This window comes from Hymenobacter sp. BT559, from assembly GCF_016427535.1.
Taxonomy (GTDB): Bacteria; Bacteroidota; Bacteroidia; order Cytophagales; family Hymenobacteraceae; genus Hymenobacter.
In genome coordinates, this window is record NZ_JAELXV010000005.1 from 115194 (window position 1) to 230536 (window position 115343).

The 115343-nt window shown below is 60.2% G+C and carries 95 protein-coding genes and 1 tRNA gene (2 of these 96 cut by a window edge); 37 read left to right on the forward strand and 59 right to left on the reverse strand.

All coding sequences use genetic code 11. The features are described from left to right. Both JAO77_RS16800 and JAO77_RS16805 read left to right on the forward strand, forming a co-directional pair. Nucleotides 1–40, forward strand: the 3' portion of a protein-coding gene (locus JAO77_RS16800) for an endo-1,4-beta-xylanase (protein ID WP_198991570.1). Its footprint begins 3536 nt before the window's first position; the window shows 40 of its 3576 coding nt (coding positions 3537–3576); its start codon lies off the left edge, out of view; it ends in the stop codon at nucleotides 38–40. A gap of 81 nt (nucleotides 41–121) precedes the next feature. Beyond that, nucleotides 122–346 (forward strand): PID-CTERM protein-sorting domain-containing protein, encoded by a 225-nt coding sequence (locus JAO77_RS16805; RefSeq protein ID WP_198991571.1) that lies wholly within the window; start codon nucleotides 122–124, stop codon nucleotides 344–346. Between the two features lie 237 nt (nucleotides 347–583). Here JAO77_RS16805 and JAO77_RS16810 read toward each other — a convergent pair whose 3' ends face one another. From JAO77_RS16810 to uxuA, 11 genes are all read right to left on the reverse strand, one after another. Continuing rightward, entirely contained in the window at nucleotides 584–3181 is a 2598-nt protein-coding gene (locus JAO77_RS16810) for a glycosyl hydrolase 115 family protein (RefSeq protein WP_198991572.1), read from the reverse strand. A gap of 37 nt (nucleotides 3182–3218) precedes the next feature. After that, on the reverse strand, nucleotides 3219–4334 hold the full coding sequence (locus tag JAO77_RS16815) for an endo-1,4-beta-xylanase (protein WP_198991573.1): 1116 nt from the start codon (nucleotides 4332–4334) through the stop codon (nucleotides 3219–3221). A gap of 307 nt (nucleotides 4335–4641) precedes the next feature. Then, nucleotides 4642–5958, reverse strand: a complete 1317-nt coding sequence (gene xylA, locus JAO77_RS16820; RefSeq protein ID WP_198991574.1) for a xylose isomerase — start codon at nucleotides 5956–5958, stop codon at nucleotides 4642–4644. 135 nt (nucleotides 5959–6093) lie between these two features. After that, nucleotides 6094–7599: a xylulokinase gene (locus tag JAO77_RS16825; protein ID WP_198991575.1), complete on the reverse strand. Its 1506-nt coding sequence runs from the start codon at nucleotides 7597–7599 to the stop codon at nucleotides 6094–6096. Between the two features lie 8 nt (nucleotides 7600–7607). Continuing rightward, nucleotides 7608–9803, reverse strand: a complete 2196-nt coding sequence (locus tag JAO77_RS16830; RefSeq protein ID WP_198991576.1) for a glycoside hydrolase family 3 N-terminal domain-containing protein — start codon at nucleotides 9801–9803, stop codon at nucleotides 7608–7610. After that, entirely contained in the window at nucleotides 9793–11745 is a 1953-nt protein-coding gene (locus tag JAO77_RS16835) for a sialate O-acetylesterase (RefSeq protein WP_198991577.1), read from the reverse strand. The genes JAO77_RS16830 and JAO77_RS16835 overlap by 11 nt, the downstream gene beginning before the upstream one ends. A 123-nt stretch (nucleotides 11746–11868) precedes the next feature. Then, nucleotides 11869–13668 (reverse strand): RagB/SusD family nutrient uptake outer membrane protein, encoded by a 1800-nt coding sequence (locus JAO77_RS16840; RefSeq protein WP_235998481.1) that lies wholly within the window; start codon nucleotides 13666–13668, stop codon nucleotides 11869–11871. A 165-nt stretch (nucleotides 13669–13833) separates the two neighbouring features. Further along, on the reverse strand, nucleotides 13834–16953 hold the full coding sequence (locus JAO77_RS16845) for a SusC/RagA family TonB-linked outer membrane protein (protein WP_198991579.1): 3120 nt from the start codon (nucleotides 16951–16953) through the stop codon (nucleotides 13834–13836). 78 nt (nucleotides 16954–17031) lie between these two features. Next, nucleotides 17032–17874, reverse strand: a complete 843-nt coding sequence (locus tag JAO77_RS16850) for an SDR family NAD(P)-dependent oxidoreductase (RefSeq protein ID WP_198991580.1) — start codon at nucleotides 17872–17874, stop codon at nucleotides 17032–17034. A 33-nt stretch (nucleotides 17875–17907) separates the two neighbouring features. Further along, nucleotides 17908–20028: an alpha-glucuronidase family glycosyl hydrolase gene (locus tag JAO77_RS16855; RefSeq protein WP_198991581.1), complete on the reverse strand. Its 2121-nt coding sequence runs from the start codon at nucleotides 20026–20028 to the stop codon at nucleotides 17908–17910. 79 nt (nucleotides 20029–20107) lie between these two features. Further along, the gene (gene uxuA, locus JAO77_RS16860; RefSeq protein ID WP_235998482.1) at nucleotides 20108–21346 is read right to left on the reverse strand and encodes a mannonate dehydratase; all 1239 of its coding nucleotides are present in this window, start codon (nucleotides 21344–21346) and stop codon (nucleotides 20108–20110) included. A 307-nt stretch (nucleotides 21347–21653) separates the two neighbouring features. On the opposite strand from uxuA, the gene JAO77_RS16865 reads away from it, so the two are divergent. Next, the gene (locus tag JAO77_RS16865) at nucleotides 21654–22835 is read left to right on the forward strand and encodes a LacI family DNA-binding transcriptional regulator (protein WP_198991583.1); all 1182 of its coding nucleotides are present in this window, start codon (nucleotides 21654–21656) and stop codon (nucleotides 22833–22835) included. 67 nt (nucleotides 22836–22902) lie between these two features. Then, a complete protein-coding gene (locus JAO77_RS16870) occupies nucleotides 22903–23901 on the forward strand; it encodes a DUF1028 domain-containing protein (RefSeq protein WP_198991584.1) in 999 nt (332 codons plus the stop codon). A gap of 32 nt (nucleotides 23902–23933) precedes the next feature. Here the strand turns inward: JAO77_RS16870 and JAO77_RS16875 are convergent, their stop codons facing one another. From JAO77_RS16875 to JAO77_RS16910, 9 genes are all read right to left on the reverse strand, one after another. Next, entirely contained in the window at nucleotides 23934–25007 is a 1074-nt protein-coding gene (locus JAO77_RS16875) for an AI-2E family transporter (RefSeq protein ID WP_198991585.1), read from the reverse strand. A gap of 345 nt (nucleotides 25008–25352) precedes the next feature. Then, nucleotides 25353–26426, reverse strand: coding sequence for a chorismate mutase (locus JAO77_RS16880; protein ID WP_198991586.1), 1074 nt, complete (start codon nucleotides 26424–26426; stop codon nucleotides 25353–25355). A gap of 79 nt (nucleotides 26427–26505) precedes the next feature. Then, nucleotides 26506–27396 (reverse strand): prephenate dehydrogenase, encoded by an 891-nt coding sequence (locus JAO77_RS16885; RefSeq protein ID WP_198991587.1) that lies wholly within the window; start codon nucleotides 27394–27396, stop codon nucleotides 26506–26508. Nucleotides 27397–27407: 11 nt separating this feature from the next. After that, nucleotides 27408–28586, reverse strand: coding sequence for a pyridoxal phosphate-dependent aminotransferase (locus tag JAO77_RS16890; protein WP_198991588.1), 1179 nt, complete (start codon nucleotides 28584–28586; stop codon nucleotides 27408–27410). Nucleotides 28587–28687: 101 nt separating this feature from the next. Further along, complete coding sequence (locus JAO77_RS16895) at nucleotides 28688–29569, reverse strand: prephenate dehydratase (protein ID WP_198991589.1); 882 nt, start codon at nucleotides 29567–29569, stop codon at nucleotides 28688–28690. Nucleotides 29570–29821: 252 nt separating this feature from the next. Beyond that, nucleotides 29822–30280, reverse strand: coding sequence for a pirin family protein (locus JAO77_RS24675; RefSeq protein WP_502213822.1), 459 nt, complete (start codon nucleotides 30278–30280; stop codon nucleotides 29822–29824). Between the two features lie 24 nt (nucleotides 30281–30304). Further along, the gene (locus JAO77_RS24680; RefSeq protein WP_502213823.1) at nucleotides 30305–30673 is read right to left on the reverse strand and encodes a pirin family protein; all 369 of its coding nucleotides are present in this window, start codon (nucleotides 30671–30673) and stop codon (nucleotides 30305–30307) included. A 31-nt stretch (nucleotides 30674–30704) separates the two neighbouring features. Continuing rightward, the gene (locus JAO77_RS16905; protein WP_235998483.1) at nucleotides 30705–32000 is read right to left on the reverse strand and encodes a glycoside hydrolase 5 family protein; all 1296 of its coding nucleotides are present in this window, start codon (nucleotides 31998–32000) and stop codon (nucleotides 30705–30707) included. A gap of 204 nt (nucleotides 32001–32204) precedes the next feature. Next, entirely contained in the window at nucleotides 32205–33572 is a 1368-nt protein-coding gene (locus JAO77_RS16910; protein WP_198991590.1) for a Gfo/Idh/MocA family protein, read from the reverse strand. Nucleotides 33573–33778: 206 nt separating this feature from the next. Between JAO77_RS16910 and JAO77_RS16915 the strand changes: the two genes are divergently transcribed. Then, a complete protein-coding gene (locus JAO77_RS16915; RefSeq protein ID WP_198991591.1) occupies nucleotides 33779–34855 on the forward strand; it encodes an NADH:flavin oxidoreductase/NADH oxidase in 1077 nt (358 codons plus the stop codon). A 310-nt stretch (nucleotides 34856–35165) separates the two neighbouring features. After that, nucleotides 35166–36617: a Gfo/Idh/MocA family protein gene (locus JAO77_RS16920; RefSeq protein WP_198991592.1), complete on the forward strand. Its 1452-nt coding sequence runs from the start codon at nucleotides 35166–35168 to the stop codon at nucleotides 36615–36617. Nucleotides 36618–36754: 137 nt separating this feature from the next. On the opposite strand, the gene JAO77_RS16925 is transcribed toward JAO77_RS16920, so the two are convergent. The 3 genes from JAO77_RS16925 to JAO77_RS16935 all read right to left on the reverse strand — a co-directional run bounded on the left by JAO77_RS16925 (nucleotide 36755) and on the right by JAO77_RS16935 (nucleotide 38972). After that, nucleotides 36755–37777, reverse strand: a complete 1023-nt coding sequence (locus JAO77_RS16925) for a glycosylasparaginase (RefSeq protein ID WP_198991593.1) — start codon at nucleotides 37775–37777, stop codon at nucleotides 36755–36757. Nucleotides 37778–37863: 86 nt separating this feature from the next. After that, nucleotides 37864–38385: a VOC family protein gene (locus tag JAO77_RS16930; RefSeq protein WP_198991594.1), complete on the reverse strand. Its 522-nt coding sequence runs from the start codon at nucleotides 38383–38385 to the stop codon at nucleotides 37864–37866. Nucleotides 38386–38453: 68 nt separating this feature from the next. After that, entirely contained in the window at nucleotides 38454–38972 is a 519-nt protein-coding gene (locus JAO77_RS16935) for a DinB family protein (protein WP_198991595.1), read from the reverse strand. A 470-nt stretch (nucleotides 38973–39442) separates the two neighbouring features. Between JAO77_RS16935 and JAO77_RS16940 the strand changes: the two genes are divergently transcribed. Further along, the gene (locus JAO77_RS16940; protein WP_198991596.1) at nucleotides 39443–43117 is read left to right on the forward strand and encodes a DUF8696 domain-containing protein; all 3675 of its coding nucleotides are present in this window, start codon (nucleotides 39443–39445) and stop codon (nucleotides 43115–43117) included. Nucleotides 43118–43279: 162 nt separating this feature from the next. Continuing rightward, nucleotides 43280–44485 (forward strand): diaminopimelate decarboxylase, encoded by a 1206-nt coding sequence (lysA, locus tag JAO77_RS16945; protein WP_198991597.1) that lies wholly within the window; start codon nucleotides 43280–43282, stop codon nucleotides 44483–44485. A gap of 92 nt (nucleotides 44486–44577) precedes the next feature. On the opposite strand, the gene JAO77_RS16950 is transcribed toward lysA, so the two are convergent. Next, the gene (locus JAO77_RS16950; protein WP_198991598.1) at nucleotides 44578–44988 is read right to left on the reverse strand and encodes a hypothetical protein; all 411 of its coding nucleotides are present in this window, start codon (nucleotides 44986–44988) and stop codon (nucleotides 44578–44580) included. A 126-nt stretch (nucleotides 44989–45114) separates the two neighbouring features. Between JAO77_RS16950 and JAO77_RS16955 the strand changes: the two genes are divergently transcribed. From JAO77_RS16955 to JAO77_RS16980, 6 genes are all read left to right on the forward strand, one after another. Then, entirely contained in the window at nucleotides 45115–45720 is a 606-nt protein-coding gene (locus tag JAO77_RS16955) for a pentapeptide repeat-containing protein (RefSeq protein WP_198991599.1), read from the forward strand. 47 nt (nucleotides 45721–45767) lie between these two features. After that, the gene (locus JAO77_RS16960) at nucleotides 45768–46331 is read left to right on the forward strand and encodes a hypothetical protein (RefSeq protein ID WP_198991600.1); all 564 of its coding nucleotides are present in this window, start codon (nucleotides 45768–45770) and stop codon (nucleotides 46329–46331) included. Nucleotides 46332–46396: 65 nt separating this feature from the next. Next, a complete protein-coding gene (locus tag JAO77_RS16965) occupies nucleotides 46397–48058 on the forward strand; it encodes an MFS transporter (protein ID WP_198991601.1) in 1662 nt (553 codons plus the stop codon). A gap of 94 nt (nucleotides 48059–48152) precedes the next feature. Then, nucleotides 48153–49097, forward strand: coding sequence for a helix-turn-helix transcriptional regulator (locus JAO77_RS16970; protein ID WP_198991602.1), 945 nt, complete (start codon nucleotides 48153–48155; stop codon nucleotides 49095–49097). 93 nt (nucleotides 49098–49190) lie between these two features. Continuing rightward, on the forward strand, nucleotides 49191–49943 hold the full coding sequence (locus JAO77_RS16975; RefSeq protein ID WP_198991603.1) for an SDR family NAD(P)-dependent oxidoreductase: 753 nt from the start codon (nucleotides 49191–49193) through the stop codon (nucleotides 49941–49943). A 274-nt stretch (nucleotides 49944–50217) separates the two neighbouring features. Then, complete coding sequence (locus JAO77_RS16980) at nucleotides 50218–50745, forward strand: NADPH-dependent FMN reductase (RefSeq protein ID WP_198991604.1); 528 nt, start codon at nucleotides 50218–50220, stop codon at nucleotides 50743–50745. Between the two features lie 3 nt (nucleotides 50746–50748). On the opposite strand, the gene JAO77_RS16985 is transcribed toward JAO77_RS16980, so the two are convergent. From JAO77_RS16985 to JAO77_RS16995, 3 genes are all read right to left on the reverse strand, one after another. Next, entirely contained in the window at nucleotides 50749–52389 is a 1641-nt protein-coding gene (locus JAO77_RS16985; RefSeq protein ID WP_198991605.1) for a PepSY domain-containing protein, read from the reverse strand. Between the two features lie 163 nt (nucleotides 52390–52552). Continuing rightward, nucleotides 52553–54892, reverse strand: coding sequence for a TonB-dependent receptor (locus JAO77_RS16990; RefSeq protein ID WP_198991606.1), 2340 nt, complete (start codon nucleotides 54890–54892; stop codon nucleotides 52553–52555). Nucleotides 54893–55002: 110 nt separating this feature from the next. Then, nucleotides 55003–55377 (reverse strand): hypothetical protein, encoded by a 375-nt coding sequence (locus JAO77_RS16995; protein WP_198991607.1) that lies wholly within the window; start codon nucleotides 55375–55377, stop codon nucleotides 55003–55005. A gap of 256 nt (nucleotides 55378–55633) precedes the next feature. Between JAO77_RS16995 and JAO77_RS17000 the strand changes: the two genes are divergently transcribed. From JAO77_RS17000 to JAO77_RS17010, 3 genes are read left to right on the forward strand one after another with little or no spacing between them, the layout of a single operon-like run. After that, a complete protein-coding gene (locus tag JAO77_RS17000; RefSeq protein WP_198991608.1) occupies nucleotides 55634–56410 on the forward strand; it encodes an MbnP family protein in 777 nt (258 codons plus the stop codon). Nucleotides 56411–56420: 10 nt separating this feature from the next. Beyond that, nucleotides 56421–57527 carry a cytochrome-c peroxidase gene (locus tag JAO77_RS17005; protein ID WP_198991609.1) on the forward strand — a complete coding sequence of 369 codons (1107 nt, stop codon included), beginning with the start codon at nucleotides 56421–56423 and terminating at the stop codon, nucleotides 57525–57527. A 42-nt stretch (nucleotides 57528–57569) separates the two neighbouring features. Further along, the gene (locus tag JAO77_RS17010) at nucleotides 57570–58685 is read left to right on the forward strand and encodes a cytochrome-c peroxidase (RefSeq protein WP_198991610.1); all 1116 of its coding nucleotides are present in this window, start codon (nucleotides 57570–57572) and stop codon (nucleotides 58683–58685) included. A 109-nt stretch (nucleotides 58686–58794) separates the two neighbouring features. On the opposite strand, the gene ftsZ is transcribed toward JAO77_RS17010, so the two are convergent. The 13 genes from ftsZ to mraZ form a co-directional block, all read right to left on the reverse strand. Beyond that, complete coding sequence (gene ftsZ, locus JAO77_RS17015; RefSeq protein ID WP_198991611.1) at nucleotides 58795–60312, reverse strand: cell division protein FtsZ; 1518 nt, start codon at nucleotides 60310–60312, stop codon at nucleotides 58795–58797. A 120-nt stretch (nucleotides 60313–60432) separates the two neighbouring features. Then, nucleotides 60433–61857, reverse strand: a complete 1425-nt coding sequence (gene ftsA / locus JAO77_RS17020) for a cell division protein FtsA (protein ID WP_198991612.1) — start codon at nucleotides 61855–61857, stop codon at nucleotides 60433–60435. Nucleotides 61858–61941: 84 nt separating this feature from the next. Continuing rightward, a complete protein-coding gene (locus JAO77_RS17025; protein WP_144852822.1) occupies nucleotides 61942–62700 on the reverse strand; it encodes a cell division protein FtsQ/DivIB in 759 nt (252 codons plus the stop codon). Nucleotides 62701–62752: 52 nt separating this feature from the next. Then, complete coding sequence (gene murC / locus JAO77_RS17030) at nucleotides 62753–64147, reverse strand: UDP-N-acetylmuramate--L-alanine ligase (RefSeq protein ID WP_370550235.1); 1395 nt, start codon at nucleotides 64145–64147, stop codon at nucleotides 62753–62755. A gap of 43 nt (nucleotides 64148–64190) precedes the next feature. After that, nucleotides 64191–65279, reverse strand: coding sequence for an undecaprenyldiphospho-muramoylpentapeptide beta-N-acetylglucosaminyltransferase (gene murG / locus JAO77_RS17035; protein WP_198991614.1), 1089 nt, complete (start codon nucleotides 65277–65279; stop codon nucleotides 64191–64193). Between the two features lie 85 nt (nucleotides 65280–65364). Next, a complete protein-coding gene (locus tag JAO77_RS17040; RefSeq protein ID WP_198991615.1) occupies nucleotides 65365–66564 on the reverse strand; it encodes an FtsW/RodA/SpoVE family cell cycle protein in 1200 nt (399 codons plus the stop codon). Nucleotides 66565–66681: 117 nt separating this feature from the next. Beyond that, complete coding sequence (murD, locus tag JAO77_RS17045; protein WP_370550231.1) at nucleotides 66682–68061, reverse strand: UDP-N-acetylmuramoyl-L-alanine--D-glutamate ligase; 1380 nt, start codon at nucleotides 68059–68061, stop codon at nucleotides 66682–66684. Between the two features lie 13 nt (nucleotides 68062–68074). After that, entirely contained in the window at nucleotides 68075–69295 is a 1221-nt protein-coding gene (gene mraY, locus JAO77_RS17050) for a phospho-N-acetylmuramoyl-pentapeptide-transferase (protein WP_198991616.1), read from the reverse strand. 69 nt (nucleotides 69296–69364) lie between these two features. Further along, nucleotides 69365–70834 (reverse strand): UDP-N-acetylmuramoyl-L-alanyl-D-glutamate--2,6-diaminopimelate ligase, encoded by a 1470-nt coding sequence (locus JAO77_RS17055; RefSeq protein WP_198991617.1) that lies wholly within the window; start codon nucleotides 70832–70834, stop codon nucleotides 69365–69367. Next, entirely contained in the window at nucleotides 70834–73332 is a 2499-nt protein-coding gene (locus tag JAO77_RS17060; RefSeq protein WP_198991618.1) for a PASTA domain-containing penicillin-binding protein, read from the reverse strand. The genes JAO77_RS17055 and JAO77_RS17060 overlap by 1 nt, the downstream gene beginning before the upstream one ends. Continuing rightward, on the reverse strand, nucleotides 73316–74248 hold the full coding sequence (locus tag JAO77_RS17065) for an FtsL-like putative cell division protein (protein ID WP_198991619.1): 933 nt from the start codon (nucleotides 74246–74248) through the stop codon (nucleotides 73316–73318). Before JAO77_RS17065 ends, JAO77_RS17060 begins: the two co-directional genes overlap by 17 nt. Before the next feature lie 4 nt (nucleotides 74249–74252). Beyond that, nucleotides 74253–75200 (reverse strand): 16S rRNA (cytosine(1402)-N(4))-methyltransferase RsmH, encoded by a 948-nt coding sequence (gene rsmH / locus JAO77_RS17070; protein ID WP_235998486.1) that lies wholly within the window; start codon nucleotides 75198–75200, stop codon nucleotides 74253–74255. Then, complete coding sequence (gene mraZ / locus JAO77_RS17075) at nucleotides 75200–75682, reverse strand: division/cell wall cluster transcriptional repressor MraZ (protein ID WP_198991620.1); 483 nt, start codon at nucleotides 75680–75682, stop codon at nucleotides 75200–75202. Before mraZ ends, rsmH begins: the two co-directional genes overlap by 1 nt. Before the next feature lie 359 nt (nucleotides 75683–76041). On the opposite strand from mraZ, the gene JAO77_RS17080 reads away from it, so the two are divergent. The 4 genes from JAO77_RS17080 (at nucleotide 76042) to JAO77_RS17095 (ending at nucleotide 80526) form a co-directional block, all read left to right on the forward strand. Further along, nucleotides 76042–77037 carry an SGNH/GDSL hydrolase family protein gene (locus JAO77_RS17080; RefSeq protein WP_198991621.1) on the forward strand — a complete coding sequence of 332 codons (996 nt, stop codon included), beginning with the start codon at nucleotides 76042–76044 and terminating at the stop codon, nucleotides 77035–77037. An 88-nt stretch (nucleotides 77038–77125) separates the two neighbouring features. Continuing rightward, nucleotides 77126–77593, forward strand: coding sequence for a hypothetical protein (locus tag JAO77_RS17085; RefSeq protein ID WP_198991622.1), 468 nt, complete (start codon nucleotides 77126–77128; stop codon nucleotides 77591–77593). Between the two features lie 77 nt (nucleotides 77594–77670). Further along, a complete protein-coding gene (locus JAO77_RS17090; protein WP_198991623.1) occupies nucleotides 77671–80007 on the forward strand; it encodes a TonB-dependent receptor in 2337 nt (778 codons plus the stop codon). 144 nt (nucleotides 80008–80151) lie between these two features. Beyond that, nucleotides 80152–80526: a heavy-metal-associated domain-containing protein gene (locus JAO77_RS17095; protein ID WP_198991624.1), complete on the forward strand. Its 375-nt coding sequence runs from the start codon at nucleotides 80152–80154 to the stop codon at nucleotides 80524–80526. Between the two features lie 156 nt (nucleotides 80527–80682). Here the strand turns inward: JAO77_RS17095 and JAO77_RS17100 are convergent, their stop codons facing one another. The 11 genes from JAO77_RS17100 to JAO77_RS17150 form a co-directional block, all read right to left on the reverse strand. Further along, nucleotides 80683–81429: a fatty acid desaturase gene (locus JAO77_RS17100; protein WP_198991625.1), complete on the reverse strand. Its 747-nt coding sequence runs from the start codon at nucleotides 81427–81429 to the stop codon at nucleotides 80683–80685. A gap of 27 nt (nucleotides 81430–81456) precedes the next feature. Continuing rightward, complete coding sequence (locus tag JAO77_RS17105) at nucleotides 81457–82311, reverse strand: 4-hydroxy-3-methylbut-2-enyl diphosphate reductase (protein WP_198991626.1); 855 nt, start codon at nucleotides 82309–82311, stop codon at nucleotides 81457–81459. Nucleotides 82312–82396: 85 nt separating this feature from the next. Further along, nucleotides 82397–82867 (reverse strand): hypothetical protein, encoded by a 471-nt coding sequence (locus JAO77_RS17110; RefSeq protein ID WP_198991627.1) that lies wholly within the window; start codon nucleotides 82865–82867, stop codon nucleotides 82397–82399. A 213-nt stretch (nucleotides 82868–83080) separates the two neighbouring features. After that, complete coding sequence (locus tag JAO77_RS17115; RefSeq protein WP_198991628.1) at nucleotides 83081–83926, reverse strand: phytoene/squalene synthase family protein; 846 nt, start codon at nucleotides 83924–83926, stop codon at nucleotides 83081–83083. A 101-nt stretch (nucleotides 83927–84027) separates the two neighbouring features. Continuing rightward, complete coding sequence (gene crtID, locus JAO77_RS17120) at nucleotides 84028–85497, reverse strand: bifunctional phytoene desaturase/3,4-desaturase (RefSeq protein WP_198991629.1); 1470 nt, start codon at nucleotides 85495–85497, stop codon at nucleotides 84028–84030. Nucleotides 85498–85656: 159 nt separating this feature from the next. Beyond that, the gene (locus JAO77_RS17125; RefSeq protein WP_198991630.1) at nucleotides 85657–86217 is read right to left on the reverse strand and encodes an RNA polymerase sigma factor; all 561 of its coding nucleotides are present in this window, start codon (nucleotides 86215–86217) and stop codon (nucleotides 85657–85659) included. Nucleotides 86218–86371: 154 nt separating this feature from the next. Further along, nucleotides 86372–87292 carry a MerR family transcriptional regulator gene (locus tag JAO77_RS17130; protein WP_198991631.1) on the reverse strand — a complete coding sequence of 307 codons (921 nt, stop codon included), beginning with the start codon at nucleotides 87290–87292 and terminating at the stop codon, nucleotides 86372–86374. A 184-nt stretch (nucleotides 87293–87476) separates the two neighbouring features. Further along, on the reverse strand, nucleotides 87477–87944 hold the full coding sequence (locus tag JAO77_RS17135) for a sterol desaturase family protein (protein ID WP_198991632.1): 468 nt from the start codon (nucleotides 87942–87944) through the stop codon (nucleotides 87477–87479). A 94-nt stretch (nucleotides 87945–88038) separates the two neighbouring features. After that, nucleotides 88039–88845 carry an enoyl-CoA hydratase/isomerase family protein gene (locus JAO77_RS17140; protein WP_198991633.1) on the reverse strand — a complete coding sequence of 269 codons (807 nt, stop codon included), beginning with the start codon at nucleotides 88843–88845 and terminating at the stop codon, nucleotides 88039–88041. Between the two features lie 125 nt (nucleotides 88846–88970). Beyond that, entirely contained in the window at nucleotides 88971–91262 is a 2292-nt protein-coding gene (locus tag JAO77_RS17145; RefSeq protein ID WP_198991634.1) for a ComEC/Rec2 family competence protein, read from the reverse strand. Nucleotides 91263–91304: 42 nt separating this feature from the next. Continuing rightward, nucleotides 91305–91739 carry a GNAT family N-acetyltransferase gene (locus JAO77_RS17150; RefSeq protein WP_198991635.1) on the reverse strand — a complete coding sequence of 145 codons (435 nt, stop codon included), beginning with the start codon at nucleotides 91737–91739 and terminating at the stop codon, nucleotides 91305–91307. Between the two features lie 100 nt (nucleotides 91740–91839). On the opposite strand from JAO77_RS17150, the gene JAO77_RS17155 reads away from it, so the two are divergent. The 4 genes from JAO77_RS17155 (at nucleotide 91840) to JAO77_RS17170 (ending at nucleotide 94082) form a co-directional block, all read left to right on the forward strand. Next, nucleotides 91840–92748 (forward strand): helix-turn-helix domain-containing protein, encoded by a 909-nt coding sequence (locus JAO77_RS17155; protein WP_198991636.1) that lies wholly within the window; start codon nucleotides 91840–91842, stop codon nucleotides 92746–92748. Nucleotides 92749–92853: 105 nt separating this feature from the next. Then, on the forward strand, nucleotides 92854–93294 hold the full coding sequence (locus JAO77_RS17160; protein WP_198991637.1) for a DUF6010 family protein: 441 nt from the start codon (nucleotides 92854–92856) through the stop codon (nucleotides 93292–93294). An 82-nt stretch (nucleotides 93295–93376) separates the two neighbouring features. Then, entirely contained in the window at nucleotides 93377–93754 is a 378-nt protein-coding gene (locus JAO77_RS17165) for a hypothetical protein (protein ID WP_213019419.1), read from the forward strand. 34 nt (nucleotides 93755–93788) lie between these two features. After that, complete coding sequence (locus JAO77_RS17170) at nucleotides 93789–94082, forward strand: DUF3817 domain-containing protein (protein ID WP_198991639.1); 294 nt, start codon at nucleotides 93789–93791, stop codon at nucleotides 94080–94082. 74 nt (nucleotides 94083–94156) lie between these two features. Here JAO77_RS17170 and JAO77_RS17175 read toward each other — a convergent pair whose 3' ends face one another. Then, nucleotides 94157–95281 carry a PhoH family protein gene (locus tag JAO77_RS17175; RefSeq protein WP_198991640.1) on the reverse strand — a complete coding sequence of 375 codons (1125 nt, stop codon included), beginning with the start codon at nucleotides 95279–95281 and terminating at the stop codon, nucleotides 94157–94159. A 72-nt stretch (nucleotides 95282–95353) separates the two neighbouring features. On the opposite strand from JAO77_RS17175, the gene JAO77_RS17180 reads away from it, so the two are divergent. Beyond that, a complete protein-coding gene (locus JAO77_RS17180) occupies nucleotides 95354–96352 on the forward strand; it encodes an SAM hydrolase/SAM-dependent halogenase family protein (protein ID WP_235998487.1) in 999 nt (332 codons plus the stop codon). A gap of 88 nt (nucleotides 96353–96440) precedes the next feature. Here JAO77_RS17180 and JAO77_RS17185 read toward each other — a convergent pair whose 3' ends face one another. Further along, entirely contained in the window at nucleotides 96441–96641 is a 201-nt protein-coding gene (locus JAO77_RS17185) for a hypothetical protein (protein WP_198991641.1), read from the reverse strand. Nucleotides 96642–96872: 231 nt separating this feature from the next. Between JAO77_RS17185 and hscB the strand changes: the two genes are divergently transcribed. Continuing rightward, entirely contained in the window at nucleotides 96873–97421 is a 549-nt protein-coding gene (gene hscB / locus JAO77_RS17190) for a Fe-S protein assembly co-chaperone HscB (protein ID WP_198991642.1), read from the forward strand. Nucleotides 97422–97445: 24 nt separating this feature from the next. After that, nucleotides 97446–97527 (forward strand) — tRNA-Leu (locus JAO77_RS17195). 204 nt (nucleotides 97528–97731) lie between these two features. Here JAO77_RS17195 and JAO77_RS17200 read toward each other — a convergent pair. Further along, nucleotides 97732–97878 carry a hypothetical protein gene (locus JAO77_RS17200; protein WP_198991643.1) on the reverse strand — a complete coding sequence of 49 codons (147 nt, stop codon included), beginning with the start codon at nucleotides 97876–97878 and terminating at the stop codon, nucleotides 97732–97734. Nucleotides 97879–98013: 135 nt separating this feature from the next. After that, complete coding sequence (locus JAO77_RS17205) at nucleotides 98014–98229, reverse strand: hypothetical protein (RefSeq protein ID WP_198991644.1); 216 nt, start codon at nucleotides 98227–98229, stop codon at nucleotides 98014–98016. A gap of 104 nt (nucleotides 98230–98333) precedes the next feature. Here JAO77_RS17205 and JAO77_RS17210 point away from each other — a divergent pair, with 104 nt between their 5' ends. Further along, nucleotides 98334–99038 (forward strand): GAF domain-containing protein, encoded by a 705-nt coding sequence (locus tag JAO77_RS17210; RefSeq protein WP_198991645.1) that lies wholly within the window; start codon nucleotides 98334–98336, stop codon nucleotides 99036–99038. A gap of 118 nt (nucleotides 99039–99156) precedes the next feature. Here JAO77_RS17210 and JAO77_RS24575 read toward each other — a convergent pair whose 3' ends face one another. Further along, complete coding sequence (locus JAO77_RS24575; protein WP_198991812.1) at nucleotides 99157–99483, reverse strand: BLUF domain-containing protein; 327 nt, start codon at nucleotides 99481–99483, stop codon at nucleotides 99157–99159. A gap of 402 nt (nucleotides 99484–99885) precedes the next feature. Between JAO77_RS24575 and JAO77_RS17220 the strand changes: the two genes are divergently transcribed. After that, on the forward strand, nucleotides 99886–100314 hold the full coding sequence (locus tag JAO77_RS17220; RefSeq protein ID WP_198991646.1) for a hypothetical protein: 429 nt from the start codon (nucleotides 99886–99888) through the stop codon (nucleotides 100312–100314). 203 nt (nucleotides 100315–100517) lie between these two features. Continuing rightward, entirely contained in the window at nucleotides 100518–101342 is an 825-nt protein-coding gene (locus tag JAO77_RS17225) for an alpha/beta fold hydrolase (protein WP_198991647.1), read from the forward strand. Between the two features lie 136 nt (nucleotides 101343–101478). Here the strand turns inward: JAO77_RS17225 and JAO77_RS17230 are convergent, their stop codons facing one another. Both JAO77_RS17230 and JAO77_RS17235 read right to left on the reverse strand, forming a co-directional pair. Further along, a complete protein-coding gene (locus JAO77_RS17230) occupies nucleotides 101479–101706 on the reverse strand; it encodes a hypothetical protein (protein ID WP_198991648.1) in 228 nt (75 codons plus the stop codon). A 64-nt stretch (nucleotides 101707–101770) separates the two neighbouring features. Beyond that, a complete protein-coding gene (locus JAO77_RS17235) occupies nucleotides 101771–103585 on the reverse strand; it encodes a M61 family metallopeptidase (RefSeq protein ID WP_235998488.1) in 1815 nt (604 codons plus the stop codon). A gap of 473 nt (nucleotides 103586–104058) precedes the next feature. Between JAO77_RS17235 and JAO77_RS24580 the strand changes: the two genes are divergently transcribed. From JAO77_RS24580 to JAO77_RS17260, 5 genes are all read left to right on the forward strand, one after another. Then, nucleotides 104059–105096: a (2Fe-2S)-binding protein gene (locus JAO77_RS24580; RefSeq protein WP_370550232.1), complete on the forward strand. Its 1038-nt coding sequence runs from the start codon at nucleotides 104059–104061 to the stop codon at nucleotides 105094–105096. A gap of 21 nt (nucleotides 105097–105117) precedes the next feature. After that, the gene (locus JAO77_RS17245; protein WP_198991649.1) at nucleotides 105118–106170 is read left to right on the forward strand and encodes an FAD binding domain-containing protein; all 1053 of its coding nucleotides are present in this window, start codon (nucleotides 105118–105120) and stop codon (nucleotides 106168–106170) included. A gap of 14 nt (nucleotides 106171–106184) precedes the next feature. After that, nucleotides 106185–108449 (forward strand): xanthine dehydrogenase family protein molybdopterin-binding subunit, encoded by a 2265-nt coding sequence (locus JAO77_RS17250; RefSeq protein ID WP_198991650.1) that lies wholly within the window; start codon nucleotides 106185–106187, stop codon nucleotides 108447–108449. Nucleotides 108450–108709: 260 nt separating this feature from the next. Further along, entirely contained in the window at nucleotides 108710–110203 is a 1494-nt protein-coding gene (locus JAO77_RS17255) for a 3' terminal RNA ribose 2'-O-methyltransferase Hen1 (RefSeq protein ID WP_198991651.1), read from the forward strand. A 375-nt stretch (nucleotides 110204–110578) separates the two neighbouring features. Further along, nucleotides 110579–112237, forward strand: coding sequence for an ATP-binding protein (locus JAO77_RS17260; protein WP_198991652.1), 1659 nt, complete (start codon nucleotides 110579–110581; stop codon nucleotides 112235–112237). A gap of 251 nt (nucleotides 112238–112488) precedes the next feature. On the opposite strand, the gene JAO77_RS17265 is transcribed toward JAO77_RS17260, so the two are convergent. Then, nucleotides 112489–113262, reverse strand: a complete 774-nt coding sequence (locus JAO77_RS17265; RefSeq protein WP_198991653.1) for a DUF3800 domain-containing protein — start codon at nucleotides 113260–113262, stop codon at nucleotides 112489–112491. Between the two features lie 109 nt (nucleotides 113263–113371). Between JAO77_RS17265 and JAO77_RS17270 the strand changes: the two genes are divergently transcribed. Beyond that, a protein-coding gene (locus JAO77_RS17270; protein ID WP_198991654.1) for a polynucleotide kinase-phosphatase crosses the window boundary here: on the forward strand, nucleotides 113372–115343 show its 5' portion. 647 nt of this gene lie beyond the right edge of the window; only the first 1972 of its 2619 coding nucleotides appear in the window; the start codon lies at nucleotides 113372–113374; its stop codon lies beyond the right edge, outside the window.

Genomic DNA, 115343 nt, shown 5'->3' on the forward strand with positions numbered 1-115343 from the left:
CAACGCGGGTACCATCATCAAGCGCCTGACCATCGAGTAGTTTTTTGCTTAGCCCGGCCCCTGTAGCTGCGCGCGGTGCAGGGGCCGGGTATCTATTCTCTCGTTTTCCCACCCCTATTTCATGAACAAGATTTCCTCTCTACGCTTGGCGCTGGCCGCGGCTGGGCTCTGGCTGCTCACGGGCGCCTTGGCCGCCACCCAGGCCCAAACGCCGACTACCGGCGGCCCCGTGCCACAAGCCCCAGACCCTGCCGCCGTGCCGCTCGATGGTGGCGCCTCGCTGCTAGTAGCAGCCGGAGTTGGCTTTGGCTTGCGCAAGCTGCGCCGCCTGCGGCAGTCATCTTAAAGCGGCCCCTAGCTCAGTCAAATGAAAAGCCCCTTGGCAAATATGCCAAGGGGCTTTTCATTTGACTGAGCTAGGGCAGGGTTTCAACAACAGCCTATCTTAGACAAGCCAGCTATCATTATGCCTAGGCTATAAATCTGTTCTTGAATAACCAGCAATACAAAAGCGGGTCATGCTTCGCTACGCGTTGCATGACCCGCTTTTGTATTGCTGGTTATTCAAGAATCAGTCTTAGGGTTAGCGCTTGCCCAGGCTGCCGGGCACAGCCTGCGCTTTGCCTTTACCACCCTCGCCGGCGGGCGGCCCTAGGTAGGTAGCGGGCAGCGGGCCGGGGCTCACCACCAGCTTTTCGAGCACCACGCCGGGGTCTACGCGCCAGAATTTGAGCACGTGCGCGCCGGCCGCAGCCACATTGTGCTGCGAGGTCTTAAGAATGATATTTTCGGCCACCGCCCGCTCCCAGGGTCGGTTGCCATTATCAGGGATGAGGCCGGTGTGCAGGTTGACAAGCTGCGGCGCCTCATCGTCAATCGACACCGCGTAGCGCAGGCCGGTGGTATTGGTAAAATCGAGCGTTGGCGCGAGGTAGGCGCTCACCGTCACGGGGCCGGCCTGAGGCAGGTTGATGCGGTACTCCAAGTGCGCGCTATTGCCGCCCGGCGCGGCCGTGGGCGCCGCCGTTACCGGGAAGGCCGTAACGGCCCCCGCCGTGCGCCCTAGGTCGGGCAGGCGCTGCCAGGTAATGGGCCCAGCGTTCACGGCCTGGGTGTAGCGTTCGGCATCTAGCGAGACGTAAGCGGCCTCGGGAGCGGCGGGCTGAGGCGCTGGCGCTGAGGCCGTAGTGCCAGCGGGCAGCGTCACTACCTCGGGCATCCTATCAGCGTTGGGCTGCTGCCAGTAGGTGTAGCCGATATGCGTTTGGTCCATCATGTGGTTCCATTTGCCGCCAGCCAGCGCGTGGTAGCGCTGCTTTATTTCCGCGTCTTTGGCATATAAAGCTTTCGCTTTTTCGGCTAGCGCGTTGGTGTTGGGCTGGTTGGTTTTGGCCGCCTCACGGTTTTGGGCTACGGTGTAATACAGCTCGTTGAGATTGGCGCAGGCCTGCACAGGGTGCAGCACCAGCTCGAAGTAAGCGTCGCGGTCGGCGGCGGGCAGCTTCTGGCCGATGGCCTCGGCGCGGCTTAGCAATTGGTTATACTCGGCTACTACCGTGGGCCATTCGGTGCGCAGGTTGTACGTATTCGCGTCGAGCAGCTCGGGCTTGCGGCGGGCGTTGTACTTGGCGTACTTAGCCAGAATATCGGCAATGTCGGACGCGTGCTTGGGGCCAAACTGCTGCTCGGCCCAGCGCTGGGTGTAGGCGGCCACGCCGTCGGCGGGCAGGGCATCGGGGTTCCAGGCGTAGTTGAGAAAGAAGCTGATGGGCAGCTCCACCGGCTTGAGGTCGCCCACGTTCACCACCCAAATCTGGTTAGCGCCGTACTCGTGCGCCAGGTGCATTTGCTCCCAGATGCGCGGCAGCGGATTTGTGTTCAGCCACTTGTAGTTCCTAGGTCCGCCCACGTAGTCGAAGTGGTAGTAGATGCCGTAGCCGCCCTTGCGGGGCGCATCGCCGAGCTTAGGCAGCTTGCGTAGGTTGCCCCAGTTGTCGTCGCAGAGCAGCAGGGTCACGTCGTCGGGCACGCGCATGCCCTTGTCGTAGTAGTCCTGTACTTCTTTGTAGAGCGCCCACACCTGGGGCGTCTGGTCGGCGGGCTTGCGGGTTTCTTCGGTCAGAATCTGGCGTTGGTCAGCCACTATCTTTTCGAGCAGCTTGATGTTGCTGCCCTCGCTCATGGGCTCGTCGCCATCGCCGCGCATGCCGATGGTCACGATGCTTTCGTGCGTGCCCATATTCTTAATACCTTGGCGCCAAAACTCTTGCAGCACCAGCGCATTAGTTTGGTAGTTCCAAGGGCCTTTGCCGTAGCGCTTCCACTCCTGCTGGGCGCGCTGCATGGGCTCGTGGTGCGAGGTGCCCATTACGATGCCGTAGGTGTCGGCCAGCTCGGGGCTGCGTTTGTCGTCGTCATTAAAGGCGTTGCCCCACATAGCGGGCCATAGGTAATTGCCTTTCAAGCGCAGGATTAGCTCAAAGACGTGCTCGTACATCTTCGAGTTGATGCCGCCAAACTTCTCCTTGGCCCAGCCACTGAGCGCGGGCGCTTCGTCGTTGAGGAAGATGCCGCGGTACTTCACCTGCGGCGCGCCCAGCGTATGGCGGCCAGCGGCCACGTAAAGATTCTTCTGCGGCTTGGTCGGCACGTCGGCCCACCAGTACCAAGGCGACACGCCCATCTGCTCCGACAGGTCGTAGAGGCCGTAGATGGTGCCGCGTTTGTCGGAGCCCGCTACCACCAGCGCCTTGGCCACGCCCGGCAGCGGGTTGTCAATAGTCTGCACCACAAAGGTTTCCCACCGGCCAGCCAGGTTGCTCACGTCGAGCTTGCCAGCTTGCACTAGTTTGTCAATCAACGGGCTGTGCCCTAGGGTGCCCACCAGCACCACAGGCTCTTTGCTAGTGGCGGGCGCGTCGGTTAGCAATTGCGGCTCACGGCCCGTCACGCGCTTGATGTCGGCCTGCACGTCGCGCATGGTCCGCAGTACGCCCGGCCAGTCGCTTTCGCTGGCGTAGAGCGCGGCGGCCTTGCCGCCCGCCACGAGTGGGAAGCTACCGGTCGCTTTTTTAGCCGAGATGTAGTGATTAGTGAGCGGCGCGGGCACGGCCTGGCCGCGGGTGAGCGCGGGCGACAGCAGGGCCGCGGCCAAAGCCAGGTGGGAAAGAAAAAGACGCATGGGAATTGCTAGCAGGAAAAGAAGGTTGGTGGCGCCGCTACCGGGCGGCCTGCACCACGGCCCGAAAAGCGGGTTTGGGCTGGAAATTGCGGTCGAACAGCAGCGGGTAGCTGGTGCGGCCCCGAATAGGCCAGTTATTCAGCCACGAGTCAGCGTCGGTCACACCCCAGAGCGTCACCCGGTCAATCACGTCGCGGTGCTTATGAAACAGGGCAAACAGGTCGGCGTAGCGCTTGGTGAGCTTCTGCTGCACCGAGTCGGGCAGGCCGGTGGTGTACACGTTGTATTTGGCGTCGGCCCCGAAGGTTTCGGCAATGTCGGCGCCCTGGCGGCGGCTGGGGTTCGGCAGCACATCGATGTCGAGCTCCGTGAAATTGACGTGCACGCCCAGCTTCGCGAAAGCCACAATACTGGCTTCCACCTGCTCAATCGTGGGTTTGGTGAGGCCGTAGTGCCCCTGCATCCCAATAGCCATCACCTTGATGCCCTTGGCTTGCAGGCTTTTCACCAACTTAATCACGCCCTCGCGCTTTTCGGGGCGATACAGGCTGTAGTCGTTGTAGTAAAGCTCGGCCTTGGGGTCGGCCTTGTGGGCGTATTCAAACGCCTTGGCGGCAAAATCCTCGCCGATGAGCTCCAGCCACTTGGTTTTGCGCAGGTCACCCTGCTGGTCGTCGATGGCTTCGTTGAGCACGTCCCAACCCGCGATTTTGCCCTTGTAGCGACCCACCACGGTGTTGATGTGGTCTTCCAGGCGCTTGAGCACTAGCTCGCGGCTAGCGGGCTTACCGTCGGCGTCCTCAAACACCCACTTGGGCGTTTGCTGGTGCCACATGAGTGTGTGGCCGATGGTGAACATCTTGTTGTCCTGCCCAAAGGCCACGTAGTCGTCGGCGGGCTTGAAGTTGTAGGTATCGGGCTGCGGGTGCACGGCCTCCCACTTCAGCAGGTTTTCGGGGCTGATGGTGTTGAACTGCTGCTTGATGAGGGCTAGGGATTTATCGTCGCGGCCGCTAACCTGGCGGTTGTTAAGGGCAGCCCCCACGTAAAAATCCTTCTTATAAGCCTCTTTCAATGAGGAGTCCGCTTTTGGCCCAAACCCCAGCCCTAACCCGGCCAGGGCCAGGCACCAACGCAAATTATTGGCTTTCATAACGGTAATTAGATAAAAAGCCGACGCAAACCGGCGCCTGCGGCATTCTTGTGCTGCGCCCGCGCTAACTGGTGGCGTTGCGCGAAGCCGGCAGCATTTGAGTAACATCAAAAAGCGCTCAACATGGCAGGCAAAGCGCAGCCATCGCACCTATTCAGCTCATCCTGATGCGATTGCTACGCTTCGCCTACTACGGCAAGCGCTTTTTGCGTAATTCCTGAAAGCAAAAACTTCCCCGGCCAGCCGACTCATCGTTCGCACCAATCCTCAGCTGGCCGGCTCCGTTTTAACTAGTCTTCTAGCATGCCTAGATATACTGGTTGATAATGCTTTCCAGCCACTCCTGCTTGCCGCTACGGGGCGTGGGCTCTCCCGACTCGTGCGCGATTTTACGCAGGTCTTCCAGGGTCAGGTTACCCTTAGCAAACTCAGCACCGGCACCCGAATCAAACGAAGCGTAGCGCTCCTGGCGGAACTGCTTGTAGGGCGACTTGGTGAGGATGGCATCGGCCGTCACGAGGGCACGGGCGAAGGTGTCCATACCAGCGATGTGGGCGATGAAGATATCCTCTAGGTCGGTCGAGTTGCGGCGCGTCTTAGCGTCGAAGTTGATGCCGCCCGGCTTGATGCCGCCGTGCTCCAGAATGATGAGCATCGACTCAGTCAGCTCGTTCAGGTTGTTGGGGAACTGGTCGGTGTCCCAGCCGTTCTGGTAGTCGCCGCGGTTGGCGTCGATGCTGCCGAGCAGGTTGGCGTCGGCGGCTACTTGCAGCTCGTGCTGGAAGGTGTGGCCGGCCAGCGTGGCGTGGTTCACCTCTAGGTTCAGCATGAAGTCATTCTCCAAGCCGTGCTCCTTCAAGAAACCAATTACCGTGGCAGCGTCGAAGTCGTACTGGTGCTTGGTAGGCTCGGCCGGCTTGGGCTCGATGAAGAACTTGCCGGTAAAGCCCTGCTTGCGGGCGTAGTCGCGGGCGATGCTTAGGAAGCGACCTAGGTGCGCCTGCTCGCGCTTCATGTCCGTGTTGAGCAGGGTCATGTAGCCCTCGCGGCCACCCCAGAAGGTGTAGCCTTCGCCACCCAATGCGATGGTGGCGTCGATAGAGTTTTTCACCTGCGTACCAGCGTAGGCCACCACCGAGAAGTCGGGGTTGGTGCTGGCGCCGTTCATGTAGCGCGGGTTCGAGAACACGTTGGCCGTGCCCCACAGCAGCTTCACGCCGCTTTCCTGCTGGTGTTGCTTGAGGTAGTCTACTACGGTGCTCAGGTTGCGCTCGTACTCGCTCAGCGACGAGCCCTCGTCTACCAAGTCCACGTCGTGGAAGCAGTAGTAGGGCGTGCCGAGCTTGGTGATAAATTCAAACGCCGCATCGGCTTTGTCTTTGGCGCGGCCCACGATATCGCCTTTGGCGTCCCAAGCAAAGTCTTTGGTGCCGGGGCCGAAGGGGTCGCCACCAGTGCCCACAAAGGTGTGCCAGTAGGCGGTAGCAAAGCGCAAGTGGTCCTTCATGGTCTTGCCAGCTACCACGCGGTTTTCATCGTACCACTTAAAGGCTAGGTGGTTATCTGACTCGCGGCCTTCAAACTTAATCTTGTCAATGCCTTTAAAAAATTCCTGGTTAGCCATGAGTTGGGAGAGTGTTTGGGGTAATGAGGGGTCGTAAAGAGGTAGTCACCCAACGGGCGCTTCCCCCTAACATTTGCGTTAAAAAATAGGTAAATCAGCTACTGGTACGGGGTTGCGCCCCGTGCCGGCAAGCTCCTAGGCCAGCAGCAATTCCGTCGGCCGGGTTTCGCGAGTTAGCAGGGTTTGCCAGTCGCTATAGGTTTGCTGGTACTGCGCCTGCAAGACGGGGGTGGGCTCCATAGTGCTGATGCGGGCGAGGCCATTGAAGGCCTCTTTCGGGCTGGCATATATACCGGCCCCGATACCCGCACCACGCGCCGCGCCTTGGGCCGCGTCAGTGTCGTAAAGCTCTAAGGTCACGTTACCGCAGTTCACGAAAGCCTCGCGGAACACCGGCGAGAGGAACATATTGGCGTGTCCAGCACGCACCGTTTGCACCTGCACCCCGGAGGCGCGCATGATGTCCATGCCGTAGTTGAGGGCGTACACGATGCCCTCCTGCGCCGCCCGAATGAGGTGCGGCTGGCCGTGAATGTTGAACTGCAAACCGTGCAGACTAGCGGCAGCCGGCCGGTTTTCAAGGATGCGCTCGGCACCGTTGCCGAAGGGTAGAAACAACAGGCCTTCAGCCCCTACCGGCGCCTGGGCGGCCAGTGTGTTCATCTGGTCGTAGGGCAGGTTGCCCACCACCTTGCGCAGCCAGCTATTTAGGATGCCGGTGCCGTTGAGGCACATCAGCACGCCGTTTTTGGGCTGCTCGCGGGTGCTATTCACGTGCACGAAGGAGTTAACGCGCGAGCGTGCATCGGCCGTCGTGGTTTCGTTGATGCCGTAGACTACACCGCTCGTGCCGCCGGTGGCAGCTACTTCACCCGCGTTCAGCACATTCAGCGAGAAGGCATTGTTGGGCTGGTCGCCGGCGCGGTAGCTGATGGGTGTGCCCGCCACCAGGCCTAGGGTCTGTGCAGCTTCGGCCGTGAGGCGGCCCTGAATGGCGAAGGTATCGACTACTTCGGGCAGTAAGTCGGCGCTGATGCCGTAGTAGTCGAGCAGTTCCTGCGCAATGGCTTGCTTCTTGAAATTCCAGAATACGCCCTCCGACAAGCCCGATACGGTGGTTTGCATCTGGCCCGTGAGCTGGTAGGCGAGGTAGTCGCCGGGCAGCTGAATCTTATGAATCTGGGCGTAAATCTCGGGCTCGTTTTCGCGCACCCACTTCAGTTTGGAAGCGGTGAAGTTGCCGGGCGAGTTCAGAAAATTTTCCAGGCAAAAATCCTCGCCTAGGTCGGCAAATGCCTCGTTGCCAATCTCCACGGCGCGGCTGTCGCACCAGATAATGGCGGGGCGCAGCACGTGGCCAGCCTTATCAAGCAACACCAAGCCATGCATCTGATAGGTGATGCCGATGCCGGCCAGTAGCGAGGCGTCGAAGCCGTACTTGGCCTTGAGTTGCTGGGTGGCGTTGATGACTTCCTGCCACCAGCGCTCGGGGCGCTGCTCGGCCCAGCCGGGCTGGGGCACGTCCATGCCCATTTCGGTGGTGGGCGTAGTGGCCGCGGCCACGCAGCGCCCGGTGGCGATGTCGAGCAGCGAGGCTTTGATGGAAGAGCTACCGATGTCGTAGCCGAGGAGGTATTTCATATGAATAACTACTTGATAGTTAATACTGCTGATGCTGGCTTGGCGGCCCCTAGGGCCAGGCTGCGAGCCGAGGGCAGCGAGCCGCCCACCCACACCTTAACCGGGCCGCTGGGCGCTACCGACTGGCCCTGCGCATTTACCTGCGCCAGCATATCGGGCGTGAGCGTGAACTTGACCGTAGTACTGGCGCCCGGCGCGAGCTTGACGCGTTGGTAGCTCTTGAGGGCGAAAAGCGGCGTTTGCGCGCCCGCCTTTTGCAGATGCGTGAGGTAAAGCTGCACTACTTCTTCGCTGGCCATGCCACCGGTATTGGTCACCGTAGCCATCAGTTCAACCGGCTTGTTTTTAGCGGCTTTAGTGGTCGAAAGCTTAGCGCCGGAGTAGGTGAATTTGCCGTAGCCTAGGCCAAAGCCGAAGGGATACATTGGTTCGGCTTCTAGGTAGCGGTAGGTGCGACCTTTCATGCCGTAAGCTTCGTAGGCAGGCAGCTGAGCGAGGCTTTTGGGGAAGGTGACCGGCAGGCGGCCCGAGGGCGAAGCCTTGCCAAACACCAAGTCAGCCACGGCGTTGCCGCCTTCCTCGCCGGGATACCAAGTCAGCAGCACGGCGTCGGCCAGCTCGTGCACCTCGCTCAGGTTCATGGGGCTGCCGCCAGTCACGATGGCGACGATAGGCGTCTTGCTATCCTGGCGCAGCTTGCGCAGGAAGTCGATTTGGTTTTGAGGTAGGTTGTAGTCGAGGCGGTCGCCGGCGTGGGCCGAGGCGATAGATTCGCCTTCTTCGCCTTCCAGCACGCCCGTGATACCTAGGACCACCAAAATAGCGTCCGTCTGCTTGGCCTCGCCGGTGGTCCAGTCAATAGGGTTGATGTTGGGCCGGTCGAGTAACGCGCCTTGCTTATACTCTATCTGCGAGCCGGGCTGCACCGCGCCAACCAGGCCTTCCAGGATGGTGCTCATCTGGCCATTTACACCGTAGTAGTTGCCGAGCAGTGCTTCCACGCTAGTCGCGTTGGGGCCAGTCACGAAGTACTTACCGAGGTCAGGGCGCAACGGCAGCACACCGTTGTTCTTGAGTAGCACCATTGACTTGAGGGCTACTTCTTTGGCCAGAGCGCGGTGGGCGGCGCTGTTCACCACTTCCGGCCCGAGCTTATCGTATGGCGTCGCGTTTGGCCCGTCGAAGAGACCCAGCTTGAAGCGCGTGCGCAGCAAGATGGCGAGCGCGCTATCCACCTGGCTTTCCTTGAGCAGGCCTTGGCGCACGGCCTCGGGCAGCTTGGTGTAGGTGTCGCCACAGTTCAGGTCCACGCCACGCGAGAGGGCCAGAGCAGCGGCTTCGGTCTTGGTTTTGACGGTTTTGTGGCCTTGGTACAAGTCGTCGAGTGCACCGCAGTCGCTCACCACGTGGCCCCGGAAACCCCATTCTTTGCGCAGCACCTGGCCGAGCAAAAACTCGTTGCCGCAGCAGGGCTCGCCGTTGGTGCTGTTGTAGGCGCACATCACGGCTTCCACGTTACCCTCTTTCACTAGCGCTTTAAAAGCGGGTAGATAGGTTTCGCGCAAATCCTGGGGCGAGGCCTCGGCATTAAACTCGTGGCGCAGGCGCTCGGGGCCGCTGTGCACGGCGTAATGCTTGGCGCAGGCAGCCACTTTCAGGTACCTAGGGTCGTTGCCCTGCAACCCTTTCACGAAGGCCACGCCGAGCCGGCTTGTCAGGGTAGGGTCCTCGCCGTAGGTCTCCTGGCCGCGGCCCCAGCGCGGGTCGCGGAAGATGTTGATGTTAGGCGTCCAGAAAGTGAGGCCGCCGTACTTCACATAGTGGTTTTTGGCGATGGCGGCGTTGTAGACCGCCCGCGCCTCGTCCGAAATGGCGGTGGCTTCGCGTAGCGCCAAGTCGTCATCAAACGTAGCTCCGAGGCCGATGGCCTGCGGAAACACCGTGGCCGGCGCCGAGCGGCCCACGCCGTGCAGCGCCTCGTTCCACCAGCTGTAGGCCGGGATACCTAGGCGCGCAATGGCCGGGCTCTGGTCGAGCATTTGCTGCGCTTTCTCCTCCAGCGACAGCTGCTTGATGAGGTCGTTGACGCGGGCGTTCAGCGGCTGCTTCGGGTCGCGAAACAGCGGCGTCGCCTGGCCGTGGGCCAGGTGCCCCAGGGCCAGCAGCGCTAGGCTGGGCAGCAGGTGCGGGAGCTTATAGCGCATCGGTCTGGAAAGTTGAAGCGGGCAAGCCAGCTTTGTTGTAGAGGGCGGCGTTTTCGGGATTGTCGGCCCAGGCGTAGCGCACGGTGGTAGGCTGAGCTACCTGGTCGCTCCATACCACTACTTTGTCACCTTCTATGCGGGCCTGTGCCCACACGAACTTCTTATCGGCACCCGCCACGGCAAAGCCCGTAAGCGGCCCGTTGCCCTTAGCCACCAAGCTGCTGCCGGGGTCGGCAAAGGTGAGCGTAACCTTGTTGCCCGCAGCCTTGGCCGACTGGAAGAGCGGGCCAGCGGCCACCACCTTGCTGTCGCCGTAAGCTACTTTCTCGGCGGCCAGGGCCAGGCGGTGCCCCACGGTCTGCTTGTCCAAGGGGTGAATGTCATTCCACTCGCCCACGTCGAGTAGCACGGCCATACCGGTGTGGGGCACGGCCAAGGTGCGGCGCTGGGCATCGCGTACAGCCGCCCAGCCGCTTTCGCTCGGCTCTTTGCGCACGGCCTGAAAGTTGGGCAGCTGCGCGTAAATGAACGGCAGGTTGGGCTGATTGAGTTGCTTACGCCAGTCCTGAATGAGGCCGGTGAGTAGGGCTTGGTAGTCGTCGGGGCGGCCGGCGTTGCTTTCGCCTTGGTACCAGAGCACGCCCTTCACAGCGTAGGAGCGCACGGGCGCTATCATGCCATTATACAGTCCGCCCGGCTGGTACTGGAAGGTGGTAGTGCCCGGGGTGGGCGGCATGGTCGCGCCTAGCTTATACTGCCAGTTGCCTTTCAGGTCGATGGTTTGACCACCCGCCACCAAGCGGTACTCCTTACCCATCGTGAAACCACCACGCCCGCCGTTGCTGATGAGGCGCACCGTGATGATATTCTTGCCAGCTTTCAAGATGCCTGGTGCAAAATCATACTTGCGGGGCGGGTACTGGTAGCCGGTGGTGCCCACCAGCTGCCCGTTGATATACGTCGAGTCGGCATCGACCAGCGTTCCCAACTCTAGGCGCGCGGGCTGGCCTACCATCGCGGCCGGCACGTCTACTTCCTTCTTGAACCACACCACGCCGTTTACCATACCTAGGGGCGTCTGGGTGGCCCAATAGCCGGGCACGGTCATGGTGGCCCAGCCGGTGGCGTCGTAGGTAGCGGCGCTCCACTTGGGCTGGCCGGGCTGCTCGCCCTGGTCGGACTGATGAAGGCGCTTGTACCAGTCGGCCACGGCCGCACCTTCGCGCTGCCGAGTACCGGCTACGAAAGCACTGTCGCGGTAGGGTGCCACTTGCTGCTCGTACTTCGGAAACTGCTTGAGCGCGTCGGCACTCAGCCAGGCCTCTGCCGGCGAGCCGCCCACTGCGTCCTTAATGATGCCCACTGGCACATTGTACTTTGCTTGCAGCTCCTTAGCGAAGAAGTAACCCACGGCCGAAAACTTTAGCACGCTTTCGGGGGTAGTGCTTACCCATTTGCCACCGGTGAGGTCGGCTTTGGGGCTGGTAAAAGCGTACGTCAGCGGCACCTCAAACTGCCGAATACGCGGGTTGTTGGCCTGCGCCACTTCCTGCGGGTACTTGTCACGCACGCGGCTCATGGGCGTTTCCATGTTCGACTGGCCCGAGCACAGCCACACGTCGCCCACCAGCACGTCTTTTACTACTAGGTGGTTGCTGGCGTCAACTTTCAGCTCGTAAGGGCCGCCGGCCTTTTGGGCGGGTAGCTGCACCTGCCACTCGCCCTTGGGGCTGGTGGTGGCGCTGTACGTCTTGCCCTGGAAGCTCACGGCCACCTTTTCGCCCGGCGCGGCCCAGCCCCACAGGCGCAGAGGCATGTCGCGTTGCAGCACCATGCCATCACTCACGAGGCGCGGCAGGCGCACGGTGGCCTGGGCGGTGGAGGTAATCAGCAAGCCGAGTGAGGCGCCAAAGAGGCCTAGTAATTTCCCGTTGAGAATCATGTTTTTATAAGCCAAAGCCACTCAATACAGTACCCCTTCATAAATAAGCCCCGATTTCGAGGTGAAATCGGGGCTTATTTTTATTTAGAGCCAGCCTTTTTAATAGCCAGTTCTTTCACCAGCCTATTGATAATTAGGATTCTGGTAAGTGGCTTTCACACTGGCATCTACATCCAGGCGGTCGAGCTGGAACTGTGGAATGGGACGTAGGTAGTGGTACGGCTGAATAGTGCGCGTAACGGTAGTCGGGGTATGGTCGCCGTAGTTGGTGCCCCCGATGCGGTAGGTACCAGCCAGCTCATTCCACTTCTGTGTGCGCACCAGGTCAAACCAGCGGTAGCCTTCGCCAAAGTACTCGCGCGAGCGCTCGGCCAGGATGTAGTTGATGTCGATAGTAGCCGGCGTAGCTGCCACCATCGCTGCGCTGTTATCCTGCGATTTAGGCACGTTGCCGTTGTTGTCGAAGCGCCACTTGCCGGCGCGGGCCCGAATCACGTTTATCAAGTCCTTGGCGGTTTGCCCGGCTTTGGTATTAGCACCTTTCACGGCGGCTTCGGCTGCTACGAAGTACAGTTCCGAGAACTTAGCAATGTTGAAGGGGCGCGTGCTGCCGGCATTCGGCTGCCCTAGGCCCGTGCCGTTGTCGGTGCGGTAAGGGCCTAGCTTCCAAAGGCCCGGATACACGATGCGGCTGATGCCAAGCGGAGAAATGACGTAATCGGCCCGGTTGGGTAGTACACCCGCGCCAATGTTGCTCGCACCGGGGCCGCTAGGATAGGTAATAGCGGAAGCCGGCTCTGAGCCCAAGAAGGTCAGAATCGCATCGCCGGGGGCAACTGGCAGGTTATTGGCGTTGTACAGGGTCTGGGCAGCAACGCCAGCCTTGGGCCAGTTACCACGATAGGTCGTGGTAAAGGTGCCGTCGAAACGAGAGTCGTTCGTTTTATCGGCAAAAGTGTTCTGGATGGCCCCAATGGTCGGGGCCATGCGCGTCCAGGGGCGGCCTAGCGGCTGCACAGCTTCCCGCTGCACCGACGATATCGGGCCCGAGCCGTTGGAGTTGCTGGCGCTTCGGATGTTGGGGTAGTTCCAAGTTAGCATCCAGCCGGCAAAGTTGTCGGGGGCACCGCCGCTACCAAAGGTGAGGCTGCCGCCATTATAAAGCTCGCTGGATTCGGTATGGTCCGCAAACAGCAGTATCTCAGCGTTGCGGTCGTTCGTACCGAGGTTCACATCGTAGTACGTATTCTGCAGGCGGAACGGGCCGGGGCTGTCGATGCCGGCCGTGGCCACGTCGTAGGCCTGCTGGTAGTAGTACTGGGCGGTGCGGCCGGCTGGGTCGGTGCGCTGGGCCGCCGGATAGGTCGGAATGTTATTCGGGTTTTCCAGCCACCAAGCGTAGGTCAGGTAGGCTTTGGCCAGGTAAAGGCGGGCCAGCGTTTTGGTGGCCCCTCCTATCACCCGCGGGTTTGCCGGCAAGTCATTTATAGCTTGCAGCAAGTCGGGGAAAATGGCCTTGGTGTACACCTCGGGCACCGTATTGCGGGTGGAGGTCCGAACCGGATTGATGTTAAATTCTAACTCGCCCGAGCCCAAATCCAGCGGTACCCCGCCAAACGTCTGCACTAGCATGAAGTAGTCGAAGGCGCGGAAAAACCGGGCCTCGGCCACCAGAGAGGCCGAAATGGTGCCTACTGCACTGGCATTCTTAATAACGCCATTAGCCGTGTTGATATTCGGAAAAGCCGCGCCCCACAGGGCATCCGCCCGGCTGTTATTAGCAGTGAGTTGCGCCCGGCCGGATAGGTCCATGGCCAGGAAGTTTTCGTCGGCATCCCGGCCGTAGGTTACTTCGTCGGTGCCCGTCAGGGTAGAGTTGTAGTAGTAGGCTTGGCCGTAGATGTCGCGCAAGTGCGCGTACATCGCAGTTAACCCCCCTTGCACGCCTCTTTCCGTTTGGAAAAAGCCTGGTTCGTAAATACTCCTGGGCTGCTCATTCAGCAGGTCCTTGCACCCGGCCGCAGACAGGGAGAGGGCGGCGGTGCTAATTAAGAATTGTAATTTAAAACGTTTCATTTTTAGCGCTGCTTAGAAAGTGAGGTCCAGACCGCCGAGGAAGGTGCGGGTGGCTGGGGCGTTGGTGCCCAGCGTCAGGATGCGGCGGAGGTTGAAGTCAAGAGGCACGGCCGCGTTTTCGTTGCCATTCGAATTGGTTTCCGGGTCCATGCCCGATTCCTTCTTGTAAGGCGAGAAAAACACAAAAGGGTTCTGCGCCGTCACGTACAGGCGCAGGCGGCTGATGCCGGCCTTCTGCATCCACGCGCTGCTCTGGAAGTTATAGCCCAGCGAAATAGTGCGCACCTTGAGGTAAGAAGCATCGAAGTAGCCCAGCGTAGAGGCATACTTGGGGTTGTCGCCGCTCGTCAGACCACCGGGCTTGGGGTATTTGGCCCCGGTGTTATCTGGCGTCCAGTAATCAACTTTTACGTTGCCGCGGCGGCCGTTTAGCATGTTGAGGTAGCCCCCCGAGCCGTAGATAGTGCTGTTGAGCAGGCCACCGTTTTGGAAGACGCCCACGACAGACAGGTCAAAGCCTTTGTACGCCAAGCGAGTGTTGAAACCACCTAGGAAGTTGGGGTTCACATCCAGAATCTGACGGTCGGCGGAGCCAATGGCGCGGGTGGGGCTACCATCTGCGTTGTACGTGCCGGTGTATTTCACCTTAATCATACCGGGGTTTCCGCCGGGCTCCAGAATGTTCAGGTACTGGTCGCCTTGCTGCCACAGGCCCGTTCTTTCGTAGTCAAATACTACGTTGATGGGCTGGCCCACAAACCACCAGTTGGCTTCGTCGCGCTGCTGGGCGCCTGCCAACGACGTAATCTTGTTGCGGTTGGCGTATAGGTTGACGCCCGCTTCCCAAGTCCAGCCATTGACATTGTCCAGAATCACTCCATTCAAAGAAAGCTCTATGCCTTTGTTTTGAGTGGAGCCAATGTTGGCCGTGTAGCTACCCACACCCGAGGTCGAAGGCAGTCCCAACCCAAGCAGCAGGTCTCGGGTGTTGGTAACGTAGTACTCCACGGTACCGGAGAGACGGTTTTTCAGAAGCGAGAAGTCTACCGCGTAGTTCCACGTTCTGGAGTATTCCCAACCTAGGGCAGGGTTAGGCAGTTGGGTCACATACAGGCCCGTCTGGTAGTCGGTAGGGCCGAAGTTGTAGGGCCGGGTGCTCAGGAGACCCAGGGTAGAATAAGGGTTAACGGATTGGTTAGACGTTATGCCGTAGCCCGCCCGCAGCTTTAGCATATTTACGGCCTCAATTCCCTGCATGAACCCTTCTTTGGCTACGTTCCAGCCGACTGACACAGCCGGGTACGCATTCCATTTGTGGCCTTCGGCAAGGCGCGACGAGCCGTCCGTACGAACCGTAGCGGACAGCAAGTACCGGTCGTCGTAGGAGTACATCACCCGGCCCATGTAGGACAGCAGACCGAATTTTGAGTATTGCTGGTCGCCGGGGTTTACCGTGATTTGACCAGCGGCCAGCCCTATGTTATAGAACTGGAAGGCGTCGGACGGAATATCCCGGCCATTGACCTGCGAGCGGTTGAATATATTGCTGGAGGCAGAATACAAGGCTAGCGCATTGATATTATGCTTCCCACCAAAGGTGCGGTCGTAGGACAGAATGTTTTCAACGGTGTAGTCCGTCGTAACCGAGTTGCTGACGGAGGCCGTGGAGGGAGTAGTTGGGGTGACCGCGTTGATACCCTGCCCCGTATAGCTGCCGCCCTGGCTCTGCCGGTAGTTTACCCCGAGGTTAATGCGGTATTTCAGTCCTTCTACGCCCGGTATCTTCAACTCACCGAAGATGGCGTTGTAGGTGGCCAAGCTTCTGGTTTCGCTGAGCCATCTATCCCGGTTAGCCTCCACTACACCACGGGTCGTTACCCAGTTCTCGTCCAGCGGCATTTTGATGGTTCTTTTCAGCGAACCATCCGCGTTGTATGGGTTAGCAATTGGCGAGGAACTCAGTGCACCATATATGCCTATGTTGCCGCCTTCCGACAAGCTGTAGGTATTATTGGTCGTGAAGCCCAAGCGGACGTATTTGCCAACACTCTGGTCTAGCGTGCCGCGAATGGAAAAGCGGGTGTACTGCTGGGTCGGGATTACGCCTTGCTCCTTATAGTAGCCAGCGTTGAAGTTATAACGTCCGGTTTCCGTACCGCCGCTCAGGCCTACGTTTTGGTTGTTTTGAATACCAGTCCGATACAGCAAATCCTGCCAATCGACATCCACATCATTGGCTTCATCTACACCGTTGGTATAGATACCCGCTGCTTTGCGAAGCGCCACAAACTCGGGTCCATTCATCATGGGGTATTTGGCGAACAGGGTTTTCACGCCCACAAAGCCGCTGTACGTCACCTGCGGCTTTTGTCCTTTGCTGCCCCCCTTAGTGGTTACCAGCACCACGCCGTTGGCCCCGCGCGAGCCGTAAATAGCTGTGGCCGAGGCATCCTTTAGAATGTCAATCGAAGCAATGTCGTTGGGGTTAATATCCCCAATGGAGCCCGGGAAGGGAATGCCGTCTAGCACTACCAGGGGGTCGTTGCTGGCCGTCAGCGAGCGCGTTCCGCGGATGCGGATTTGCGGGCTGGCCCCGGGCTGAGAAGAGCTCTGGGAAATCTGCACGCCCGGCAGGCGGCCCTGCAGGGCCTGTCCGATATTGGCCACCGGCACTTCGCGCAAGACATCTCCCTTGATGGAAGCCACTGAACCAGTTACCGCCTCGGCCCGCTGCGTGCCGTAGCCGATTACCTTCACTTCTTCCAGAGCTTGGTTTTCGGACTCCAGGCTCTGGGTTATGCTGGTGCGGTTGCCTACCGGCACCTCCTGCTTCGCGTAGCCGACAGAGCTAAGCACGAGCACACTATTGTCGTTGGGTACGCTGATGGTGTATTTGCCATCCACATCGGTGGTGGTGCCGGTCGTGGTGCCTTTTACCACTATCGTCACCCCCGGGATGCCTTCGCCATTGGCAGAGGTGATTTTACCGCTTACCGTGTGGGCACCCGCCACTTGGGCGTAGGCCACTTGGGGCAGCAGAGGAGTAAAGCTGCCACCTAGTAGGATTAGCGGCACCAGCCGCGACCATTTCGCGCTATTAAGCCGCCGAAACGAAGGTATGGGTGTATGCATGGGTGGGAAGTTTGAAAAATAAAAAATGAGAACTAAAGCAAAATAGCGCCTAACGGGACAATAGCAATGAATAATCTGCTAAAATCCAATGGAATTGCCACCATCCACGGGCAGCGAGGCACCAGTGATATAGCGGGCGGCATTGGAGGCCAGGAACACGGCTGCGTGGCCGATATCGGCGGGCTTGCCAAACTTGCCCATGGGCGTGCGGCGCATGGCGCGGTCGCGGCGGTCGGGGTCCGAGTTCATGGCCGTGCGGCTCATCTCGGTTTCGATAAAGCCGGGCGCAATAGCGTTCACGCGCACGCCATGCTTAGAAAACTCCGAGGCAAGCACTTTCACCATGCCTTCGACGGCTGACTTGGAGGCGGCGTAGGCCACCACGCGGTCGATACCATAGTAGGCGGCCATCGACGAAATCATGATAATCGTGCCGCTGCCGCGAGGTACCATGCGCCGGGCAGCAGCGCGCGTGAGCGCAAACACGGCGTTGAGATTGGTGTGAATGATGCGGCTGAAATCTTCATCAGTTACTTCCAGCGCTGGCTTTTTCATATTGATGCCAGCATTGTTGACTAGAATATCGAGCGGGCCATACTCGGCCTCAATCTGCTCAATCAGCGCATCGGTGCCGTCGAGGTCGCTCACGTCATTCACCACAAAATGCGCACCTTCCCCCAACTCTGCAACTGACTCTTGCAGCACCGCTTCGCGGCGGCCCGTGATGATAACCGTGGCCCCGGCTGCCACCATGCAGCGGGCTATTTCAAAGCCAATGCCCGTGCCGCCCCCCGTGATGAGTGCCACCTGCCCAGCCAGTGAAAAGACTTGGAGCCCCGGCTGCGCGGCGGGGTCGGCAATAGCTAGTGTGGTCCCGTTGGTAGCCGAATGACCGTTGGAGGTAAGGATAGAAGTAGCCATGATTGAATTGGCAGTAGACTGTTAAATAATAGATTACTTAAGCTGGTAGAGATTAACAAGGTCTTTGACCTCGGCCAGGGTGCGGGTGGGAGGAGCCAAGGGCGCGGGCAGCGGCTGCCGCGACCAGGTTTGGAAATAGAGCACGCAGGCATCGCGCCACCACAGGGCTTCTTTGCGCTGGGTTTGGAGACGAGCCGCCACATCGGCGTGCAGGGCGGGGTCGAGTTGGGAGCGCACTTGGGCCCACTGCTTTTGCAGCCACAGCACCGAGTCGGCGCCGGTGTAGTAGCGGGTGGCCAGTTCGTTCCAGAGCGTGCGGCCAGTGCTGAGGCGCTGGTTCCAGCTCACGTGGTGAAACCAGAGCAGGTAGTCGAGCGGGCAGCTTTGGGGGTTGCCCCATTGCTTTTGCACCTCGGGTTTGTACTGCGCCAAGGCATTGCTGCCAGTAGCGGTGCGGTCAAAGCCTAGGCCGATGGAATCAGCTTTGTGGTAGTACACGGCCGTCCAGTCGGGCCGGCCCGACTTGGCTAGCCAAGGCTGTGGGCCGAAGTGAATGCTCTCGCCCATGATATGGTGCAAGCCCAGCGGCGTGGTGTAGCGCACGTAGATGTTGCGCGACTTTACCAGCATGTCGGTGAGGGTGCGCACGGCGGCGGGCTCGGTGGTCAGCGTCATTTTGGTCCACTCCTGGGCAATGGCGGCGGGGCTCAGCGTGTGGTCCCAGGCCAGGCGGCCAAAGGCGTACCAGTTGGCCTGGCCCACCGGATGGCCGGTCCAGTTGCGGTCTGAGCCGATGTTGGCTACGCCCGCAATGGCGCTCAGCGCGTGTTGGTCCACGGTGCCATCTACCACCTTGGCCACCGTCGAGCCGGGGCCTTTGGCGTAGGTGTCGGCCTCCAATACTTCTTTGATGAGCGGCCCTAGGTATACCAAATGGGTAGCAAAGCCCAGGTACTCCTGCGTGAGCTGTACTTCTAGCACCAGCGGCGTTTTGGGCATGGCCCCAAACAGCGGGCTGAAGGGCTCGCGGGCCTGAAAGTCAATCGGACCATTCTTAACCTGCACCAGCACCTTGCGGTCAAACTTGCCATCAAGGGGCTGAAACTCTTCATAGGCCTGCTTGAAGCGGTCGCCGCTGCCGGCCTTGTACACAAAGGCGCGCCACATCACCACGCCATCGTGACGGCCCAGGCTCTGGGCTAGCATGTTGGCGCCGTCGGCATGGTTGCGATTGTAGTCTTGCGGACCGGGCTCGCCCTCCGAGTTAGCTTTTACCAGAAAGCCGCCGAAGTCGGGGATGGCTTTGTACAGCTCTTCGCTTTTAGCAGCCCACCACTGCTTCACCTGCGGGTCGAGCGGGTCGGCGGTGGGCAAGCCCCCTAGGACCTTGGGCGCCGCCCAAAACACTGACAGATACACCCGCTGCCCGTAGGGCCGTAGCACACCCGCCAGGGCCGCCACCTTGCCTATATACTCGGCCGTGAGGTAGCGCGCACTGGCATTCACATTGTTAATAACCACGCCGTTAATGCCAATCGACGCGTTGGCGCGGGCGTAGTCGGTATAGCGCGGGGCGAGGCCCTCGGGCAGCTGGTACCACTGCCAAATGCTGGAGCCCGCATAGCCACGCTCGATGGTGCCGTTCTGGTTGTCCCAGTGGTTAAGCAAGCGGTAGTTGATACGCGGGTTGCTGCTGAGGTTTAAGCCAGCCAGCGGCTGGCGCGTCTGCACCTGCCGCAGCAGCGCAAAAGCGCCATAGAGCACTGCGGCCTCGGTGCGGCCCGTGATTATCAGGTTATTCTTTTCCGAAAAGAGACGGTAGCCTTCTGGCTTCAGCGCCTGCCCATTGGCACTGGCTTGCTTATCAACGCGTAGCACAATGCCACCCGTGCGGCTGCCCGCTGTGCCTATCACCGGCACAGCCTGGCCTAGGAGCCCACTTAGGCCACGCTGTAGCTCGCCGCTGGCGGCTTGTAAAGTTGGGCTAGTACCTGCGCTGGCGATAAACTGCGCGCCACGCGCGTACTGTTGTCGCGTCGCCGCATCGATGATGCGGTCGTACTTCAGCCACAGCCGGTAGCCGTCGTCGGCCCGAACAGGGGCAACGGCAGCCACAGTCAAAAGAAGAAGTAAGAACACGTTGCGTAGCAACATGGCGGAATGGGTGGGAAAGAGAGCGAGATAATGTTGAGAGGCAGCAAGCAGCTGCCAGTCAGTAATTAAGCAATAACTTTTAGCTAGCAGCTACTAGCTGCTGGCTAACGGTAGTATTGGCTTCGGCTAGCGCGCGGCGCACACCATATTCGAGGCCGCGCAACTCAGCCAAGCCTTTGAGGCGGCCGATGGCTGAGTAGCCCGGGTAAGTCTTCTTGTGCAGGTCATCGAGCATCTGGTGGCCGTGGTCAGGGCGCATGGGCAGGGCCAGCATTTCTTCGCCGGCTGCCTCGCGGCGGAGCTCTTCGGTTACCAGCGCTTGCACCACGGCGTACATATCCACGTCGCCAGCCAAGTGAGCCGCCTCGTGGAAATTGCGCGGATTTTCTTCGCGCTTGGTGGTGCGCAGGTGCACAAAGTGGATACGCGAGCCGAAGCGTGCTATCATGCCCGGCAGGTCATTATCGGGGCGCACGCCCAGCGAGCCGGTGCAGAAGGTGATGCCATTGGCGCGCACGTCGCAGGCCGCCAACAGATTCTCTAGGTCGGCTTCGGTGCTTACTACGCGGGGCAGGCCCAGCAGCGGGAAGGGCGGGTCGTCGGGGTGGATGCAGAGCCCGATGCCCACTTCCTCAGCCACCGGCGCTACTTGCTGGATGAAGTAGTGCAGGTTGGCCGTGAGGGTGGCGGCATCAATAGCCTTGTATTCGTCTAGGTACGCCTGAAAGGTACTGAGCTCAAACGCCTCCTCCGAACCGGGCAAACCCAGCAGGGTCGTGTTGGTGAGCTCGGCTACGGCTTCGGCGCTCATGCCAGCGAACTGCTGGCGGGCGGCCTCCGCCACGGCGGGCTCGTAGTCGGCCTCGGCGCCGGGGCGCTTCAGGATGCAAAGGTCAAACACGGCAAAATCCTGCCACACGAAGCGCAGGGCCCGGCTGCCATCGGGCATTTCGTAGTGCAAGTTGGTGCGCGACCAGTCGAGCACCGGCATGAAATTGTAGCAGACCGTGCGGATGCCGCAGGCCGCCAGGTTGCGCAGGCTCTGCTGGTAATTGGCAATGTACTGGTCGCGGCTGGGGCGCCCCTTTTTAATGTCTTCGTGCACGGGTAGGCTCTCCACCACAGCCCAATGCAGGGGCGCGTGCGTGGCATTGTCAGCCTCGATAAGTTGCTGCCGCGCCCGGATATTAGCCACTGGCCACTCGACACCTACGGGCAACTGGTGCAACGCCGACACCACCCCAGCGCAGCCGGCCTGGCGAATGTCAAAGAGCGAAACCGGGTCATTTGGCCCGAACCAGCGCATGGTGTGCAGCATAGGGGTGTCTTATTAAAATCCTATTAATTTAGGCAATGGAGTAAGATTACTTAACAAGTAAGTGAATACTCACTGATGATAGCATTACCGTAATATGTCTCAAATGTACAAGTGGTGAGGGGTCACTAGCATAGTTAAAAACCTCTGCTACAAGCAAATTTCAAATAAAAACTATCGGTATCGTTTTCGCAAACGTTTTCGATAGTCAATTGGCTTGAAAATATTTTTTCGCGCAGTACATTCGCTTAGACTTGTATAGATACGCCCCCACTCTTTAGATTATCCAGCTCTTTTTCCCACCCTGCCCATGATTAACTGTGTTAAATGCAGCCGGCCCGATGCCGTACTCAAAGCGGGCTTTGTGCGCGGGCGCCAGCGCTTTTATTGCAAAAGCTGCGAGTACCATTTCACGGAGGAAAAGCCGGCGGCACCCGAGCGGCGGCGGCGCCAGGCCACCATCGCCGACGTAGCTAAGCAAGTGGGCGTGGCCCTCTCTACCGTGTCGCGGGCGCTAAATGGGCATAGCGATATTAGCCCTGCAACTCGCCAGGCCATCCTGGAGGCGGCCCGCCAGCTCGACTACCAGCCTAACCTACTGGCTCAGAGCCTAAAAAGCCGTGCTACTTCTACTATCGGGGTAGTTATTCCCGATATCGAGCGGCCGTTTTTTGCTACCGCTGTCAGTGGTATTCAGCAAATAGCCACGGAGGCCGGCTATCGGGTTATGATTTGCCAATCGAAGGAGTCGTATGAGGCTGAGGTCAGCAACGTGCAGGCCCTGATAGCCAGCCGTGTAGATGGCCTGCTAATTTGCCACTCACGCGAAACCGAAAACTTCGACCACGTGAAGGACCCCGCTCGTCGGGGTATTCCGGTGGTGCATTTCGACCGGGTATGCAACGAGGTTAATAGTGCCAAAGTGATTCTGGATGACCGCCTAGGTGCCTATAATGTGACCGAGCACCTGATTGAGCAAGGCTGCAAGCGCATTGCCATCTTGGCGGGGCCAGCGTCGCTGCTCATCAGCCGGCAGCGGCAGGCGGGCTACCTAAGTGCGCTGCGCAAGCACGGCCTGCCTATAGAGGATGCGTTGCAGGTGCATATTGACTTCCGGCCCACTTCGGCCGAAGCGTGCCTCGCTAATTGGCTGGCCATGCCCGAGCCACCCGACGGCATCTTTGCCATCAACTACACCAATGCCTTCGATTTGATACTGGCCCTGAAGCAGCGTGGCCTGCGCGTGCCGGAGGATATGGCCATTGCGGGCTTTGGCGACGAGTTTCTGGCCAATCTTATCGAGCCGGGCCTGACCACCGTCGACCTCCACCCCTACCGCATCGGGCAGCAGGCGGCGAGCCTCTTCCTGGAGCAGATGGCCCAGAAAGAGCAGTTTGTACCCCGCACCTGCGTCATTGCCGGCGACCTAATGATTCGGCAATCGTCGATGAAAAGCCAGAGCAAGCTTAGCCACGCCTCTAAGGCCGCCTAGGTCTGCTCCGAAGCACCTGGCCGAGGCGGCGCGTGGTGAAGCCTTGGCTCTAACTCCCTTCTTTTTTATGCTGCATAAGCTATTTATTGCCTGCTGCACCTTGCTGCTGCTCGGCCGCGGGGCAGCCGCGCAGGCCGTCTACTCAGCCACCGACCCGCTAGCGCACACTTTCAGCATTGTAGCCCGCGACCCTAAGACCGGCGAGATGGCGGTAGGCGTGCAAAGCCACTGGTTTTCGGTGGGCACCAGCGTGAGCTGGGGCGAGGCCGGCGTGGGCGTGGTGGCTACGCAGTCGTTTACGAATAAGTCATTTGGCCTGCGCGGGCTGGCACTACTGAAAAGCGGCAAGTCGGCCCAGCAGGCGCTCGACGAGCTACTGGCCGCCGACGAGGCCCGCGAGGTGCGCCAAGTGGCCATCCTGGACAACCAAGGCCGCGTGGCCACGCACACTGGCAAAAAGTGCGTGGATATGGCCGGCCACCAGCAAGGTGCGCAGTTTTCGGTGCAGGCCAATATGATGCTGAACGCCACGGTGTGGGGTGCCATGGCCAAGGCCTACGAAGCCAGTGCTTCTCTCCCCCTGGCCGAGCGCGTGCTAGCGGCGCTCGACGCGGCCCAGGCGGCGGGCGGCGACATTCGGGGCCGGCAATCGGCGGCGCTGCTCGTGGTGCGCGGCACCACTACCGAAGGCCCCTGGGCCGACCGCCTCGTAGACCTGCGCGTAGACGACAACGCTGCGCCGCTCACCGAGCTGCGCCGGCTGCTGAAGCTGCACCGCGCCTACGACCACATGAATGCCGGCGACCTGGCCGTGGAGAAAAACGACATGCCCACGGCCATTAAAGAATATCAGGCGGCCGAAAAGATGTTTCCCGGCAACCTAGAAATGAAGTATTGGCACGCCATTACGCTGGCCAACAAGCAGCAGGTGCCCGCGGCCCTGGCCCTGCTGCGACCCATTTTCAAGCAAGAGCCCAATTGGCGCATTCTTACCGAGCGCCTGCCCAAAGTGGGCTTGCTCACGGTGAGCCCGGCCGAACTAAAGCAGATTCTGACGCTGAAATAACGGGGTGCTAGCGGGGCGGCGCCAAGCCCGCGCTACAGCTCCACCGAGTCGTCGCCCAGTACGTCTTGCACGTACAGCATCTTCACTAAAATCACGCCGATGGCGATGATGGGCGTGGCCAGCGTGAGCCCGAGCAGGCCGGTAAACGAGCCGATAACCAACTGCCCCACAAAAATGAGCGCCGGCGGCAGCAGAATGAGCCGCTGCTGCACCACCGGCGACACGGCGGCGCTTTCCAGCGTTTGCACGCCTATGTACAGGGCCAGCACGTACAGCGCCTGGGTAGGGCCGCCCTGAAAGAACGCCAGCAGCAGCGCCGGCACCATCGAAATGATGGGCCCGATGTTGGGAATAAACGTGACCAGCCCCGCAAACAGCGCCAGCACCCAGGCCAGCGGCATCCCCAACGCCCACAGCCCCAGCGCCGTGAGCACACCCACGGCCAGCATCGACACGAGCCGGCCCAGCACCCACTTCACCAGCGTATCGCTGATTTTATCGAGCACCTCGTGGGCTCGGGTGCGGCCGGGCTTGGGCACCAGCATCACTAGGCCGGCGCGGTAGAGCTTGGGCTGCAAAGCGATAAAAAGCGATAAAAAGATGATGACGTAGGCATCGGCCAGTACGCTGAAGGTGGTCGAGAAAACACCCGTGACCCGGCCCACCCACGCCGAGCCGCCCCCCGTTATGCGGCCAAAATCCAGGTTTTCGCTGGCTAGCCACTTGCCCCACTCGGTGCTGCGCGCGTGCGCCTGCACATCGCGCACGGCTTGTGGTAGCTGCTTTTGCAGCTCGCTCACCTGCCCGCCAATGCGCGTCGAAAACAGCCAAATCATGCCCCCTAGGGCGCCTACCACCAGCAGTGCTACCAGCAGCAGCGCCAGCCCCTGCGGCAGGCGCGTGCGCCGGTGCAGCCACTGTGCCCCGGCTTGCAGCGGCAAGGCAATGAGCAGCGCCGCTAGCACCCGCAAAAACACCCCAAAGGCCGTGCCTAGCAGCCCAGTCAAGAACAAAGCGATGAAGATGATACCTACTGCCACGCCCACGCGCCGCGCGTAGCTGATGAGAGAGGTAGAAGAAGCAGCGGAAGCGGAAAGTTGGTCCATAATCAAGCTTAGCAAAGCGGGCGTGGAGTGCCTGCTTCCGCTACTTTACGAACAACTGCGTAGCACGGCGAGGATTACCACCTTATAATACCTCCTGCGTCCCGCTCCTTTATTAGGCGCTAGCTTTTTGTGCTACCGCTACTTAAGGTAGCACCTAGGGCAGGCGGATTTAGCTTGTCGCCCTGGCCTCCTAGCAAGCTTTAAATAGGGTAAACGCTTACCTAAAAGCGCTAGCTATGGCTTGTAGGCAGTGGAATAAGCATCAATGGCGAGGTAAAAAGAAAGGGGACCGGTAGTAAGAATTTTAGTCCTACTACCGGCCCCCTTTCTTTTACCAGGCTAGCATTATTCGCCTTTCATTACTTTTTCCTGGCGCATTACCGACTCTAGGTGCACGGCTTCCATGTAGCGTTCCACGAACTCTTCGGTGAGGCCTACTTGCGCGCCTTGGCGCTTGCTGCGCTCCAGAATCTCGTTGAGGCGGGCGGTTTGCAGGATGGTGATGTCGTTATCCTTTTTGTACTGACCAATTTTCTCGGACACAGCCATGCGGCGGCCTAGCAGCTGCATTACCTCGGCGTCGAGGTTGTTGATTTGCTCGCGCAGGCCGGCCAGGGCATTTACAAACTCGGCCTTGTCGGTGGTTTCGTGGCGCCACACTAGGTCGGTGATGAGTTGCTTCAGCACCTCAGGCGTGATTTGCTGCTTGGCATCGCTCCAGGCATTGTCGGGGTCGATGTGGCTCTCAATCATAGTGCCGTCGAAGTCGAGGTCCAGCGCCTGCTGGGCCACGGCGGCCAGCGTATCGCGGCGGCCGCAGATGTGGCTCGGGTCATTGAGGATGGGCATGTCGGGCAGGCGGCGCTTCATCTCGATGGGCAGGTGCCACATCGGGGCGTTGCGGTAGTCGGTGTTGCCGTAGCTCGAAAAGCCGCGGTGTATCATACCTACCTGCTTCAAACCAGCTTTTTGAATGCGCTCGATGGCGCCCGCCCACAGCTCCAGCTCGGGGTGAATGGGGTTCTTTACGAGCACCGGAATGTCTACGCCACGCAGGGCATTAGCAATTTCCTGCACCGAGAACGGGTTGCCGGTGGTGCGCGCACCTACCCACACCAGGTCCACACCGAAGGCGAGGCAGTCCTCGACGTGCTTGGCGGTGGCTACCTCCACGGCCACAGGCAGGCCAGTAAGCTCGCTGGCTTTTTTGAGCCAGGGCAAGCCCTTGGCCCCTACCCCTTCAAACCCACCGGGCTTGGTGCGGGGCTTCCAAATACCGGCGCGCAGGGCCTGCACTTTGCCAGTAGCGGCGAGGCGCTGGCAGGTTTCGAGCACTTGCTCCTCGGTTTCGGCCGAGCAGGGGCCCGAAATGAGGAAGGGCTTGTCTTCGGGCTTGCGATTGAAAAGGTCGTTGAACATGGGGGTGTTGGGTTGATTAAATAGTTTAAGTAGTAGGTCACGTTTGTCTTTGCTGCGCTACGCCCGCAAGGACAAGGCGTTAAGGGATGATTTTCTTTATTTTATTCGCGTGCTCCAGCTCGGTAGTCAGCCCGGCATAGTCTTCCTGCACCAGCAGCTCGCGCAGCTTCTGCAATTGGTGCAAATGCTCGTCGAGCACATCGAGCACGTTCTCGCGGTTTTGGCGGAAGATGGGCACCCAAGTGGCCGGCGCACTCTTAGCTAGCCGCACCGTGGAGGCAAAGCCGCCGCCCGCTAGGTCAAAAATGCGCTGCTCGCCGCGCTGCTCTTTCTCTAATACCGTGAGGGCCAAGGCAAACGAAGTGAGGTGCGAGATGTGCGACACGTAGGCCGTGTGCAGGTCGTGGTCGGCAGCGCCTAGGTGCATCACCCGCATCGGCAGGGCCTGAAACAGCGCTTCAACCATCGCCACGGCAGCGGGGTCGCTGGCGGCGGCATCGCAGACTACCAGCGTCTTCCCTTCGAACAGGCCGCGCACCGCTGCATCGGGACCCGAATACTCGGTGCCGGCCATGGGGTGCACCGCCACGAAGCGGCTCCGGCGCGGGTGCCCGGCCACGGCCGCCAGTAGGTTGCCCTTGGTCGAGCCCACGTCGATAACCGTTTGCTGGTCGCTCACGAGGTCGAGCACCTGGGGCAACACGGTCAGCATGGCATCCATGGGCACGGCCACGATGATGAGGCTAGCGGGCGCCACGGCGGCCCCTAGGTCGGTTTCTATTGCATCGACCAACCCCAGCTCTAAAGCCCGGCGGGCGTAGGGCGGGTGGTTTTCTACCCCAATGAGCCGGTCGACCAGGCCGTGCTGGCGCAGGCTGAGTGCCAGCGAGCCGCCAATAAGACCTAGGCCGATGATAGCAATCGTTTTGGTGCTTGGTGCCTGGTGTTTAGTACTTAGGAAATTCTCCATTTACTTTCGCTCTAAGCACTAGGCACTAACAACCAAGCACGAACCCGCTCCAGCGCCTCGCGCAGCACGCTCTCAGGCTGGCAGAGGCTGGCCCGGATGTAGCCGTTGCCGTTGCTACCGAAGATGCCGCCGGGCGTGAGAAACACGCGGGCCTCGGCCAGCACGGCGTCGCTGAGGGCGTAGCCATCGGCGTAGGCTGGAGGCACGGCCGCCCAGATGAATAGGCCCACCTGACCGGGCGCAGCCTCGCAGCCTAGGGCTTGCAGCAGCTCCACCACTAGCTTGCGGCGGGCGCGGTAGGTGGCGTTTAGCTCCGCAAACCACTCATCGCCTAGACCTAGGGCCGCTACCGCCGCCTGCTGAATACCCAGGAACATGCCCGAGTCCATGTTGCTCTTAAAGCGTAGCACCTCAGTCAGCCAGTCGGCGCGGCCTACCAGCATGCCCACCCGCCAGCCGGCCAGATTGTGGCTCTTGCTGAGCGAGTTCAGCTCTAGGGCCACCTCTTTAGCGCCCGGAATACTGAGCAGGCTCGTGGGCGGCGTCTCATTCAGCACGAAGCCGTACGGATTGTCGTGCACCAGCATGATGCTGTGCGCGGCCGCAAATTCAACCAGCTGTTCTAGAAACTCGGGGCTAGCTGGTGTGCCGGTGGGCATGTGCGGGTAGTTGACCAACATCATCTTCACGCGGCTCAGGTCCGTTTGGGCCAGGGCGCCTAGGTCGGGCAGCCAGCCGGTTTCGGCCGTCAGGTCGTACTCACGCACCTCGGCGCCACAGATTTCGGCCACCGCCCGGTAGGTCGGGTAGCCGGGGTTGGGAATGAGCACCGCGTCGCCAGCTTCCAGAAACGCCATACCGATGTGCATTAAGCCTTCTTTGGAGCCGGCCAGGGGCAGCACCTCGGTAGCAGGGTCGAGGGCAACGCCGTAGCTCTTTTGGTAGAACGCGGCCATGGCCTGGCGCAGCGCCGGCGTGCCCTGGTAGCTCTGGTAGCCGTGGGCAGTGGGCTGGGCTGCAGTGGCACCTAGGGCTGCTACCACGCTGGGGTGCGGCGGCAAATCGGGGCTGCCGATACCCAGGCTGATGATATTGGCCCCGGCGGCATTGAGCGCGGCTATTTCGCGCAGCTTGCGCGAGAAATAGTATTCGCCGGTATTGGCCAAGCGGCTGGCGGTGGTGGCTTGCATGTAGCTAGTCTCTAAGCGTTTGTCCTTGCGAGCGTAGCGAAGCAATCGCATTCGCTCGTTGTCTGGGGCAGTTATAGTTGTAGTAGCTCGTTCTGGTGTGCCTACTTCGTTGCACTCGCAAGGGCCGCCGATTCCGCGGCCACTTCCTGCCCAAACTCCATGCTGCCGCGCTGGTAAGCACCTAGCACGCGCAACTCCTCGGTCACGGTAGGTAGCTCGGCCAGCAGCGCCTCTAGCTGGGTGGGCGCGTCGAATTCGACATCGGCGTGAAAGCCGTAGTGCCAAGGCTGGCTAGGGCGCGGGCACGATTGCAACTTGCTTAGGTTCAACCCGTGGCCGGCTACCAGCGTGAGTACCTTGGCCAGCATGCCCGGCGCGTGCGAGGTGTAGAAATACAGCGACACCTTGTCGGGCTGCGCCACGGGCGTAGCCTCGGCGGCGCGCTCTAGCACCAGAAAGCGGGTGTAGTTGTTGGGGTCGTCGTTGATGGCGGGGGCCAAGATTTCCAGGCCGAAGGCTTCGGCGGCTTGGCCGCCGGCTATCACGGCGAGGCCGGGCGTGCGGCTTTCGGCCAGGCGCTGGGCGCTGAGGCCGGTGTCCTCGGTTTCGACAAGTTGCCAGGCGGGGTACTGCCCTAAGTAGTCGCCGCACTGGCGCAGGGCCATGGGGTGCGAGTGCACCGCCCGCACCTCGGCCAGCGTAGTGCCGGGCAGTACCAGCAGGTGCTGGTGAATGGGCAGGTACACCTCGCCGGTAATAGTGAGGTTGGCGCGCTCGAGCAGCAGATAATTAGGTAAAATACTGCCAGCCAGCGAATTTTCCATGGCCATCAGGGCGGCATCGGCGCGGCCGTCGGCTACCTGGGCTACTACCTCGCCAAAGGTGGCACAGAAGTTCAGGGCGGGCGTGGCGCCGAAAAACTGGCGGGCGGCTACTTCGTGGAAACTCCCTTTGAACCCCTGAATGGCAACGTGCTGTGGCATGGTAGTAGAGAAAAAAGCGGTGATTGAAAACCCACTCGCTGAAAAAACATAAAAAAAGCGCCACCCGAAGAACGAGTGGCGCTGCTAATTTTTTGTGGCTTAGCTACATGGCGACTCGTTCTACGCGGGCGGCGTAAAATAAAAGAAGCCAAAAAAGTAGCGGTTGCTGAACATGATACTGGTCGAATTGGGCGGCAAGGTAGGCAAGAATTTTAAACTGACAAATTTCGCCACCTCTTTTTTCACAAGGTTTTAGCCATTCCAGCGGCCAAATTTCCCCTGTTGGTAGTCGGCATACGCTTGTTCTATTTCGGCCTCCGTGTTCATCACAAACGGGCCGCCCGACACTACGGGCTCGCCGAAGGGTTGCGCATGACCTAGGAGCAACACGCTGTCAGTCAAGGCCTCTACAGCTAACTCGTCGCCGTCGTGGTTGAACTCGACCAGCTCGCGGGCGAAGGCTTCAGTGCCATTTACGCGCACGCTGCCACGCACCACGTAGAAAAAAATGCTGCGGCTGGCCGCAATGGGTAGCGTCACGGTAGCGCCTTCGGTTAAATCGAGCCAGGCCAGGGCCACGTCGGCCAGCGGCTGCACGGCACCAGTGGCCGAGCCCCAGGTGCCCGACACGGCGTGCGCCGTGACGCCAGCGGCCAGCGCGACGGTCGGTATCTCGTTTGCTTGCAGGCCTAGGTAGCGCGGCGCGGTCATTTTGTACTTGGCCGGCAGGTTGACTCAGAGCTGCAGGATTTCGAGCGGGCCGCCCATTTTCTTAAACTCATTCGACGACACCTCGGCGTGAATGAGACCTGAGCCAGCCGTCATCCACTGAATGCCGCCGGCCTTGATAACGCTTTCGTGGCCGCTGCTGTCCTTGTGCAGAATGTCGCCTTCCAGAATAAACGTGACTGTTTCGAAGCCGCGGTGCGGATGCGGGCCAAAAGGCAAGCCCCGGTTATTGGGACGATACACCTGCGGGCCGTGGTGGTTCAGGAACAGAAATGGGTCGATGTACTCGACCGACTGGGTAGGGATGGCCCGGTAGGTGACGAGGTCGGCGATGGGCGCATTTACGGCCCGGTGCTTTTGAATGACAGTGCGCATAGGTACTACTAACTGCGATGCGGGGCCGTGGTTATGGCTGCACCAAGAAAGGGAGGTTGCCGGTAGCCACGTTGCCGTGCCCATCGCGGGCGTACACGAAGAGGCGATAAGCGCCCGGCTGCGTGGGCGCGGTGAGAGTAGTTTGCCCCTTGGCGCCCGCGGGCAGGCTGCCAGCTACGGGCGTGGGTCGGCTTTCACGGTCGCCGCCCTGCTTGAGGTCGGTGCTTTCGGGCAGCAATTCCCACTGGTAGGTGAGCGGGTCGCGGTTGGGGTCGGTGACAGCAGCAGCCACGGGGTAAGCTTGGCCGGGTTTCAGTATTACGCCGTCGGTAGCGGCTTTGCCGTTGAGCAAAAGTGAACTGATGTGCGGGGCGCGGTTTTGGGGCCAGCGGCCGCTCCACTCATATTGTAGCACGTCCATCACCTCTGTTTCCTCGCCAGCTTCGGTAAAGAGGCCATACCAGGTGGGCGTGCGCTCTTGCTTCTGGCCCCACAAGAAAACGTAGGAACCTAGGCAGTGCGCCCGGTCCTTGAGCACCGAGGCCTCGTAGCGGCTCTGGTACACGGCGGCTTTCTGGCTACTTGTTTCTTCTACCGAGGCTTTCCAGGGCGTTTGTGGGCCTTCCCAATGCCCGGTGGGGCCCCACTCGGCCACTAGGTACGGCCCTTGCCACCCAGCTTCGCGCACCTGCTTGGGCAGCGTAGCCAGCCCTGCGTAGGTGTTGATACTCAAGATATCCACGGCCGGGCACCGCGCCATGATGTAGGCCACCTCGCGCTTGCCCACGCCCGCCAACACCGTCGAGGTGGGGTGGTTGGGGTCAAGCTTGTGAATCATCTTGGCGATGTCATTCACCGCATCCCACACCTTGGGGTTGGTGTAGTCGAGGTTCAGCTCATTGCCAATGCCCCACACCAATACCGCGGGGTCATCTTTGTACTTCAGGACCTCGGCCTTAATCTTTTCGAGTTGGTCTGCTACCGACGAAGCATCGTTGTAGTCGAAGCCGTGGCGCTCGCGGGCCACGTCGAGGCCCAGCATCACAGTCAGGTGGTTTTTATTGGCGGCGGCTAGCACTTTGGGGGCATCGGCGGTACCCCAGGTGCGGATGGAGTTGCCGCCGTAGGCCGCGATACGCTCGGGGTATTGGCTGCCGCCCGCGCCTTTCACAAAGTAGGGTTTACCCCCACGTAGCAGTTCATAGCCGCTAGCAGTCCGGCTTACGGTCACTTTAATCGGGGCGGTGGGTGGGGCGGCCGTAGCGAACGCTGCGAAGTTGGTCAGCGCGGCCAACGCCAGGCCGAAGCGGAGAGAATAAATAAGCATAAAGGAAAAGAATGGGCGGCAAAAGTAGCTGCCTTACCTACCCCCGGCCGATTTGAAACGTGGACTACCGTAAAAAACGCTTGTCATGCTGAGCTTGCGAAGCATCTCATCACGTTAGATTATTCCAAACGTGGTAAGATGCTTCGCAAGCTCAGCATGACAAGCGTTCTGGTGCTTTTGCCTTATTTGTGGTCCTAGGTGGCGCTATGAAGCCTCTTCGTCAGTAGGCGGCGTGCCGCGGAAGGCGTCAGTTTTACCCACGCCGACGGTTAGCTTCACGGGCTTGTTCTCCTTGGCCGATTGGTAGATGGCCTCCATAATGCGCTGGTCTTGCAGGCCTTCTTCGCCGGGCGTGTAGGGCGTTTTGTTGCCGCGCACGCACTCGGCCATATGGTCCATTTCGAGGGCAAACTGCTGTTTATCAGGATTGCTGGGCTGCTCTATCATCTGCTTGCCGTTGGGGGCGTGCACCAGCTCTTGCTTGAGGCCTTTGTAGGGGAAAGCCGGGTCCATTTTGATGGTGCCGGTTTCGGCGTGCACGGCGTAGCTCTTGTTATTGAACGAGCCGTAGCCGGTCATGCACTGAGCTATCACGCCGCTCGGGAAACGCAGCGTAAAGCTCACGTTCTCTTCGATTTCCTTGAAGCGGTCGTCGCCGGGCGTGCTGTAGATTTGGGCGCTCACCTCGGTGGGCTCCTCCCCTAGCAGAAAGCGCGTGGTATTGAGGCAGTACAAGCCTACATCGGGCAGCGAGCCGCCGCCGGCCAGCGCCTTTTTGTGGCGCCACTGCTGGTCGTGGGCCTGGTTTTGGCAGTTCATCATCTGGATGAGCTTGGTCTTACCGTAGGTTTTGTCGCGCACCATTTTTTGGGCGGCCCGGTTGAGGGGCTCGTACTGAATGCGGTAGGCTATCATCAGCTTCTTACCAGCTTTGTTGCAGGCCGCTATCATTTCTTCGCACTCCTTCACTGAGTTGGCCATCGGCTTTTCACAGAGGATGTGCTTGCCCGCCTTAGCGCCCCGAATGGTGTACTCGTGGTGCATGGAGTTGGGCAGCACGATATATATCACCTGCACCTCGGGGTTGTCCTTCAGCTTGTCGTAGTTGGCATACGAGTAGCAGCTGCTGGGCTTAATACCGTATTGCTTAGCGGCTTTGGCCATCTTGTCGGCGTCGCCGCTCACCAGAGCCACCGGCTTGCAGTGCTTGGCCTGGCCAAAGGCCGGTAGAATTTCAGCGAGCGTGAGGTGACCTAAACCCACGATGGCAAAGCCCACGCGCTGGTCGGGCGCATCGGGGTTTGGGAAAGGACCGGCCTTAGGTTCAGTAGGCGCTTCGAGGGGCGGCAGCTTAATGTCGAGCGGGCCGGTGGGCGGCGCCACGGTGTCGAAGCCACCTAGGTCGGCGGCTTCGGCCGCGGCCAGCGGTAGGGCAGTGGCAATGCCAGCGGCCAGCAGGCCACGCCCGGCGTGGTTGATAAACTGACGGCGCGAGGTAGCGCTGGTAGCGGGCTCGCCCAGGCCCAGGGCAACTTGGTCGAGGGCGTTAGCGGCAGAAGTTTCTTGAAACATAGCTAGGTAAAACAGGATGAAAAAGCTGTATCAGCCTCCCTGTACGTACCGCACTCAATTAGGTACTATTACTAGCGCCCCAAGCCCGGCCGTGGCAACCCTAGGTAATCGTTGGCTGTTAAGAGTCATTCACGACTGCAATAGTCTGGTTAATGCAGGCCCTCTTTTAGCATTAACCATTGATACTTAATTAGTAGCAATTATCCATGTCTGCTCTCTTTGAACCCCTGGCCCTACGCGGCCTCACACTCAAAAATCGCATTGTTGTTTCGCCCATGTGCCAGTACAGCGCCCAAGACGGCTTTGCCAATGACTGGCACTTGGTGCACCTAGGTAGCCGCGCTGTGGGCGGGGCCGGCCTGCTTATTCAGGAAGCCACGGCCGTATCGCCGGAGGGCCGCATCACGCCTGAGGACCTCGGCATCTGGAAAGATGAGCACATCGAGTTTCAGAAGCGCATCAACCAGTTTATCGAAGCCCATGGCAGCGTGCCGGGCGTGCAGCTGGCCCACGCCGGTCGCAAAGCCAGCACCTACACCAGCTGGCTGGGCAAGGGCCACGGCGCCGTGCCCGAGGATGAGGGCGGCTGGCAAGTGGTAGCCCCCAGCGCCATCAAGTTTGCCGATAGCTACCCACAGCCAGTGGCCCTCGATGCGGCCGGCATCAAGAAGGTCATTGCTGACTTCCGCAGCGCCACCGAGCGCTCGCTCGCGGCTGGTTTTAAAGTGATTGAGATTCACGCGGCGCACGGCTATCTGCTGCACGAGTTTTTGTCGCCACTCAGCAACCAGCGCACCGATACCTACGGCGGCTCGTTCGAGAACCGCATTCGGCTCTTGCTCGAAGTAGTGGCGGCCGTGCGCCAGGTGCTGCCCGACGACTTTCCGCTGTTCGTGCGCATCTCGGCCACCGACTGGGCCGAGGGCGGCTGGACGCCCGACGAGTCGGTGCAGCTCAGCACCTGGCTGCGCGACCGCGGCGTGGACCTAGTAGACTGCTCAACGGGCGGCAACGTGGAGAAGGCGCAAATTCCGGTGGGGCCCGGCTACCAGGTCGAGTTTGCCGAGCGCATCAAGCGCGAAGTGGGCATTGCCACTGGCGCAGTGGGCCTCATTACTACGCCGCAGCAAGCCGAAGAGCTGGTTGCCAACGGCCAGGCCGACCTCGTGCTGCTGGCCCGCGAGGAGCTGCGCGACCCCTACTTCCCGCTACACGCCGCCCACGAGTTGGGAGCCGATGTGACCTGGCCCGTGCAGTACGAGCGTGCCAAGCCCCGGCCCTAGGTGCTGTAATCTGGCTTGTGCGCTTTAAAACCTAACTGAGCATTTTTGATGCTCGTTTTAAGGTCAATCGAAAAAGGTTGCGTTAAGAAACTGGTACTAGTTTCTTAACGCAACCTTTTTTTGCTCATTGTTTTCCTTTGAAACCCTGCTATCCCATCAGCTGGTAGCCAGTGGTTTTAACTGCGTTGCTACCACCTCAGTACCACCCCACCAAGCCACTATACTTGTAAAGTAACTAGATGAAAGTGGAGAAAATAATGTGCATACTTGCGTACCTTTTACCAAACTTTTCCCACTCAACTCATTACATATGAGCCAACTTCCCGAAACTCCGTCTCGGCGGACTTTCCTCAAGCAAGGGGCGGCTGCAACGGCCGGCATCATCATTGTTCCGCGCTTTGTGCTTGGCGGCAAGGGCTACACGGCCCCTAGCGACCAGCTTTTGATAGCCGGCGTCGGGGTCGGCGGCAAGGGCGAAAGCGACATTGCCATGTTTGCCAAGAGTGGCAAAGCCCGCATTGCCTACCTCTGCGACGTAGACGACCGCCGAGCCGCCAACTCGCGCAAGGCTTTTCCGCAAGCCAAGTACTATAAAGACTGGCGGAAAATGTTCGAGAAAGAGCACAAGCATTTCGATGCCGTGTCGGTTTCGACGCCCGACCACAACCACGCCATGCCTACGATGGCGGCCATGCAGCTTGGTAAGCACGTCTACGTGCAAAAACCTTTAACCCACGATATCTTCGAAGCACGCGCCCTCACCGACGCCGCCAAAAAGTATCCTAAGGTGGTAACCCAGATGGGCAACCAGGGCTCTTCCAACGATGGCGTGCGGCAGCTAATGGAGTGGTATGATGCCGGCACCATCGGCGATGTGCACACCATCTATTGCTGGACCGACCGCCCGGTGTGGCCCCAGGGCATTGCCTGGCCCAAGACCACGGCTACTGTTCCGTCCGAACTCGATTGGGACCTGTGGCTGGGCACAGCTCCGCAGCGCGACTATGTCGACCACCTCATCCCCTTCAACTGGCGCGGCTGGTGGGACTACGGGACCGGCGCCCTCGGCGACATGGGCTGCCACCTTCTCGAAGCGCCGTTCCGAGTGCTTGACCTGAAATATGCTAACTCGGTGCAAGCTAGCGTAGGTAGCGTATACGTTGATGAGTTTAAGCGCGGCTACTTCCCTGAGAGCTGCCCTCCGTCGAGCCACGTTACGCTCACCTTCCCGAAGACTAACAAAACCAAAGGCGACATTACCGTGCACTGGATGGACGGCGGCATTCAGCCCGAGCGCCCCGACGAGCTAGGACCTAATGAGCTGTTTGGCGATGGCGGCAACGGCACGCTGTTTATCGGTACCAAGGGCAAAATGATGGCTAGCACCTACGCCGAAAACCCGCGCCTGCTACCTCTCTCCCGCAACCAGGAAGTGAACGTACCCAAGACCCTGGCCCGCGTGCCCGGCCAAGCCAATGGCCACTACGCCCAGTGGGTAGAAGCCAGCATCGCCGGCGCTGGCAAAATGAAGTTGAGCTCGCCCTTCGAGCTGGCCGGCCCGCTCACCGAGGCACTGCTCATGGCTAACCTCGCCATCCGGGGCTATGACCTGCAGAAGCCTAAGGCATCGGGCAATGGCTTCGATTACCCCGGCCGCGGCCGTAAACTACTGTGGGACAACAATCAAATGCGCATCACAAACCTCGATGAGGTAAATCAATTTGTGAAGCGTGAGTACCGCCAGGGCTGGAAGCTAGCCTAGGTTGGCACCCACTACGCTACGCGTAGTCTAAAAAGAGTCTTCGTTCGCTAAAACCTTTAAATAGGCTTTAGCGAATGAAGGCTCTTTTTTAAGTTTAGGCCAACAGCTGGCCTAGAAGCATTTCCATTCTCAGTAGTTTACTTCAGCAAGTAGCCGCTCTGCACTACTTTGCGCTGGTCGGCGGCGTTGCAAAGCGCGTAGCTAAAACCTTTTTGCAGTGCAAAGGCTCCCGTTACGCCTTGGTTGTTCACGGCAATAAAGCATACCTGAATATCCTTGGCTTTGGCACCTTTGATGCGGTTTATGCGCTCGACAGCAGCCCGGCACGCTGCCTCGGGCGACATACCCTGGCGCATGAACTCGACTACGGTGTGCGCCCCGGCCATACGAATCACGTCTTCGCCCTGGCCAGTTGCGGCGGCGGCACCTACTTCATTGTCAACGTAAAGGCCCGAGCCGATGAGCGGCGAGTCGCCCACCCGGCCGCGCATCTTAAAGCCCATGCCGCTGGTGGTGCAGCTGCCGCTGAGGTTGCCTTGCGCATCTAGCGCCAGCATGGCAATGGTATCGTGGTTTTGGGGGCCACCCACGGGGCCGGTTTTCTGGTTGCCGATGTTTTCGATGTTTACTACGGGCTTGTACTCGCTGGTTTTCAGCCATTCGCGGTAGGCCTTTTCGGCATCGGGACTCAGCTTCTGGGGCTGCAGCGGGAAGCCCTGGGCCACAGCAAACTGCTGGGCGCCTTCGCCCACGAGCATCACGTGGGGCGTCTTCTCCATCACACGCCGCGCCACGCTGATGGGGTGCAAGACGCGCTCGAGGGCGGCCACGCTGCCGCAGTTGAACTGGTGGTCCATGATGCAGGCGTCGAGCGTCACGATGCCTTCGCGGTCGGGGTTGCCACCTAGGCCCACGCAGCAGTTTTGCGAGGCCTCGGTCACCATCACCCCGGCCTCGACGGCATCGAGGGCGCGGCCGCCTTTTTTCAGAATTTCCCAAGCGCCTTGGTTGGCGGCCACGCCGTCGTTCCAGGTAGAAATGGCCAGGGCCTTGCCGCGCACATTGGGCGGCAAGGCCCTAGGGGCCGCAGCGCCAGGCTGGGTAGTGAGCAGCGCCAGGCTGGCGGCAGAGGAGGTCAAAAATTTCCGGCGAGTAGCCATACAAAGTCGGGGGTTGAAAGCAGATGCGCAGGCCAAAGAAAACACCCGCGCGCCAGCTTGCCGCATTTGCCGGCCAAAGTAGGGACCTAGGCCGCCGGCGTCCAGCGCGCCACCTGGGGGTTGGGGAGGCGCACGCCAGCGGGGTACGTCAGCAGCTCGATGAGCGCGCCCCAGGGTGTGTGGCCGTATACCAGCTCGTTGCCCGGGCCGGCCTCTATGCCTTTCAGCGGGTGCGGCACCGACAGCAGCCGCCCGCCCGCCGCCTCAAAGCGCTGAGCGGCGGCGGCTAGGTCATCGACATACAACCCGATGTGCGTGAAGCTGAGGTCTACGATAGTGGCCGGCGACTGCTGCTGCGCACGGGCCACCTCAAACAACTCAAGGGAGGGCCCGTTGGCCAGGCGCAGCAGCCGAATCTGGATAACTTGGCCACCGGGCGGCAACCCTAGCTCTTGCTCGGCTAGGGCGCCAGCCTGGGGCGGGCTAGTGTGGAGGTGCGAGTCGTAGATGACCTGCGCCCCAAAGGCCTGCTCCAGAAACTGGGTGGCGGCCTCTAGGTCGGGTACTGTCCAGCCAACGTGGTCGATACCTCGGAGTGTGTTTTTCATAAGTGGGTGGGATAGTAGTGTATAGCCTATTACGTAACTAATGCCCCGGGAGTGTTGCGCCCACCCACCTAGGCGGCGCTGGCCACCAGCCGGGCCGTGACCAGCAGCTGGCCCACGTGGCGCGTGGTGTGCTCGGCGGCGTGCACCAGTAGGCCTATCACGGTGCTGGGCAGCTGGGCGCGCCCTACCCCACGCCACTCGGGCAGCGTGGCCTCGGGGGTGGCTTGCAGCTGCGCCAGAGCCATCTCCACTTGCCGGGCAAAGGCCTGCACCAGCTCTTGCTCGGCTCCTGGGTGGGTAGGCGGCTGCTCTTCGACCGCTAAGTAGGCCAGCTGCGCCGCGCTCAGGGCCTCGCCGCGGGCATACGTAAAGGTGCGGTCGAGCACGCCCGCCAGGTGGCGCAGGTGAAAGCCCACCGATGCCAGCCCTAGGGGTCGCTCGGCCAATCGGCCGGCCGGAAAGCCCGCCAGTAGCTCGGTTATTTCTTCGCGGGCTTGCAGCAGGGCGTGGGCCACCGGCTGCAAAAGGGGCGGCACCGCGGGTAGCAGGCCGCGCAGCCAGACTTCGGGCAAACTTTTAATCGGCATAATGCGAAATGGAAAAAGCCTATCTACGGCCCGGCCGCCGCCAAGATGGGTGCCCCCTGGCAAGCGTAGCATTTTAGCTGGCCACGCGCGCCGCGCCTAGCGCCACTGAGGCAGCTGCGCCGGGCAGCAGAACATCTTATGGCGCGGGCCATAATTCCCATTTATACTTTCCCAAGCAAGGCGTTTTCCGGCCGGCTGGCTGCCGCTGGCCAGGGGCCGGCTAGCCGTCTTGGGTTCCTCATATAATGGGCCACCGCACCCCGGCGGCACCCATGAATTTCATATTCACAAGATTTTATATCACGGCATTCGCTCCCTAGTTTTACTGAGCTGCTAATGTGACTATAAGCCTTGCTTTACAGCGGACCTTTTTCTATTCCTCTATACTATGCGGGTGCTGCCAACGCCGAGCCACAGCCCGGCCGCGCTACGCACTTGCCAACCTGCCTTCCACCCCCTTACCGCTTGTTATGCTTGCACCACTACTCCGTCGTTTTCCTTCGTTACCGTGGCTGCTGCTACTGCTGCTGGGCGCGGCCCAGTCGGTGCAGGCCAGCCACTTGCTAGGTGGCGAAATGACGTATAAGTACCTAGGGGCCGATGGCCCGGCCGCTGCGCCGCACCGCTATGAGGTTACCACCTCGGTGTATGTGGCCTGCCACCGGTCGGTCACGACCTCATTTCTAGACCTATTCATCTACGACAAAGCCACTGGGGCCCGCGTCGTGGCCGCTCCCGCCCACCTAGGCTCCAGCAATGCCTCGGTAGCGGGCCTGAGCGTAGAGTTTACGCAGCCTAGCATTAGTGCCTGCACCAGCATTGCGGTGCCGGCGGGCTGCACTATTACGGGCGCGTCGCAGCCCTACCAGCTGCAAAAATTTGTGGGTGTTATTTGCCTGCCCGCTTCGAGCGCGGGCTACTATATAGTAACTGCCCCTGGGGGCGGCCGCAATGCGGACATCAACAACCTGGCGGGTGGTGGCAACGCCAGCAGCGGCTACCAGCTCAGCCTTTACTGCACCCTGGCCCCTCCCAGCATTCCTAACAGTTCGCCGGTGTTTACTGGCAATGCCGTGGGCCTGATTTGCGCGAGCGATACCACCGTGGTGCTAAACAACGCAGTGGATGCTGATGGCGACCGGCTGGAGTACACCTTTGGCCAGCCTTATAACTACTTGGCCAACAACCCTACCTTCTCGCTGGCCGGCAACTATGTGCCTTACACTTCTTCGGGGGGCTACTCGGCTACTTCTCCGCTGGGCACCGGTGCCGGATACTTCGCCAAAATTGACCCTAGCACGGGGGTTACCAAATATGTGGGGGGACCCACCGTAGGCAACCGCTACGGCATTGCGGTAGATGTGACGGAGTACCGCACCATCAACGGCGTAGAGGTATCGCTGGGCACTACCCGGCGCGATATCCAACTACTAGTGGGCTTGTGCCCGGCCGTGGACCCGCCCGTGCTGCCGACGGCGGCCATTATGCCCCGCAGCTACACTATTGAGGCGGGCAGCACCTTGCGCATTCCGATAACGGGCACGCAGCCGGCGGCCCACCCCCTGACACTGACCGCAACCAGCGTGCTGCTTGACGGCCTAGGCGGCCACGACGCCTCCTTTGCCAATAACCCCGGCACCAACACCTACGCAGGCAGCCCCGTAGGAGCCTACACGGTGGCCAGCACCGCCGGCGGCACGGTAGCGGGCACGTTCGTGTTTTCTCCCACCTGCGCCCAGGCCCGGGCCACGCCCTATGATGTTACGCTGGTGCTGCAAGACGTCGGCTGCGCGGGCAAGCTGGCGAGCGATGTGCTGCGCATAATGGTAGTGAAGCCCACAGGGCCCACCGCCATTGCGGGCAACCTGGCCGTGTGTGGCCTGAACACCACCCAAACCTATACCGCCAGCGGCGGCACCGCGGCCACCATCAACTGGACCGTGACGAACGGTACCATCGTGGGTAGCGCCACCGCCAACCCCGTAACCGTGCGCTGGCCCGCGGCCGGCGCCGGCACCATCACGGCGCAGGGCATATCGCAGGCGGGCTGCCCGCTAAGCCAAGTTACCAGCAACGTAGTGGTGAGCCCGGCCCCGGCCCTGACGCTGACCGGCTCCCAGGCTATTTGCAAGGGCGGCAGCACTACCCTCAGCGTGAGCGGCGGCACGGCCCCTTACACCGTTGCGGGCGGGCCCACCCCTCTGAGTGGAACTGGGCCCTTTGTGCTCAGCCCCACCCAAACCACGACCTACACCGTCACGGGCACGGCACCTAATGGCTGCCCCGCCGTGGGGCAGGTTACCATCACGGTGAGCCCGCTGCCGGTGGCTACGGCGGGCGCGGCGGCCACTAGCTGCCCGGGCAGCCGCATGCAGCTTGGCGCCGCCCCGGTGGCCGGTCTCACCTATAGCTGGAGCCCCACCGCGGGCCTCAGCAGCGCCACTGTAGCCAACCCCACCGTGGCCCTAGCCAACTCCACCAGCGCCCCCATCACCCAGACCTATACCCTGACTGTGACCAATGCCAACGGCTGCCAAGCTAGCAGCACAGTGGTCGCAACGGTGCTGCCCCCGCCAACAGCCGTGCCAGGCGCGGCCGCTACTTTTTGCTCGGGTGGCAGCGCGCAGCTCGGCAGCGCCCCGGTGGCGGGTCTCACCTATAGCTGGAGTCCGGCCACGGGCCTAAGCAGCAGCACCGTGGCCAACCCAACCGTGACGCTGCCCAACGCGACCAGCGCCGCCGCTACGCAGACCTATACCCTGACCCTGACCAACGCTGGCGGCTGCGCCGCGACCAGCACGGTGGCCGTGACGGTGCTGCCCGCCGTGGCGCCGGGTACCATCGGGGCTGACCAAACGGTATGCGCGGGCGCCGTGCCGGCACCGCTTACCAGCACGGCCCCCGCCACGGGTGGCACCGGTACCTACGCCTATCAGTGGGAGTCGTCTTCCGATAACCTAACCTGGGCGGCGCTGGCCAACGCCACGGGCCTCACCTACGCGCCTGGCCCGGTGGCTGCCACTACGTATTTTCGGCGGCGCGCCACAGCGGGCGCCTGCGGCCCAGTTTACTCTAATGTGGTGCTGCTAACTGCTCGGCCCCTGCTGGCTACTGCCGTAGCCTTGCCCACGCTGCCGGCTCAATGCGCCGGCATGGCCTTCACCTTCGTGCCCACGCCCATCAATGCCGGCCCGGCTCCCACCTACCGGTGGCTTGTGAACGGCGCGGCCGTGGGCACTGGCCCTAGCTACACCAGCAGCACGCTGGCCGATGGCGACCTGGTGCGCGTAGAGCTGACCCCGACGAACGGCCTCTGCACCAGCGGCGGCGCGGTGGCCACCGCGCGCGTAAGCCTGACGCCCGTGCCCGCCCCCACTGCCACTATACAACTGCAAACCGCGATGCCTGCGTGCCTAGGTTCTCCTATCGCCTTTGGCGTGGGCCAAGCCGCCAATGCCAGCGCCGGCTCGCAGTACCAATGGCAAGTAGATGGCATAGAAGTAGCCGGCGCCACTGGCCCCAGCTTTACCAGCAGCACCTTGCGCGATGGCCAGGCTGTGGCCCTGGTAGTGCGCACCACCAATGCCTGCGGCCAGCCAACCATTGCCACCTCGGCGGCCGTGCGCGTGGCCGTTACGGCGCCCGTGCAGGTAAGTGCCGGCCTGGACAAAACCATCATGGAAGGCGAAACAGTGGTGCTGGAAGGCACCGCCGATGGTAACTACCCCGTGAGCTGGTCGCCCTCGCCCACCCTGACGCTTGGGGCCGGCAACCAGCTGCGGCCCGTGGTTGCGCCCCTGGCTACTACCACCTACACCCTTGCGGCCGGCGCCGGCTACTGCAGCAACACCAGCACCGTTACGGTAACGGTGCTGCCCCACGTGCGCATTCCAAATGCCTTTTCGCCCAATGGCGACAGCCGCGACGACACCTGGCAAATCGACAACATCGACCAATATGCCAACAACCATGTCACCGTATTTAACCGCTGGGGAGCCAAGGTTTTTGAAACTGCCAACTACAGCCGCAGCCGCGAATGGAATGGCATCATCAACGGCCAGCCCACGCCCGTTGGCACCTACTATTACCTTATCACCCTCGGCAATGGCAAATCGTTTACCGGGCCGATTACGGTTGTTTATTAGGGTTGGCAGGTAGCCTATACCTGTCGCTTTTGCCCCCAGTCTCCTACCTAGGGGGCTGGGGGCACATTTTTGCGGACGAGCCTGGCTTGTACCTAGTGGGCCGAGTTTCGGGCTGTTGTACCTTTGAGAACGCGGCCCGGCCGCCTTTTTAGTTTGCGTTTCATGTCTGCATCTCCTGCTTCCGCCCTGCTGGCCGCCGCCGCGCAGTTTGGCACCCCGCTCTACGTGTACGAGGCCGCTACCATTCGGCGCCAGTACCAGAAGCTGACCACCGCATTTAGCGGCCACCCCACGCGCTTTTTCTACGCCTGTAAAGCCCTCACCAACGTGACCGTGCTGAAGGTGCTGCTGGCCGAGGGCGCGGGCCTCGACTGCGTGAGCATCAATGAGGTAAAGCTGGGCCTGCACGTGGGCTTCCAGCCCGAGAACATTCTCTTCACCCCCAACAGCGTCGCCTTCAGCGAGCTGGTCGAGGCCAAAGAGCTGGGCGTGAACCTCAACATCGACAACCTCTCGCTGCTCGAGCGCTTTGGCACCACGTTTGGGGGCTCCTACCCCGTGTGCGTGCGCCTGAACCCGCACATCGAGGCGGGCGGCAACTACAAAATTTCGACCGGGCACATCGACAGCAAGTTTGGTGTCAGCATTCACCAGCTGCGCCACCTCGAGCGCGTGGTAAAGGGCACCGGCCTGCACGTGCGCGGCCTGCACATGCACACGGGCTCCGAAATCAAAGACGTACAAGTGTTTTTGCGGGCGCTGGATATCTTGTTCGATGCCGCCCGTCGCTTCCCACAGCTCGAATTTTTGGACCTAGGCTCGGGCTTCAAAGTGCCCTACAAGCCCGGCGACCCCGAAACCGACGTGGCGGGCCTGGGTCAGCAAGTGGCCGCGGCATTTCAAGAATTTGAGCAAGAATACGGCCGTCCGCTGGAGGCGTGGTTCGAGCCCGGCAAGTACCTGGTGAGCGAAGCCGGCTACCTGCTGGTGGAGGTCTCGACCGTGAAGCACACCACGGCTACCGTGTTTGCGGGCGTTAACTCGGGCTTCAACCACCTCATCCGGCCCATGATGTACGATGCCTATCACTACATCTCCAACCTCTCGCATCCCGACGGCCCCGAGCGCTTGTACACGGTGGTGGGCAACATCTGCGAAACCGACACCTTTGCCTGGGACCGCCTGCTGCCCGAGGTGCGCGAAGGCGACATCCTGGCCTTCCACAACGCTGGCGCCTACGGCTTTGAGATGAGCAGCTCGTTCAACTCGCGCCTGCGCCCCGCTGAAGTTCTGCTCGATGGCGAGGAGGCTCCCCGCCTCATCCGCCGCCGCCAAACCTTTGAGGACCTGCTGGCCGGACAGGTTTAAGAATTATTAACAATTAAGAGTGCCTTTCTCCTGTCATGCAGCGCGCAACGAAGCATGACAGGAGAAAGGCACTCTTAATTGTTAATTGACTACTACTGCTGCGCTAGCAGCCAAGCGACGGCTTCGGGCTCGTGCTCGAAGTTGCGGTACTGATGGCCGAGCTTGCGGCTGGTCATGACAATACCCGTCATGGCAAGGCGGGCAAATACGTTGTGGGCCACCACCACAGCGCCATAGCGGTAGCCAGCCTCGCGCACGGCGCGGGGCAGCCACTCATTTATCATCCAGGTTTCTTCGGCGGGTGTGAAGGCGTTCATGGCCTGCTGATTAACGAGCATTTTGCTCCAGCCGTGGCGCTTCATAGCTTGCTGGGCGTGCGTGAGCAGCGATTGAAACTGCGTTTCGCTACGCACACCAGCGTAATATTCGAGGCGGATGTATGCTTCAGGCTCCTCCCAGAGGCAACCGGCGTTGTTTTTAAAATAAATAGTGCGCGCAGCCATAAGATAATAGAACAGCAATACCTATAATCGCCGCAAGGTACTAGCGCCGAGGCTACCCATCCAGTTGCCTTAAACTGCGGGAGTCGGCCCTAGGTTAGCTTTTTGCCATCTTTCCTGCCTCAACCTATGAAACCGCGCCGCAAGCCCGCCGCCCTCCGCAAGCCCGATTCTTTTCCTGCCGACCAAGTGCTTACGGGCCTCGATACACGGCGCCTGCTAGCCCTAGGTCGCGAGTTCGAACAGTTTCACTTCATAAGCTGTGAGCTAGCCGAGGCTGACCTCAGTGGGCTGCGCTTTGAGGACTGCCTTTTTGAGCGCTGCAACCTGACTACGGCCCGGCTCGGCGGCACGGCGCTGCAAAACGTGGCGTTTGCCGACTGCAAGCTACTGGGTGTCAACTTTGGTGCGTGCCAAGACATGCTATTTGGTGTGCACTTCGATGGCTGCCAGCTGCGCTACGCCTCCTTTGGGGGCAAGCGTATGGCGGGCACCCGCTTCGCGCAGTGCACCCTCGACGAGGCCGATTTTACCAACACCGACCTCAGCAGCGCCTCCTTCGCGGGGTGCGACCTCACGCGGACAAGTTTTCATAACACCCTACTGGCGGGGGCCGATTTTACGACGGCCACCAACTACGCTCTCGACCCCGAGGCCAATATCCTTACCGGGGCGCGCTTTGCGCTGGCCGGGCTGCCAGGTCTACTCGCCAAGTACGACCTCGTGGTAGAATAAGCGCCGAGCTTTAACTCGCCCCGCCCAGCTTGCGTAACCAGCGCACTATGCGCTACACCTTGCTTCTGCCCCTGCTTGGGCTCTGCTCGTTTGTGCCCCCGCCCACCCCAGCCCAGCTCGTGGTACCGGGCCAGAGCCTGGGCAACCTCCGGCTGGGAGCCGATGCGGCCACGCTGGCCAACCTAGGACCTGCCGCCTACAGCGACGCGGCTATGCAGAAGTGCTGGGCCACGTGGTTTGGCACGGGCCACCCGCCCGCCCAACTCGACGTGTACACCACCATGATACCGGGCCAAGACGCTCACAAATCGGTGCAGGTGGTGCGGGCTACATCTACCTACTTTCGCCTAGCCAATGGGCTGCGCAATGGCTCGACGCTGCGCCAGATTGAGGAGTGCTACGGCAAGCTGCCGCTGGCCACCAGCTACCAGCTCAAGGCCGGCCCGCGCTACCTCTACGACAACGTGAAGCTGGGCATCGCCTTTGAGCTAGATGGCAAAATGAGCACCAGTCACTGCCGGGCGCTGGTGGTGCACCAGCCTATGCAGCCCGCAGCTAAGATTTATTTGCCGATGCCGCTTTATCTCAAAGAAGTGCCGGTACGTAAGTGAGCTATTTGTCTTTGCAAGCACAGCGCAGCGAGGACATTGCCATCATCTGCTAGTACTTCTTACCCATGTCCCCAGCTCCTGCGGCTGCCAAGCCCTCCTTTCTCACGCCCTTTACTTATGCGCTGTTTCGGGCTATTTGGATAGCCTCGGTAGTATCGAACGTAGGCACCTGGATGCAGAACGTGGCCGGCGTGTGGCTCGTGACTACGCTCACCACCTCGGCGCTGCTGGTGGCCCTTATGCAAACAGCCACTAGCCTGCCGGCCTTTTTGCTGAGCATGCCGGCCGGCGCCATCGGCGACCTCATCGACCGGCGCAAGCTGCTACTGGCCACGCAGGGCTTTATGGCGATAGTGGCGTTTAGCCTAGGGGCCTTCACGTTTACAGGGCACATCACGGCGCTGGAGGTGCTGGGCTTCACATTTCTCCTAGGTATGGGCGCGGCCCTAAATGGGCCGGTGTGGCAGGCCGTGGCTACCGAGCTGGTGCCGCGCCCGGTACTGCCGTTTGCCATCACGCTCAATGGCGTCAGCAACAACATCGCCCGCGCCATTGGGCCGGCCCTAGGTGGGCTCATCATCGCCTACTACTCGCCGGGCTACGTTTTTATGCTCAATGGCATCTCCTTTATCGGCACGTGGCTGGTGGTATACCGCTGGCAGCGTGAGGCCGAACCTAGCAGTGGCCCGGCCGAAAACTTCACGGGTGCGTTGCGGGCGGGGTTGCGCTATGTGCAGTATTCGCCGGCTATTTATGGGGTGTTGGTGCGCACGTTTGCGTTTTCATTCGGGGCCAGCGCTATGTGGGCGCTGCTGAGCGTGGTGGTGGCACGGCAGCTGCACCTCAGCTCGGGCACCTACGGCGTCATGCTGTCGTGGCTGGGCGCGGGCGCCATCACGGGGGCTTTCCTCATGGGACGCGCTGGCCAGCAGCTTACCATGAACCAGCGGGTGCTGCTGGGTTCCATCGGCTTTGTGGGCACCAACTTGGCTTTGGCGCTGGTGCCAAGCGAGTACTGGCTGTTCCCAGTGATGTTCGTGTCGGGCACCTGCTGGCTGATTGTGATGACCAGCTTTAACACCACCGTGCAGCTGCACGTGCCCAAGTGGGTGCAAGCGCGGGTAGTGAGTATTTATATGCTGACGTTTCAGGCGGGTATGAGCCTAGGCAGCGTGGCCTGGGGCGAATTGGCCGACCGCATCAGTCTACAAACGGCCCTGCTGGTAGCAGCCGGCTGGATGCTGGCTAGTCTGCTACTGGCCATTCCGTTCTCTATTCACCAGCCCGAGGGCCTCGACCTAGCGCCGGCCGATAGTTGGACCGACCCCGCCCCCGGCACGCTCGAAGGCGAAGGCATCGACCCTGAAGATGGCCCCGTGGTGGTGATGATAGCCTACAACGTGGCCCCCGCCGACTGGCCCGCTTTCCGCGAGGCAGCCCAGCAGCTGCGCCGCCTGCGCCTGCGCGATGGGGCACTGCGAGCCGGCGTCTTTGCCGACGTGGCCGACCCCACACGCCTCACCGAGTTCTTTTACGTGGCTACCTGGGGTGAGCACTTGCGCCAGCACCGCCGCTTCACACGCGACGACCAGGCCGTAGAAGCCGAGGTGCGGCGGTTCCATCGCGGGCCCAAGCCGCCGCAGGTTTCGCACTTCCTGGCATTCCCCCGCACGCCTAACGTGGAGGTACCTAGCCCGCCGCTGCAAGTGGCCGAGAGCGTGCAATAGGCCGCACCATGCTCACACAGAACTCGGGAACCAGCAAACTTTTTGCTCTGGTGGAAGTTCCGGAAGCTTTGAATCTTACAAGCAGCCCGCTGCCATGACGACTACCACGCTACATACCCTTTACCAGGAGCTAGCTCCCTGCACCAGCCTCGACCTAAGCAAGCTGCTGCCCGGCGGTATTCAGCGCGAGGTTGGCCACTTCAACGTATTTGATTTAGCCGACTTCTGGGAGACTAGCCAACTGCGGCCGGGCATGTCCTATCCTTGTCGCTCTTTCTACAAAATCAGTTTGTTGCGTAGCCGGAGCCGCGCCGAGTACGCCAACCAAACCATTGACATCAAGCCCGACACCTTGGTATTTTCGACGCCAAAGGTATCGTTTCAGTGGTCGCCCGCCGAGGTGCAGCAGGGGCAGTTCTGCCTGTATAGCGCCGAGTTTTTGCTGCCGGTCCTCGGCGGCCTTACCCCCGACGAGCTACCTCTGTTTCGGGCCGATGGCTACCTCGTGTTCCAACTAACACCGACCGAAGCAGCGCGAACGGCAACCATTTTCAGCCAGATGCAGGAGGAACTAGCCTCCGACTACGCCCACAAGTACGACTTGCTGCGGGCCTACGTGCTGGAGCTGCTGCACCTAGGCCAGAAGCGGCAGGCCACGACCGCGCTGCACCCTGCCCACTCAGCGGCGGCCCGGCTCACATCGCGCTTTGCGGAGCTACTAGAGCGGCAGTTTCCGCTCACCACGCCCCAGCAACGCGTGCCGCTGCGCACCGCCAAGGACTTTGCCGACCACCTAGCCGTGCACGTCAACCACCTCAATAAGGTACTCAAGGACAGCACCGGCCGCACCACCACCGACCTCATCGGCGGGCGGCTAGCGCAAGAGGCCAAGGCCCTGCTGCGCCAAACGGACTGGACGCTCTGGCAAATTGCCGACAGCCTAGGCTTTGTCGATGTAGCGCACTTCTCGCACTTCTTCCGCCGCTACGCCGCCGTGAGCCCCGGCGCGTTTCGCACGCTGGAAGCCGTGCTCGTTTGATTTATACAAAAAGCCGATTGGCGCCTACAACATCACCGCAAGCGGCCTAGGGGACTTTTGTCGTGTTCATTTAACACTGCAAACGCACTCCGTATGAGTACTTCCAAAATCGCCCTCGTGACTGGCGGCAGCCGTGGCCTGGGCAAGGACATGGCCCTCAAACTCGCCCAGCAGGGCATCGATGTCATACTCACCTACCATAGCCAGCAGGCCGAAGCCGCCGCCGTGGTAGCCGCCATTGAAGCCCTAGGTCGTCGCGCCGTGGCTCTCCCCCTCAATGCCGCTGACCTGAGCACTTTCGGGGCATTTTTCACGCAGGTCACCACCGCCCTGGCCGATACCTTTGGCACCGACCGGTTCGACTTTCTCATCAACAATGCCGGCACCAGCCTGAACGCACCCATCGCCGAAACGACGGAGGCGCAGTTTGATGAGATGCTCAACGTTCACTTCAAGGGCGTGTACTTTCTCACGCAGAAAGCTTTACCCCTGCTGCGCGACGGCGGCCGCATCATCAATATCTCTTCGGTATCCGCGCGCAGTTCTTATGCGGGTTTTTCGGCCTACGGCAGCATGAAAGGGGCGGTGGAAGTTTTCACCCGCTACCTCGCCGTAGAGTTGGGCCCTAGGGGCATTGCGGCCAACGTGGTTGCGCCCGGCGCGGTGTTTGGCGGCGGGGCCATGCCAGATTCGCCCGAAATGCGCGCTTGGGTAGCTCAGATAACGGCCCTGGGCCGCACGGCCGAGCCCGATGATATTGGCGGCGTAGTCGCCTTCCTCTGCACCGATGCCGCCCGCTGGGTAAACGGCCAGCGCTTGGAAGTGACCGGTGGGGTGATGCTGTAGGGGTAGCGAGTGCTCGGGCAGCGCCCCGACCATTGATTTTGCGTACAAGCAGGTTCTTACTGGAATAGCCAGTAGGAACCTGCTTTTTGCGTTAAAACGATAGCCAAGCAGCATTTCTAAGCCGACCTAGGCTCCGAAATGCTGCTTGGCTATCGTCTGGGCTGGCTACCAAGCTTTTTTAATTTTAGAAACGGGGCTGTTAGCTTCATTTTTCAAAAACAAAACCCGCCGGCTACTGGCTAGTAGCTAATTGCTTCCTTATTCCTATTATCCCTTGCTTACTCTCCTCGTCGGCACTAGCCGCCCCGAATCGCGCACTCGGCGCGTAGCCGAATTTTACGCCACGCTGCTCGATGAGCTCGGCGCACCTTACCAGTACCTAGACCTCACCGACCTACCGGCCGACTTACTCACCGAGGCGCTCTACCACAATGCCGGACGGCACGACGAGTTTAACCGCCTCATCGCGCCGCTCGACCAGTCGGACAAGCTCGTCATCTTCGCGCCCGAGTACAACTGCTCTATCCCCGGCGCGCTCAAGACCTTTATCGATGCCCTCCCCTACCCCGGCGGCATCCGCGGCAAGAAGGCGGCGCTGGTGGCTCTTAGCAGCGGCAGCCAGGGCGGTCTGCTGGCACTTAGCCATCTCACCGACATCCTGTTCTACCTAGGTACCAGCGTGTTGCCGCAGCGTGTGCGCCTGCCCAACATTAGTAAAGCTATGTCAAAGGAAGGTGAGATTACCGACCCGCTGCTGCGCCAGGTGCTGCGCGAGCAGGCCGAGGCACTGCTCGCGCTTTAGCCCCTAGCGCTGAGTGCGGATGAGCAGTACCAGCCCGTAGAGCGTGACTACCAGCACCCCTAGGGCCGAGAAAATGGCTACAAAGTCGCGCACGTTTTTGCCGGCCCAGTCCATCAGGAAGAACTTGTGCAGCACCGCAAACGACAGCCCCTCGCGCCGGTCGCCGTCGGTGACGAGTGCCGACAGCTTGCCGGAAGCGGGCTCCACGTATAGCGCTGGGTGGCCCGGCCCGTCGAAGGCTAGCTTCACCACCGGCAGGCGTTTATTCACAAAGCCATATTCGCCGGCAAACTTGGTTATTAGTTCAGGGCTGAGCAGCGCGGCCGTAGCTGGCGCTGGGCCAGCCGCGGGCAACCCTAGGGCTGTTTTGGTGGCCGTAGCGATGGCTGGCTCGGGCGGCGCGCAGCAGTCGGCCATAGCCGAGCCACTTTCAGCGCTGGCGGCGGCCGCATTCATGGGCTGACTCAATTTGGCGTTAAACTCCTGGGCCAGTTCGCTGGCGTAGCGAAACTCACCATCGGGCAGCAGTTGGCCATCGCGGGTGCTGCGGTACTGTACTTGCGGCTGGCCGTCAGCCTTCTTGCTCACCAGCCGGTAGTAGGGCTGGCCACCCACGCGCGCCAGCGACAGCTGCGTAACCTGCTCGGGGCCACCTAGGGCCTGGGTGAGCGGCCACGCCAGTTCGGCCGCGCCAAACGTGGTGCGGCGCGCTACATCATTGCGGCGGTCAGGCGTGAGCTTTTGCCAGAGGTGGTATGAAGCACTAATGGCAAAAGTGAACGTAACAAACGCCACCCACAGCCCCAGCGTGCGGTGCCGCCGACGCAGCCAGCCCACCTTATCCTGGGCCGAGCGCGGCTGCCGCAGCTTGTGGCGTACAAAGCCATAAATAATCAACCCGCTCAACGCCGACAGCCAGATGATGGTAGTGAATACCAGCATAATACCTAGGTGCAGGGGCCGGGGCAGCGCCTCCAGAAAATCCCAGTTGTGCATCATGCCAAACACCCACAAAAAGGTAGCGCGGGCATGATTGTTAAAAGTGCCCATGCGGCTTTGCCCGGTCTCGACGAACACGGTCATGCCATCGGGCCGGGCCAGCGTGATTTTCCAAACTGGCAGTAGACGGTTGATAAACTTATAGTCGCCAGTGAAGTGGGTCAGGAGTTCGGCACTGGCCACGGCGCTGGTCGAGTCGGCTAGCAGGTAGCGGGCCACGTCTTCGGCATAGGCTCGGTCGCCGCCCGGCAGTTCGAGGCTCGTGGCAGCCGAGAAATAGCGCAGCTTGCCCGAGGCCGTCGTGACTTGGTAGTACGGCCGGCGCTGGTACTGCACCACGCGCAGGTTTTGCACGGCGGGCAGGTGGTGGTCGGCCAGCACTTGCGCGGCGGGCACCGTCAGCGCTGTCGCTTGCAGCGGCGGCGCGGGCACGGTTTCGTGGGCGATGGGTGGGCGCAACCAGTTAGACATCAACGGGTGCGAAATACCGCTGAGTGCCCACAGCACCACCGGCACCACCGTGATGAGTCCCAGTATGCGGTGCCAGCGGTACATGTGGCGGCCCACAAAGCGCCGCACCGGCGAGGCAGCGCGCGCGGGAGATGTCACGGCCGGTGGCGCGGGCGAAAGTTGATTACTAGACATAAAAGCGAGAAAAACAGACTGTAACAGAAGCGTATACCCCACCCCCGGCCCCTCCCCTCCGGGAGAGGGGAGCCCATCGTTAGGTCACGTTAGCAGGCGTCAGGCTCCCCACCCCCGGAGGGGAGGGGCCGGGGGTGGGGTCGCACGACCGACGAGCTAAGAGTTATTCTTTGGCTCGGCCGGCGAAGGTGTAGCCCACACCTAGGGTGTAGGTGCGCGGCGCGGCGGCCTGGTAAGTGGTGCCGTACTGGTTAGTAGTCACCGTAGTAGCATACAGCGCATTACCGAGGTTCACCACGTTGGCCCACATTTCGAGGCCACGCAGTGTGGTTTGCGGCAGGCGGTACCCTAGGCGCAGGTTCAGCAGGTTGTAGCCGGCGTAGGTCTTAGTATTGGCCGTGTTGGTGTAGTACTGGCCGATGCGCTGGTACTCGGCCCCAAGGCGGGCACCGGGCACAAAGCGCGGCTTGTAAAACACCTCGGCGTTGGCAATCCAGTTAGGCGCGTTCAGCATGCGGTTGCCCGAGTAGTCGCGGTTGCGGCCCTGCACTACCTCGCTGTACTCCACGTAGGTATGGCGAGCGTTCGTGCCGCTGAGGCGGAAGTTCACTTCCGACACGGGTGCGTAGGTCAGCGTGTACTCCACGCCGCGGTGGCGGGTGGCGCCCACGTTTTCGCTCTGCGTCGAGTTGTCGGCTTGCAGGATGCTCACAATCTCGTTGCGCCCTTCCATGTCATACACGCTGAGGTCGAGGTAGAGCTTGCGGTCGAGCAGCGCCACCCAGCCGCCGGCCTCGTAGTTGGTAAAGTTGGCTTGCTTGAGTTCGATAAGCTGGCGCGAGCTGTACAAGCTGCCCGTTTCGGGCGGCTGGAAGCCGGTGCTGAAGTTAGCGTACACGCCCCGGTTAGTACCTAGGGCGTAGGTCAGGCCGAGCTTAGGCGCTACGAGGTTATAGATATTCCGCTGCGCGGCCTTTTTCGAAGTGGCACTGCCGCTCAGGTTATTATTGAAATTGTACTGCACGCGGTCGTAGCGCAACCCGCCCACGATGCGCAGATTTTCAGTGGCTTGCACCTCGTACTGCGCAAAGGCGGCCGTGTTATAAAGGTCGATTTTATAATCGTCGAGCAGCCGGCCGGTGTCAGTGTAGCCGGTGTAGAAGTTGTTGGCAACATCCTTCCGAATGGCGAGGTAGCGCGCCCAATACGTGCTCGGGCTGTAGTCAAAATACCCGCCCACGATAAGCCGCGAGTTCAGAAATCCTAAGTCGATGCGGTGCTGCGCCAACGCGCCGTAACTATTGAAAGACTGATTATTAACCTGCCCATTCGAACTTTGGTACACGCCATTCACCCGCACGTCGCTGATAAAGTAGCTCGGCAGCTGGCCAGTTGAGTTGTAGCGGTAGAAGCCCGTGAGAGCGGTTTGCTGCGCCTCATTCCAGGTGTGCTCCAGGCGCAGGCTGCTGCGCACGGCCGTTACCACGCGGTTGGTGAAGCGGGTGTTGCTCTGGTAGCGGCGGCTGTAAAAGCGGGTGCTGTCGAGCGTGCCGGGCGTTTGGGTGTTGAGGTAGTTGTAGGTACCCATACCGATGAGCCGCGTGCGCGAGTTAAAGGTATAGTCGGCCCGCAGCGTCCACGACTGCTTATCAAAATCGGTATAGTCTTGCCAGCCATTACGTTGGCGGGCCGCGTAGCCACCCGCGTACAACCCAAGCTTGCCCACGGTGCCGCTGGCGCTGGCATCAACGCGGCGGTAGCCGAAGTTATCGCCCTGCACCGACACGCCCGCCGTGGGCACTGGCGTGGGCCGCTGACTAAGGAAGTTGATAGCCCCACCAATGGCATTGGAGCCATACAGCGACGAGGCCGGCCCCTTCACCACCTCAATGCTGCGCACGCCCGCCTGGTTGATTTCGTAGAGCGCATTGTGGTTGAAGATGCCGATGGGCCGAATGGGCAGCCCATCCTCTAGGTATAGGTAAACCGCGTTGGTGCTGATAGGCTGGCGAATAGCCATCATGTGCTGTTCGTTGCCGAGGTTCACCATGTACACGCCCGCCACCTTATTAAGCAGTTGGTACGGCGCCGTGGCCTTGGTGTCGGCAATGAGCTGCGGCGAAACCTGGCTGATGGCTACCGGCGCTTCGGTGCGCTTTTCCTGCTCGCGGCTGGCCGACACCACCACGCCTTGCAGGTTTACGGGCGCCGCTTCGAGCCGCACCGTGAGCACGTTATCCGCGCCCGACACGCGCACTTTCTGCGCGTTATATCCCATCAACGAGATAGTTAGCTCGCGGGTACCACTAGGCACGGCCAGCGTAAAACGCCCGTTGGCGTCGGTGGTGGTACCCGTGCTGGTGCCAGGCACTATAATGGTGGCGCCCGGCAGCGGCTGCTGCGACTGGGCATCGAGTATAGTGCCACGCAGCGGGGCTTGCTGCGCGTAGGCGCTACCTAGGCAGCCCACGGCCAGCCCGGCAGTAACAAAATAAGACTTCATCCCTTGTTAATCAGGCACTAAACGAACCTAGGGGCAAGGCGCGGCAACCTGCCGGCGCACAGGCGCTGGGCAGGCCGAGCCGGCCGGCAACTCCCTCTTTGCTGGTTGGTTTAGGCGCCGAGCGGCGGGCGAAATAGGGCGCCGAGCGGTGCGGCATAGGTGCCCACCGCCACAGGAGCGTAACGCGGAGCCACGCGGGTAGCCACCCGGGCCGGCCGCGGCTGCCAGGGGTTGAAAGCAGCCGGCAGCATTTCGAGCCGCTCTTTCAGTGGGCCGGCCGACTTGCTTTCGCGTTCCTCCTGCTTTTTCAGCTGCTTGGCAAAGTAGCATTTGCCATCGCAGTGCAGCTGAGGCCGGGCTTTATTGACGCAAAAGCGCGCCGTAATGGTGGCTTGGTTCAACGTGAAGTCCACCACCAACAGCTCGCGGCTGAAGGTTTGCAGCAGCACCAAGGCTGAGAGCAAATAGGCGAAAACAGACTTCACGCAGGGCAAATGAGGATGCGCCCGCAAAAGTACGGCCCGCCGCCGTAGCGGCGCAGACTATGGCCCGCAAAAGTTCGTTAGTAAAAGCCCGGCCGTCGGTTGGGCTAGGATAACTTCACCATGCTCTCAGCTGTTGGCCCTAGCTTAGCAAGTGAATACCACGAACTTTTCGGCGCTGGCGCGTGTGCCCTAGGTGGCTTGGGGCGCCACTGTTTTGCATTGGCAGCGCGTCGCTCTATCTCCTTCTTTTCAAGCTATGAAAATCCGCTTTTCTACCCTAGGGCTGCTGCTGCTCCCGCTCGCGCTGTTCAGCGGCTGCAAAAAGGACAGCGACTCGCTCGAACCTACCGGCTCGGTCAATTTTACCGTCCGCAACGTCGCGGGCTCGCAAGACCTGGTGCTGAATAATACTGTGGCGACTACGGCGACTGGCGAAACCTTTACCACTGAAACGTTTGAGTACTACCTCTCAAACATCAAACTCATTAAAAGCGACGGCTCCACCTACGCTGCGCCCGACACTTACTTTCTGGTAGACCAGGCCAAGCCCAGCAGCCTGAGCTTTACAGTGCCTGGCGTGCCGGCCGGCGACTACACGGGCGTGAGTTTTATCGTGGGCGTGGATGCGCAAAAAACTGGCCTCACCGACCCAGCCACGTTTACCGGCGACCTCAACCAGGCCAACAACATGTACTGGACCTGGAACAGCGGCCACATATTCCTGAAGCTGCAAGGCACCATTACCTCCACTACCCCCAACAAGCCACTCACCTGCCACATCGGCGGCTACACCGACCCCAATAACGCCATCGTAACGGCCACGCCTAGCTTCAGTGGGGCCAAGCTCACGGTGCAGGCCAACCACACCCCACAGCTGCACTTGGTCGCCAACGTCACCAAGGTGTTCGACGGCCCTAAGCCGGTTGCCTTGAGCACATTTACTGGTGCGCACATGCCCAGCGCGCAGTCGGTGCAGCTCGCCCAAAACTATGCGGCGGGCATGTTCAGCGTCGAGAAAATCACTACCGAATAAGCTCACTACCGTGGCTGCACCAAGGCGCACTCCGTGGAGGGGCTGGCTCGCTGGCATTTTACTGCTAGGCACCCTAGGGGCGGCTGGCAGCGCGGCCGTGGCCCACTTGCGGCGGCCAAACGCGGCCTTTGTAGCGCCCGCAAACTTCCCGGCGCTGGTTTATGACGTAGCCAAAAACCAGCCCTATGAAGCCACCTTCGAGCTAGGCCGGCAATTGTTTTACGACCCTAGGTTATCGAGCGATGGCACCATCTCGTGCGGCTCGTGCCACCAGCAAAGCCGCGCCTTCACCGATGGGCAGGCACTGGCCCTAGGGGTAGCTGGCCGCCGTAGCGCCCGCAATACGCCCGCCCTGCAAAACCTGGGTTGGCACCGCAGCTTTATGGCCGATGGCGGCGTGCGCGGCTTGGAATTGCAAGCCCTGGCCCCCCTCACGAGCCCGCAAGAAATGAACGAGCCGCTGGCCGACGCCCTGGCTAAGCTCAATGCTGACCCCGAATACCGCCGCCGCTTCGCGGCCATCTACGGGCCGGGCAAGATTGATACCCCACAGTTTCTCAAGGCGCTGGCGCAATTTACGTCGGCCCTCGTCAGCGCCGATTCGCGCTACGACAAGCATGTGCGGCACGAACCGGGCGGCACACTCACGGCACCCGAGCAACGCGGCTTGGCGCTATTTCAGCAAAAGTGCAGCGGCTGCCACGCCACCGACTTGTTCACCGACGAGTCGTTCCGCAATAACGGCCTCGACCGCACGTTTCCGGTAGACTCGGGCCGGGCGCACATATCACAGCTACCCGCCGACGCGGGCCGCTTCCGGGTGCCGAGCCTGCGCAACGTGGCCCGCACGGCGCCCTACATGCACGATGGCCGCTTTGCCACGCTGCCCGAGGTGCTGGCCCACTACGACCATGGCGTGCGCCCCTCGCGCACCCTCGACCCACTCTTGCGCCAGCCCGATGGCCGCCTAGGTCTGCCCCTCACTGCCCAGGAACAACAAGAGCTACTAGCCTTTTTGAATACCTTGACCGACAATAGCTTGCTGACCAACCCGCGCTTTGCGCCGCCTCCAGCCGCCGCCCGAAACCAACTACCGCTGGCTGGTGTTGGGCGCTGACAGCACCGTATCTTGAGCTTTTCTTGCCTTCTCTAAGTTAGTATGCCGCTACCCCTTACGCGTTTTCTAACCGGCCTCACGCTGCTCCTAGGTGCCCTGAGCCTGGGCAGCTGTCGCGACTCGGGCGGCATTGACCCCGAGCCCACCGGCCCTACGCCCTACACGCTCAAGGTGCCAGCGGGCTTCCCTACCCCCGTTATTCCGGCCGATAACCCGCTGACTAACGAGGGCGTAGCCCTAGGTCGCATGCTCTTTTATGAGAAGCAGTTATCGAGCACCGGCACTATGTCGTGCGGTTCGTGCCACCAGCAAGACAAAGCTTTTACTGATGGCTTGGCCAAAGCCGTGGGCGTAGATGGCGTGGCCAACCCACGCGGCACCATGTCGCTCGCCAACGTATTGTGGAGCAACACGCTTACCTGGGATGGCGCTTTTTCGACGCTGGAATCCCAAGCCCTCAAGCCACTCGAAAACCCCATCGAACTGCATCAGCCCCTCACGGTAAGCGTGAGCAAGCTGCAAAACACCACTACTTATCCTCCGCTATTCTTAGCCGCGTTTGGCACGCGCACCATCACCAATGACTTGGTACTGAAGGCGCTGACGCAGTTTGAGCGCACGATGATATCCGGCAACTCGCGCTTCGATAAATACCTGGCCAATGGCCGCCAGGGCTTCACGGCCGATGAAAGAGCCGGCCTAGTGCTTTATACCACGCACATCAGCCCCGGCAGCGTGCGCGGCGCCGAATGCTTCCACTGCCACACGCAGCCGCTAATGTCTTCCAACTACGAGGGCAAGTTCTTCAACAATGGCCTCGACCTCACCTTTAGCGACCCCGGGCGGGGTAGCATCACGAAGCTGGCCGTCGATAATGGCAAGTTTATCGCGCCTACGCTGCGAAATATTACCCTCACGGCGCCCTACATGCACGATGGCCGCTTTAAGACACTGGAAGAGGTGCTCGACCACTACTCCGACCACGTGCAAATGGCCAGTCCTGGTCTCGACAACATGCTGCTCACGGGTATCAATAGCTTACCCTTTGGCACGCACATGGACCTCACCGCCACCGAGAAGCGCCAGGTTATCGCCTTCTTGAAAACGCTAACAGATTCGACGTTTGTCACCGACAGGCGGTTCTCAAATCCCTTATAGTATTTACTCAGAGTTACTAAAAAAGGCTCCCCTTCTTCCGGTACGGAGAGAAGGGGAGCCTTTTTATGCTTTAACCTCAGCAGCAGTAAAAACTGCTACCTAGGGCCGGTTAGTCCACGTTGTCGTGCAGAAAGCGATTATCACCGAGCAGCTCGTTATCGTCCGATAGGTTGAAGCGCGAGATGTTCTGCGTGTTGCTCGGTGCCAAAGGCTCTAGCTTCTGCCCACGGCGCAGGTAAGCAGGCGTATCGAGGTGGGCCGTGGCCTCAGGCGACAGCGACTGGCTGGAAGACTGCATCAACCGATTGCGACGCTCAATAGCCTGCGCTTCTAGCGCCGCGGCCCGCGGGCGCTGGGGTGCCGGCTGGGTGTTGCCCGTCACGAGCACCGGCTCGCCGGGCGCAGTGATGGGGGCACCCGTGAGCGGGGCGTGGGTCGAGGGAGCCGCGGGGCCATTCAGGTCAAAAGTGACACGAGCGGGCTCGGGCGTAACAGGCGCAGTGAAGGTGGGCACCATCGGCGCAGCGGGGGCCGCAGGTGCAGGCGCGCTAGGACGCTCTTTTTCCACGGCCACTGGTTGGGGCTGGGGCTCAGGTGCGGCTGCCGGCTCGGGCGTCGCGTTCGCATTGTTAGGCCGGCCATTGGCGTTGATGGTGTGCGCCTCGCGGGCAAAACCCGTCGCGATTACCGTGACGCGAATACTCTGACCTAGGGTTTCGTCAATGCCGTGGCCGAAAATCATTTCAGCATCTTCACCTGCCTTACCCTGGATGTACTCCGTGATTTCCGAGAGTTCATCCATTTCCAGCTCGGCTTGGTCGCCCGACATAATGCTGAGCAGAATTCGCTGTGCCCCCCGAATGTCGGTGTTGTTGAGCAGCGGCGAGTTCAGCGCCTCTTCGGCGGCCCGGCGGGCGCGGTTTTCACCCTCCGTGATGGAGCTGCCCATTACGGCCGCACCTGAGTCCTTCATGACGGTTTTCACGTCTTCAAAGTCCACGTTTACGTCGCTGGTTACCGTAATAATTTCGGCAATCGACTTAGCGGCCGTCGTCAACACCGTATCGGCCTTAGCGAAAGCCTGACCCATCGTCAGGTTGCCGTAGAGCTGGCGCAGCTTGTCGTTGAGAATCACGAGCACTGTGTCGCAGTTCTCGCTCAGCTCCTTAATACCCTGCTCAGCTTGGTCGCGCTTCTTCTTGCCTTCAAACAGGAAGGGCGCCGTTACGATGCCAACGGTCAGGATATTGAGTTCTTGCGCTACCTGGGCAATAACGGGCGCGGCGCCAGTGCCGGTGCCACCACCCATGCCTGCCGTAATGAACAGCATTTTGGTGCCGTTGCTAAGTAGCTCCCGAATTTGCTCGCGCGATTCGAGGGCTGCTTGGCGGCCGCGCTCGGGCTTGGCACCCGCACCGAGGCCTTCGGTCAGGTCAACTCCGATTTGCAGCTTGTTTGGCACCGTCGAGCTTTCGAGGGCTTGCCGGTCGGTATTACAAATGATAAACTCCACATCCTTGATGCCCTGCTTGTGCATGTGCTTCACGGCGTTGGAGCCCCCACCTCCTACTCCGATTACCTTAATAATCGAGCGGCTCTGGGATGGTATATCGAAAGTAAAATTCATAGTAACGGTCGTTTATCATGCTGAGCTTGCGAAGCATTTTCTCACGTTCGCAGCGCCTAACTATTAACTATCTGACGAGAGAAGGTGAGAAGATGCTTCCTGCGTCAGCATGACAAGATATTAATATTGTTTATCGTCAAAATCGTCAATCAGGATACCCTTCAGCTTGCGGGTAATGTCGCCTAGGTAGGAGCCAAACTTGCTCGGAGACTTGGGCTCCTTGGGCGGCTCCGGTGCTTTAGGAGCCGGCGCGGGTACCGGAGCCGGGGCAGCAGTGAAGCTGGGAACTACGGTTGCCGGAGCGGGCGCAGCCACTGGGGGCGCCGCCTGGTAGCTGTAGCTGCTCGCAATCTCTTCCTCGCCATAGCCGGGGCGTGCGCTGTTGCGCTCGTCCTGGGCTTGGTAGCCAGCCAGCACCAGGCCTACGCCCGTGGCGTGCATCGGCGACTTTACGGTTTCGATTTTGCTCTTGCCTAGGTGCTGGTTGGGGTAGCCAATGCGAGTGTCGAGGCCGGTGAGGTACTCGGTCAGCTGCTCTAGGTTTTGCAGCTGCGAGCCGCCGCCAGTCAGCACGATGCCCGCCGAAAGGTGCTCGTGCAGGCCCATACGGTAGATTTCGGCATACACCAGCTCGATAATCTCCGACATACGGGCCTCGATGATGTAGGCCAGGTTCTTGAGCGACACCTCTTTGGGCGGGCGGTTGGGCAGACCCGGAATGCTCACGATTTCGTAGTCCGACGCTTCTTCGGCGATGGCTTTGCCAAACTTTACCTTTAGCTGCTCGGCCTGGTTGGGCGTCACGTTGCAGCCTTGCTTAATGTCCTGGGTGATGATGTTACCCCCAAACGGCAGTACCGCCGCGTGGCGGATGATGCCATCCTTGAACACGGCTAGGTCAGTAGTACCGCCACCGATATCAATGAGTGCTACACCCGCTTCCTTCTCTTCGTCGCTCAGCACCGATACGCTCGAGGCCAGCGGTTCCAGAATCAGGTTTTCAATGGCGAGGCCCGCCCGGGTCACGCACTTATTGATGTTGTTGATAGCAGCGCTCTGGGCAGTAATGATGTGGAAATTGCCTTCCAGGCGCACGCCAGCCATACCCACTGGGTCGGTTACGCCACCTTCAAAGTCAACTTTATAGTCTTGCGGCATCACGTGGATAATCTGCGAGCCGGGCGGGGTTACCAGCCGGTACATGTCAGCCGTGAGGCGGTTCACGTCATCCTGCGTAATCTCGTTGTCGCCGCTGGGCCGCGTAATCGAGCCATTGTGCTGCAGCGATTTGATGTGCTGCCCCGCAATGCCTACGTTTACTACGCCGATATCAATGCCCGACTGCTCTTCGGCCTGGCGAATAGCGCGCTTGATGGCCTCTACCGTCTTGTCGATGTTGAGCACAATGCCGCGCTGTACACCGTCGGATACTGCCGTGCCCATGCCCATCATTTCGAGCTTGCCATACTCGTTTTTACGTCCCACCAAGGCGCATATTTTAGTGGTGCCAATGTCGAGACCGACGACGATTTTATCTTGTTGCATGGGTGTAGGGCGAGCGTGAAAGAGCGGAGGCTAAGCTAGTTAGCTAAATAGTCAAAAATTAGAAATCTAGTTTTCAATCATTTGTCATTCACAAATGATTTGATTTTGGTATTCCACGTTGACGCGGTGGTAAGTATCCCACCCTAAAACGGAAGGAATTTGTCGGTAAAATACCATCAATTTGGCGAATTTTTCTGAAATATTTTCAGGTGGCCCGAACTCTATACGCTGGTCACCGACCTGCTGCGTGAAGCTCAGCTTCCCTCCTGGCTCGACGAATACTTCGGCCACCTGAGCGTGCCAGAAGGGATGCTCGTCTACGTAACGTAGAAAATCGAGATACCCCCGTGACGTACTATCTTGAAAAAAGGTTGTGGGCAACCCGCCGCCGCCCGCCCGGCTTACGGTAGCCACGCGGGCCGTGTAAAGCGGCGACAAAGGCAAGCGTTTGCCTTCAGCATCGACGTAGCTGTCGAGGCGGTCGTCGGGGTGCACCAGCCGCGCAATGGGGTGGTTTTGGTGAATGTCAGCGTGCAGATTGCCAGCTAAATCGCGGTACACCTGAGCGTCGCGCACGAAAGGGTGCGCCTTGAGGCGCGCCTCCAGCACACGCAGCCGCGGGCCCTCGGGCATAGTACCTAGCACGGGCTCTTTGCCACCATTAGTAAGCAGAGCCGTAACGCCCCGCTCGCTGATAAAATAATTATTTGACTCGTTGGCAATATTGACCACAATATCGCTCACGGGCCGGTGCGCCTGCCGAAACGCCGCAAACGCAGCAGCGGCCACCAAGCCCAGCAGGCAGGCAAACGCGACGAGTAAATTGCGAACGTTCTTTTCCATGTAAAGCAAACAGGTACCTAGGGGCCTATGGTTAATTTTTTCTGAGCCAAGGCTAGCGCATCAGGATGGTTCTTAATTCGGGTACCAGCGTGTCGATGTCACCGGCCCCTACCGTGGCCAGCACGTCAAAATCGGCTTGCTCGGCGGCGTTGGCCAGCACTTCGGCTTTGGTTTGAATCGATTTTTTTGGCGATGTGATTTTTTCCAACAGCATGTCGGACGTGACGCCCGGCAGCGGCAACTCGCGGGCTGGGTAGATAGCCAGCAGCACTACTTCATCGGCCAAGCTCAGGCTTTGGGAGAAGCCCTCAGCAAAATCGCGAGTGCGCGTAAACAAGTGCGGCTGAAAAATAACCCGCAGCTTTTTGGCCGGATACAATGCCCGCAACGAACGCAGGAAGGCCTCTATTTCGCGCGGGTGGTGAGCGTAGTCGTCCACGTACACCTTATCGGAGCCAGTCACGATGAACTCAAACCGCCGCCTTACTCCGCGGTAGGCTGCCACTGCCGCCCGCAGCGCGTTTTCCTCCACACCGTAGGCCTGCGCCACGGCCACGGCAGCCAGCATGTTCTCCACGTTGTGGAAGCCCGGCACGGCGAGCTGCAGCCCCGCCACCACGCCCTGCGGACCGTGCAAATCAAAGTTGAACCGATGGCCCTCGGGCGTGATAGTACCCGCAAATAAATCGGCGCCTTGGTCGGCCGTCAGGCCATAGCGCAGCACGCGCGTACCGGCCGGCGCGGCCGCCGCCACGCGGGCATCGGCCGTGTGGTTAAGCAGTAGCGTGCCGCCTGGCTTGAGCTGCGCTACAAACTGGCAAAACGACTCCACCAAGGCCTCTTTGGTACCATAAATATCGAGGTGGTCGGCATCGGTACTGGTCACGATAGCCACGTCAGGGTGCAGCGTCAGGAAGCTGCGGTCGTACTCGTCGGCTTCGACCACCACGGGCGCGTCGGGGCTCTTGGGCAGCAATAGATTGCTTCCTAAGTTCACCGCAATGCCTCCCAGGAAGGCGCCCGCATCTACACCCGCGTGCTGCAGCAAGTGCGCCACCATGCTGCTAGTAGTGGTCTTGCCGTGCGTGCCAGCCACCGCAATGGTTGGCCGGCCCTGCGTGAGCACGCCTAGCACCTGGCTGCGCTTACGAATATCATAGCCCTGCGCACGCAGCCACGCCCACTCTTGGCTGTCGGCCGGAATGGCGGGCGTGAGCACTACGAGCGTTTGCGCTCTATTCGCTTGCACTTCGGCCGGAATATTGGCCACGTCATCAACGTAATGCACGGCAATTCCTTCGGCTTCCAGCGCCTGTGTCAGCGGGGTTTCGGTTTTGTCATACCCACTCACGCGATGGCCGTTGGCTTTAAACCACCGCGCCAGCGCCGACATGCCAATGCCCCCGATACCTAGGAAAAAAATGTAAGGAAATTGCTGCATACGAATGGCCTGCCAGCATCAGTGGCAGGTGTTGCCGACCGAAGCCGGATTACTTTTTCAACAAGCTAAATAATTCATCTACAATGGCCGTGGTAGCATCGGGGCGGGCCAACTCCTGCACGCGGGCACTGAGCTGTTGCTGGCGCTCGGGGTCGGCGAGCAGGCGCAGCGTTTCGTCGTAGAGGCGCGCGGCGGCGTGCTCGTCGGTGATGAGCACCGCGGCGCCTTTGCTCACCAGGGCCAAGGCGTTTTTGGTTTGGTGGTCTTCGGCCACGTTGGGCGAAGGCACCAGCACGGCCGCTTTTCCCGTCAGACAAAGCTCTGATACCGACAACGCACCGGCTCGGCTGATGACTACATCGGCGGCGGCGTAAGCCAGGTCCATGCGCTGAATAAATTCTAACGCGTGTAGGTTGTCAGTGGCGTAAGGAGCGGCTTGCTCTTTGGCCTCGGGGTAGTAGAGCTTGCCGGTTTGCCAGAGCAGCTGTACGCCCGCTTCTCGCAGGCGACCTAGGGCGGCCGCAGTGGCCAAATTGAGGGTACGCGCCCCTAGGCTGCCGCCCACTACCAGCAGCGTTTTCTTAGCTGAATCGAGGCCAAAAAACTGCTGCGCCTCGGCACGGTTGCCGCGGGCGATTTCGCTACGCACCGGGTTACCAGTTAGGACAAGTTTTTCGGCCGGGAAGAACTTCTCCATGTCGTCGTAGGCGACGCAGATTTTATTGACGCGGCGGGCCAGCAGTTTATTCACCAGCCCGGCGTAGGAATTCTGTTCCTGAATCAGGCTCGGAATGCCGCGCGAGGTGGCCGCCAGCAGCACCGGCGCCGAAGCGTAGCCGCCCACGCCCACCACCGCATCGGGCCGAAACTGCTCGAGCAGCTTGCCCGCCTTACGCACCGACCGAAACACCCGCACCGGAAACAGCAAGTTTTGCGGCGTGAGGCGACGCTGCAAACCACTAATATCCAAGCCAATTATCGGATAGCCCGCCTCCGGCACGCGCGTCATTTCCATCCGCCCATTTGCTCCTACAAAGAGGATATCGGCGGTAGGTTCACGACGGCGAATTTCGTTAGCGATGGCCACGGCCGGGAAAATATGCCCGCCTGTGCCACCACCGGAGATAATGAATTTCATAAGCAAGCAGTTAGCTTTTAGACGCTAGCTATTAGCTTTTTAATTAATATTTATTGCTGAAAAGCCAATAGCTAATGGCTTCAACTTACGCATACTGCGCCCGCTTGCTTGGAATGCGTGCTGCACCGGGGTCTTCGCCGGTCATGGGCCGAAGTTCGCGCTCCCCGCGGCTCACCGCCAGGATAATCCCGATGCTCAAACCCGTAAAAATGAGCGAAGTGCCGCCCATGCTAAGTAGCGGTAGCGGCAGGCCCGTCACGGGCCCTAGGCCCACGGCTACGCCCATATTTACCATCGCCTGCAAGACTAGGCTAAAGCACAAGCCAGCCGACAAAAGGCCCCCGAACGCGCCGTGACTATTCATCACGGTTTTCAAGCCTCGGTATAAAAAGGCCAAATAGAGAAACAGCACGAACAGGCCGCCAATCATGCCATATTCCTCGATGATAATGGCGTAGATAAAGTCGGAATACGGGTGCGGCATGATATTGCGCTCAGTGCTTTTGCCGGGCCCCTTGCCGCTCACGCCGCCCGTGGCGATGGCGATAAACGAGTGCTCTAATTGAAACTGCGGTTTCTTCTTAGCATCGGTAAAGTTTGATACGCGCGAGATAACCGTACCTAGGCGCTGCCCCGCCCATAGCCCCGCCCCGCCCAGCGTAATGCCGATGGCTACCATCAGCACCATGTGCTTCATCGGCACCCGGCCGATAAACATGAGCAACAGACAGGTCAGAAACAGTAGTACTGCCGTCGAAGCATTCGACAAAATAATCAATCCGCAAATCACCCCTACCCACATCATCACCGGAAAGAGCGTGCTCCAGAAGTCGTTGATGTGCTGCTGGCGGCGGCTGAGCATGCTGGCCAGGTGTGTAATAAGCGCCAGCTTGGCCAAGTCGGATGGCTGGAAGGTTTGATTGATTACCGGAATCGTCAGCCAGCGCGACGCGTCGTTGAGGGTGGTACCACCAAAGAAATAAGTGTACAGTAGCAGCGGCACCGACAGCAGCAGCGCATACAGCGACAGCCGCGAATAATGGCGGTAGTCGATGCGGTGCGCTAGCCACATCAGCCCTAGGCCCACTAATATCAAGCTGGTGTGCTTGAGCGCGATGCCTTCTACCGAGCCGCCACGGCCGTGCAGCTCTTGGCGGTAGGCAAGCGTGCCCGTGGCCGAGTACACTACCGCGATGCTGATGAGCGAAAACAGAATAACAATGGCCCACAGAATGGGGTCCCCTTTCAGATTGCGCTGAAGCCAGGTAAGCCGAATTGCTTGCATAAATCGCAGATTGAAACGGATTTTTAGGATTTCGCAGATACGCCCGCTTGTGGCGGGCTGACTTTAATTCTCTGTGGGTTATGATTACTAGTCCTCGTTAATTTGAGGATTGTATTCTTAACTCCTAACTTCTAACTCTTGCACCGCAGCGGCGAATTGTCGGCCGCGGTCTTCGTAGTTTTTAAATAAGTCGAAGCTGGCGCAGCACGGCGACAGCAGCACAACATCGCCGGGGGCGGCTAGGGCGGCGGCGCGCTGCACGGCGTCGGTCATGCGCTGGGTTTCTTCGAGGTGCGGCACCTGGTCGGCAAAGGCGGCGCGTAGCTTGGCATTGTCCACTCCTAGGCATATCAACGCCTTCACTTTTTGCTGGGCCAGGGGCTGCAGCGGCGCGTAGTCATTGCCTTTGTCGGTGCCACCAGCTATCCATACAATGGGGCGCTTCACGCCATCGAGGGCGTACCAAGCCGCCTCCACGTTGGTCGCTTTACTATCGTTGATGTAGGCTACGCCATCCAGTTCCTTTACCAACTGCAAGCGGTGGTCGGCGTTGTGGAAGGTACCTAGGGCCTGCTCAATCTGCGCGATAGAGACGCCCGCTACACGTGCCGCCAGCACGGCGGCGAGTACGTTCTGGCGATTGTGCTCGCCAATGAGCGGCGAATTAGCGGTGCTAATGTGTTCGGTTTCGCTGTAGTAGCCCGGCTGCAAATCCACGCACAGAGAATCTTCTTTCTCGTAGTGTCCCGCCAACTGAAAATCGGTCCGCTGGTGCAGGCTAAAAGGCATTTGCTGCATGGGCCGCAGCGCCGCCTTAAAATTCCCCAGGATGTTTTCGTCGTCGGCGTTGTAAATGAAATAGCTGCTGCTGTCCTGGTTACGCACAATGCGCAGCTTGGCCTGCGCGTACTCGGTCATCGAGTAGTTGTAGCGGTCGAGGTGGTCGGGCGTGATGTTCAGCAGTACGGCTATCCAGGGGTTGAAATATTCGATATCATCGAGCTGAAAGCTACTCAGCTCCAGCACGTAGTAATCGAACTTGTTTTCAATCACTTGCTCGGCTAGCGAGTAACCGATATTGCCCGCCAAGCCCACGTTATAGCCCGCCTCTTTCAGCAGGTGGTAGGTGAGCAGCGTGGTCGTGGTTTTGCCGTTGGTACCCGTGATGGCAATGTAGCGCGCCTGCGTGTAGCGGCTGGCAAACTCTATCTCCGAAATGATGGAAATACTGCGCTCGCGCAGGGCCTTAATAACCGGCGCTTTCTCCGGAATACCGGGGCTTTTTATCACCTCATCGGCTTGCAGAATGCGGTCGAGCGTGTGCTGGTTTTCTTCAAAGGCAATACCCGCCTGCGTCAATTTATCCTTGTACTCGGGTTGAATAGGGCCGCGGTCTGATACGAACACGGCGTGCCCTTTGGCCTGGGCCAGCAGCGCAGCGCCTACCCCGCTTTCGGCAGCACCTAGGACGACAATATTTTTCGAACCTTCCATCATACCCTACTTTTCCTTAACGCAATTTCAGTGTCACTAATGTAATGACAGCCAGCATAATACCAATAATCCAGAAGCGCGCTACAATTTTAGACTCGTGGTAGCCGAGCTTCTGAAAATGGTGGTGCAGCGGCGACATGCGCAGCAAGCGCCGGCCCTCACCATACTTGCGTTTGGTGTACTTAAACCAGCTCACCTGCACCACTACCGACAGGTTTTCGATAATAAATACCCCGCACAGAATTGGAATTAGCAGCTCTTTGCGCACGGCCAGCGCCAGCACCGTAATAATGCCACCTAGGGCCAGCGAGCCGGTATCGCCCATAAATACCTGCGCCGGATACGAGTTGTACCACAAAAACCCGATGCAGGCTCCCACGAAAGCCGTACAGAACACAACCAACTCGCCAGAATCCGGGATAAACATAACATCCAGGTAATCAGCCAACAGTGCATTGCCACTCACAAATGCGAAAATGGCCAGCGTAACGCCAATAATGGCTGAAGTGCCCGCCGCTAAGCCATCGAGACCATCGGTGAGGTTGGCACCGTTGCTGATGGCCGTTACCAGAAAAACGACGATAGGAATGTAGAACAAGCCATACAAGCCTTTGAACGCCGTGCCGGCCTGCGCAAACAAGTCACCGTAGTTCAGCTCGTTGTTTTTCATAAACGGCACCGTCGTAATAGCTAGGTGCACGTCCTTAAAAACTTTGGACGCATCTACCGCCGAGTATTGCCCGTTGGGCAGCAAATACTCCCGCACGGTAATCTCGTTGCTGTAGAACAATACCCAACCCACTGTAATACCTAAGCCAATCTGCCCCAGTATTTTAAAGCGTCCACTCAGGCCCTCTTTATTCTTGCGAAAAATCTTGATGTAGTCGTCCAGAAACCCAATCAGCCCGAGCCACACGGTGCTGAGTAGCATCAGAATAATGTAGATATTGCGCAGGCGCGCAAACAGCAGCACGGGTACCAGAATGGCCAGCAAGATGATGAGGCCGCCCATTGTGGGCGTACCTTTTTTCTCGCTTTGGCCCTGCAAGCCTAGGTCGCGGATAGTTTCGCCCAGCTGCTTGCGCTGCAGCACACCAATGAGCTTGCCCCCAAAAATTTGAGCAATGAGCAGCGATGTAACTACCGCCAGCGCCGCGCGAAAGGTCGTGTATTGAAACACCCCTATGCCCGGAATGTGGTAGTGCTCGTGGAGGTAGCGAAAGAGGTAATAAAGCATGGGCTTGAAGTAGGAACCAACTGGTAGTACAAGCAGCGCGATTGCGTCGCGTGCACTGACAAAGGTCCTTTAATTTTTAATTTCTGAGAGTGCTTTGCGCAGTTCCTCTCGGTCGTCGAAGGGTAGTTTGACACCCTTTATTTCCTGGTAGGTTTCGTGGCCTTTGCCAGCCACCAGTACCAGGTCGCCAGGACGGGCCAGGCTCACGGCGTCCCGGATGGCTTGGCGGCGGTCAGCTATCAATTGCACATGTGCATCGGCGGGCGGCGTGAGGCCAGCCTGCATCTGGTACAAGATGTCCAGCGGGTCCTCGTCGCGCGGATTGTCGGCGGTGAGGATGGCGTAGTCGGAAAGCTGCGCCGCCAACCTCGCCATGATGGGGCGCTTGGTCGCGTCGCGGTTGCCGCCGCAGCCTACCACCGTGATGATGCGCTGCTCGGGCCGGCGCGTCTGGTGCAGGGTCTGAAGCACGTTTTCGAGCGCGTCGGGCGTGTGGGCGTAGTCCACGAGACCGATGATTGCGCTGCCGGGCACGGCTACGGGCTCGAAGCGGCCCGGCGCCGTGGTGAGGCCCGAGAGAATGGTGAGCGCCTCGGTGGGGTCTTCGCCTAGCAACACCGCCGCGCCATACACCGCCAGCAGGTTGTAAGCATTGAAAATACCAATCAGCCGAAACTGTACTTCACGGCCTTCAATCTCTAGGTGCAGGCCGTGCAGCTCGTTGTCGACCAGCCGGGCGCGGAAGCTGGCAGCTGTGCGGAGGGAGTAAGTAGCGCGGCGGGCAGCGGTGTTTTGCAGCATCACTGGGCCGCGTTTGTCGTCGGCGTTGGTGAGGGCAAAAGCCAACTTAGGTAACGCGTCGAAAAAGCCTTTCTTAGCCTTCAGGTAGTTGTCAAACGTGCCGTGGTAATCGAGGTGGTCGTGGGTGAGATTAGTAAACACGCCCCCCGCAAAGCGCAGTCCGCCAATGCGGTGCTGGGCCACGGCGTGGCTGCTCACCTCCATGCAGGCGTGGGTGCAGCCGGCAGCCACCATGCGCGCCAGCAGCTCGTTGAGCCGAATGGCGTCGGGCGTGGTGTGCGTGCTGGGCACCACTGTTTCGTCAATCTGGTTCTGAACTGTGCTCAGCAGACCACAGTGGTAGCCCAGCTCGCGCAGCAGCTTGTGCAAGAGTGTAGCACAAGTGGTTTTGCCATTGGTACCCGTGACGCCCACCAATTGGAGCTGGCGCGACGGATGCCCGTAAAACGCGCTGGCAATGGGACCTAGGGCCGCCGCGCTATCGGCCACCTGCACGTAGGTGGTAGCGGGGTTTAGCTCGTCGGGCAGCTCTTCGCACACCACCACGGCGGCCCCTAGGCTCACGGCTTTGCCGATAAACTGGTGCCCATCGGTAGCAGTGCCGCGCAGAGCGCAGAATAGCAGGCCCGGGCCCGCCTGGCGCGAGTCGAGCGTAAGGCCGCTGACGGGCACGTCGGGCGAGCCATGCTGCGCCAGCACGGCAACCTCGGTGAGCAGGGAGAAGAGCGGAAGGTTCATTAAGCAGGTTTAGATGCGCGGTTGCCTTTGGCTACGGCAGGCTTAGCAGCAGGCTGCTGCGCGGTGCGGATGTCGGCCGCAGAGGTTTTCTTGGGCGCCGGCTTTTTCTTGTCAGCGCTGGGCGTGGTCTTTTTCGCAGGCTTGGCTTTAGCGTTAGTATCCTTTACCAAAGTTGATTCAGACTTCGTGGCACCTTTAGTCTTCGCGGGCTTTTCGGCCGGCTTAGTCGGCTTGGTCGCTATGAGCTTGGTGCTGCGAACGGGGCGGCTTTCGTGCTCAGCGGGCACCAACAGCGTGTTCTCGGCAATCTCGGTGTGAGTCGGCTCAGGCAAGGCCATCGGCGCCGCGGCTAGGGCGGCGGTGGGCGCCAGGGCCAGGCTTACCACCGAGCCACGCTTCACCGACTCGCCAGGCGCTACCGATTGCTCGCGCACGCGGCCGGTGCCGTTGGTGCGCACCTTGAGGCCCCGGTTTTCGAGCAAGAATAGGGCGTCGCGCAGCGTGAGGCCGCGGGCATCGGGCATGCGGCCAGCACGGGTCACGGTAGTGTTGGGCGTCACTTCTACGGCGCGCGTCACTACGGCCGTGTCTACGGCACGGGTGGCCCGGACCCACTCCTCGCCCCCGGTGGCCCGGGTTTGGGCGGGCAGGCCAATGCGCTGGCAGACCAGAGCTATTTCATCCTGCACCCCAGCGCGCACAAGCGGCGCGGGCGAGCGGTGGGCGGGCACCCGCGCTAGCATAGGGCGCTGGCTGGCCTGGTCGCGGGCCATGCAGCGGTCGGCAATGTCGCGAAATACTGGGGCAGCTACTTCGGCTCCCGACCAGCCACCCTTGCTCGGCGAGTCTATCACCACGATGCAGCTGTACTTGGGCTTGTCGGCCGGAAAAAACCCGCAGAAGCTAGTCGAGTACGTTTTAGTATAATGGCCGTTCTTAAACTTCCAGGCTGTGCCTGTCTTGCCCGCAATGCTGTAGTCGGTGGGCCTGATTTTGCGGGCCGTGCCTTCCAGCACTACGCCTTCCATCATGGCATGCAGCTTGCGCAGGGTTTCGTCAGAACAGATTTTCTGGTTCAGCACTGGGGCTTCAAATTGCTCCAGCACCTGGTCAGCCTGCTTGATTTCCTTCACAATAATCGGCTGCACCTTCACGCCGCCATTAGCCACGGCGTTGTAGAAAGCCAGCGTTTGTAGAGGCGCAATTTTCAACTCGTAGCCGATGCACATGGTCGTGAGCGAAGTGCGGCTCCAAGTCCGGTCTTTGGGGTCTTTGATATAAGGCAAGGCCTCGCCCGCCATCTGGAACCCTAGGGGCTTGGGCAGCCCGAAGCGCTTCAGGTAGTCGGTGTAAGCCGAGGGATTACCGCTGAAATACTGGTTTACCAGCTTGGCCACGCCGATGTTCGACGACTTCTCAAACACCTGCTGCACGGTTATCTTGCCGTAGCCGTGGGTGTCTGTTTTCACGGCCCCGCCAATAAGCATCCGCCCGTTGCCGGTATCCACCATGTCGTCGAGTTGAATCTCGGGGTGCGCTTCGAGCAAAGCCATCATCGACGCCAGCTTGAACGTGGAGCCCGGCTCGGTACGGCCCTGGTCGGCAAAGGCGTAGTTGTAGTCTTCTTTATAGGTGCCGTCCGAAGCCTTCCCTAGGTTGGCCACTGCCTTGATTTCGCCAGTGCGCACCTCCATCAGAATGGCGCAGCCGTACTGCGCATCGTTGGCTACCAAGGCTTGGTACAACGCATCTTCGGCGCCATCCTGCAAGTTGATGTCAAGCGTCGTCTTAATGTCGTAGCCTGGCTGGGGCTTGATTTCGGTGCCATCGTACACGGGCTTCATGCCACCTGGCACGCGCTCGTACAGCGCCTCGCCGGCCTTGCCAGCTAGCTTGGTTTGGAACGTAAACTCCAGGCCCGCGCCGTTTTTGTCTTCATTTACGAAGCCCACGGTGCGCTGCGCTAGCCCACCAAAGGGCCGGAAACGCTTATCTACCTTCTCAAAAATAACCCCGCCCTTACGCTTGGCCCGAAAGATGGGCCAGCTCGTCAATTCCTTCTTTTCTTGAAAGTTAATCTGCCGCGAGTTTAAGCGCAGGTAGCGCACAGCAGGGTCTTTGGCGTTGTAAGCAGTAATCAGGCGGCGCTTGTACTCCTCCTTACTGCGGTCGCCGAAGAAGCGGGCCAGATTACCAGCCAGCGAATCTATCCCCTTCTGAAACATGACCTTATCGACCACGCCCGGGTCCCACGCCACCCGGTAAAAGGGCAGCGAAGTAGCCATGATGCTCTTGCCATCATTGGCGAAAATATTGCCCCGCGTAGCCGGCACCGACTGGTAGCTAATGCGGCGCTCCTGCTCCAGAGCCCGCCATTTGGCGCCCTCCTGGTACTGGATGTGCGAGATTTTCCAGGCGATGGCACTCGAGAAAATAGCCACGCCCAGAAATGCCAGCCGCACCCGCGTGACGATGGATTTCTTAACGCTTCCTTTCATGGGCTTCTTTCTTTTTAGTGCCTTTGGCTACTTCAGCCCGAGGCTTACTAGAACGCGTGGAAGTGGTTTTACTTTGTGCCGTCTTGGACTTTTTAGAACTCTTTTCGGAACTTTTTACAGTTACTTTCCGAGCTTGAACCGCTGGCCTTTCGGAGGCAATATGGTCATTATCAGCCTCTTCTTCCAAGCCGGGCGGGGGCGGACCTACTTCGAGGGCATCGTCTGTACCAGCTGCTTCGGCGGCTTGCTGGCGGCGTGCGCGCCCTAGGAGCGAATCGGCGCGCTGGGCGGCGGCCGAGTCGCGAGCAGCACGGGCGGCCAGGGTGTCGGCCGTGAGTACGGGCATGTCTTCCAGTTGGGCCTCGTCGAGGCGGCCGGCCGGCACCGCAATGCGGAAGGGCGGCGACGAGCTTTCGACCAGTCCAATAGCGGCCACCTTGCGCGCTACCTCACTTTGCTTGCTGGCTTCCATGTAGTCCGACGACAGCGTGGTGTAGTCGGCGCGTAGGTCCTCGGTTTCCAGCTTGAGGCGCTGAATGTTGCGGTTCATGCGGTTACCGTAGTGCGTATTGCCGATGTATAGCAAGGTAAGCAGCATGATGAACAGCACCTTAGGCAGGTACTGCACCGGCAAGCCCTCTTCAAAGAAGCTATCGAGCCCCGTAAAGCGGTCGAGTAGCGAGAACAAGCTCCAAGTCGAAGCCGGACGCTCTAGCTGTTCGGGCGCGGGCTTGCGGCGGGGCGGCGTTGGCTTTTCAACCTCCGGCTCGGGCACGGCGGCTACCGGAGCCGGCAACGGCTCGGGTGCTACCGGGGCGGGCGCCGGTATAGGCTCGGGAGCGGGCGGCGGCGTAGTGGGGCGCGCTACATTGGTGCGGGGCGCCCCGGCAGTGGGGCGAAGCGTGTTGGCGGCCATGAGCTTACGCGGGAATAGAGGTTCGGACGCCGACCCGCAGCTTGGCGCTGCGAGCGCGGCTATTCTGGGCAACTTCGTCGGCCGAAGCCTCGATAGGCTTGCGCGTCAGCGCCTCAAAGGGCAGGCTAGTGCGCCCATACAAATCCTTCTCGGCTTGGCCGAAAAACTTGCCCTGACTCAGGAAATTCTTGACCAGCCGGTCTTCCAGCGAGTGGTAGCTCATCACGACCAAGCGCCCGCCGGGACGCAGCACCTGAGCCGTTTGCACCAGCATCTCCTGCAGGGCCGTCAACTCATCGTTGACCTCAATGCGCAGGGCCTGAAATACTTGAGCTAGATATTTATTCTCCTTACCCCGCGCCGTAACGGGCTGAATAGCTTGCTTAAGCTCTTGAATGGTGCGCAAAGGACGCTGCCGACGCGCCTGCACCACGGTAGCGGCCAGGGTACGGGCATTGGTAACCTCGCCGTACATGCCAAAAATGCGGTGCAGCGCGGCTTCCTCGTAGTCGTTGAGCACATCGGCGGCCGTGAGGGCACTGGCATCCTCGGGATTCATCCGCATGTCGAGCGGCCCGTCGAAGCGGGTGCTGAAGCCGCGGTCGGCGGTGTCAAACTGGTGCGACGACACCCCTAGGTCGGCCAGCAGGCCATCTACGGGCAAAGCCCCTAGGCTAACTAGCTCACTGGTAAGGTGCCGAAAATTGGCTCGAATGAACGTGAACTGCGGCCGGGCCAGCGCCTGAGCTTCTCGTTCGGCGGCATCGTCTTGGTCAAAGCTGTAGAGATGGCCTTCCGACAGATGCTCTAGGATGCGCGCTGAGTGGCCACCGCCACCGAAGGTCACATCGACGTAGCGGCCCGCGGGTTGCAAGGCCAGCGCGTCGAGGCACTCGGCCAGCATCACGGGGCGGTGGTAGGCAGTATCGTTGGGGCGAAGGTCGAGGCTCATCAGGCAGAGAGAGCCGGTGAGCCCGGCGTATCGGGTGAAAGGGAAACGAATTTTTGGGCTAGCTTGGAAAACTCGCCCGGGTCCTTAATAAGGTAGTCGTCGTAGCGGGTAGGGTCCCACAGTTCGCAGCGGTTGCCGAGGCCCACAATAATGGCTTCCTTCTCCAAGCCGGCGTAGCGGCGCATGGAGCCGGGCAGCAAAAAGCGCCCGATGTTGTCGAGCTCTACCTCCGTTACGCCCCGCAGAAAGTTACGCTGAAACTGCCGGTACTCCTCGTTGAACTCGTCCAAGGCCATTACCCGGGCCTGAATCACGTCCCAGGCCGACCTAGGGTACAGCACCAGGCAGGGCTCGAGGCCGCGCACCAGCACGAGCTGGTTGGCATAGGCATCGGGCAAGGCCGCCTTTACCTTCGCCGGCAGCACCAGCCGCCCCTTGGGGTCGAGCTTGCAATCGTATTCGCCGGTGAGAGATAGGGACATGGCAGGAAAAAGAGGCGGCGGTAGGCGTGGGCTAAAGAACAAAAGTACGATTCGTTTCAAAAAAGCCGCCACTTTCTACCACTTCTTACCACAGTCTTAAAAGGCTCCCAGGAGCGTTTAAAGCGCTTTTTTTAATCACATGAAACATGGTTGCAGGCTATGAAAGGCCCTTTGCAAGCTGCATTGCCCGACCCAAACCCTACTCGATTTTCTTTTTTACAAAGCCAATATATCAGCAACATGGTTGCATTTAATAGGCAATTGCCTTCCTAGCCAAGCAGTTATATCCTGGTCCAAATAGACTGGCACATTAGCCCTGACCTTGCCTCTGTCCACGCTGGCGGCCCTTACTTGCAGCTATGAATTTCTATCCTCTCTCCTCTCTGCGCGGCTGGGCCCTGGCGGGCGCCATATGCTGGCTGGGCCTACCTGGCTGGGCGCAGCGGTCGGCTCCCGCTCGCAAGCAAACCATCTTGTTTGTGGGCAACAGCTTCTTTCACGGGGCCTTTCAGCCTGTGCTGAGCTACAACGCCTCGGCCGTTACCGACGAGAACTTCAAGCCGGCTAGCGCCGGCCAGCACCGCCGTCGTTTCGAGCACGAAGAGCGCCCCTGGGGTGGCATCCCAGGCATCTTCAAGAAAATGACTGATGAGGCGGGGCTAGCCTACGATGTGCACCTAGAAGTCATCAGTGGGCAAACCTTGAAGTTTCACTATGATAGCGCCCTGGCCGTGATTAAGCAGCCCAAGTGGGACAAGGTCGTGATGCACGACTACAGCACCGGCCCGGTGCCTACACGGCATGGTGGGCAGCCGGCACGCTTCTTCGAGTACGCTACCCGGCTCGAGCAGGCGGTACACACGGCCAACCCCGCCGCCCAGGTATACCTCTACCAAACCTGGGCGCGGGCCGATATCACCTACCCGAGTGGGAAAAATTACAGCGGCCTGCCCATCGACTCGATGACCCACGACCTGCACACGGCCTACTATCAGGAAGCCGCCCGCGACGGGCATTTTGCGGGCGTGGCCCCGGCCGGCGATGCCTGGCTGCGGGCCGTGCGGCAGGGTGTAGCCCTGCCGAACCCTTATGCCCCCGAGGCTGGCAAAGTCGACTTGTGGGGCAGCGACCATTACCACCCGAGCGCCTACGGTGCTTACTTGAATGCGTGCGTGCTGCTGGCCGAAGTGGCCGGCTACGACCCACGCAAGCTAGGGGGCACCGAGCAGGCCGCCGCGGCGCTAGGCATTACGCCGCCGGTGGCCGTGCAGCTGCAGCGCTTGGCCTATGAGCAGGTGCAGGCTGCTAAGAAGCTCCCCAAGGACAAGCTTAAAGGCAAAAGCGGGCGCCGCTAGCCTACTTAGGCGCTGGCCAAATTTTACACCACCTAGGGGGTTTGCTGCACGCGGCAAGCGCCCTAGGTGGTGTATTTTTGTATAACCTATGCCACGCCCCTTACCTCGTCATCACCGTTTGCTGAGCGCCTTGCTGGCGCTTTTGGTGTTGGCTACGTCGGTGGGGCTCACGGCCGAGCGCCACCGCTGCCGCATTAGCGGGCGCAGCACCGTCGCGCTAAGCTTGCCGGGCTTGGCCAACCACGACGAGGAGACTGCCCCGGCCAAACCGGGCCGGCCCTGCGGCAAGCGCCGCGCCAGCGGCTGCTGCGACATTAGCCACTCGCAGCACAAGCTCAATGCCCAGAGTAGCGCGGCGGGCTTTGCCAAGTGGCTGCCCGAGGCACCACCGGCGCTACCGCCGGCCTTGCTACCAGCGCCGTGCTGGAGCGGGCTACCGCTCGCGGCGCCACTGGCTGCATCCGTGGCCGTAGGTACGGCCGCCAATTCGTCGCCGCCGGGGGTACCTAGGGCGGGGCGCGTACTGCTCACGCTCGAGTGCATACTCGTCGTCTAGGTGATTTCTGAAAGAGGCCAATCCAGTTGGACTGGGCTGGTCGTTTGTTTTTCAGAAATCATTTCTACTCGACGTATATGTTAGCTATCAGCGGATTACTTCCGCGTTTCTTAACCATTTCTTTTTGCAGCCTGCCCCTACTGGTCCACGCCCAAAGCGGCGCGGCCGTGCGCGGCGAGGTGCATGAAGCCGGGGGCACCGCAGCCCCCCTACCCGGCGCCGTGGTGCGCTGGCTGTTGCCGGCTGGCGCCAGTGGCCCCACTACCAGCACCGATGGCGTAGGCACCTTCGTCCTGCCTTTTCCAGCGCAAGTTAGCCACCGTCTCATTGTCAGTGCAGTAGGCTACACCGCCGATACGGTAGCAGTGCCCGCCAGCAACACGCCCTACTTGCGGGTGAGTTTGCGCGGCGGCGCGGCCCTAGGCGAGGTAACCGTGACCGGGCGCCCGCCCGCCTACTCGGCCAAGGCAGTCGGCAACTTGCAAACCATCAGCTCCCGCGACCTTACCAAATCAGCGTGCTGCAACCTGGCCGAGAGCTTCGAAACCAACGCGGCCGTGGAGGTGAGCACTGCCGACGCAGTGAGTGGCGCCAAGCAGATTCAGCTACTGGGCCTCGATGGGGCGTATTCGCTACTAACCATCGACAACCAGCCGGCTTTGCGCGGCCTGGCCGCCCCCTACCGCCTAGGGTACCTAGCCGGTCCCTGGATTGGCAGTATCGACATTATCAAGGGCACGGGCTCGGTGGTGAATGGCTACGAGGGCATTTCAGGCCAGGTAAACGTGCAGCTCAAGGAGCCCGACAAAACCGACCAGCTGCTGCTCAATGCCTATGTCAACGACCTAGGTAAATTCGACTTGAACGCCGTGTCATCGCAGCGCTTCAACAAGAAGTGGAGCAATGTGCTACTGCTGCACAACGACCACCTCGGCAACCGCGTGGACCGCAACGGCGATGGCTTTCTGGACTTGCCGCTGGCTACGCAGTTCAACGGCTACGACAAAGTGAAATACCTCTCGGGCACCGGCTTGGTGGCCGAGCTAGGCGTGGGTGCGCTGCGCGAAACCCGGCAGGGCGGGCAGCTGAATTTTCGCCCCGACGCCGCCGATGCCTATCGCCAGCACTACGGCACCAGCCAGACCACCAACCGCTACACAAGCCAGGGGCGCCTTTCGTATACCTGGCCCGGCCGGCCTTTCCAGAGCCTAGGGCTGCTGGTGAATGGCACTAGCCACGACTTCAACTCGACATATTCCTTTAAGCAGGACACCGGGCCGCGCCAGTACGATGGCCACCAAAACACCGGGCAGGCCACGCTGCTGTTTCAGAGCGTTATTCAGAATACCACCCACGTGTACCGGGCGGGCCTGAGCTTCTTGTACGACGACTACCGCGAGCACCTGGGCACCGGCCGCATCTACTCGACCGATACGCCGGCCACCATCGACGCCCGCGAAAACCGCCGGCGCACCGAGCGCGTGCCGGGCGCCTTCGCCGAGTATACCTACAACAATTCGCGCAACCTGACGGCTGTGCTGGGCCTGCGTACTGACTACCACAACCTCTTCGGCTGGCAGGTGACGCCACGCTTCAACCTCAAGTACGACCTGCGCCCGACTACGGCGCTACGCCTGTCGGCTGGCCGGGGCCTGCGCGTGCCCAACCCTATTGCCGACAATGCGGCCATGCTGGCCAGCGCCCGCGAGTTCTACATCGCCCCCAATCTACTGCCCGAAACGGCCTGGAATTTTGGCGGCTCGCTTACGCAGTATTTCCAGTTACTGGGGCGCCAGGCTACGTTCGTGGTTGATTACTACGACACCAGTTTTCAGAACCAACTGGTGGCCGATATGTACACCAGCCCGCAGTACATCATTCTGGACAACCTAACGCCGGGCGCCCGCTCCTTCGCCCGCAGCCTGCAAGCCGAGGTGCAGGCCGAGCCTGCCAAGGGCTTGCAGGTAAAGGCCGCCTACAAGTGGCTCGATGTGCAAAGCACCTACGCTGGCCAGTTGCTGCCCAAGCCGCTCACGCCCCAACACCGCGCTTTCCTGAACCTAGGGTACGCTTCGGCCTTCGATAAGTGGCGCGGCGACCTCACGGTGCAGTGGTTTGGCGAGCGCCCGCTGGCCCACCTGCCCGCCGATGGCAGCAACATGGGGCACCAGCATGGCAGCGGCACTTCTGGCCTGCAATTTGCCCCACGCTATGCGCTGCTCAATGCGCAGGTTACGCGTGCTTTCAAGCGCCTGGAGGTGTACCTAGGTGTCGAAAACCTTACCAACTATCGCCAGCCCGACCCTATCCAAAACGCGGCCACGCCCTTCAGCGCGGGCTTCGACGCGGCCATGGTGTGGGGCCCGGTATATGGGCGCCTTACCTACGCCGGGCTGCGGTACCGCCTCGAATAAATCGCAGATTCGAACGGATTTGTAGGATGTAACGGATACGCCCACCTCCGGTGGGCTGACTAGTTAATTGTTACGCGCTGCCTGAACCTAGGGACTTGTGCTCGTCAGTGGCACTTATTATTTATTTTTAATTGTTTCGTTTTCATGAAAGCTTTCGCATTCTCTCTGCTCACGCTGTTGAGCATCGGCGGCCTGGACGCCCAGGCCCAAACTGCTCCAGTAGCGGCGACCACCAAGGCCAAAGGCACCGAGCAAGTTCAGTTTAAAACGTCGGCCGTGTGCGACATGTGCAAGGCGCGCCTCGAAAAAAGCTTGGCCTACGAAAAAGGCGTGCAGGCTGCCCACCTCGACGTGCCCAGCAAGGTCTTGACCGTGACCTACAACCCAGCCAAAACCACCACAGCTGCTTTGCGCACCGCCGTGCAGAAAACCGGCTATGATGCCGACGAAGCCACGGCCGACAACCGCGCCTACGAGCGCCTGCCCGAGTGCTGCAAAAAAACCAACGCCACCCATTAATCGCAGATTGTAGCGGATTAAACGGATTTCGCAGATACGCCCGCCTCCGGCGGGCTTGACTATCTGAACGCAAAGTAACTCAGAGTGAGCCGGCGAAGCCGCTCCTGCGTCCAGATGGTCAAGCCCGCCGGAGGCGGGCGTATCTGCGAAATCCGTTTAATCCGCTACAATCTGCGATTTGGCTTGCCACAGGCGCCACCAGGGCAGGTAGGGCTGGTCGTGGTGCTCGTAGTGGTAGCCGAAGAAATAGCAGCTTACGAATGCCCAGACGTGGTAGGGCCATTGATGCTGGCTGCGCGACTTATGGTGGTTGTCAGGCTCGTGCTCGCCGCGGTGCGGCAGGTAGGTGCCGAAGAAAAACAGCTGCAACGTAGCCAATACTGCTGGTATCATCCAGAAGGCGATAACGTTGGCTTGAGGAAACCAGATTTTGAGCACGTTGTAGGTAGCCGCCATCAGCAGCACCTGCCACCAAGTCACGTAGTTCCAGGCAAAGCGTAGGAGCCAAGGCAAAAAGCCTGGGTGACCCTCGGGATGGTAGTCAGGGTCGTCTTGGGTGCCTACGTGGCGGTGGTGGCGGTGGTGCTTAGGCAACTGGCCCGGAAACCAGTTATAGGCAAACAGCAACGTCGCCACCGTCCCGATAGCGTTGTTGAGGCGCTTATTGTGGCTTACCACACCGTGCATGGCATCGTGGCCCGTGATATAAAGCCCAGTATACAAGTGCGTTTGCAGCAGCAGCAGCAGGTACGGCGCCGGCGAGTGCCAATCGGGCTGGTAAAATGCCAGCAAATAAGTCAACAAGCTAGCCCACGCTGTAATTATGAGCCCAGCGGCTAGCACTCCCCTACCCGCCAAGGGCTGAGGAGCCACTTTCACGGGCGAGATGGCTGAGCGGAGCATGTGCATACCTAGGCTTATTCGTGATTTTTACAGCCGCACGAGCATATCGCGCACCTGCTCCATCAGCCACATGGGCGTGCTCGTGGCCCCACAAATACCAACCGACTGCCCCGGCCCAAACCAAGACGGGCAGATTTCGTCGGTTTTTGAAATAAAGTGCGTGCATGGGTTAGTTTCCTTGCACACCTGGTACAGCACCTTGCCATTAGAACTCTTCGTGCCCGACACAAATACTACCTGGTCGAACTGCGCTGCAAAGCGCCGCAAGTCAAGGTCGCGGTTGCTTACCTGCCGGCAAATGGTGTCGTGCGCCGTTACCGAGTGCCCACGGCTTTCAAGCTCAGTCTTAATGGTGTAAAACGACTCTGTGCTCTTCGTCGTCTGACTATATAAGGTGATGTTGGCGGGCAGCTCGTGGTGCAGCAGCTCTTCTAGGTTCTCAAACACGATGGCTTCGCCACTGGTCTGCCCCAGCAAGCCGCGCACCTCGGCGTGGCCGTGCTTTCCGTAGATGAACAATTTTTCGCGCCGGTCGAAGCTCGCCTTAATGCGGTTTTGCAGTTTCAGCACCACAGGGCAGCTGGCGTCAATCAGCGTCAGGTTGTTGGCCAAAGCCTGCTGGTAGGTGCTGGGTGGCTCGCCGTGCGCCCGAATCAGTACGGCCTCATCGCGTAATCCGGCCAACTGCTCGTAGTCGATGATACGCAAGCCCTTGGCTTCTAGGCGCTGAACTTCCTCATCGTTGTGCACAATGTCGCCTAGGCAATACAAATAGCCCTGCTCGTCGAGCAGGTCCTCGGCCATCTGAATGGCGTAAATCACGCCAAAGCAAAAGCCAGAGTTAGAATCGATGCGAACACTGAGGTGCAAACCGGACTGCATATCGCTCAACTAACTAAAAAGGCCGGCCGAAGGTTGCTTTATTACGTTAGTAATTAGCCTTAAATCTAGGTCGCACCTAGGTGTTTTAGCTACTTTTCACTTGCGACAGCTGCGCAGCCTGCGCTTCTGACACGTGCCCACGGTCTACCAGAAAGCCACGTACCGTGCGGAAGGCTTCATCATCGAGGCCCGAGCGCGGATGTTGCAGAGCCGCCGCTACCAAAAACGCCTTGTCTTCGTCCACGTGCTTGCTCAACCCTAGGAAGGGCGGAAGGTTGCTCTCGACCGAGAACCGGAGAAATCGAATTTCCGCATTGGCAGGGTCCAGTGCCACGGCCTGCTCGAAGGTGCGGGCCGCCTGCTGCACATAAGTCAGCTTATTGAGCATCGACGCGTCGCGCGCCTTAATAGCTTCAGAGGCAGCCTTGTACCCTAGCACCAATGCCTCCTGCCCTTTGTAGCCGTGCAGCAGGTCGTAAAATTTTTCACCGGCCTCTTTATTAGCGGCAGCTTGCTCGTAGTGGCGGCGCAAGGCAGCCGGATTGGAAGGCGACATGGGAATTAAAATGAACGTTTGATGAGGCGAGAAACACCTAGAAATAGAATATAGCTGCTTATTATTCAAAGCGTTGCTAGTAACACCGAGCAGCAAAAAGGGAATAAGCAGCAGTTTTCTCATAGTCCCAAAGCTACATCACCGCTCACAGTAAGGTTCGGCAACGAGCTGGGATACACGCTTTTTTTAGTACTGCTGAGGTAGACCTAGCTGCTACCCCACCAGCCGCAGCCGATAGCGCAGCCATGAGCCAAGTAGCAGCAGCAGCTTGGTATTGTCGGGCAGGCGCACGCGCTCGGCCAGTACCTGGGCCGCCGGTGCCTGCCGCAGCTTGTAAAAGAGCTTGAGGTAATACACGTAGGCCAGGTGCACCCCTAGGCGCGCCGAGCGCGGCAGCTGCTGAATACCCACGTAGGCTGCTTCAAAGTCGGCCCTGATGTCGGCCTCTATCGTGCGCTTGGCCTCGTTGTCGAACTGCTCATAGCGCAGCCCCGGAAAGTATACGCGCCCGCGGTCTTCGTAGTCCGAGCGGATATCGCGCAGAAAGTTAACCTTTTGAAAGGCGGCTCCTAGGCGCCGGGCGGGCTCGCGCAGCTGCTCAAACCGAGCCGGCTCTTGGTGGCAAAACACGCGCAGACACATCAGGCCCACCACTTCGGCCGAGCCATAGATGTACTTCTCGTACAGCTCCTGGCGGTAGTTGCGGTCTTCCAGGTCCATCTCCATACTGCGCAAAAACGCATCAATGAACTCGTGGTCAATATTATACTCATTCACGGCCCACTGGAAGGCGTGCAGCACAGGGTTCAGGCTGAAGCCAGCGGCAATGGCCGCATAAGTATCTTGTTCAAACGTGGCTAGTAGCGCCGCTTTGTCGTGGCTGTGGAAGGTATCCACTATCTCATCGGCCCAGCGCACAAAGCCGTAAATTGCATAGATAGCCCGATGCAACTCCTTATCCAAGGTGCGGATACCTAAGGAGAAAGACGTGCTATAGCGCCGCGTAATAAGCTGGGCACACGCTAGGCTGGTGTCAGTAAACAGCTGTTCGTGGTTCACGGATGAGGACTAAATATGCCGCCAAAAGTACAAGAACGGCTATATTCTCGCTACTTACTTTGCTTGCGGGCCAATGGTTCTGGTTATTGTCGACCTAGGAGCTACTTAATTTCTTTCAGTACCTCGCCCGCCACTACCTGCCCCGATATAAGCGAAGGCGGCACGCCCGGCCCCGGCACTGTGAGCTGGCCCGTAAAATACAGGTTGCTCACCTTCTTACTCTTGAGCGTCGGCTTTAGAATAGCCGTCTGCTTCAGGGTATTAGCCAAGCCGTAGGCATTGCCTTTGAAGGAATGGTAATCGGCCACAAAATCGCGGTGGGCGTAGCTGCGCTTATACACCACGTGCTCCCGAATAGAATGGCCGCAGTGCTTTTCGAGCCGGTCCATCAGCAGGTGATAGTATTTCTCGCGCGTGGCCTCAGGGTCATCAAGGTCAGGCGCTACTGGAATAAGCAGGAATAAGTTTTCCTGGCCAACAGGCGCCACGGTGGGGTCGGTTTTGCTGGGCACCGAGGCGTAGAACAGCGGCCGGCTGGGCCACTGCGGTGCCTCGTATATCTCGTGGGCGTGCTGCGCAAAGTCCTCGTCAAAGAAGAGATTGTGGTGCAGCAAGTTATTCAGCTTGCGGTCTACACCTAGGTAAAACAGCAGCGAGGACGGGGCCATCGTGCGCGAGTCCCAGTACGCCGGCGAGTAATGCCGGTATTCTGGGGCCAGCACTTGCTGCTCGATGTGCTGATAGTCGGCCCCGGCCACAACTGCATCGGCCTGCCAAAAACTCGTGGCCGTGCGCACGCCGGTAGTGCGGCCCTGGGCCACCACTATCTCCTGCACCTCTTGGTTATACTCGATTTTCACACCCAGCTCTTCGGCCAGCGCCACCATGCCGCGCACTATCTGGTGCATGCCGCCCTTGGGGTACCAGGTACCTAGGGCCAAATCGGCGTAGTTCATGAGCGAGTACAGCGCTGGCGTATTCTCAGGCGTGGCGCCTAGGAACAAGACCGGAAACTCGATGAGCTTGAGCAGCTTGGGGTGGCTAAAGAACTTACGGGCGTGCTTGGCCATGCTTTGTAGTAGGTCGAGCCGCACGGCACCCTTCACTATTTCCCAGTCCACAAACTCCAGCACCGAGCGGCTGGGCAGGTGCACAAATTTGTTGATGCCCACCTCGTACTTATACGCTGCCTGGGCCAGAAACTCATCTAGCCGCGCCGCGCTGCCGGGCTCTAGCTCCTCAAACAACTGCCGTAGCTGCGGCATACCCGCCGGGATACCTAGGGTGTCCTTGTCGCCAAAAATGACCTGGTACGATGGGTCGAGGCGCACGAGCTCGTAGTAGTCCGACACTTTTTTACCGAACTGCCCAAAGTAATCTTCAAACACGCCTGGCATCCAGTACCAGCTCGGGCCCATGTCAAACGTAAACCCGTCGGCCTCAAATACCCGGGCCCGGCCGCCCGGCCCCGCGTTTTTTTCGAGCAACGTGACCTGCCACCCGGCCCGGGCCAGAAAAGAGGCTGCCGACAAACCGGCAAATCCGGCACCTATTACTATCGCCTGAGGCACTTGTTAATGATTAATGGTTAGTTATCAATGATTAATTACCGGCTATGAGCATGTTAGAAATCAATCACTAACAATTAACCCTTAATCATTAAAGAAAGAGCCGCGCCTCCCGAACTGGCGGAAGGCGCGGCTCTCTACAACGCAAAACGCGCTGGCAAGTTAGTCTTGGTCCGGCTCATCGGCGATGGCAGCTCCGGCGCGGTCGGCCCCGGCGGGGGCATACACGTGCAGGGCAGCTTTCAGGTCCTTGCGGGCGATGTGAATCCGGTTTTTGACGGTACCAATCGGAATTTGCAGCTTTTCCGCAATCTCTAGGTACTTATACCCAATGTAATACATCATGAACGGCGTGCGGTAGTCCGAGCCTAGGCTGGCAATGGCCTCGTTGATGTCACGCACCACAAAATCGGTCGTTGCCCCGTTATGGGTGATGTAGTTCTCGTCGGTGTTGAAGTACTGGAAATACTCAGTCGAATCGATGTTCGAGCTGCGCTTGGTAATCTTATTATAGTTGTTAATGAAGGTGTTGCGCATGATGGTGTACAACCATGCCTTCAAATTGGTACCAGCCTTAAACTTATCCTTGTTAAGCAACGCCTTGAGGAGGGTTTCCTGGACTAAGTCCTTGGCATCGTCGGCGTCGCGGGTGAGGTTCATCGCCACGGGGCGGAGCGATGAAGATATTTTCTGCACTTGGGAAGTGAATTCCAGAGAAGTCATATTGTTGAAGGGTTCGTAGCAGAATCTTAAACAAAGGTAGACCACAAGTGAGAAAAACGGCTCGATAGCGGCAGTTTTTTTTAGAATACCTGCGCCAACTCGCGTAGCCCCGCCCGCTTACGCAAACTAGAGACGCCTAGGCCGTAGTCATGCTTTACTTTTCTGTTACCTCCACCTCAACTACTTGATTTATAACAGGAATTAAATTTCTAAATTCGTGTAGGCACGCCATTGGCAGGCAGCCTTCGGGCAGCTTTTTGGCCTGCACAGCCTGGGTGCCAAATAGTAATAAGGTGGCTTCGGGGCACTGTTTGCGCAGCTCGTCGGCGTAGCTGGCTAGCTGGCCGCGCGCGGGTGTAGTAGTGAGCACCGTAGCCAGCACAGTGGGCTGAAAAGTGCGCGCCGCGGCTATAATATCGGGCAGCGGCAAGTTGGGCCCTAGGTATAGTACCTGCTGGCCGCGGGCCCGCAGCGCATAGTTCATAAAGAGCAGGGCTAGCTCCTGCCACTCGCCTTCAGGCAAGAACAGCAGCCAGCGCGGCGCATCGGCCTGGCTAAGTGGAATGAGCGGCAGGGCATCGGCCGAAGCCATTAGCTCTTGGCGCAGCAGCTGCGCCACCAGGCGCTCTTGGGCCACGCTCAGCGAGCCCTCCTTCCACGACACGCTCAGGCGCTGCAGCAGCGGGTAGCCTAGGCGCAACAAGGCATCTTCGGGGCCAAGCTGCTCGATGGCTTCGTCGAATAGCCGGTGCAGATGCGGCTCGTCGAGGTCAAGCGTAGCGCCCAGCATGGCATTGAGACGTGCAAAATCGGCGGGCTGCACTTCGTTGCAAAGCGACAAGGCAGCGGTTTGGCACTCCTCTTCGCTTAGGCGCACCACCTGCGATATGCGTTGCCCACGCGCGCACAGCGCGGCCACGTTGAGCAGGCGGCGTAGGTCGGCCTCACCGTATGTACGGATATTGGTGCTAGTACGGCTGGGATTCAACAGATTATAGCGTTGCTCCCAGATGCGAATAGTATGAGCCTTGACTCCGGAGAGCTGCTCTAAATCGCTGATAGAATAACGAGCCACGGGATTAAGAGAGTAATGAGATAGCTAAAATTTTCCGTCGAGCAGCCAATAATCGAGCCACGGACAGAAAAGACCTAGGTAATAAGTCGATGATTGGATAGGATATAAACTAGTAGATTGTGTCAAATTGAATAAGCCACTACCCTAGTAAATGTTTTCGGAGCGAGGGCTGCCAGGCGGGGGATTACTGCGCCCGCCGGGCGGCTTGCTGCCGCGCCAGCCGCAGGTATTTGGGTGATACCCAGAGCAGGCCAAACTCCTGGGAGTGGTCGCGGCCCTGGGTTTTGTGGTGCACTTTATGGGCCATGTTAAGGGCGCGCAGATACACATTATCCGTCTTTTTCCAGAAGGGCAGCCGGCCGTGAATCAGACCATCGTGCACGAAAAAATACACGGTGCCATATGCCGCAATGCCTACCCCGACCCAAAACCACCACCGGTCGCCATTGCCACCAGTGATGAACAGCACGGCTGAGATGGCACCGTAAATGGCAAAGAACCAGTCGTTGCGCTCGAAGGGCCGGGGGCTGGGCCGCACGTGGTGCGAGCGGTGCAGCACCCACAGTGGCCCATGCTGCACGTATTTGTGCATGAACCACGCCCAAAACTCCATGAAGGCGAAGGTACCGAGAACGATAAGTAGATTAGCCATTAGCGGTTAGCTGCTGGCTGTTTGCTTTTCTGCCCAGTGCCGCTTCCGAAAAAGCGACTAGCGAACGGCCAAAAGCCAACAGCTAAAAAAATAACTACCAGTCTATCTTCTCTTTGTTCAGAAACGCAGCGATGCCCCGGCGATAATCGTCGGCAGCACGGGCGTCGGCGTTGCGCTCGGCGGCGTAGCGGAGGCCATCTTCGAGGCTGAGGGCAGGCAAGTGAGCCAGTAGCTCTTTAGTCATTTCCATGCTGCTGCCCGAGTTTTCGCGCACCAAGCGCAGCGCGTACTCGCGCACGGCGTCGGCCAGCTCGTCTTGCTCTACTAAGAAGGTAATCAAGCCATAGTCAAGCGCTTGTTGAGCCGTGAAAACGTCGCCGCTGAGCAGCAACTGCTTGGCGCGGGTTTCGCCGAGGCGACGCACCAGAAATACGCTCACGATGGCCGGCAGGAAACCGATTTTTACTTCCGTGAAGCCAAACTTGGCCTCGGGCACGGCGAACGTGAAATCACAGAGCGCGGCCAAGCCGCAGCCGCCCGCTAGGGCGTGGCCCTGCACCTGCCCTATTACTACTTTCTTGAGGGTATAAATCTGGTGAAACAGCTGCATAAGGTGCGTGCTGTCAGCCAGGTTTTCCTGGTAGCTATTAGCCTGTAGCTCTTGCAGATACTTGATGTCGGCACCAGCGCAGAATACCTCGCCGCTAGCGCGCAAGATGATAACCTTAACGTCGTCGTCGGCTTCAGCGGTTTCGAAAGCTTGCTTCAGCTCAGTCACCACGTCGGCGCTGAGGGCATTGCGCTTGGCGGGGCGGTTGAGCGTGATGTACGCCAGGCGGCCATCGACTTCATACTGCAAAAAGCGCAGTGCCAGTAGCTCTTGGGTCGGATAATTTTCCATAATAATAAGTACGACGAAAGTTAATAAGCAGATGATAAGCGCAAACTCAGCCATGCGCAATATACACGCCAACGCGCCTACACCTACCCTAGGGCAATTGGCCCGGTGGAAGTTCCTGAGCAAGTTCAGCGCGTGAGCGTCAAGGCGTAGCTAAAGGCGCCCTGCTCGTTCACGTCCCACGTGCGGAAGCCCACCGCTCGCAGGGCCGCGTCTTGGCGGGCAATGTACCAGCGCTGGCACGAAGAATCGAATACTACCTGCGCCCGCGGGCCAAAATGCGCGGCTAGCCCATCGGGATACACGCGGGCGTTGCGGCGCAGCACCACAATATCGGCGGGCACCAGCGGCGCGGCGCCCGCGGCCAGTCGCCGGAGTCGGCCACTTACAAATGCTATGCGCAGGCCGCGCCAGCTGGCCAGCACTACCGGCGCCGGTGGGCAGCGCTTGGTCGAATCGGCATTGGACGGGGCGCCTACTAGCCGCGTAGGCACAGCCGCCCCTTGCCAACCCACGCAGTAGCGTGGCTGACGCACGCGGCGCAGTATCAAGCTGGGCTTGAGACGGTAGGTGCGCTCGGTTTCGGAGAGCGGCAGCGAATCAGCCATTACAAACTCGGGTGCGGCGCCTTGCCAGAACCCCACCACCGAGCGCCGCGGAATGCTGTACACCACAAACTCGCGCACGGGCGCTACCTCGGCAGCTTCGGCCACCCGGCTGCCAGCATACAGCGCCAGCAGGGCCAGCGCACCGCCCACCCAAGCTAGCCGCCGCGTGGCAAAAAATGCGCACGTGGCTCCTATGAGCAGAAAGATGAGCAACGTCTGGGTTTGGTTGAGGTGCACGCCGCCCACCACTGCTCCGGGCAGCAGCTGGCCCACGAGAAAAATGTATTTGTTGAACGCCCAGATAAGGCTTTGGAATACCCAGCCCACAGCTCTAGGTGCCCAGTCGAGCGCCGGCAGCCATAAAGCGGGCAAGGCCACGAGCCCTTTCACCAGCAGCAGCACCACGCCCACGTACACCGCGATGCTCGAAATAGGCACCGCGATGAGATTGGACAGCAGAAAGTTGAAGGGGAACTGGTGGAAATAATACAGCCCCAGCGGGAAGGTGGCGATTTGCGCCGCGATGGATAGCGCCGTGAGTTGCCAGGCCGCGTCGGCGAGCCATGCGCCCGCGCGCCCTAGGCGCTGCCGGGCTGTGCTGTGCCAGCTGCGCTGGTAGTCGAGCACCCAGTTGCGCACATCGAGCCAGCGCACGATGCGCGGCTGCAAGTACACAATGCTGACTACCGCCAGAAAGGAGAGCTGAAACCCGACGTCACAGAGCAGGTAGGGATTATAGAGGAGCAAGCAGCAGGCCGCGGCGCTGAGGGTGTTGAACAAACTGCTTTGGCGTTCCCAGGCCTGGCCCACTATCACGAGGGTAAACATGACGGTGGCGCGCAGCACCGACGCCGACAGGCCCGTCAGAAAGGCGTAGCTCCAGATGAGGGCCAGCCCTAGGCCCGCCGTGAGCAGGCGCTGCCGCAGCGCCGAGCTACCCAGCGGCAGCCGTGCCAGTAGCCACTGCAACGCCGCAAACAGTAGCCCCACTTGCAAGCCCGACACCGCCATGATGTGCGTGGTACCAGTATTGGCGTAGGCTTGCTTGGTAGCCGTGTCGATGTCATCGCGAAAGCCCAGCACCAAAGCGGTACCTAGGGCATACTCGGGCGGACTTTTGACGTAGCGCCGAAACACGCCATCGAGCACGGCTGCTGCACGCTGGCTGAGCGCTACCAGGGCGCTCAGCGGTGCCTGGCCTAGTACCCGGTATTGGCCCTGGTGCACAAACTGCGCGTGGTAAACTTGGTGGTACCGCAGGTAGCGGCGGTAGTCAAACTCGCCTAGGTTGGCGGGGCCTTTGCTCGGTTCGGGCGCGCCCTGCACCAGCCATACCTCGCCGTAGCGCGGGGCGAGCACGGGGGCGGCGGTTTCGTGGCGCGGCAGGCTTATGCGAATGCCGCCTGTGGCGGCTTGCCAGCGCCCCGCCACCCGCACGGCCTGTACCCGCAGCGTGGTGGCAAAGGTGTTGGCGCGCACTACGGGCGCCTCATCCACGGTGGCGCGGTAGTACTCTATGCGCGACGCAAAGTGCCCTAGGTGGTCGGCGCGGCGGCTTTCGGTGGCGCCTTGCACACGGGCAAAGCCCAGCGCGGCCACCGCCAGCAGGCCAAGCAAGCCTGCCGCATCGGTGGCCCCAGGCGTGGGCTGGCGCTGGCTCCAGTACCACAGCAGCAAGTAGGCGCCCACCAGCCCCACCGCCCACGGCGCGGCGCTGCCGGCCCAGCCTTGCCCTAGGTAGAGGTAGACCGCAATGCCTAGCATAAAGGCCAGCGCCACGCGCAAGAAGGGAGCCGACGACCAGTTAATCATAAAGTGAGCCGTGTAAACAGCTCCGCAATATAACTGCCTGGATTAGCCTAACACCATCTTATAGTGCTGGATATCGCACTCCTCAAACATGTCGCCCACCTTCCGGAAGCCGGTGCGCTCGTAGAGCGGAATGGCGCGCAGCTGCGCGTGCAGGTACACCTGGGCCGCGTCGGGCGCCTCAGCGCGCACATCGGCTAGCACGGCTTGTACCAGCGCGGCGCCTACGCCCTGGTTACGAAACTCGTCGAGCACGGCGAAGCGCTCTAGCTTCACGCCCTTGTCGGTAGGGCGCCAGCGGGCGGCGCCCGCGGGCTGGCCGTCTACCCGAACTAGGTAGTGGCGGGTGGTGGCTTGGCGGTCGTGCTGGTCGTATTCGTCGTCGGCGGGCACGCCTTGTCCTTGCACAAACACTTTTTCGCGGATGGTGAAGGCGGCGTCGAGGTCGCGCAGGTCAGATACTTTGCTGGCAGTAGTCATGGATAGAAACGATAGAGAGTTACCTAGGACGCAAATATCCGGGCTGGGCCGCGCACCTAGGTAGTAGGCCCCCTAGGTGCCCCGCACTATTTTGCTCGCTATGAACGACGCTTCGCCCATTCCACTGCACCAGCCACAGTCGTTTATTCCGACCTTTTTTGAGCCCGACCCAGCTTTACAAAGCTTGCTTAGTGGCCATCCCGAGCAGTTTTTCATCTTGCGCGTCGAAGACATGTACCGCCACCTGCACGGGCCGGTGCCGCCCGTGCGCTCGCTGGCGCACAGCGCGTTGTTTATCACTTCGGGCGAGGCGCGCATGAGTATTGGCTACGACCACTACGTGGCGCGAACCAATGACTTGCTACTAGTGCCCGCCGGCCAAATCTATTCTTTCCGCCCCGACGATGTGAACACGGGCTACCTGCTGCACGTGCACCCCGACCTAGTGCTTGGCGCCGGGGCCGGTGAGTTTGAGTTTTTGACGGGCTGGGGCCAGCCGCTTATTCACTTCGGCACGGCCGAAGCAGGGTTTGTCCAAGTGCTGCTGCAGCGGCTGCTGGCGGCTTATGAGCAAGCTGGCCTAGGTGCCCTGCCCCTGTTGCGAGCATATTTAGCCGCTTTGCTCACCGAAGCTAACTACGCCTACCGGCCGCTGGCGAGCATTGGTGTTTCGGCAGCATCTACGCTGGCGCACGCTTTTAAGCAGCTGCTAAGCCAACATATTCGGCAGTTGCACCGCGTGGCAGCGTATGCTGAGTTATTGCACGTAACACCCAATCACCTCAACAAAGCGGTAAAAGCCGTCACCGGTAAGTCACCCACTACCTGGATTGACGAGGCGCTGGTACTAGAAGCCAAGTCACTGCTGTTTCAAACCGCACTGCCCGTAGCCGAAGTAGCGGCCCTGGTGGGCATAGCTGATGCCTCGTATTTCAGCCGCCTGTTCAAGAAGGTAGAAGGACACCCGCCGAGCGCCCTACGGCGGCCGGCAGCTAAGGCCAGTTCCTGAGCCTGATTGATTGAAACGTCCTAGTATCGGCTTGCTTCATCCTAGCCAGTATGGTGGGGCCAGCGGGACCTTTGTCGCAGCTTTTTCCCCTTGATTTGCTGCCTCATGCTTCTATCCCTCACGCCAGCATTTGCTTGGCAAGATGCGCTGACTGCCACCCTGGTTTTTCTGATTTTCTGTCTGCTGGCTTCGCTGCTGGCAGAGCCACGCCGCCAGCAGGCCATGGCCATCTTGGTGGCGGGCGCCAGCGGCGTTTACTTCAACGGCGGCCTAGGTGCTTGGGAATACGCCTTTGCGGGGGTAGTGCTGCTAGTGGCTTATGGCGGGCTGCGCTCTTACGCGTGGCTGGGCATGGGCTGGCTGCTTCATACTGGCTGGGATGTGCTGCATCACTTTTATGGCACGCCCATTATCACATTCGTACCGCTGTCGTCGGCCCAGTGCGCGCTATGCGATGCGCTGATTGCCGGCTGGTTTTTTGGCGGGGCACCTTCTGTGTATGCGGTAGCTGCCCGGCTAGCAAAGTGGCCGGCTCCTCAGCGCTAAGCCTCCGCACGATGTACTTTTTCATTCTTACGCTGCCTCCTGGAACCGCTGGGCCGTGCTGCTGGCACTGCTCATATCCCTAGTGTTTGCTTACCGCGGCTGGCTAGGGGCTCTCCCCTACAGGCGGGCCGACCGCTTGGCGGGCAGTGTGCTCACCGGGCTGTTGCATCTGCAGCTTCTGCTGGGTTTCACGCTGTACTTCGGCCTCAGCCCCTGGACCAAAATGGCCGCTACCAACCGCTCGGCGGCCTGGCACGACCCCACGATGCGCTTTTGGTCTGTCACGCACATCAGCCTAATGCTTACGGCTATCGTGGTGGCCCAAATTGGCCAGAGCATTGCCAAGCGCGCGGCTACCGACGCGGCGCGGCACCGCTGGGCCGCCTTGAGCTACTCGGTGGCGGCTGGGCTACTCCTACTAGGAATCCCGTTTGCCTCGCGGCCGTGGTTTCGGGTTTAATTTTACGCTCAGTTTATAAAACAATTTATTAGCAATGAATCTATTACTCTCTGCCCTAGGTCGCCTGCGGCTCATCAGTATTCTGGAAGGCCTTTCGCTGCTGGTGCTGCTGGGTGTGGCCATGCCTCTAAAGTACCTGGCCGGGCAGCCGCTGGCGGTGCGCTGGGTGGGCATGGCGCACGGTATTCTGTTTGTGTCCTACGTGTTGCTACTGGTGCAAAATGCTATTGAACTGCGCTGGTCCGTGCGCAAAATTGGCTTGGCCCTGTTGCTATCGGTGGTGCCGTTTGGGGCTTTTTATGCTGAGCGCCACTTGTTTCAGGATTAGTGACCGGTAGCTGAGAAGCTGCTGCAAAAACATACAAAAAAGCCCCGGCCGAGTTGGCCGGGGCTTTTTCTTATTTACAGCGCCTGCTCGTGGTTCACGGGTAGTTCGGACTCGGGCAGGTCGTAGTTGCGGTCGTCGGGGTGGCGGCGGTCGCGGTAGCCGTTGCCTGCGCGGTCACCCCGCTCGTTACGGTCGCGGTCGTAGCCTTCGCGGCGGCGCTGCTTGTTTTCGGCGTCACGGCGCTGCTCAGCCACATCAAACTTGTCGTAGGCCTGCACGATTTCTTTTACCAAGCGGTGGCGCACTACGTCGTCGGCATTCATTTCGACAAAGCCGATGCCGGGCACATCGCGCAGAATATCAAGCGCCTGCATCAGGCCCGATTTCTGGCGGGTGGGTAGGTCAATTTGGCTACGGTCGCCGTTGACCATCACCTTGGCCGAGGGGCCCATGCGGGTCAAAAACATCTTAATCTGGCTCGGCGTGGTGTTTTGGGCCTCGTCGAGCAGTACAAAGGCATTGTTGAGCGTGCGGCCGCGCATGTAGGCCAGCGGGGCGATTTCGATAATCTTGTTTTCCTGGTAAAATTTCAGCTTTTCGGCCGGAATCATATCTTCCAGGGCGTCGTAGATGGGGCGCAGATAGGGGTCTACCTTCTCTTTCATGTCGCCAGGCAAGAAGCCTAGGCTTTCGCCCGCCTCTACTACGGGGCGCGAGATGATAATTTTCTTAACTTCTTTATTCTTAAGCGCTCGCACGGCCAGCGCCACCGAAATGTACGTTTTGCCGGTGCCCGCCGGGCCCAGCGTGAAGGTAAGGTCGTGCTTCATCACGGCGTCTACCAGCTTCTGCTGGTTAGGCGTTTTGGCCTTAATAACGCCGCCCTTAGCTCCAAACAGGATAACGTCGGGCGAAGCAGCGAGCACGCGGCCTTCGGCTTCTTCCGAAGTAGCCGAGAGGTGCAAGTTCACGTCGCGGTCCGTCACGACCCCGTATTGATGGTAGTGCTCAATGAGTGAGCTCAGGATGTCGTTGACCCGCGTGATGGCCTCGGCTGGGCCTTGCACTTTGATTTCATTGCCGCGCGACACGATTTTGGAGCCCGGAAAGGCGGCCGCAATGCGACGAATATTCTGATTGTCAGCCCCTAGGAAATCGACCAGGGAGACATTTTCGAGGGTGATGACTTTTTCGACCAAGCGCGTAAAGCAGGGGGATAAGGAAAGAGAAAGGCAACCAACGTTGGAGCCTGAGTAGCAGGCAGTGCCCACTTGGCACTGTGGGTTGCTACCGGCCCAGCCGGGTGGGCGGGGGCGGATTACCCCTATAACGGAACTACTTTTGCAGCCGTTCCAGCCCGGCGGCTGGCGACCAAACAATACTACGAAAAAACCGGCAACTGCGGCATGGGCGTACTAACGCTACTAACGGATTTTGGCTACCGCGACCACTACGTGGCCGCGCTCAAGGCCCGTTTACTGCGCCTGGCCCCTACCCTGCCGGTGCTTGATATCACCCACGGCGTAGAGCCCTACAATATTGCGCACGCGGTGCACGTGCTGCGGGCCGTGTTTCGGGATTTTCCGGTGGGCACTACCCACCTCATTGCCGTGAGCGACTACGGCGCCAGCCCAACCGGAGCCGTGGCTACGCCCGCTTGGCACGCCGCCCAGCACCAAGGCCACTACTTTGTGGCCGCCGACAATGGCGTGCTCGCTCTGCTTTGCGATGGGGTGCCCGAGCGGCTCGTGCGCTTGCGCGGGGCAGCTCCCGGCTCTGCGGCCGCCCTAGGTAGCCAGGGTAGTGCCTTGCTGCCGCCCCCGGCCCTCAACCCCACGCGCGATGTGCTGGCGCCGGCCGCCGTGCACCTTGCCCTCGGAAAATCAATCGACAAGCTGGGGACGCCCACCACCGAGCTCTACTCGCTCACCAACCGGCAGGTGCGCTTGCAAGACAACCGCATCACGGGCCACGTGGTGCACGTGGACCACTACGGCAACCTGATTACTAACATTCCGCGCGAAGCGGTGGAAGTGACGAGCCGCGACAGGCCGCCCATTATCAAGTTTGGCCGCGAAACCGTGCGCGAGCTGCGGCCGCACTTCGCCGCGGCCCCGCCTGGCGAAATTGTGTGCGCTTTTAACCCCCAGGGCTGCCTCTGCATTGCCATCAACCAGGGGCACGCCAGCGAGCTGCTGGGCATGTACTTCGACTCGCAAGTAGACGTGTGGTTTGATGCCGACAGCAAGGCTGACGCTGGCGTAGCCTAGGCTCCAACTACTAAAGCAGGCAGGCACAAGCCGACCGTGCGGGGCTTGCGCCTGCCTGCTTTATTGTAGCGCGGCAGTGTTGCCGAGGCTAGGGCGTGGCTTTGGTAGAGTCGGTATTGGTGCTGTCGGAGCTGGTAGCCGTAACGTCTACTGTTTTGTTGTCTGATACAACTTCGGCGGTTTTGCTGGGTTCGGTAGCGGTAGGCTGGCTAGAGCACGAGGCCAGAAGGGCACCCATCACGAGCGCCGGACCAGCGAGCCACAGGGGGCGGCAGGAAAGCGGATTCATAGTCGAAAACAAAGAAAATGATGTGGAAACACCAGAGGGTACGTACCTCCTGCGCCAGAGGTTAGGCGCCCACCTAAGTGGGCCCGCCGCATAAACCCCTTGGCAACCCACCTTTTAGCCCGCCGCCAGGCTACTTTTTCTTTCGTGAGCTGCTTGGCGCCCCAACCACTAGCGGCCGTTCGCTGTACTGCTTAGCAGCCAGCGCTCATTTGCTGCTCTACGCGTTTTTTTATGTCTGATTCTGCTAGTTATTTCGCCTTCTACGGCCTGCCCGAGACTTTCCTGCTCGACGAGGCTGCCCTCAAAACCAAGTATTACCAGCTCAGCCGCGAGCTGCACCCCGACTTTCATGCCCAGGATACGCCCGCAGCGCAGGCCGAGGCGCTGCGCCTCTCGACCCTGAACACCGACGCCTACCGCACCCTGCAAGACCCCGACCGGCGTATGGCCTACCTCCTAGGTCTGCACGGCTTACTGGAAGAAGGCAGCGCCCAAAATCAGCTACCCTCCGATTTTTTGATGGAAGTAATGGAGCTGAACGAGCAGCTGATGGAGCTGGAGTTTGAGCCCGATGCCGCGGCCACGGCCAAGCTCGAAGCCGAGGTGAGCGCCCTGGCCGATACGCTCGACGCTGGTATTCAGCCGGTACTGTCGGGCTACGCGCAGCTGCCCCCCGACCACCGCCCCGCCGCCCTAGGGCAGGTAAAGACCTATTACTTAAAAAAGCGCTACCTCTTGCGGCTTCGCCAGCAATTGGCTACCTTTGCGGCCCGCTCGTGAGCTACCGGCCGAGCGGGATAAGTTGCCTGGATGGCGGAACCGGTAGACGCGATGGTCTCAAACACCATTACCGCAAGGTGTGCCGGTTCGACTCCGGCTCCAGGTACACAGAGCTGATTTGCTAGCTCAAAACTGCTAAAACCTCCTTTTCGGCTATGCTGAGAAGGGGGTTTTGTCGCTTTAGAAGCATCCTGACCTAAATGGCTTGGCTGAATTGATATGCACTACCTAGGGCCCTAAGCCTGCTCAAACCAAGCGGATAAGGCACTGCTGGCACGCCCACTGGCCCCGGTACTTGGCCTGAGCCGCCTCAGCAGCAGAAAGGGGTGCCCGCAGCGCGTGAGTTGCTCGCAGACGCGGCGGCGATGGTAGAGCCGGGCATGGGCGCTCGGCGGGCCAGCAGCCGGGTGCGCGCGCTCAGGCGCACCCGCTCTTGCTTGACCACAATGGAAATCACGGCCTCTTTGAAAATGCCAGTGCGGTTGAGATACCGCTCGGTGTATGGTTTATAGTTTCTACTGCGCAGTACCTCGACAGTGGGTTCGGGTGCTGGGCGGCGGCAGGGTTCTTGGTGACCGAATCGGTCGAGGCGTCAGAATACTCCTAGGTCGAATTTGCGTTGGTGGGCATTGGCAAAGCGCTTTTCAAACTCGGCGCGGTTGACTGTGCTGCTCGATTCCTCTAGAGCATACTCCGTATAGATGTCCCAGCCGTAAGCTAGGACGCAGCGGCGTGGGTCAGGCAGTGGGTTATCGATACTCTGACCTTTGCTCTTGGTCGATGGGCGGGCGCAGATAGCAATTTTCATTCTTTAACCTGGTCCATAGCGAGATGATAACTAGTATATTTGTCTTTGCTTTACGCTGTAAAAATTAAACTACTGACTAAATAGACTATTTTCTCCAAATCACTATGACTGTTCCTTACGCTCACCGACCAGCCGATGAGGCGCACCGCCTAGAAGCACTGCGACCTTACCAGCTGGTCACTGCTATTCCTAGTACACTCACCGATGAATTGGTGCGGCTTACCGCTACCCTCTTCAATGTTCCCATCGCAATCATTGCATTGGTGGAGGAGCAAACTGTACAGTTTAGGCTCAATGTTGGTCTGCCGGCCGAGACGCGGCGCGAAAACAGAGACGAAAGCTTATGCTCGATAGCCATTCTGCGAGAAGGCACTACTGTCTACGAGAACCTCCCGCTCGACCCGTGCGAACTAGCTCAACCTGGCTTGGTGCAGCGCCTCAATCTGCAATTTTATGCCGGCAGTCCTCTGCGCACGGCTGCCGGCTTTCCGGTTGGGGTGCTGTGTGTCCTTGACCACCAGCCACGGCCTTTTACAGCGGAAGACCGCGCCCTGCTGACGCAGCTAGCCGGCGTCGTCATGCAAATGCTTGACAGTCGGGTTCAGCTAGCTTACCAAGGCGAGTTGAATTGGCAAACGCTCTACGACCAGATAGAAACTTCGGTCATGCGACTCAGCACACTGGCGGCACTAGCCAAATGGGAAGACCATGACCAAACTCCGGGCGCCATCGCCTATCGTCAATCGACGCGAGAGGAAATAAGTCGGGTATTAAACGCCCTTCAGGACTATTTGGTAAGCGCCGTTTAAGCACTTCTCACCGATGCCTATCCCTAGTGCAGTCGCCGTTTACTAAATAGGTTTTTTTGTGAACTATTGAATTAACCCTGCTGAAAGGCCCTATAAAAGTAGATTTATGGGGCCTTTGTTATGTCCTTTTATGAGCCAGGTTTTCAGTAGCTTTCCAGGACTTACTTACTCCGAAAGCCTCCATAAGTGTCTGCACGTGCGAGTCTTCTAAGGGCAAGAGCGGCGATTGACCTCGCTCCATCGCCCGAAGTAGGTAATTTAGCTCAATTGGCTCCACTTGCCCAAGGGCCATAGGCCAGTCACCGAACCAACGGTGCGGGCCCAAGCATTCGCTAATAGGAAAGATGTGCTGATACCGCGCGTCCAGCCGAACTTTATCAGATAGCCTGTGTACTTCGAGCTCAGAACCTTCGATTACTTGTGCGAAGCGCCCCTGACTAAGTATTGCTCGGCCGCAAACCCACTAACTTATTTCAGTTAGCGTTAGGTGCTAGAGTTGAGTCCGATTTACTGGTACCCGAATTCCCAGCAGCCCCCTCGTTAGCATTTACAGTTTCTCCCCCGCTGACAGCTGTGCCACTATTAGGGGAGCCAGAACTATGTTCGCTCCCACAAGCGCTCAGCAGGCAGGTGCTTAGCAGTAAGGCAAACCAGCCGCTAGGCCTCGCCGCCGGCTGTTTTATTTATGAAATGGGGCAGCAATTTCTTCTGGTGCAGGTACCCGCGATTCCTAGGAGGACGTATTTTCCGCAAAAAAGCCGCGCCCTGCAGCATCAACACTCGGCGTGTGCAACCAAACTGGCTAGCAGCTACTCTTCTGGCTATACCTTCTGCCTGGCCTTTACCTATGCCTTACTGCTCTTTACGCCGCGCATTCGCTATAGTAGTATTGATGGGAGCGGCGAGCTGCCAGCGGGCCGATGTGGCCCCGGCCGCCGACCTAGGCATTGTGGGCGAGTGGCACTGGGTTTCCAGCCGTGGGGGCCTCACGGGCAAGCAGGCCTACACGCCCGCTTCGACGGGCTCGACCGATACGTGGCTACTCCGGGCCGACAGCACGTACCAGCGGCGCACCACGCAGCCGAGCGGCACGCAGACAACGGAAACGGGCACTTTCTCGCTCGGGTCGATCAAGAGCGTCTACTCTGGCCAGCCGGCGCGGGCGCTCGTCCTGCGCGGCAAGCAGTCCCAAACGTTCGTTATTCAAGAGTTGGGCTCGCGCCTGGTGGTAGCGGATAACTACTACGACGGCTTTGGGCACACCTACGAGCGCTGAACCCTAGCTTTCGCTGGCGCAGCCGCAGCGCCGCCCGTGGCCCGTGCTGCTAGTTGCGTTTTTGTTGCGTCATTTGGCGGCGCGGTTTCGGGCGGTGGGCTACCCGTGCGCCTTTGCCTGTAGGCCTATTGCCCGCCTTGCGTTTTTGCGGCCGGGCTGGCTAATGCGGTACCTAGGGCTCATCTTTCAAGCCAACAATCCTGATGCGCTACTTCGGATACCTGCTTTGCTTCTTGCTACTCCACACGTTGCGGGCGGCGGGGCAGGCCGTGCCTTACGGCCACAACCCCGCCGCGGGCCACTACCAAACGGTGCGCGGCGTGCGGCTCTACTATGAGGAATACGGGGCCGGGCCACCGCTGCTGCTCATCCACGGCAACGGCGGCAGCATCCAGGATTTCAAGCACAACATCCCCTACTTCGCCAAGCACTACCGGGTGCTGGCGGTAGACAGCCGCGCCCACGGCCGCTCGGTAGACCCCGGCGACTCGCTGAGCTTCGAGATGATGGCCGACGACTTTGCAGCCCTGCTCACCAGCCTACGCCTAGACTCGGCCTACGTGCTGGGCTGGAGCGACGGTGGCATCAATGCTGTGGTGCTGGCCCTGCGCCACCCTAGGAAAGTGAAGCGCCTGGTGGCCACAGGTGCCAATTTCTCGCCCGATTCCACGGCCCTCACGCCCGCGCTGTGGACGCAGCAACAGCGCGGCTATCAGGAGAATAAAAACAAAATCAGAACCGACCCGAAGCAGAAAAATGATTGGAAGGTGTTCACGCTCGACGTATTTCAGCCCAACATTCCGCTGCCTAGGTTGCGCCAGGTGGCAGCGCCGGCCTTCATCATTGCCGGCGACCGCGACGTGATAACGCTGGAGCATACGGTGGCCATTTACCGCCACCTGCGCCGTGCCTGGCTCTGGATAGTACCCGACAGCGGCCACGCCACCTTGCAAGAGCACGCCGACGAGTTCAACCGCAAGGCAGACGCCTTCTTCCGAGCAAAACGTATTTCTAGTGCTCCGCACTAGAAAGCGCCGCACTAAAAAACGTCTGTCCTGCTGAGCCCCGTGAAGCATTTCTACCGTCTTTCTAGACAAGGCGTAGAGATGCTTCGCGGGGCTCAGCAGGACAGACGTTTTAGGTAGTGGCTACACCGAGTAGAACTTACTCCCGCGTCAGCACCACTAGCACAATCACTTGGCTGGGGTCTTTGGGCGAAAGCTTGTTCTCAAAGCTATCGAGCACGTAGCCTTTCGCCAGCCACTCTTTCACCTCGGGAAAGCCGAGCAGCTCTGCTTTGGTAAAGGGAACGGGCTTCGTCTTCTGGCCCTTCTTCGCGCCTTCAGAAAAGAAGGTTAGCATTTTGGTAGCTGGCAGGGTTTCTTCAGACATACAATTGTGGATAAATCAGTTAATAAATGTGAATAACCCACCGATAGCAGGGAATACGGTGGTGCTACAGATTACGCAACCAGATAGTGCGTGCAGCCAGTTGCTCGGGCGTGGCGGCGGGGTCGGGCGCGAAGTAGTAGCGCTGAATTTCCTCGGCCGACGTTAGCTTGACTTGCACCTCCTTCGGAGCCGCCGTGCCGCGCCGGATGCGCAGCCCTATGTTAGTGCCCGGCGTGCGGGCGGCCATGCGGCTCTTGCTGAGGCCAGCGTAGGCGGGGCCCACTACGGGCACGTCGCCCACGGCCAGTAGCTCGTCGCCGGGCATGATGCCGGCGGCCTGCATGGCGGGGCTGGGTTGCTTGATGAACACGCTGCCATCTTCGCGGCGGTCGTAGGCTACCGCGCCCAGGCTGGCGAGCTGGCGGCCGGTGTGGTGCGCCGCCTCATAGCGAATGCCGATGCGCCCTAGGTACTGCTGCAAGGGCAAAGGCTCGGCGCCCTGCACGTAGCGCTTGAAGAAGTCGCCAATCTCAGGATAAGTCAGGGCGGTGAAATCCTGGAAGAAATTTTGCTCGCTGATGGGTTGGTCGGGGCCGTATTTCTTGGCTAGCTGTAAGAGCACGTCGCGCAAGCCGCGGGTGCCGTGGCTGAGCTCCAGCAGGCGCAGGTCGAGCATGGTGGCCGTGAGGGCGCCGCGCATGTAGATATTGCCATACTGGCGCTGGCCTTCGTCGGTGAAGGACTTGAGACCTAGGCGGCTGAGCGTGTAGGTAGAATCGAAGGCAAAGCGGTCGGTCTGCTCCTCGTTGTGCAGCACGTCGAGGTAGTCGGGCAGCGGCACCAGGCCGCCGCGCAGCTGCATCATGTGGGCGGCCCACTCGGTCACGCCCTCGTAGAGCCAGAGGTGCTCCGAGCCGGTGGGCTGCACGAAGTTGAAGTGCTCCACCACTTCGGAGTGGATGTTGAGCGGTGTCACGATGTGGAAGAACTCGTGGGCGGCGATATCCACCACGTTTTGCCCAAACTCCGGCGTCAGGGCACCCTCCCGCATAATGTATTCGGAGCTGTAGGAGTGCTCCCAGGCACCGGCGCTCTTATCGCTAAACAGGTAGAGGAAGGCGTAGCGCTTCACCGGCAAGTCGCCCCCTAGGAAGGCCTGGGCAGCGCCGAGCATTTTCTGCATGTGGCCCAGCAGCGGCTGCGCCTGCACCTGGCCCTTGGCCGAGTAGCAGTAGAGAGCCACGTCGGCATTGCCCACCTTAGTGGTGGTGCTGGTGAGGTTGCCGAGCAGGAAGGGCGAATCCACGGCCTGGTCGTAGCTCTTGGCGTGGTAGTAGCCTTCCTTATCAGCCTCCAGCACCGTGCCTACCTGCCAGGCCTTGGGGTAATTGAGCTTGAGGCGCAGCGGCTTGGCCTGCCAGCCCTGCGGGTAGCCCAGCACGGTTTGGCCGTTCACGAGGGCGTGGTCGGCTTCCAGCGACGAGCCGCACATGAGGTAGATGTTGTGCTCGGGCACGGGCGTGGCCCAGGTTTCGGCAATGGTGTAGCGGATTTCGCGGGTCTTTTCGGGCTCGGCCAGCTCCCACTGGTTGGTGCTGAGCTGCTTGCTACCTAGGGGCTTGCCCTTGCTGTCGAAGGCGGCGAAGTCGTGCACGTAGCGGCCCATGTCCATGACCTGGTAGGTACCGGGCGCGGTGGCCGCAAACTGATACACGCCCTGCTCTTTGCTGAGCTTGGGCACTTCGAGCCGCACCTGAAACTGGTGGGCGGCCGCCGTGGGGTCCATCGAGACGGTGTAGGTGAGCTCGCGGGGTGCCTTCGAGGCGTAGGCGGGGGCCGCCGCGGCGAGCAGTAGGCTAAAAAGGGCAGCTAGTTTCAAAAGCAAAGAAGGAATAAAGAACTGCGTAATGCGTCGAGGCGAAGAAGATGATTAGTAGCAGTCCTAGCTCTTCTTCGACCATGACAATTCCTCAAAGGTAACCTGCAGGGCTATCGACTTAGGTTATTGCACGGCGCTCGTAGGCCCCCCCCCGGCCCCTCCCCTCCGGGAGAGGGGAGCCTCACGATTGGTCACGTTTGCTTAAGTATGCTTGCGATTGGCTCCCCTCTCCCGGAGGGGAGGGGCCGGGGGTGGGGTCCCATGTTAGGACCGTTCATCCACTTTCCCAAACTCAACGATACCGAGCAAGGCCCCTGACGCCACCTACGACCTCACACTCTCGTGGCCACCAACCTCCACAAAAGCCAATCCCTACACGCTGAACACAAGAATTTTCGCCAGCAACGACTCCCTACGGGTCCAAAACTGCGTATTAGTTAGACGCAACTCTTTGCGCTAGCCTACCTCCAACGATGCATAATCTAGTTCCCGCGCTGCAACCTGGCGATACGGTGCCCAACGGCCCGTTGCCCGACGGCTCTACATTATTTGAGCGGCGCGGCCGGCCTATTATCCTAGCCTTTGCCCCCACCGATTGGGACCCGGCGCAGGCGTACCAAAGCGCCATTTTTGCGCGCTTGTCGCAGGAGTTTGGTAGCGGCGAAGCTTTGGCCGAAGCCGCGCCCGAAGCCTGGCACTCGCTCGACTACTACGGCGAGCTGGCGACCCACCTAGGCGTGGCCGGGCAGCGGGCACTGCTGCTGCTCGACGAAGCCGGCGTGCTGCGCTGGAAAACGGTAGTGGAGCCCGACCAGGAGATACGACCCGGGCAGGTGCTGGCGGCGCTGCAAGCGTTGCGCCCCGAACCAGTGGTAGCCCCTAACCTAGCAACCACTGGACATGAAGTACTAACCGGCGGCATGTCGCGCCGCACCTTCGTGATGGCCACGCTGGCCGCCGCGGCACTGCTGGCGCTGCCCAGCGTAGTAGCAGCGGCTCCTGAAACTACTTCGCCTAGCCCCACTCCCACCGACAACCGCTCCGCTATGCTACCCGTCGAACTAAACATTAACGGTAAGAGCCACCACCTACAGCTCGACCCGCGCACGGCGCTGCTCGATGCGCTACGCGAAAACCTACACCTGACGGGCACCAAAAAGGGTTGCGACCACGGTCAGTGCGGCGCCTGCACTGTGCACCTAGACGGCCACAGTGCCCTCTCGTGCCTCACGCTGGCCGTGATGGCGCAGGGCAAGGCCATCACTACTATCGAGGGCTTGGCGAAGGGCGACACACTGCACCCCGTGCAGGCCGCGTTTATCAAACACGACGCGTTCCAGTGCGGCTACTGCACGCCGGGCCAGATTATGTCGGCCACCGCGCTGCTCGCCGACCAGCACACACGCCACGGCTCGGCCGTCGAAATCCGCGAGGCCATGAGCGGCAATCTGTGCCGCTGCGCCGCTTATCCCAACATCATCGCCGCCATTCAGGAGGCTCAACGCGGCTAGCCGTCCTAGCTCCTCCTACCTATGCATCCATTCCAATACCAGCGCTCCGAAAGCGGTAGCCAAGCTGTGGCTATCGTAGCTAAAGACTCTGACGCCGCGTTTATCGCCGGCGGCACGTCGCAGGTCGATTTACTGAAAGAAGGCGTGCACCAGCACAGTCTGCTGGTAGATGTGGCGGGCCTGCCGCTGCGCCAGATTAATGACTTTGAAGGAGGCGTGCGCATCGGCGCCAACGCCACCAATACCGAGGCAGCGTACTACCCTGCCATCCAGGCTCGCTATCCGGCCGTGAGCGAAGCGCTGCTGGCAGGAGCCTCCGTGCAGATTCGCAATATGGCTACCATGGCCGGCAACCCCTTGCAACGCACTCGCTGCCCCTATTTCCGCGACCTAGACCAGCCCTGCAACAAGCGCACGCCGGGCAGCGGCTGCGCGGCCATTGGCGGCTACAACCACGTGCACGCGCTGTTTGGGGCCTCGGCAGCCTGCGTGGCCACTCACCCCAGCGACCTCGCCGTGGCCCTGTCCGCCCTCGATGCTCGCGTGCAAACCACCGGCCCCCGCGGCAATCGCACCATCGCCTTTCCTGACCTGCACCGGCTGCCCGGCACTACCCCGCACCTCGACACCATATTGGAACACGGTGAGCTGATTACCAGCATCGACCTACCCGCCTTCGCGGGCCGCTCGCACTACCTCAAGGTGCGCGAGCGCGCCTCCTACGCCTACGCCCTCGCCTCGTGCGCCGTGGCGCTGGAAATGGACGGCGCCAAGATTAAGCGCGCCCGCATTGCCCTAGGTGGGGTGGCTCACAAGCCCTGGCGCGCCACGCCGGCCGAGACGCTGCTCGCGGGCCAGCAGCCCACCGAAAAGTTGTTTCAAGCTGCAGCGGCGGCCGCCTTTGCCGACGCCAAGCCGCTAGAGCACAACGCCTACAAAATACCCATGGGCCGCAATCTGCTGGTGCGCGCTCTACTCGAAACCAGTGGCTTGCAGCCCTTGCAGGGCCCAGCCGGCACGGCCTTCGCGGCCAGCGTAGGCGGCATGGCTGGCCAGGTAGCCACTCCCAATTAATTAGACTTATTCTTATGCTAACCGAAGCTACCGGGCAACCGCTCGACCGCGTAGATGGCCGCCTCAAAGTGATGGGCGGCGCGCGCTACACCGCCGAGTGGGACCTACCGGGCCTCGCCTACGGCGCGCTCGCCACGAGTGCCATTGCCCACGGCAAGGTGCGCGCGCTTGATATCAAAGCCGCGCAGCAAGCCCCCGGCGTGCTGGCGGTGCTCACTTACCTCAATGCCCCGCGCCTGCAACCCATGCCCGAAAAGGTGGGCGGCACGCTGTTTCGGGGTGAGGGCGGTATCACCGAAACGCTCCAGCCGTTGCAGGATGCGACCATTGCCTACGCCGGCCAGCCGCTGGCCGTGGTGGTCGCCGATACCCACGAGCACGCCCGCTACGCCGCCTCGCTGGTGCACATCACCTACGACGAAGCCGCGCCCGAGCTAGACCGCGCCACCGCCAGCCGCCAAACGCTACCCGAGGCCTTCACCGGCAGCAAGGAGGAACCCTTGCAAGTGACCGTTGGCGACCCTAGGGCCGCCCTGGCCGCCGCACCAGTGAAGCTAGAGCGGGTGTATGAATCGGCCATCACGCACCACAATCCCATTGAACAGCTCGCGACCATTGCGCGTTGGGAAAAGCGCAACGGCGCCGACTACCTGACGATGTATGACACCACCCGCGGCGTTGACACGTTGCAGGAAGTCATTGCCGCTTCGCTGAATTTACCTAAGGATAATGTGCACATTATCTGCCCATTTATTGGCGGAGCGTTTGGGTCCAAAGGCTGGCTGTATGCCCCGGCGCTGCTGACCGCGATGGCCGCCCGCGTGGCAGGCCGCCCGGTCAAGATAGAACTGCGCCGGCAGGACATGTTCAGCACGGCGGGCCAACGCGGCGCGACCCGGCAAACCTTGTCCCTAGGTGCCACTCGCGACGGCAAGCTAACTTCCCTGCAACACGATACGCAGGCCCAAACCTCGATGGTGAGCGGCTACGTGGAGCCCTGCGCCCGGGTCTCGCGCATGATGTACGCCGTACCCAACCTAGGCTTTGCGCACCACCTGTCGCACCTCAACCTGCCCTCGCCCTGCCCCATGCGCGGCCCCGGCGAAACCGTGGGCGGCTGGGCCCTGGAGTGCGCCATCGACGAGCTAGCCACCGAACTCAACCTCGACCCGGTAGAATTACGCCTGCGCAACTACGCCGACAAAAACCCTGAAACTGGCAAGCCCTTTAGCAGCAAGCACCTGCGCGAGTGCTACGCCCGCGGCCAGGAGCTTATCGGCTGGGCCGCCCGCAACCCCAAGCCCCGCTCGATGCGCGAGGGCAACAGCCTCATCGGCTACGGCGTGGCTACCACCATGTACCCGGCCGCCCGCCGCGAAGCCTCGGCCCGCGCTACCATCTTCGCCGATGGCCGCGCCCTGGTGCAAAGCGCCACCCACGAACTGGGCAACGGCGCCTACACCATCTTCCGCCAGGTTAGCGCCGATGCGCTAGCCCTGCCCCTCGACCGCGTGCATTTTGAGCTCGGCGACTCGGCCCTACCTAAGGCGCCCACTACGGGCGGCTCGGCCACCACGGCCACCATTGGGCCAGCTGCTACGGCCGCCAGCCAGGCGGTCCTCAGTGCCCTCAAGAAGGTAGCCATTCTTGATAAGAAGTCGCCACTTTTCGGCGCGACCGAAGATGCCATTGAGGCCCGCGATGGCCGCTTGGTACGCAAAGCCAACGCGACCCAAGGCGAAACCTACGAAGCTATTTTGAAGCGTGCCAAGCGGCCTTCCATCAGCGCCGAAAGCACGACCAAGCCAGGCGACGAGCGCGAGCAGTTCTCGTTCTATTCATTTGGGGCGGTGTTTGCCAAGGTGCGCGTGGATGAGGCCAGCGGCTCCGTGCGGGTGGCGCAGCTATGCGCCGTTTATGACGTGGGCCGCCTGATGAACCCCCAAACGGCCCGTTCGCAGTTTATCGGCGGCATGAGCATGGGCCTAGGTGCCACGCTCATGGAAGCCACACACTACGACGACCGCAACGGCCGCGCCGTGGTGCGCAACCTCGCCGACTATCACGTGCCCAGCATGGCCGATACGCCCGATATCATCGTGGAAGCGCTCAATATTCCCGACCCGCACATTAGTGTGCAAGGAGCCCGCGGTATCGGCGAAATCGGTTGTGTAGGCACGCCCGCGGCTATCACCAATGCCGTATTTCACGCCACTGGCCAGCGCTTGCGCTCGCTACCCCTCACACCGGATAAGCTGCTTAAGGCGCTGGCCAGTTAGCGGCGCACTAAGTAGATTAACTGGGGGTTTGTTGCTCGTCACTCGTGTTACCCCACCCCCGGCTCCTCCCCTCCGGGAGAGGGGAGCCCAACGTGGAAAGTGCGATTTATACTAAGCAATGGGCAGCCTGGCAATTGCCTATTATTAATTGACGACAGGCTCCCCTCTCCCGGAGGGGAGGGGCCGGGGGTAGGGTAACACGAGTGACGAGCAATGCACTAGCGCTACATTCGGCTTCTCGCTGGTTCATCCCCTACCTTATGCTGCTCACGATTACGACCACCTACCAGCCGGCTACTGACCTCGGCTACCTGCTGCACAAGAATCCCGCCCGCCTGCAAAGCCTGGAAATCACGGGCGGCCAGGCGCACGTCTTCTACCCCGAAGCCACCGCCGAGCGCTGCACAGCCGCCCTGCTGCTCGACCTCGACCCGGTGGGCCTGGTGCGCGGGCGCGGCAATGGCGAAGGCTTCGCCCTAGAGCAGTATGTGAACGACCGGCCTTACGTAGCCTCGTCGTTTTTGAGCGTGGCGCTGAGCAAAGCCTTTGGCACGGCCATGAACGGCACCTGCAAAGACCGCCCCGCCCTACCCGCCGAGGCGTTGCCGCTGGCCATCACGGTGGCCGTGGTGTCGGCGCCCGGCCCCGATTGGCCGCGCCGCCTGTTCGAGCCCCTAGGCTACACGGTCGAGACCGAAACCTCGTCCCTCGACCCCACCCAGCCCGAGTGGGGCAACAGCTCCTATTACACGCTGCGCCTGCGCCACGACGGTCTGCGCCTGCAAGACGTGCTCACGCACCTCTACGTGCTGCTGCCAGTGCTCGACAACGACAAGCACTACTACATCGACCAGCAGGAGGCCGAAAAGCTGCTGCACCGCGGCGGCACCTGGCTGCCCCAGCACCCCGAGCGTGGCTTCATCACGCGGCGCTACTTACGCTACCTAGCTGCTATGGTGAACCCCACACTGGCCCGGCTGCTAGAAGGCACTGAGGAAGAACTACCCGAACCAGAGGTAAGTACCGTGGACTCTGCGAGTCCGCGAGTGGAAGGGTCAGAACAGGAATCTACAGAGACGGTCAGCCCGCAGGCGGTATTACCAGACGAGGCAACGCGCGGACTCACAGAGTCCACGGTACAGCAGCCTAGGCTCTCGCTGCACGACCAGCGCCTCCAGCAAGTAGCCCACGAAATCTATCAGCTCGCCCCCAAGCGCGTGCTCGACCTAGGGTGCGGCGAAGGCAAACTCCTGCGCCTGTTGCTGCGCCAGCCCAAAATCGAATTTATCCGCGGCATGGATGTGTCGCACCAGGCGCTGAGCCGGGCCGCCCAACGCCTGCATCTCGATGAGCTTTCGCCCCGCCAACGCGCCCGCATCGAGCTGATTCAGGGGTCGCTGCTGTACCGCGACGAGCGCCTAGCTGGCTTCGACGCGGCAGCGCTGGTGGAGGTAATCGAGCACCTCGACGAAAACCGCCTCGCCGCCCTCGAAGCCGTGGTGTTTGCCCAGGCGCGCCCGGCGCATGTCTTTGTCACCACGCCCAATGCCGACTACAACCAACTTTTCGAGAAGCTCAACGCCGGTGAGTTTCGCCACGACGACCACCGCTTCGAGTGGACCCGCGCTGAGTTTGCGGCCTGGGCCACCGGCGTGGCCGAGCGCCACGGGTATCAAGTGCGAGTAGTGGCCATGGGCGACGAAGTGGAGGGCGTAGGTGCCCCGTCGCAGATGGCGGTGTTTGGGCTAGCATAGCCCGGCTCTTCCTGCGTAAGTAGAGAGTGCGCAAAAAGTGGTTGTCCTGGCGAGCGCTGCGCCGCAATCGTGTCCAGACGAGCTATTCGGGTGTGATTACTGCGTGGCACTCGCCAGGACAGATAGGTTTATAGAAGTCCCTACTGCAAGGGGCCGCCGAGCTTTTGCAGCTGTTGGTAGCCGGGAAGCCGCTTTTTCAGCAACGCCATTGCCTCTCACCTTCAGAAGCAGGGCCCAAGGTATCTTCCTAGGTTACTGAGGTATAGTAAAGTGGCGCGAACTGCTACGCGCGCCCTAGGCCGGGCCGGCCTCTTTGACACGGGCATTACTGCTTTTAACGGAAAAATGACCAACTTCGTGGGCCCTTTTTCTGCTATGAACCCGACCTCTTCCATCCCCTTGCCCGCAACCCTAGCCGAAGCCCACGCGCGCATCGTTGAGCTGGAGCAGCAACTGGCCCGGCAACAGACGGTGGCGGCGGCCGAAGCCGAGCAGCGGCTCTTTTACCACAGCATATTAGTTGAGCTACCCGTCGATGTCGCCGTATTCGACGTGGCGCACCGCTACCGCTTTATAAACCCGCATGCCATTCGCAGCCCCGAAATCCGGAACTGGATTATCGGCAAGAACGACTTTGAGTACTGCGCCTACCGCGGCTTCAACCCCGAGCGGGCCGTGGTTCGGCGCACCCACTTCGAGCGGGCCGTGGCCGAGCGATGCCAAGTGGCCTGGGAAGAGGAGCTGCTCCAGCCCGACGGCAGCAAGCGCTATTACCTGCGCCACTTCATGCCCGTGCACGAGGCCAGCGGCCAGCTCAAGTTTGTGCTTGGCTACGGCCTGGAGATTACCGACCGGGTGCTGGCTGAGCAGCAGATGCAAGAGGCCCGCGAGGTGGCCGAAATGGCGGCCTCGGCTCGCACCACCTTCCTGGCCACGATGAGCCACGAAATCCGCACGCCCTTAAACGGAGTATTGGGTATGGCGGCGCTGCTGGCCAAAACGCCCCTCACGCGCGAGCAGCGCGAGCAGGTGGGCATCATTCATTCGTCGGGGCAGCACCTGCTGAGCGTTATCAACGACGTGCTCGACGTGGCCAAAATCACCTCGGGCAAGCTGGAACTGGAGCGTATTTCGTTTGACTTGGTCGAGTCGGTGACGCGGGCCGTGGCGCCCCTGGCCGAGCAGGCCCGGCACAGCGCGCTGGCTTTTGAGACCAAGTGGCTGGATGTGGGCCACGCCTGGGTGCTGGGCGACCCCTTTCGCCTCAATCAGATTCTCCTCAACCTACTTTCCAACGCCCTCAAGTTTACGCACGCCGGCGGCGTGACGCTACGCATCAGCCGGCTGGCCCAGGCGGCGGGTTCCTTCACGGTCGAATTCCGGGTGAGCGACACCGGCATCGGCATTCCGGCCGATAAGCTGGAGCACATTTTTGAGAGCTTCAGCCAGGCTTCGGCCGGCACCACCCGGCAGTTTGGCGGCACCGGGCTAGGCCTCCACATCAGCCGGACCCTGGTGGCGCAACTCGGCGGGCAACTCACGGTCGAGTCCAAGCTTGGCCAGGGCAGCACGTTTAGCTTCGTGCTGGCGCTGCCCGAGGCCGAGCCTCCCGTGAGCGAAGTGCCCCTGCAAACCCAGGAAGGCAGCCTCGCTGGCCTGCGCATTCTGCTAGTCGAAGACAACGACATCAACCGGATTATTGCGAGCTGCCTGGTGCAGGACTGGGGCGCCGAGGTCGATGAAGCCCCCGACGGCGAAGCGGCAATCGCTCTCTTCGAGCAACACCGCTACGACATCGTGCTGATGGATATTCAGCTGCCGGACATGACCGGGGTAGACATCACGCAGTACATGCGCCGGCACGCCGACGCCCAGCGGGCCCAAACGGCCATTTTAGCCCTTACCGCCAGCGCCTACCAGTCGGATATGCAGGCCTACCTAGCTGCTGGCATGAATGACTGCATATCGAAGCCCTTCGACGAAACCGTGCTCTGGAGCAAGATGATGGCGCTACGCCCCAGTGGCAGCAGCTAACCAACCGAGCGCCGCTCCACCCTCCTCGTCACCGCGCCCAATGCCGACTAAAACCAACTCTTCGAGAAGCTCAACGCGGGCGACTTCCGCCACGACGACCACCGCTTCGAGTGGACCCGCACCGAGTTTGCGGCCTGGGCCACCGGCGTGGCCGAGCGCCACGGGTATCAGGTGAGCGTCGTGGCCATGGGCGAGGAAGTAGAGGGCGTATGCGCGCCCTCGCAGATGGCGGTGTTTAAAAACGAAAATATTTAATGAATGCACCCTAGGTAAACTGAAGCAAATGCTTGTCTTGCCTCGTCTTGTAGTTTACCCGAACATAATTCTGATACATATAGACCAAAAGGTTCAACTCTTACCATTGAATCTCCTAGTGGGTCTCCTGTATACTCTGTAGAGCCTTCATTGAAAAAAGTATACCGCAGATTCGCCCACATTTCAAAACCAAGTTCCATGTCTGAATCAGGGTCATATCCTGAGTTCTCACCGGCTTTTACCATTTTGGTTACAAGGCCTAATGTAGACTTGAAATGTATAGATGCTATATGAGCAGCTAAATCCGCAAGCTGTATTCCTTTGATAACCTTAGAATCTTGCTCTAAAATAAAATCGCTATTAGCAAAATTCTCAGCTTCGATAGCTGCACTAGCTTTTTGAATAGAGGTAAAATGACCTTGGTCGAAGTAGATATCATTTGCACCCTCAAGATTATTATAGTGAATGAATGCTTTTATGCCTTTGATGCATTCAAACCCAAGTTCTTCTCTCCTATCGCTAGGGATAACAACTATTCCAAGTTTACATTGATGAATAAGAAGTGCTTTAAGGTCATCTCTGACTTTCATCTTATTTAAGTCTTTTGAATAAGACGCACCGCTTTTATGCTCAAACACGGTTTCATCGTAACCGTGTTTTTTAATAATATTATTTATTTCAACAGTTAAATCGGTTTCAGTATATACACATGCTCCGATAATAAATCCTGCTTCATTGTGCACACTATCATCAACATAGAACTGGCCCATGATTAATTCTATTTAGTTTATAATTACTGTCAGACTGAATTGAGTCTATCATTTAAAGAAGCGCTCTATCAAGTTTGCGCTATCCCAAAAAATATTCTTCCTGTTTCCAATGCCCCAAGATACCCTCAAGCTTCCCGAACTCTCCCTTATTCTGCTCCTTGGCAGCTCGGGGGCGGGCAAGTCTACGTTTGCCCGGCGCTTGTTTAAGCCCACCGAGATAGTGTCGTCGGACGTGTGCCGGGGGCTGGTAGCCGACGATGAGAACGACCAATCGGCGAGCGGCGACGCCTTTGAGCTGCTGCACTACCTAGTGGCCAAGCGCCTGAAGCGCGGGCTGCTCACCGTGGTCGATGCCACCAACGTGCAGGCCGAGAGCCGCAAGCCGCTGGTGGCCCTAGCCCGGCAGTACCACGTGCTGCCGGTGGCCATCGTGCTCGACGTGCCCGATGCCGTGGCCCACGAGCGCAACGCCCACCGGCCCGAGCGCCGCGGCATGGGCCCGCACGTGATAGCGCGCCACCGCCAAGACCTGCGCCGCAGCCTGCGCAACCTGCGCGACGAGGGCTTCCGGCACATTTTTCACCTGCGCGGGGTGGAGGAAGTAGACGCCGTGCAGGGCATCTTGCGCGACCGGCTCTACAACAACCGCAAGGAGGAAACGGGGCCGTTCGACATCATCGGCGACGTGCACGGCTGCTACGACGAACTGCTGGCGCTGCTGGGCGACCTAGGCTACCAAGTCGAGGCCGAGCCGGTAGCCGACGTGCGCGACCTCGGCATCCGGGTGACGCCGCCGGCCGGGCGGCGGGCCATTTTCCTAGGTGACTTGGTGGACCGCGGACCTGCCTCGCCGCAGGTGTTACGCCTGGCAATGAGCATGGTACGCAGCGGCGCGGCGCTGTGCGTGCCCGGTAACCACGACATCAAGCTGCTGCGCCACCTCAACGGCAAGAAGGTGACCGCTAACCACGGCCTGGCCGAAACGCTGGCCCAGCTCGAAAGCGAGTCGGACAGCTTCAAGGGGCAGGTGCGGCAGTTTCTGGATGGGCTGGTGAGCCACTACGTGCTCGACGGCGGCAAGCTGGTGGTGGCCCACGCCGGCCTCACCGAGGAGATGCAGGGCCGCGGCTCGGGCGCCGTGCGGGCCTTCGCGCTGTTTGGCGAATCGACCGGCGAAATCGACGAGTTTGGCTTGCCCATCCGCTACGAGTGGGCCCGCGAGTACCGCGGCCGGGCGATGGTGGTATTTGGCCACACGCCCGTGCCCGACGCCGAGTGGCTCAACAACACCATTGACATTGACACGGGCTGCGTGTTTGGCGGCCGCCTCACGGCCCTGCGCTACCCCGAGCGCGAGCTAGTGGCCGTACCCGCCGCCCGCGTATACTGCGAGCCGGCGCGCCCGCTCAACTACCGCGCCGCCCAGCTCGCGGCGGCCGGCGCAGCCGCCGAAGGTGACCTCAGCGCCCAGCACCAGCAAGACGACGTGCTCGACATTCGGGACGTCACGGGCAAGCAGTTTATCGAAACCCGCTTGCTGCGCGGCGTGACCGTGCGCGAAGAAAACGCAGTGGCTGCCCTAGAGGTCATGTCGCGCTTTGCGCTGCACCCCAAGTGGCTGTTGTACCTGCCGCCCACCATGTCGCCCACCGAAACCTCGGAGTTGCCCGACCTACTCGAGCACCCTGCCGAAGCCTTCGCCTACTACCAAAAGCTGGGCGTGGAGCGCGTGGTGTGCGAAGAAAAGCACATGGGCAGCCGCGTGGTTGTGGTGCTGGGCAAGGACGAGGCCGCTATCCAGCGCCGCCTGGGGCTGACCGGCGAGGGCATTGGCAAGTGCTACACCCGCACCGGCCGCAACTTCTTCACCGACAAAAACCTAGAAACCGCCTTCCTGGCCCGCCTGCGCGACGCCCTAACCACGGCCGGCTTCTGGGACAAATTCAGCACCGACTGGGTGTGCCTCGATGCTGAGTTGCTGCCGTGGTCGGCCAAGGCCCAGGAGCTGGTGAAAAACCAGTACGCCGCCGTGGCCGCCGCTGCCACCGCCGCCCTGCCCCAGGTCGAAGCCGTGCTGGCCG

Excerpts from the sequence above, each read along its gene's own strand:
- JAO77_RS16805 (WP_198991571.1), top strand. The coding sequence starts at position 122 with ATGAACAAGATTTCCTCTCTACGCTTGGCGCTGGCCGCGGCTGGGCTC.
- JAO77_RS16810 (WP_198991572.1), bottom strand. The coding sequence starts at position 3,181 with ATGCGTCTTTTTCTTTCCCACCTGGCTTTGGCCGCGGCCCTGCTGTCG.
- JAO77_RS16815 (WP_198991573.1), bottom strand. The coding sequence starts at position 4,334 with ATGAAAGCCAATAATTTGCGTTGGTGCCTGGCCCTGGCCGGGTTAGGG.
- xylA (WP_198991574.1), bottom strand. The coding sequence starts at position 5,958 with ATGGCTAACCAGGAATTTTTTAAAGGCATTGACAAGATTAAGTTTGAA.
- JAO77_RS16825 (WP_198991575.1), bottom strand. The coding sequence starts at position 7,599 with ATGAAATACCTCCTCGGCTACGACATCGGTAGCTCTTCCATCAAAGCC.
- JAO77_RS16830 (WP_198991576.1), bottom strand. The coding sequence starts at position 9,803 with ATGCGCTATAAGCTCCCGCACCTGCTGCCCAGCCTAGCGCTGCTGGCC.
- JAO77_RS16835 (WP_198991577.1), bottom strand. The coding sequence starts at position 11,745 with ATGATTCTCAACGGGAAATTACTAGGCCTCTTTGGCGCCTCACTCGGC.
- JAO77_RS16840 (WP_235998481.1), bottom strand. The coding sequence starts at position 13,668 with ATGTACGCGCACTTGCGCGACATCTACGGCCAAGCCTACTACTACAAC.
- JAO77_RS16845 (WP_198991579.1), bottom strand. The coding sequence starts at position 16,953 with ATGCATACACCCATACCTTCGTTTCGGCGGCTTAATAGCGCGAAATGG.
- JAO77_RS16850 (WP_198991580.1), bottom strand. The coding sequence starts at position 17,874 with ATGGCTACTTCTATCCTTACCTCCAACGGTCATTCGGCTACCAACGGG.
- JAO77_RS16855 (WP_198991581.1), bottom strand. The coding sequence starts at position 20,028 with ATGTTGCTACGCAACGTGTTCTTACTTCTTCTTTTGACTGTGGCTGCC.
- uxuA (WP_235998482.1), bottom strand. The coding sequence starts at position 21,346 with ATGCTGCACACCATGCGCTGGTTCGGGCCAAATGACCCGGTTTCGCTC.
- JAO77_RS16865 (WP_198991583.1), top strand. The coding sequence starts at position 21,654 with ATGATTAACTGTGTTAAATGCAGCCGGCCCGATGCCGTACTCAAAGCG.
- JAO77_RS16870 (WP_198991584.1), top strand. The coding sequence starts at position 22,903 with ATGCTGCATAAGCTATTTATTGCCTGCTGCACCTTGCTGCTGCTCGGC.
- JAO77_RS16875 (WP_198991585.1), bottom strand. The coding sequence starts at position 25,007 with ATGGACCAACTTTCCGCTTCCGCTGCTTCTTCTACCTCTCTCATCAGC.
- JAO77_RS16880 (WP_198991586.1), bottom strand. The coding sequence starts at position 26,426 with ATGTTCAACGACCTTTTCAATCGCAAGCCCGAAGACAAGCCCTTCCTC.
- JAO77_RS16885 (WP_198991587.1), bottom strand. The coding sequence starts at position 27,396 with ATGGAGAATTTCCTAAGTACTAAACACCAGGCACCAAGCACCAAAACG.
- JAO77_RS16890 (WP_198991588.1), bottom strand. The coding sequence starts at position 28,586 with ATGCAAGCCACCACCGCCAGCCGCTTGGCCAATACCGGCGAATACTAT.
- JAO77_RS16895 (WP_198991589.1), bottom strand. The coding sequence starts at position 29,569 with ATGCCACAGCACGTTGCCATTCAGGGGTTCAAAGGGAGTTTCCACGAA.
- JAO77_RS24675 (WP_502213822.1), bottom strand. The coding sequence starts at position 30,280 with ATGACCGCGCCGCGCTACCTAGGCCTGCAAGCAAACGAGATACCGACC.
- JAO77_RS24680 (WP_502213823.1), bottom strand. The coding sequence starts at position 30,673 with ATGCGCACTGTCATTCAAAAGCACCGGGCCGTAAATGCGCCCATCGCC.
- JAO77_RS16905 (WP_235998483.1), bottom strand. The coding sequence starts at position 32,000 with ATGCTTATTTATTCTCTCCGCTTCGGCCTGGCGTTGGCCGCGCTGACC.
- JAO77_RS16910 (WP_198991590.1), bottom strand. The coding sequence starts at position 33,572 with ATGTTTCAAGAAACTTCTGCCGCTAACGCCCTCGACCAAGTTGCCCTG.
- JAO77_RS16915 (WP_198991591.1), top strand. The coding sequence starts at position 33,779 with ATGTCTGCTCTCTTTGAACCCCTGGCCCTACGCGGCCTCACACTCAAA.
- JAO77_RS16920 (WP_198991592.1), top strand. The coding sequence starts at position 35,166 with ATGAGCCAACTTCCCGAAACTCCGTCTCGGCGGACTTTCCTCAAGCAA.
- JAO77_RS16925 (WP_198991593.1), bottom strand. The coding sequence starts at position 37,777 with ATGGCTACTCGCCGGAAATTTTTGACCTCCTCTGCCGCCAGCCTGGCG.
- JAO77_RS16930 (WP_198991594.1), bottom strand. The coding sequence starts at position 38,385 with ATGAAAAACACACTCCGAGGTATCGACCACGTTGGCTGGACAGTACCC.
- JAO77_RS16935 (WP_198991595.1), bottom strand. The coding sequence starts at position 38,972 with ATGCCGATTAAAAGTTTGCCCGAAGTCTGGCTGCGCGGCCTGCTACCC.
- JAO77_RS16940 (WP_198991596.1), top strand. The coding sequence starts at position 39,443 with ATGCTTGCACCACTACTCCGTCGTTTTCCTTCGTTACCGTGGCTGCTG.
- lysA (WP_198991597.1), top strand. The coding sequence starts at position 43,280 with ATGTCTGCATCTCCTGCTTCCGCCCTGCTGGCCGCCGCCGCGCAGTTT.
- JAO77_RS16950 (WP_198991598.1), bottom strand. The coding sequence starts at position 44,988 with ATGGCTGCGCGCACTATTTATTTTAAAAACAACGCCGGTTGCCTCTGG.
- JAO77_RS16955 (WP_198991599.1), top strand. The coding sequence starts at position 45,115 with ATGAAACCGCGCCGCAAGCCCGCCGCCCTCCGCAAGCCCGATTCTTTT.
- JAO77_RS16960 (WP_198991600.1), top strand. The coding sequence starts at position 45,768 with ATGCGCTACACCTTGCTTCTGCCCCTGCTTGGGCTCTGCTCGTTTGTG.
- JAO77_RS16965 (WP_198991601.1), top strand. The coding sequence starts at position 46,397 with ATGTCCCCAGCTCCTGCGGCTGCCAAGCCCTCCTTTCTCACGCCCTTT.
- JAO77_RS16970 (WP_198991602.1), top strand. The coding sequence starts at position 48,153 with ATGACGACTACCACGCTACATACCCTTTACCAGGAGCTAGCTCCCTGC.
- JAO77_RS16975 (WP_198991603.1), top strand. The coding sequence starts at position 49,191 with ATGAGTACTTCCAAAATCGCCCTCGTGACTGGCGGCAGCCGTGGCCTG.
- JAO77_RS16985 (WP_198991605.1), bottom strand. The coding sequence starts at position 52,389 with ATGTCTAGTAATCAACTTTCGCCCGCGCCACCGGCCGTGACATCTCCC.
- JAO77_RS16990 (WP_198991606.1), bottom strand. The coding sequence starts at position 54,892 with ATGAAGTCTTATTTTGTTACTGCCGGGCTGGCCGTGGGCTGCCTAGGT.
- JAO77_RS17000 (WP_198991608.1), top strand. The coding sequence starts at position 55,634 with ATGAAAATCCGCTTTTCTACCCTAGGGCTGCTGCTGCTCCCGCTCGCG.
- JAO77_RS17010 (WP_198991610.1), top strand. The coding sequence starts at position 57,570 with ATGCCGCTACCCCTTACGCGTTTTCTAACCGGCCTCACGCTGCTCCTA.
- ftsZ (WP_198991611.1), bottom strand. The coding sequence starts at position 60,312 with ATGAATTTTACTTTCGATATACCATCCCAGAGCCGCTCGATTATTAAG.
- ftsA (WP_198991612.1), bottom strand. The coding sequence starts at position 61,857 with ATGCAACAAGATAAAATCGTCGTCGGTCTCGACATTGGCACCACTAAA.
- JAO77_RS17025 (WP_144852822.1), bottom strand. The coding sequence starts at position 62,700 with ATGGAAAAGAACGTTCGCAATTTACTCGTCGCGTTTGCCTGCCTGCTG.
- murG (WP_198991614.1), bottom strand. The coding sequence starts at position 65,279 with ATGAAATTCATTATCTCCGGTGGTGGCACAGGCGGGCATATTTTCCCG.
- JAO77_RS17040 (WP_198991615.1), bottom strand. The coding sequence starts at position 66,564 with ATGCAAGCAATTCGGCTTACCTGGCTTCAGCGCAATCTGAAAGGGGAC.
- murD (WP_370550231.1), bottom strand. The coding sequence starts at position 68,061 with ATGATGGAAGGTTCGAAAAATATTGTCGTCCTAGGTGCTGCCGAAAGC.
- mraY (WP_198991616.1), bottom strand. The coding sequence starts at position 69,295 with ATGCTTTATTACCTCTTTCGCTACCTCCACGAGCACTACCACATTCCG.
- JAO77_RS17055 (WP_198991617.1), bottom strand. The coding sequence starts at position 70,834 with ATGAACCTTCCGCTCTTCTCCCTGCTCACCGAGGTTGCCGTGCTGGCG.
- JAO77_RS17060 (WP_198991618.1), bottom strand. The coding sequence starts at position 73,332 with ATGAAAGGAAGCGTTAAGAAATCCATCGTCACGCGGGTGCGGCTGGCA.
- JAO77_RS17065 (WP_198991619.1), bottom strand. The coding sequence starts at position 74,248 with ATGGCCGCCAACACGCTTCGCCCCACTGCCGGGGCGCCCCGCACCAAT.
- rsmH (WP_235998486.1), bottom strand. The coding sequence starts at position 75,200 with ATGAGCCTCGACCTTCGCCCCAACGATACTGCCTACCACCGCCCCGTG.
- mraZ (WP_198991620.1), bottom strand. The coding sequence starts at position 75,682 with ATGTCCCTATCTCTCACCGGCGAATACGATTGCAAGCTCGACCCCAAG.
- JAO77_RS17080 (WP_198991621.1), top strand. The coding sequence starts at position 76,042 with ATGAATTTCTATCCTCTCTCCTCTCTGCGCGGCTGGGCCCTGGCGGGC.
- JAO77_RS17085 (WP_198991622.1), top strand. The coding sequence starts at position 77,126 with ATGCCACGCCCCTTACCTCGTCATCACCGTTTGCTGAGCGCCTTGCTG.
- JAO77_RS17090 (WP_198991623.1), top strand. The coding sequence starts at position 77,671 with ATGTTAGCTATCAGCGGATTACTTCCGCGTTTCTTAACCATTTCTTTT.
- JAO77_RS17095 (WP_198991624.1), top strand. The coding sequence starts at position 80,152 with ATGAAAGCTTTCGCATTCTCTCTGCTCACGCTGTTGAGCATCGGCGGC.
- JAO77_RS17100 (WP_198991625.1), bottom strand. The coding sequence starts at position 81,429 with ATGCTCCGCTCAGCCATCTCGCCCGTGAAAGTGGCTCCTCAGCCCTTG.
- JAO77_RS17105 (WP_198991626.1), bottom strand. The coding sequence starts at position 82,311 with ATGCAGTCCGGTTTGCACCTCAGTGTTCGCATCGATTCTAACTCTGGC.
- JAO77_RS17110 (WP_198991627.1), bottom strand. The coding sequence starts at position 82,867 with ATGTCGCCTTCCAATCCGGCTGCCTTGCGCCGCCACTACGAGCAAGCT.
- JAO77_RS17125 (WP_198991630.1), bottom strand. The coding sequence starts at position 86,217 with ATGACTTCTCTGGAATTCACTTCCCAAGTGCAGAAAATATCTTCATCG.
- JAO77_RS17135 (WP_198991632.1), bottom strand. The coding sequence starts at position 87,944 with ATGGCTAATCTACTTATCGTTCTCGGTACCTTCGCCTTCATGGAGTTT.
- JAO77_RS17140 (WP_198991633.1), bottom strand. The coding sequence starts at position 88,845 with ATGGAAAATTATCCGACCCAAGAGCTACTGGCACTGCGCTTTTTGCAG.
- JAO77_RS17145 (WP_198991634.1), bottom strand. The coding sequence starts at position 91,262 with ATGATTAACTGGTCGTCGGCTCCCTTCTTGCGCGTGGCGCTGGCCTTT.
- JAO77_RS17150 (WP_198991635.1), bottom strand. The coding sequence starts at position 91,739 with ATGACTACTGCCAGCAAAGTATCTGACCTGCGCGACCTCGACGCCGCC.
- JAO77_RS17155 (WP_198991636.1), top strand. The coding sequence starts at position 91,840 with ATGAACGACGCTTCGCCCATTCCACTGCACCAGCCACAGTCGTTTATT.
- JAO77_RS17160 (WP_198991637.1), top strand. The coding sequence starts at position 92,854 with ATGCTTCTATCCCTCACGCCAGCATTTGCTTGGCAAGATGCGCTGACT.
- JAO77_RS17170 (WP_198991639.1), top strand. The coding sequence starts at position 93,789 with ATGAATCTATTACTCTCTGCCCTAGGTCGCCTGCGGCTCATCAGTATT.
- JAO77_RS17185 (WP_198991641.1), bottom strand. The coding sequence starts at position 96,641 with ATGAATCCGCTTTCCTGCCGCCCCCTGTGGCTCGCTGGTCCGGCGCTC.
- hscB (WP_198991642.1), top strand. The coding sequence starts at position 96,873 with ATGTCTGATTCTGCTAGTTATTTCGCCTTCTACGGCCTGCCCGAGACT.
- JAO77_RS17205 (WP_198991644.1), bottom strand. The coding sequence starts at position 98,229 with ATGAAAATTGCTATCTGCGCCCGCCCATCGACCAAGAGCAAAGGTCAG.
- JAO77_RS17210 (WP_198991645.1), top strand. The coding sequence starts at position 98,334 with ATGACTGTTCCTTACGCTCACCGACCAGCCGATGAGGCGCACCGCCTA.
- JAO77_RS17220 (WP_198991646.1), top strand. The coding sequence starts at position 99,886 with ATGCCTTACTGCTCTTTACGCCGCGCATTCGCTATAGTAGTATTGATG.
- JAO77_RS17225 (WP_198991647.1), top strand. The coding sequence starts at position 100,518 with ATGCGCTACTTCGGATACCTGCTTTGCTTCTTGCTACTCCACACGTTG.
- JAO77_RS17230 (WP_198991648.1), bottom strand. The coding sequence starts at position 101,706 with ATGTCTGAAGAAACCCTGCCAGCTACCAAAATGCTAACCTTCTTTTCT.
- JAO77_RS24580 (WP_370550232.1), top strand. The coding sequence starts at position 104,059 with ATGCATAATCTAGTTCCCGCGCTGCAACCTGGCGATACGGTGCCCAAC.
- JAO77_RS17245 (WP_198991649.1), top strand. The coding sequence starts at position 105,118 with ATGCATCCATTCCAATACCAGCGCTCCGAAAGCGGTAGCCAAGCTGTG.
- JAO77_RS17250 (WP_198991650.1), top strand. The coding sequence starts at position 106,185 with ATGCTAACCGAAGCTACCGGGCAACCGCTCGACCGCGTAGATGGCCGC.
- JAO77_RS17255 (WP_198991651.1), top strand. The coding sequence starts at position 108,710 with ATGCTGCTCACGATTACGACCACCTACCAGCCGGCTACTGACCTCGGC.
- JAO77_RS17260 (WP_198991652.1), top strand. The coding sequence starts at position 110,579 with ATGAACCCGACCTCTTCCATCCCCTTGCCCGCAACCCTAGCCGAAGCC.
- JAO77_RS17265 (WP_198991653.1), bottom strand. The coding sequence starts at position 113,262 with ATGGGCCAGTTCTATGTTGATGATAGTGTGCACAATGAAGCAGGATTT.